Source organism: Alcaligenes sp. 13f (assembly GCF_020496585.1).
GTDB classification, from domain to species: domain Bacteria; phylum Pseudomonadota; class Gammaproteobacteria; order Burkholderiales; family Burkholderiaceae_B; genus Alcaligenes; species Alcaligenes phenolicus.
Window position 1 is genome coordinate 114639 of sequence record NZ_JAHKKC010000007.1, and the last position, 109224, is coordinate 223862.

Below are 109224 nucleotides of genomic sequence, written 5' to 3' on the forward strand. Positions count from 1 at the left end.
AACTTGCCCTACCCGCCTATTGATGAGCTGGTAGCCGGGCTGGACACCTTGCCTGAATCCCTGCGCAATGTCGTGCGCAACAATGGTGGCGGTCATGCCAACCACAGCTTGTTTTGGACCGTCATGACGCCCGATGCCGATAGCACCCTTCCCAACGATCTGGCTTATGCCATAGACCGGGATCTGGGCGGTTTCGAGACATTCAAGGATGCCTTTACCAAAGCGGCGATCTCACGTTTTGGTAGTGGCTGGGCTTGGCTCAGTGTCACCCCGGAAAAGAAGCTGGTAGTAGAGAGCACCGGCAATCAGGACAGCCCGCTGATGCACGGCAACACGCCCATACTGGGCCTGGACGTGTGGGAACACGCCTACTACCTGAAGTATCAGAATCGTCGGCCTGAATACATTGCGGCCTTTTTCAATGTGATTAATTGGCCCGAAGTGCTGAGAAGATACCTGGAAGCCGTTAAATAAAGCGGTTTTACGCCCCGTCAAACCCTGTCGCCTTACTCGGAGACAGGTAGCAACAAGCACTTTAGCTTGTCGCCTTTCCAAGCAACCCTCCAGTTTCGGAGGGTTTTGGCTTTAGGGGCACATCCCTACACAGTCCAGTATCCACGCCTGGGTTTGGCCCAATTGCGCTGTGCATCACCAAACGCTATGTTGATTGTTAGCGCCCTTACCACACACATTCCCAGGCCCCCACATGTTGAGTCTCTGCGATCGTATCCAATCCCTACGTTCCCTGTTTCACTTCGATGCGGTGCAGCTTCTGGGCTGTGCACCACAAAGCCGTACGCATCTGGAATTGCATTGTGAAGGCTATAACCTGAACTGTGCCTCTGCCTTGGGGACGGGCTTTCCGCAAATCTATCCACCCGGATTTACGGCGCAAGCCTCTCCCCACGATTTGCTGCCCCCCTCCATTTCCGAGTGCTCGGACACCATGGACCCTCCTTTTCGCAGCACTGCTATCTATACCGATGCTCTGCTGCGTGGTGGATTTCAGGATGGCATGACGGTAGAACTGCAGCGAGGGGATTCCTATCTGGGGATGATTCACTTTTCTTCCCAACAGGCCGGCAGCTTCAATCGTCACGTCCGCACGCTGGCGCTGGGCGCAAAAATCCTGCTGGAAGAGGCCATGCAAAACATGGTCGCGCAAAACGGCATCGTCTTGCATTTGGTGCCACAGGCAGGCAGCCTGATCATGCGTGAAGACATGCTCTCCAATGCCTCCCAATTCAGCCCCGCACTGGCTAAAGCCTTGTCCTTCATGGGCCAGGAGACCTCAACCTTGCAAGCGTTCTGGTTGGAAGGCAAACGAAGCTATCGACTGCAAGCACAGCGTTTTCCCAAGGGGGATGTTCTGGTTCGACTGGTCCCCGCTCCCTTGCCCGCCGCGCTCAGTGCCAAGGAAATGCAAGTACTGGGCTGGCTGGTAACGGGCTATACCGACCGGGAAATTGCGGCCAGTCTGTTTTTAAGCGAACGCACTGTGCATTCGCATGTCACGTCCTTGCTGCGCAAGCTGGGCATTACCAGACGCACAGAAGCCGCTGTTAAAGCGGCTCTGAATCACTGGTATGTGCCGGATGCGCATGGTGCTATCCTGGCTGCCGTGCCCGGACTCTGCCATTAAACGACAAGGTCCGGGGTAGCGTTCAAACCATGAACATCACAGCGTATTAGCGTAGACCGCTCAACAAGCCTGCGGCTTCGTCCACGCAAGCACGTTCCGCATCCAGTAGCGTATCGCCGCCCATCCCGCCCAGAAAGTCCGCGTAAGGATCAGCCAGCGTACGTACACCGGTCAGCTCCTCGATGACAGCCTGACCGCAGAATGGCAAGTAATGCGGGCTGTACCCCCCTTCCTGCACAAAAGCGATACGACCTTCACACACTTCCTCGGCGCAGTCGATAATTTGACGTGCCATCTGACGGAAACCGGAAGCCGTCACCATCATGCGTGCCAGCGGGTCCATCATGCTGGCATCAAAGCCCGAGCCCACGATAATCAGCTGCGGTTTATAGGCGCGCAGCGCAGGCAGTACCACTTTTTCCATGGCATAGAGGTAGGCGGCATTCCCACCGCCAGGAGGCAATGGGATATTCAGGTTGTAGCCCAAGCCTTCGCCCTCGCCGCGCTCAGTCGTGAAACCGCTATTGGCCGGGAAGCATAGATGCTGGTGAAGGGAAATGGTCAGAACCGAAGGGTCATTCCACCAGATATCCTGCGTACCATTACCGTGATGCACGTCCCAATCCAGAATCGCGACACGATCCAGGCCCAGTTCTTCGCGAGCGTACGCCGCGGCCACCGAGGTGTTATTAAAAATGCAAAAACCCATCGCACCAGCACGGGGTGCGTGGTGGCCGGGTGGGTTTACCAGTGCGTAGCCATTACTGACTTCACGACTGACCACTTTCTTGACCATCTCAATGGCGCCACCGGCAGAAAGCATGGCAATTTCAAGGCCGCCATTACCCATGGTGGTGATGCCGTCGCCGGTGTCGCCGCCGGTTGGCAAGGCACTGACACGCTTCATGTTTTCCAGATGCTCTGCCGTATGCACACGCAAAATATCCTTGTCGCGTGCAGGCTTGGCCTGGATGCTAGTCAGATGATCAATTTGCCCGGAGGCGCAAACCAGCTCGTGAAAGCGGCGCTTCGTATCGGGATGGGCCAAGTGGTGGCTGATCGGTTGTAAACGGGCCCCCAGATTGGCCGAGGCAAGACTGCCCGTCCCCGTATCTACCCAGCCGTAAAGAGTGTTCCAAATATATCCTGTTGCCATGTCGTCTCCTTTCTTTTGGTTTGTCTGGCAGAACCATAGTAGGGATCTGAACGGCGGAAAGAATCCGTAGGATTGCCGAATTTATGGGCTGACGGCCCCCCCAAGATCTAAACCAGCTCGGCAATATTGATTATTTCTGCTCCGCAAGCCTCAACCAACTCGGCATCGTAGCTGGCGAACAACACAACACGGTCTTGCGACCAGATCTGGAACTGCTCCGCCAAAGCGGCACGAGCCTGCGTATCCAGGCCATTGCTGGGGCCATCGGCAATGATCACTGCCGGGTCACCCAAGGCCGCCGCCGTCAGAAATACCTTGCGGCGCGTGCCTGTCGACATCTGCTCAAAGCGCTTGTCCAAGTGTGGCTCCAGCCCTAATCGGCAGGCCAGATCCAGCGCATTGTCATCCACATGGGTGTTCTTTTCTGCGGCGATTTGTTCCAGCAGTTCGCGGCCTGTCTGGGACGGAAACAGCATGCAGTTGTCGGGTACATAAGCCATACGAGCGCGAGCTTGTCGGGGCGTTTGCATCAGCGAGTGCCCGTCTATCCACACTTCCCCCGCATCCGGTTCGAGCAAGCCTGCAATGATGTTCAGCAAGGTAGATTTGCCGGTACTGTCTTCTTCACAGAGCGCCACGCAGCCAGGCTGAAATGTATGAGTCAGCCCCTTGAAAACGAGGTAGTCGCCATAGTTTTTACTGAGATTGTCTATGCGTAGCATGCTGGAAATCACTGCTAAAGAAGCGCCTGGACAGATACAAGATGCTTTGCCGAGGCGGGATAAAAAAATAAGTTCGGGGCTGCCCCAAACAGGCGCCTTAGTATAGGTCTTTATTAACTGATGTTTGGGCTGCTTGCTGCGCCGTGACCATGCAGGGTTCAGCAGAAATAAAGCAAAAACCTTGTCGGGAACAATCTTGCCAGGCATTCATGCGCGGATCTAAAGCCAAAGCCAAAGCCAAAGCCAAAGCCAAAGCCAAAGCCAAAGCCAAAGCCAAAGCCAAAGCCAAAGCCAAAGCCAAAGCCAAAGCCAAAGCCAAAGCCAAAGCCAAAGCCAAAGCCAAAGCCAAAGCCAAAGCCAAAGCCAAAGCCAAAAAAATAGCCTGAAACAAGACAAGCTTGTTCAGGCTATTTCTCCGCGTGGACCTACTTATCCCAAGGCCGTATCCAGCAACATCATCAAGACAAAACCGATCATCAAACCGCCGGTTGCAAAGGTTTCATGTCCTTGCCGGTGCGATTCGGGAATGATCTCGTGGCTGATGACAAACAGCATGGCACCCGCTGCAAAGCCCAGACCAAAAGGCAGAAGCACCAGCGAGCTGCTGACGGCCACCGCACCCAGCACCGCCCCGACCGGCTCAACCAAGCCACTGGCCATGCCCAAAACGACGGAGAAAGTACGGCTGTAACCGGCAGCCAGCAAGGCCAGTGCCACCACTAAGCCCTCAGGCACGTCCTGAATGGCAATACCCGTAGCCAACGCATTGGCACGCACCCCTTCATTGCCCACATAGCCCACGCCAATGGCCAGACCTTCCGGGAAGTTGTGCAGCGTAATGGCGATCACAAACAGCCAGGTGCGACGCAGCTTGGTGGACGAAGCGCTGCCAGGGCCTTCGCGCCCTTTGATGAAGTGCTCGTGTGGCAGGATGCGATCAAGCAGCATCAAGGCTGCGGCACCCAACAAGATGGACAGGCCCACGGCGGAACCCGCCCCCCAAGCACCACCGCCAAACACCTGCTGCTTCTCTGCTGCTTCCAGACCCGGCAGAACCAGCGAGAAGGCACAAGCAGCCAGCATCACCCCCGCCCCAAAGCCATACAGCGTATCTTGCGTACGCTGCGACATGGTTTGAGAAAACATGACGGGCACAGTCCCCAGTGCCGTGGCCAACGCAGCAATGGAGCCGCCTACCAGGGCCTGCAAGACCACCGGGTGATCTTGTGCATACAGCCAGAATTGATGACAGAGCGCCCAGACGCCGCCCATGGAAATGATCAGTCCAACCCACAGGCGCAGGTGTTGGCGCCAGTTAGGCGAGGTTCCCTTATTGGGTAAAAAGTAGTGGCTTGTTTTCGGTTTCATAGCCATGCGCCCCCAGAAAATTACGCAATCCAGGTTTGCCTACTACAGACGCCAAGAGCCGTAAAACGGCTCTTGGCTAAGGCATGGATGCTGTACAAACCATCATAGCGACTTCATCTTCGATTTAAAACATAAATATCGAAATGCTAACAATTCTCATTAGCATTTCAACAAATAAGCCACAATCCATGAAATCAGCTTGGGGGTTGACCGCTATCCAGCCGGTTTTCTGTGTTTTGCATGGCAATGCAAAACCGAATTAATACTGCCTCACGCAGCGTGCAATTGATGCTTGATTGCCTCCAAAGCCTGGGCCTGATCAGCCACGGCATTTTCCAATTCAATCAACTCCTGCTTGAGCTGTTCCAGGCTTTGTTCAGCCTGCTCCACTACCTGTTCCGCCAGTTCCTGAGCGCCATTCATCACCACGTCATTCAAGCTCATGTACAGGCGGTTGTAGTCGATCAGCGGCGCTTGCCCTTCCCCCTGCTCCTGGAACACTTCATAGCCAATATGTGCAGGCAGATTCAGTGTCGACAAGTCTGGTTGAGTCAGCTGGAAATTCGCCAGAACCGTCTGGCTGAGCTCTGCAAATGCCTTGCCTATGTTCTGGCCAAGCTCGGTACGCACAGCGGCAACATCTTGCTGAGCAGCATGCTTTTCCAGCACCTCGGGCAATTGGGGCACGACTCGCCGCCACGTGCCTTCGGTCAAAGCCTGGACAGCGCCTTGCAAGACTACTGTTTGTTCTTCAATACGCTGACGCAATTGAGCAGCGGCCTGCTCCAGCGTTTGCGTTAAAGGACTCAGGATTGCCTCTTCAATATGGTGCAGTTTCAGCTCGGCAGGTTTGCGCTGCTTGTACGCCAAGGCAGGTTTCAGCAAGTTTTGCACCGCCAGATACAAGCGCTCGAAACCCGCTTGCTCCAAGCCCTGCTCTTCATCGTGCTGACTGCGCGCCATATGCACGGACAGAGACACGGCCGGTTTGAGCAACTCACTGCTCAGGCCCCAATGGTTCAGGGCCTGCGCTGCCCGCGTCATCACGTCCTCTTCCTGCAACTGGCGGTTATCGGCTGTCTTGTTGCAAAGCACTTTGACGATCTCGTCGTCGATCTCATCTTCCTCGATGCGATCGCTGCGGGTAATTACCGGCAACAAGGGTTTGTTGCGGCGCAGTTCCACCAGCAAATCGCCCAGTTCCTGAACCTGCCCCGGTGCGCTGGAGCTGCTCAGCCACAAGAGCGCATCCGTACTTTCCAGAAACTGCTGCGTCAAAGCAGCGTTATGCGCATTGGCCGAGTGCAAACCGGGGGTATCCAGCAAGACCAGCTTCTCGCCCAGACACACACCTTGCAAGGCAACCGTGGTTTCCGTTGCGCCTTCCTGAAAACCCTCAGGCATGGGCTGCATCTGCCCATCGGCAAGACGGAAGAAATCCACGCTATGACCCTGACGACGAAAACGATCCGCCAGGAAATTGCACAAGGAGCTTTTACCAGCATTAAAGGAGCCAAACACCAGCAGCATGATGCGATCGCGGAAACGGTCCGCCAATTCCTGTGCCGGTGCCAATGCAGACCAGGACGCCGCCCAGGCTTCTCTTTGTGCTTGCAACTGTTGATTCACTTGTTGAGCACTTTGCGCCAATACGCCCTGCTCGACCAAAGCCGTGCCGGACAAGGATTGCGCCACGGTCGTCTGGCCCAAATCCGCCAGCCACTGCTCCATCCTGGCAATAGCGGGCTGCATATCCTGACTGGCAGGATTGAGCTCCGCAACCGCCTTGATAAACGTGCTTTCCACCGACATTACGCATGCTCCAATGTGGACAGACCTTCCAACGCCTGGCGCGTTTGCTCAAGCTGGTTTTCAGTCGTTTCGATCTGCTTTTCCAAAGCCACACGGCCATCCGAGACTTCAAAATAATGGGTGAAGTCCTGAACCAGCTTGTCACGTCCGGCCTGCTCGCAGAAGATGCGGCGCAAGTCAGCACGGTACTTCACCGACACGCCCATCACCGCAATCATGACGGTATCCATGCTGCGCACCGAGGTACGTTGCGCCGCTGGCAAGCCTACAGCACCGTACTCCACCAGGTGACCATTGATCGCAATACACGCACGCGAATAGGCAATCTGCAAACGGGCACGCTCTTGCTTGCCTGCCGTCATCTTGAAACCAAACTCGAAGGTATCCGGCACCAGGGAATGATCCACACCGGGAGCATTGACCACAGGCTCCAGATCCTTTGCTATGCCTTCCAGAATCTTGCGCAGACCTTCCACAAAATCAATATGCTGCTGCTTTTGCGTCTGCTGCAGGCTGTGCAGGCTTTGCTCTTGCGATTGCTGCAAGGCGTTCAACTCTTGCGTCAGCTCGGTCAGCAAGGCTTCACGTTCGAACTCGCGGGCTTGCGGCACACGCTTCAAGGCAGCTTCCAAAGAAGCCTGCAAAGCCGGGATTCCGCTTTTCTCCAGCATGCGCTGCTTTCCACCTTCACGACCCTGGCGATAGCGGGTGCTGGACACCGGATGCAACGTCACACCGGCACACTGCTGCTGAATCGCGCCCAGCACTTTCTCTTGCTGCTCGTCATCGGCCAACTGGTCAATCTGGCTGATGACCATCAGGTTCTGACGCTGCGAACGCTGATGATCTGCAGCCAACTCTTGCAGCAAATTGCTTTCCAAGGCATCCAGCTCACCTTCTTTGGCAGCGTGGACGAACAGGCGAATATCCGCCTGCAAGCCCATGGCTTCACGTGCCAGGGCATCATCCTGCAAGGCCACGTCTGCATACAGGCCCGGCGCATCCAGCCAGCGCACACCTTCATGCACGTGCTCGGCCAGCGCGACAGTTTCACGGCGGTCAGCCACATTGAACACATCACTGCCCATCAACTCATTGAGCAGACGACTTTTACCGTGATTGTATTTACCGACTACGGTCACCGTTGGCGGCACGTTCAATTGCAAGAGAACGCGCAAACGATCCAGATCCCAGCGGCGCTGTGGCAACACGGCCAACACAGGCTCCAATACTTGATCAAGGGATAGTGCCAACTGATTCATAGTCTCTTCCTTTTTTCACTTATGTTTGGACCCAAGCAGGCGATAAGCCACCAAGCCAAACACCACGCCCCAAAATGCGGCGCCCAATCCAAACAAGCTCATACCTGATGCGGTAGTTAGAAATGTGATGACAGACGGCTCGATATAGCCGCTTTCACTGACCATCACCCGCACATTGGCCACGATGGCCCCTATCAAAGCCAGACCCGCCAGGGCGGCAATCAAGGAGGCGGGCAAAGCGGTAAACAAATACACAATCGAGCCGGCAAAAGTGCCGCCCAAAAGATAAAACACGCCATTGGCAATACCGGCCACATAACGCTTGTCCGGGTCAGGATGAGCATCCTTGCCCGTACACAAGGCGGCGGTAATGGAAGACAGCACAATGGTGATGCCACCAAAACAGGCCACCAGCATCGAGGCCAAGCCGGTGCCAGCCAGCACGGGGCGCGATGGCGTGGGGTAACCCGCCAACTGCAAGACCGCCATGCCGGGCAGATACTGTCCCGTCAAACTGACCAGCACCAAGGGCAAAGTCAGGCTCAACAAGGTCGCGATATTGAATTCCGGAGTCACCCACACCGGGCGGGCCAGCTCCAGCTGGAACGCTTCCATATGCACTTGGCCGCTGGCCATGGCCATTACAAATCCGGACAAGGCCACCAGCACAATCGCGTAACGCGGCAAGAAACGCTTGCCCAGCAAGTACACCGCCAACATCACCAGTACGATGGCGGGCATGTCACTGCTGGACTTGAACGCCGCCATACCGAACTGGAGCAAAATACCGGCCATCATGCCCCCGGCAATGCCTTTGGGGATGAAGGAAAGAATCTTTTCAAAACCGCCTGTCAGACCAATGACGACGACAATCAAGGCGGCGCTAAGATACGCCCCCACCACTTCAGGCATGGTGATGCCTGGAAACAGGGTCAGCAGCAAGGCCGTGCCTGGCGCGGACCAGGCCGTAATAATGGGCAGCTTCAGATACGCACTCAGGAGCAAACCGCTCAAACCCGCGCCTATGGAAATCGCCCAGATCCAGGAGATCAGCTCCGCATCGGCAATCCGGCCTACTTGTGCGGCCTGAATAAAGATCAGCAAAGGCCCGGCATAGGCAATCAACACCGACAAAAATCCGGCCACCCAGACCGACGCCGATCCACTTTTTAATCCCATCGTTTTGTCTCCCCAGTCTTTTTGTTTGAATTCTCAACTTTACTCGGTGCTCAGGCTGCGCTGGGATCGCAGCCTGAGTTTTTTACTGCCGGGCCGCCCCAAGGCTCGGCGCCCCCGGTAAAAAGCGCCCCCTCGGGGATGAGCCGGGACACACAGTAGTCCATTGCGGACTGCTGTGTGCCTGGCGAATCCGAGCGGCATGCAGGCCGCGAGGTGGAGCGCAAGCCGAAGGCGCGGCGTGGGGGCCCGTCTTACTGCTGCGTAACTTAAATAGCCGACGGGTGCGTCGCCAAGGGAGTCACGGAAATCTGCATGTAAGGGAACAAGGGCAAGGCGCTGAGCAGGTTGTGCAGCTCTTCATTGCTCTCTACATCGAACACGCTGTAGTTGGCGTACTGACCCACCACGCGCCAGATATGCGGCCACTTGCCCGAACGTTGCAGATCCTGCGAGTAGGCTTTCTCTTCGGCCTTGATACGGGCAGCCTCTTCGGCTGGCAGGGAATCAGGGATATCAACAATCATGTGAACCAGATAAAGCATGGTGTTCCTTTCTAAAAACAAGCGCTCGGGCACTCAGGCCTGGGCTAAAAAATTCAATACGGCGCGCTCGAAGGCTTCGGGCGCTTCCAGATTGGACAGATGCGAAGCCGGTACGACCGCCACTTTGGAGCCAGGAATACTGGCTTGCATGGCCTGAGCATCGGCAACTGTCGTAACCGGGTCCCATTCGCCAGCGACCAGCAGGGTCGGTGCCGCAATACGGCTGATCTGATCACGAAGATCCGACTCGGCCAAAGCACCGCAGCAGGCGGCGTAACCCAGTGGGTCCAGCTTGGCCAAGCTATCCTGCATGGCTTTGACCAATTCGGGCGATTGCTGGATAAAGGCTTCACCAAACCAGCGCGAAGGCGCCGAATCCGCCAGAGTACGCATCTGGGCGGCACCGCCTTGACGCAAAGCGTCGGCCCGTTCCTGCCAGGCTTGGGCAGTACCAATCTTGGCCGCGCTATTGCACACGATCAGCGCGTTCAAACGCTCCGGAGCATTCACCCCCAGCCACAAGCCGGTGTGACCACCCATGGACAGGCCACAAAACGCAGCGCGTTCAATATCCAGTGCATCCAGAATCGCCAGCACATCACGCCCCAAATCCTTGAAGCGGTATGGGCCGGGAGTGACCGGGCTGCCGCCATGACCACGGGTGTCATAACGAATCACACGGTAGGACTGGGCGAAACCTGCCACCTGCGGGTTCCACATTTCTTGTGTAGTGCCCAGGGAGTTGCTCAGAATCAGGGCCGGAGCCAGCGGATCACCTGCCACGCTGACACGGAACATGCCCCGTTCGGTATTCAAGGCGCTGGGGCTGACCGTCATTGGCCCTCTCCCTGCTTGGCCGCGGCAATAGGCAAACCAATCATTTCTTCCAGTGCCTCATGGGTCAAACCGGGCACCAGATCAATCAGTTGCAAACCGTCTGGTGTGCAAGCCAGGGTCGCCAAATCGGTATACACACGCTTGACGCAAGCCAGGCCGGTCAAGGGGTAGCTGCATTGTTCAACCAGCTTGCTGACGCCTTGCTTGGTCAGCACATCCATCATGACCCAGGTCTGTTTCGCGCCAATGGCCAGATCCATGGCACCGCCTACCGCCGGAATCGCACCGGGTTCACCCGTGCTCCAGTTGGCCAGATCCCCGGTAGCCGACACCTGAAAAGCGCCCAGCACACAGATATCCAGATGGCCGCCACGCATCATGCCAAAGCTGTCGGCATGATGGAAAAACGCGCCACCGGGCAGCAGCGTCACCGCCTGCTTGCCCGCATTGATCAAGTCGTAATCTTCCTGCCCGGCTGCCGGTGCCGGGCCCATGCCCAGAATACCGTTCTCGCTGTGCAGCACCACTTCCACACCGGCAGGCAAATGGTTGGCTACCAGAGTTGGCATGCCAATACCCAGATTTACGTAGGCGCCGTCATGGATGTCCTGGGCGACGCGCTGCGCCAATTCGTCTTTACTGCGGCGCTGATAATTGAGCGTCATGCTGTCCCCCTTCATGCTCTGTCCGTTCATGCCTTGAACCCACCTGCTTCTGTGCGACTGCGCGGCACCACCACGACGCGGCGCACGTGAATGCCGGGCGTCACAATGGTTTCAGGGTCCAGCTGACCCAATTCCGCCAGTTCAAACACACTGGCAATGGTGGTGCGCGCCGCGGTCGCCATGACCGGACCAAAGTTGCGCGCCGCCATGCGGTAGGTCAAATTCCCCCAACGGTCCCCCCGCTCGGCCTTGATCAGGGCGACATCTCCATGAATGGGCTCTTCATAGACATGCCAGCGACCATTGATCAAACGTATTTCCTTGCCCTTGGCCAGCTCTGTGCCATAGCCTGTGGGGCAGAAAAAGCCACCGATACCCGCACCGGCGGCGCGCAATCGTTCGGCCAGATTGCCTTGAGGCACCAACTCCAGCTCGATCTTGCCGCTGCGATACAAGTCATCAAATACCCAGGAATCAGCCTGACGGGGGAAGCTGCAAATAATTTTGCGAACCCGGCCTGTTTTAAGCAAAGCCGCCAGCCCCACATCGCCATTACCCGCATTGTTGTTGACGATAGTCAGGTCGCGAGCACCTTGCTCGATCAGGCCGTCGATCAACTCTGTGGGTATGCCAGCCGTTCCAAAACCACCGACCAGAATCGTGGCGCCGTCCTGCACATCATGCAAAGCCTGTGCAACACTGCTTACCTGTTTATCGATCACTCCGTTCTCCGTATAAAGCACTGACGCTACGGATGGGCTCAGCCCTTACGTCAGGCACAGCAAAAACAAGTCAGCCCAGGGCCTGGTTTGACTTGGCAAACACAGGCCCTGGACTGAAGCAAGACTTAGGCAGCCAGACGTGGACGATTCACGATCTGGTTGTCCTTGCCATCGACCAAGGGGGTCAAGGAAATATCAAACACGATCTCTGCAAAAGGACCATCCAGGTTTTCGGCAGCGATACGGGCAGGATCCGTGTGCTCGGTCAGCGGTGGCACCAGACCATCGCGAGTAGCGTAGGCGAAGTCGTCGTACACCAGCGGATCGCCGTCGATATTGATCTGTGTGGTCAGCTTGCGGTGGCCAGGAGCCGTCACAAAGAAGTGAATGTGCGCAGGACGGTTACCGTGGCGGCCCAGCTCGTTCAGCAGGCCTTGGGTAGGACCATCCGGTGGACAGCCGTAGCCCTTGGGCACAATGCTCTGGAACTTGTAGCGACCGTTTTCATCGGTAATGATGGTGCGGCGCATATTGAAGGGCTGTTGCTCGCCGGTGGGGTCAAAGTGCGAGTAAAAGCCTTTGGTATTGGCATGCCAGACTTCAACCTGAGCACCCGCAATAGGCTTGCCGTCCGCACCAGCCACGACGCCGTGCATGATCAGGGTTTCGCCAGCGGTATCGGAACCGTCATCCAGGCGAACAAAACCTTGCGCCACAGGAGCGCCCGACACGTACAAAGGACCTTCAATGGTGCGTGGCGTACCGTTGTCCAGACCCAGTTCCTTGTCCATGGCGTCCATGCGCATGTCCAGGAAACGGTCAAAGCCCAGACCGGGAGAAAGCAAACCGGCTTCGCTGGCCGTACCCAGACGGTTCAGGTAAGCCACGGCTGCCCAGTACTCGTCGTTGGTGATTTCCAGATCTTCAATGGTCTTGAACAGATCGCTGATGATGCGGTACATGATCTGCTTGACGCGTGGATTGCCACCGGGCTGATCCAGGCCAGAGGCCAAACGCAGGAAGTCTTGTACATCGGGGGTGTCAAAAATTTTAACGCTCATTCTGTGTCTCCTAATATCCTGAAAAAAGTGTTCCAAGCAAAGCCGCTACGACTGGCTTCTTATTGCGCCTAGGCAGCCGAGCCAACACTGACTTGTGTCCTGTCGCGGCGGAAATACTGGACACGATCCTCGTCCAGTACGATACCCAAACCCGGCCCTTGAGGTATCTGTAATTCAAAATTGCTGTAATTCAGTGGCTCTGCCAGGATTTCCTCGGTCAAGAGCAAGGGCCCGAACAGTTCCGTGCCCCACTGCAATTGGTTCACTGTGGCAAACACATGGGCTGCGGCAATCGTGCCGATCGCGCCTTCCAGCATGGTGCCACCATACAATTCAATACCAGCGGCTTCGGCAATCGCTGCTACTTGCAAACCTGCACGCAACCCCCCGGACTGTTCAATCTTGATCGCGAACACGTCGGCGGCACCATCACGAGCCAGTGCAAAGGCGGAGGCCGGGCCGGTCAGGGATTCATCGGCCATCAAGGCAATCGGGAAGCGACCTTTCAGATCGGCCAGAGCATCAGCACGACGCACTGGCTGCTCCACCAGCGAGCACCCGGCATCGACCAGGCCAGCCATACCGTACTGGGCCTGCAAGGGGCTCCAGGCCATGTTCACATCTACGCGAACATCGGCGCGATCACCCATCGCTTTCTTGATAGCCGCTACATGCGCCACATCGTCCTTTACCGGGCGGCGACCAATCTTGAGTTTGAAAATACGGTGACGAGCCTGCGCCAACATGCGCTCGGCTTCATCAATATCCTTGGCGGTGTCACCCGAGGCCAGTGTCCAGGCAACAGGCAGGCTGTCGCGCATGCGGCCACCCAGCAGGTGCGACACCGGCAGACCGGTGCGCTTGCCCAGGGCATCAAACAGCGCGGTTTCTACCGCACTCTTGGCAAAACGGTTATCCTGGATCGCCGTGTTCAAGCGAGCCATCAAAGCCGGCACGGCGCTGGCATTGGCGCCCAGCAGCAAAGGAGTGAAGTAGGTGTCGATGGCCAGCTTCATACCTTCGGGCGACTCGGCACCGTAGGCCAGACCACCAATGGTCGTGCCCTCGCCTACACCCACCGTACCGTCCGAACAGTACAAGCGCACCAGCATCAAAGTCTGGCCTTGCATGGTCGTCATCGCCAATTGATGAGGACGGATCGTAGGCAGATCCAGCAGCAAAGTCTCCACCCTTTCGATCAGGGCTGGAGCTGCTAATAGTTGAGAAGATCGCGTGTGTTCCATGCCTTGATTGAACACGAAGCAGGCCCGTTATTTCCAAGACTAAATAGGTCTAGTTCTATACCTTTAGAGTATAGTTTCTGATATAAATATTAAAAATCAAGAAACTAAACACCATCAATTCAGCCTAGGTATGGTTTTCCCTTATGGATCTACGTCAGCTCAAATATTTTGTGGCCGTTGCCGAAACCCGCAACTTCACTCGGGCTTCGGAGCGCCTGCACATGGCCCAGCCCCCGCTTAGCCGACAGATCCAATTGCTGGAAGAGGAGCTGGGCGTCACACTGTTGCTGCGCAATAACCGCCCCTTGCGGCTGACCGAAGCCGGACGGGTATTTTATGAGCAGGCCTTGCAGATCTTGAGCCGGGTCGATCAACTGGTGCATACGACACGGCAAATCGGACTGCACCAACGACAAACCCTGTCGATAGGCTTTGTGGCTTCTACCCTGTACGGCGGCCTGCCCGCTTTGATGCGCAAACTGCGACATCAATATCCGGAAGTGGATATGCAAACGGTAGAGCTCACCTCCATGCAGCAGTTGGAGGCCTTGAAGTCCGGGCGAATTGATGTGGGTTTTGGGCGAATACGACTGAATGATGCATCCGTACAAAGAACGGTGTTGCGGGAAGAACAACTGGCCCTGGCCATTCCCCCCAGCTCGGATCTGGCCAATTCAGACAAGCCATTGAGTCTGAAAAAAGTGCAAGGCCAAAAGCTGATTGTGTATCCCAAAGAACCCAGACCCAGCTTCGCGGACCACGTTCTGCACCTGCTGCACGATCACAGCGTGCGCCCAGCTGAAGTTTATGAGGCCGGGGAAATTCAAGCGGCCTTGGGATTGGTGGCTGCCGATTCTGGCTTGTGCTTGATCCCAACCTCGGCTCGTCTGCGCAACGATCTGCACTACCGCTTGATCGAAGAACCGCAGGCGACGTCACCGATTATCTTGACGCACAGGATGAACGATCAGGCTTGGTATATCGAGGCGATCAAGGGGTTGGTCGCTGAAATGTAAGGTCTGACTGTCGTCACTAACAACCCCCTTCCCCTTTGGGCCCGGATTGACTCACTTCTGAAGCCACTCTAATATCATTAACACGTTAACTAAAATTAGAGACAAGCATGCAACAGGTGACGATTCAGCAGGCTGGAAAAGACCCGATCAGCGCGACCTTATGGCCAGCTCCTAATGCCAAAGCGTCCATCATCATTCACCCCGCCACCGGCGTCCCACAGGATTTCTATCTTCCTTTTGCAGAACATCTGAACAGCCTGGGATTCATTGTTCTGAGCTACGACTACCGGGGTATCGGCCGATCTCGTCAGAAGGATATACGCCAATGCGATGTTTCCATGTCCGACTGGATGCTGGAGGATGCGGTTTACGTCACAGACTGGGTCGCCCATCGTTTTAACGGCTTGCCCATGTTGGCTGTTGGTCATAGCGTTGGCGGCCATGCGATTGCTATCTCCCCCGCGACTCGCTCCGTGAAAGCTGCCGTGATGATTGCGTCACATGCGGGGGTTACCGCTTTAATTGAAAAGCCCATGGAGCGCTTTCGGGTGGGGCTGATCATGCGGGTATTCACTCCCGTACTGTGCGGCCTTTACGGCTATATGCCGACCCGGCGTTTGGGCTTTGGCGAGGACCTTCCACGTGGCGTCATGCAGCAATGGAGCCGCTGGACGCAAAAGCCCCATTATTTTTATGACGATCCACAGCTGGATGCCAAAGAACGCGCTAGCCAGGTCGATATTCCCTTGCTGGTTCTGGGTTTTGATGATGACCCCTGGGCCAATCCGCGAGCTATTTCCAGGCTGTTGGAACCACTAGGCAAGGCCCGTATAGAAAGGCATCAACTGGAGCACAAGCAGCTGGGTTTGGCGCATATTGGTCACATGGGCTTCTTTCGTAAACGCAACGCCGGGGCACTTTGGCCTATAGTGGTCGACTGGCTGATCGCACAAAGCGAATCCGGCCCCGCATCGAATTCCTGACGTCTAACCGATATCTATCCAGCCATCGCCACAATGAGCCAGAAATCACAGCCACGTTTTGTCTTTTTGTTGAACCATGCCCACAAGGCTTTGCAGCGCTGGATTCAGAAGCAGCCCTCGGCATGGACAGATATCAGCGCGGCCCAAGTTGGCATGCTGTTCCTGATTCGCTCTCAAGGCTCGGTCACGGTGGGAGAAGCGGCCAGCGCCTTGCAAGTGGCTCCGGCTGCAATTACAGGATTGTCCAAGCGCATGCAGGCAGCAGGCCTGATTCAACGCCTGACGGACGATGTAGATACGCGCAAGATTTGCCTGACGCTGACTCCCGCCGGAGAAGAAGCCAGCATCAAGGCCAAATCAACCTTGCAGGACTTGAATCAGCAACTATCCGACGGCTTTACGGAGGATGAACTGAAGGTGGTGGCACGCTGGTTAAGCCAGGTGGTGAATCTAGACCTGCCCACAGACAAGAATGTTGATCAAAAAGACGAACTGCCTGCTTGATCGCATTTACTTGAATGTAAAGAGTGTCCGTTTTTCGTAAGCCAGGGACGTGAATGCGGTTTTATCCGCTCGCTATGTGAAGTATTCTTCGAGCAGAGTCGCCCCGTGACTCAGAGCCACTTACCCGTCAAAGGTGGCCCGCGCCGTTGTATTACACACAGAAGCTAGCGCGGCCCACCGCAGCTTGATGGCTGCTTATGCCTCGACCTCCTCAAAACGTGCCGCCGCATTCATCACCGCCATCACACTGGCCGTAATGATATTCGCGTGCTTGCCCACACCAAATTTCGAACCAGGCACACCGGGCATGACCGCTTCCACAATCGCCATCGCGCAAGCGTCCGCTCCTGAACCCAGGCTGCGTTCCTCGTAACTATCGATGCGCAAAGGCAGGTTCAAGGCCGCCACCGTCGCCGCAATCGGCCCATTGCCCGTTCCGGTATAGGTTTCAGTCTCGCCATTGGCATTGACGCATTGCAGCTCTATGCCCTGCTGCCCTTGTGCCTCATCGAACAGGCGATGTGCTCGGTAGCTGTTGTTCCCCTGGCGCTGATTGGCTTGCAGATAGGTGGTCTCAAACAGTTCCCAAATCTGCTGGCTGTTCAGCTCCGTTTCGCTGGAATCGGCAATCTGCTGAACAATGGCACTGAACTCCACCTGCATGCGGCGCGGCATCACAATGCCGTAGTCGCGTTGCAGCAGAAAAGCGATGCCTCCTTTGCCGGACTGGCTGTTGACACGCACGATACTGTCGTAGGTGCGGCCCAAATCCTTGGGGTCGACTGGCAGATATGGTACACGCCAGGGGGCATCTTCTTTCTGCACCGCAAAGCCCTTGGCAATCGCGTCCTGATGGGAACCGGAAAAGGCGGTAAAGACCAGATCGCCCACATACGGGTGACGTGGGTGAATGGGCAAGGACGTGGCCTCTTCCGCGATACGCGCTACTGCCGAGATGTCAGAGAAATCCAGATTCGGAGAGATACCCTGGGTATACAGATTCAGGGCCAAGGTCACCACATCCAGATTGCCACTGCGCTCGCCATTGCCAAACAGACACCCCTCGACACGCTGTGCGCCGGCCAGCATGGCTTGTTCAGCGCAAGCAACGCCCGTTCCGCGATCATTATGCGGGTGTACCGACAGAACGATATGTTCGCGCCTATTCAAATGGCGATCCATCCATTCAATCTGATCAGCAAAGACGTTCGCTGTCGTCACTTCCACCGTGGTGGGCAAATTGATAATCATGGGCCGCGCTGGACCCGCGTCCCAGGCATCAATAGCCGCATTGCAGACAGCCAGCGACACCTCCAGCTCTGCCATGCAGAACGTTTCAGGTGAGTATTGCAGCACCCACTCCGTTTCCGGGTGCTTGGCCGTCAGGCGTTTGAACACCTCCACATGGTGACGCACCATCTCGATGATTTGCGGCACCTCCATCTTGAAGACGATTTCCCGGAAAGCAGGAGCAATCGCATTGTAGAAATGCACAATCACACGACGCGCGCCCGCCACGCTGCGTACCGTGGTTTCGATCAGATCCTCACGCAGTTGGGTAATGACCATAGGCGTGACGTCGTTCGGGATCATGCCCTCGTCAATCAGTTGCCGGACGATATCAAAATCGGTTTGCGAGGCAGACGGAAAACCCACCTCGATTTCCTTGAAGCCAATACGGACCAGCTCCTGAAACAGACGCAATTTACGGTCGCGATTCATGGGTTCAAACAGGGCCTGGTTGCCGTCGCGCAAATCGGTAGACAGCCACACGGGCGCTTGGCTCAGGGTGCGCTGCGGCCACTGGCGATCGGGCAAATTGACGACAGGAAAGGGACGGTATTTGTGGGAAGGATCAGTCAGCATGGGAACCTCGAATATAGGGAATGACATACCTGGCTTCCCTACTCCAAGGAGCTGGCTACAGTCGGGGTCTGGGGAAACCAGGATAGGACCATTCGCACACACAGGCGTACGGACCCCGACCGGATGTCAGGGCTAGTAGGCCTAGCGATAGCAAGTGCAAATGAGTCACGACAGGTTCAATCCCAAAGTGCTTGATGAAAACGATAAAAGCACTTTAGACTGCAAGACACTTGGCCTTCTATCAAAAAATAGTCATTTGTTTTATTTTTTTGGACATTCCTGAATATGGGCTACGCATCCCCTGAACGCGGTGGGCGAGCACTGGACTTGTCTCACTCCGATACCTCGCCCTTGCTGGTCAGCGGGGTAATCGAGCATTACCCTGCCGGCCATGAAGTCCCCCGCCATCGCCACCACCGGGGGCATCTTTTGTATGCCACGGAAGGGGTGCTGCTGGTACAGGCCGACACCGGCCAGTGGCTGGTGCCCCCGACCACCGCCGTCTGGTTGCGACCCGGCGTGCCGCATCAGCTCAATGCCACCACCGCCGTGAATGTGCATGGTTTATTTATTGATGAAATTCTGGCCGCACAATTACCGGACCACGATTGCGTGATCCATGTCACACCACTGGTGCGTGAATTGATTGCAGCACTGGTGCGGGTGATTCCGCAAGAGAACCCACCGTTACGAGACGCCTTACTGGGACAGCTATTGATAGAAGAGTTGCGTGTGCTGCATCCCCTGCCTTTTCATTTGCCCTGGCCGCAAGAGGAATTGATGCGACGGATTTGCGAAGACCTGGTGCGCTCGCCAGCCCAGCAAAAAACAATGGATGAGGTAGCGCGGCAATACGCCTTGACGCCGAAAACCTTGCATCGGCGCTTTCTGAAAAGCACGGGGATGAATCTGGGGAAATGGCGGCAACAGATGCGCTTGATGGCCTCGATCCAGTTTCTGCTGCAAGGCAGGTCCATCACGCAGGCGGCGCTGGAAAGTGGCTATGAAAGTTTGAGCGCTTATTCAGTAGCCTTTAAAAAGACCTTTGCTTATCCGCCTTCGGAGTTTCTGGCGACTTTGAGCCAATACCCTGATAGGGAGCATGATGCGGGCATGGTCTGAAGCCGATCTCGACGACAAGGATGTCTGGCAGATTGGAGTAACTACTTAGTCTGCCAGCCTGCTTTCTGGCTGATTCCATGAGCTATATAGATATTCATGCGGCCATCTCAGGCCTGTCTACAAGACCCATCGCCCTCTTGAGTTCCTCACAACACCAGATGTTCCGCAGAAACAAAAGTACGACGCGAGCAGGCTAGGACCGCGATCGCAGCCCAGCGTCGTCAACTCTTGCAGACTTCCTGCCGCAGTTGCTCTGCCGAGAGCTTGATCATCTTGCCGTTCTCTACCAAGACCACCGAGGTATTGGTTTGCATGGCCACAAAACGTGCCGACTGCGCTGCACGCTCCAAGGCGGCCAACGAAGCCCGCAAGTCCGGGTTTTTTGCTTTGGAAATATCTTCTTTATTCATCTTTCTCTCCCCACTCCAACAGGACTGGCACACTGCCTGCGTTATCGTACAAAACCCAATCATCCACGGTATCCCGATAATGATGCAGGAAGTTCTTCATGCCAGCCGCAAAGCGACGACGAATGACGGGCTCAGGGATGTTATGGCCACCCTGACGTACCCGTTCTGCCACTCGCGCGATCGCCATATCCGCATCGGGCAGACTTAAAAAATACAAGCTGACGCGATAGCCCTGCGCCTGCCATTTTTCAATATGGCGCACATAGCCTTGGCCAGACAAGGTCGTTTCCAGCGCGAAGCTCTCGCCCAGGCGAACTGCTTCTTTCAATTCGTCCAGCATCAAACGCCCCGCTTTGATGGCCGCGCTCTCTGGCGCAAAAGGCGACAAACCTGCAGCAATCAGATCTGCATTGATAAAGCGCAGCACCTCCGCCTCGGCCGGGAGGAAAGAGCGCGCAAACGTCGTCTTGCCTGCCCCGTTCGGGCCAGCAATGATCAGAATCTTTTTGCTCTTGCCCGTGTCAGCGTTGTTGCCAGACATAAATACACCTAAACAATGTCCACATTGAACAGATTTGTATCATACATTGGCGAAAAGGCCAGCCAAGCACCTTGCTTTGGCCGCCACGCATCCGCGAGACAAGGCTGTTTTTCAGGCGATAAAAAGGCTCCTTGAGCACAAGGAACCTTTTCAAGGAGCAGGCGGGAATGACCCGTTACCAGGCCATAGCGAGTGATCTATTGACGCTTTTTCAGCGGGCAGGTGCTCAGGCCCAGCATGGGGTACAGCGGGCAAAAACCGACCAGCCCCGTGATCAGAGGAATCAGGCCCAGCCAGCCCCACCAGCCGATGACGTTCGTGACTGCCAGCGCAATCAGCACCACACCCACAACGATACGAGCAATACGATCCAAACCACCTACATTGCTTTTCATGGCGAATCCTTTTAACAAAGAAGCAAGGGAAAACGGGTCGGGCGATGGCCTGCAGGCGATGCGCCCCGCCCCTGATGCCATCAGGCTCAGGGACAGAAAATATCTTTCAAGGTGCCAATCAAGGTGGCGACATTCGGGTCCTCAATGCGGTAATACAGGGTTTGCGCCTCGCGCCGGTAGCTGACCAAACCTTCCTGGCGCATGCGCGCCAAATGCTGCGACAGGGCCGAGGGGCTTAGCGCCACCATCTCGTTCAGTGCTCCCACACTCATCTCGCCTTGCTGAATCAAGAGACACAGAATCACCAGGCGTTTGGGATTGCCCACCGCCTGCAACAAAGCGGCCGCTTGATCAGCGCTCTCTTGCAACAGCTCGATGTCGGATTTGCTTTGGATCATGGTTTATCCAGCTTTTCTTGCGCATTAATTTAGATAAATCTTAATTTAGCATATACTGAATTAATGCAGTCAACAATTTCAGTATTCCTTTGCTTTTGTTAATACGACAGGAGTCATGCATGAGTGAAACTAGCTACAAGCAACTGACCCAAGGCATTTCCAGCAATCTGGCGCAGCTACGTCAGACCCAAGCCGACGTGATGAAAGGGTTTGGAGATCTGGGCAAGGCCGCCATGACAGGCGGCGCCCTCGATGCCAAAACCAAAGAATTGATAGCCTTGGCAATTGGCGTAGCCACCCATTGCGAGGGCTGCATAGGCTTTCATAGCAAGGCCTTGGCGCAGATGGGAGCCAGTCTGGAAGAAGTACATGAAGCCTTGGGGGTTGCGATCTATATGGGCGGTGGTCCATCCGTGATGTACGCGGCCAATGCCGTTGCCGCATTCAATGAATTCAAGTCTTGAACCGAAACAAGGAGAATTGTGATGCCTAAACCCGCTGCTTTTGTATCGACGCTGTTCCATGCCCAGGGCAATCCCGACAAAGTAACCGTGGCCCTGACCATGGCTGTCAATGCGGTTCAGAAGGGACATAGCGCCTGCCTGATTCTGATGGCTGAAGGAGTCGCGCTGGGTGTACCCGGTGCCGCCGACCCCATCAGTATTGGCGCCCCCTTTGAACCGGCAGCAGAGCTGTTGAAGAAATATCTGGAGCAAGGTGGACGCGTGGCCGTGTGCAAGTCCTGCATGCTGCATAACGGCCTGAGCGCCGAGCAGATGGACCCACGCTTTGAAATCATTTCCGCGCCGGATGTGATCGACCTGCTGATGGGCGCAACAGGCTCTTTGCAGATTTCCTGATACGCTGCTTCCTCAGATGCAAAACAGGCCAAACCATTTTTGTGTTTTGGCCTGCTTTTTCAATACAAAATACTGGCATTCAATTCAGCAAGTCTGCCTTGGCCCCTATGCTTCTGGCTCTGTATTAGCCAGAGAAACGTACACAATCTCCGGGTCGCCTTCATCCAGATTTTCAATCACGCCGCTACGTCGAAAGCCCAATTTCTGAAACATGCCATGCATGGCCTGATTGGATTGGTTGGTAGAAGAAAACAGCTTTTCTGTCTGACTAATCTGCCGGAAATATCGCAGCAAAGCCGAGCCAATGCCCTGCCCCCGACCAGACTCCCCCACCATCAGCATCTCGACAAAGCCGTGGCCAAAGAAGTGGTAATTCAAGACGCCATAGCCCAACAAGATGCCTTCTCGCTCAGCCACATAACACTGCGATTTCTGAATCCAGCCCTGAATCTGCAAGGCACGCTCAGGCTCCTGCGACGCTACCGTGTCAAGGGCCAGCAAGCCTTCATAATCTGCCTGAATGGCGGATCGGATCTGTATAGAAGTTTGTTCTTTTACGGCTGCCATAGGATGAAAACCTGCTCCTTGTGTTTGATGCTTTCCTGCATTGAAAGGCCATCAAGAACACTCAAGCGCACATCATACCGATAGAGCTTCCCCCTTGAGCATCCAAGGGGGCATACAAGCTATCTATGGCCGCTCTTCAAGCCGAATGCGCCAGCAAGGCCTCCAGCAAAAAGAAGCTGGCGCAGGCCGATTCCACCAGTTCAGACTGCCCCGGCGCAACTTTGTAAAGATGTCCCACAAAACGCCCTGTTTCACTTAACTCAGGGGTCAGCAAGGCATCCAGATACAAGCGCGATTGCTCGTGCAGCCATTGTTGTTCCGGCAGAATCTGCGACAGCTCATACATAGCCAAAGAAGCAATCGCCCAGGCTGAACGGTCTACCGGACTTAGTGGGGACTCCTGCGTCAAAAAGCCATGCGCAAACTTCCCCCAACGCTCGTGCCAATATCGGCAGGCATTCAGGGCTGCTTGAGCATAGGACTTTCTGTCATACAAGCGCGTTGCGGTTGCCATTCCCAGCATGGCCCAGGCCTGCCCTCGTTGCCAGGTTTCAGCCCCCTGCTCGGCCAGCACATCGTTCCCGCGTAGCAAGACCGTATCCCGCCAGGCTCCGCTGCGTTTCTGCAAGTACCGCAGGCAGGCATCCACATGCCATTGCCCAAACTGACGCGCCACCGGCCCGCCCTGCGCATCCAGCACCAAGAGCGTAGGAGCCAGAGCATCCACATTCAAAATGTGATTGCCCGCTTCCCCGCCCCCCATTCCGGAACCCAAGGGCCAGAAGCCGCTAGAGGCATCAAAGCTGTTCAGCAGAGCTTGTGCAGCCTGATCGATATGGGCTTCGGCCTCTCTATCCCCATGCCAGATGCTGCCCAGGCCGGAGCCATACCAGAACACAAAGCTACGATTGATGCTGGGCTCTTCCAGCCAGACTTGCAGCTTCTGGCTCCAGTTCAGCGCCTGCTCCTTATCCTGCTCCTGACCACTGATCAAGGCACGTCGCCACCACAAGCCCGCCCAGAAGCCCCCCAACCAGGAGCCACGTCGCGACAAGGTCCATTGCTCGGACGAGGACTGTCTGAACAAGGGAAACTGCTCCCCACATTGCTCGGCAACCTGGTCCATATTCGCAAAAATGGACTCTATGCTGGCTGATCCCAATACATCTACAGACATCCCATCATTCCCCTTTCGCCATACGACGAACCTGGTACAGAATCAGGCACAACAAGCTGGCGCACACCAGAATGCCCATCAGAAAAGGCCAGGCAGCGGCGAAGCCTTCGGGCGAGCGCAGCAGCACACCAAACAGTGGCGGGCCAAAGGCAAAGCCACCAAAAAACCCGACGGACAACAGCCCTGCCGTACGAGCCGGTGCCCCAAAGCGGGCATCTCGCAGCAACATGCTCATGGCAATGGCATTGGTCGCAACCAGGGTCAGGCCAATGGCCAGCACCCCGGCTCCCAAGGGCCAAAGCCTGTCCGGCGCGGCCATCATCATCAGCAACAAGGCCACAATTGGGATGACAAACAGGATGCCCAGCAACAAGGTTTCATCACCAAATCGGGCAGCGATAGGCGTCAAGAGCACTCGGGACACAATCCCCATCACCCCAAAGCCACTGACCAACATCCCTATCCAGTACGGCGACACGCCCAGCTGTTGCGCAAAAACACCCAGAAAAGTGATGAAGGACGACAGCACCAGACCCGCGCACAGCTGAATGGCCATCAACAGCCAAAGCTGTTGGCTGGGCCAAGGCAAGCGCCAGGACATGCTGCCAGCTGCGGTGCTGGCTCTGGCCGGCAAAAGCTGCAAGGCAAAGTAGGACAGGCACAGCATGGCGGGCACCCACACCACAAACGCACCCCGCCACCCCAGCTTGTAGGCCAGGGTGGGCAGGACCAAACCGGCCAGCAAGGCCGAAGCCTGTACACCAGACTGCTTGATACCGACCAGCCCGGCCTTACGCTCTGCCGGTACCAACTGGGCAATGGCCTGATTGGTCACCGGGTTCGCCAAGGACTGCGCCAAGCCGCACAAGAGCAGGGCCGTCAGCACACCCCAGAAACCCGGCAGCACCGCGATCAAACTAAAGGACATGGCCACCAGCAGGAACAACAAAAACAAGCCTTGCCGATTGCCCATGCGCTGCACCAAAGCCCCCGCCCACGGCGAGAGCAAGGCAGCCAGACCAAAGGTGCTGGTGGTCAACCAGCCCAGTTGCTCGCGCGAGATGCCCAGATCCTGAATGATTTGCGGACCCAGGACGCCGATGGCATAAAACACCATCATGGGCATGCCCATCGCCAGAGTCATCAAACTGGCCAGCACCCAAGGGGAACGACTTGCCCGTGTCGATAGCATCATGCGACTGCCTTGTTCATGTCTGCCGTCTCCTGAATGGCGTAGTGGGCTTGCAGCAAGTGCTTGCCGACCGTGCTGATCAAGGCATCGTCCGCCCCATCCAGAATATGCGTGGTACGCGCTGCCCGGTAGATGCCGGACAAGGGGCTCCAATCGGCCAGCCCTTCGGCCCCCATGATCTGGATAGCGGAATCTGCCGCCTCGCTGACTGCATCCGACGCTGCCAGTTTGGCCACATTCACCTCCACCGAATTGGGCAAGCCCGCATCGAACTTGACGGCGGCTTCGCGCAGCAAGCAACGGGCCGAGGTAATGGCGCGGTACACCTGATAGACCCGCGCCCGAACCAGTTGCTTGTCCGCCAGACGGGCCAGCTCCCCACGTTCCGAATGAATGCGCTCGCACATGATTTCAAAGCTGCGTTGCGCCAATCCCAACCATTGCACGGATCGCAAGATACGGCCCAAAGCCAGGCGCTTTTGCATCAAGGCAATGCCCTGCCCGGCGCTGCCCAGAACATAATCCTCCGGCACGGTCACATTGTTGAACAGCAGCTCGTTCTGCCCCTGGTAACGTCCCAGCAACGGCAAGGGACGCACGACTTTAAAGCCCGCCGCATCCGTGGGCACGATCACCATGGACAAGGACTCATTCACGGGACCGTCCGCGCTGCGCGCCACCACGGTCGCGAAGCTGGCCAGTTGCGCCCGGCAAATAAACCACTTGCGGCCATTCACATGCCATTGCCCGTCTTTCAGGCGAGCCTGACATTGCATGGTGGCCGGAATCGAACCAATGCTGTCCGGCTCGGACATGGCGTAGCTGGACACCGCATCACCCTTGAGCAAGGGCGTCAGAAAGCGCTGTTTGACGCTGGCCGAGCCATGATGGCTCAACATATACGCATCCAGCGTGGCATCTGCCCCGAAAATGCCGGGGCCATATTCGGAGCGTCCTTCCTGTTCAGCCACGGGCAAGTATTCGACCAAACTGGCGATCCGACCGCCGCGATGCATGGGGTAGAAACTGCCGAACAAACCCGCCTGTTGAGCCCGACGTGTTAGGTCCAGAGTCAGCTCGCGGGCCAGATTATCTCCCTGAGCCAGAATGCCCTCGTTGGGGATGATCTCGGTATCCACAAACTGCCGCAGCTTGCGGCTCAAGGCTGCGCTGGAAATGGCAAGGTGGCTCATGCTGCTATCCCCGCTGCGGTCTTGGTCCCGGAACCCAATGCAGCCGCATCGGCAGCCAAGGCGCGCTTGTCGATCTTGCCCGCAGGCGTCAGCGGCAAGCTGCGGTAAAAGCGCAGATACTCGGGCAGCTTGTTCACTTCCAGACCCTGCTCACGCAAGAAGTCGGTAATCTCTTTCAGGGAGAAACGCGGCACGCCTTCACGCACTGTCACGCACAAGCAAATACGCTGACCCAGATCCGCATCGGGGACCGGCACGCAAGCCACGGTAACCACATCCGGGTGAGCCATGACCAAACCTTCAATTTGCACCGGGCTGATGTTCGCACCACCACGAATGATGATGTCTTTCTTGCGACCCGCCAGCACCAACTGCCCTTGGGCATTGATGTAACCCAGATCGCCCGTTTTCACCCAACCCTGCTCATCCCGATACTGGGCATCCAGTTCCGGGGCGTTCACATATTGCATGGGGCTCAAGGGACCACGTGCGGTGATTTCGCCTACTTCACCTTGCGGCACTTCGGCACCCTCATCGTCAATCAGGCGGATCTCGCACACTTGCGGATTTGGGGTCCCTACACTGCTCAAGACCACTTCGATAGGATCATCCAATGTGTTGTGGCAGTTCACCCCATCGGCCGAGCCGTACAGACTGATGAAGCCGCAATCAAACGCTTCCACGCAACGGCGTACTGTGGCTTCGTCAATAACTGAACCGCCCACAATCAAACCGCGCAAGCTGGCTTTATCGGCCTTCTCCAGCTCGGGTGCTGCCGCAATACGCTGGAACATGGTGGGCACGCCCAGAATAAAGCTGGGTTTGAAGGCATTGATGGCGGCAATCGCACTAGGCACATCAAACTTGGGCAAGACCACCAAAGAACCACCTAACCAGCACAGCACGCCGAAGGTGGCTGTAGAGCCAAATGAAGAACCCAGCGGCACCAGATACATGCCGCGGAACTCCACATCATTGGGAGAAATGCGTTGCAGGAATCGGCCGCGTCCACCTACCAGGGCATTATGCGAATAGGCCACCAGCTTGGGTTCAGATTCGGTGCCCGAGGACACCAGCAAACGCACGGGCGAATTGGGTGACACCACCGGCAATTCGGACAAGGCCAAAGGCTCACCTTCGAACAGAGAATCCAAAGTCATCCAGCCCGGACGCGATGGACCTTGCACAATCAGGACACGCAAGGACAGCAGCGTAGGGCGCAAGGACTCGATCACTTCGCACAAATCAATGCCTGCATATTCATGCGGCACAATCACCGCCCGTGCATCGCAACGACGCACCAGCGACTGAATATCCAGCTTGCCCCGTCCGGGCGGGAAAGGCGCCACAATCGCCCCCAAAGCCGCGGCGGCCAGGTCAATGGCGCAGCACACCCAATGGTTGCTGAGCTGATACGCCACCACGTCGCCCGCCATAATCCCTGCACGACGCAAGCTGCCTGCCAGACGCAGAGCCGCGTCCATCAAGGCGCTATAGCTGATATTGCCTTGCGGCGAGAGCACCGCCAGTTTGTCCGGATGAGCCTGAGCTTTTTCCGCAAACAGCGTAAAGACCGGCTTATTCGGGTAGGTACCGTCCTCTATCCAGCGTTGGCGCAATGACGCAGGGACCAGATCGATGATGCCAGCGTGATTCATAAAAACCTCCAGGGAGAATTAACAGACGAATAGCCCTTGTCATGGAAATGAGACGTCAGACGTGGATCAGCACGCAGTTGCGCCAGATTGCTATGGACGCGGCGGGCCGGTATGCCCAGCACATCCAGTTGCGTTTCCAGGCTACGGGCAGACTGGGACAGAAGACGATCCGGCAAAACCGTCCAGACAGCATCGGGCGACACATTCAGCCACCCGGCCAGGGCATGCAGATGCGTTTGATCCTGGCAGTCGATGACGATGAAGCCCTCGCCCGTCTGGAACACCGCCGACACGCCAGTTTTACTGATGGGAGAAACGGCCTGGGCCAGATGATCGGCCGTGGCCAACAAGGAGCTGTCTACCCGCAAGCCCGACCCGCTCAGGCCCCGGCGCAGCAAGGCGGCACTGATACCCAGCGCGGCCATCACCCCGCCCAGCACATCCAGCACCGTAAACAACGACCCGCCCCGTGCATCCGAGGTTTGTGAAATGGTGTGAGCAATACCCGACCAGGCTTGCACCGTGAAGTCCGTCCCCGGCGCGTCCACTTGCTCCTGACCCCAACCGCCCGCATAGGCGTAGACCAGATCCGGGCGCACCGCGTGCAAGTCCTGGGCATCCAGTTGCAGCTCGGCCGCCTTGCCCGGCGCCCAGTTATGCAGAAATACATCAGACTGGCTCACCAATTCGTAAATGGCCTGGCGGCCTTGAGCCGATTTGATGTCCACTTCCTGCACCGTCTTGAATTGATTGAGCGCATCAAAGCGCACCGAGCAGCCATCCACGCACGGCGGCATGGCACGCAAGGGATCACCACCGGGCGGTTCCAGACGAATCACTTCGGCCCCCAACAGCGCCAGCAAGTGACCGGCAATAGGCCCTTGAATCCGACGGCAGGACTCCACCACCCGCAAACCACGCAGGGGCAAATCGGCCTTGGACGGCAAGGTGCTCAATGAGCCGGGCGCGGCATGACTCTGATGCTGCCACAGACCGGCCAAGGCCGCGTAATCACTATCGCTCTGGCGTTGAGCCGGTGTACGTACCGGCAAGATGGCCATGCCGGTCTGCAAGGCCAGTTCCTGCAAACGGGCAAAGTTCAGGGCTTGCAGACTGCTTAAACATGCCGCTGGCATAGGGCACACCGCCTTGGCATAGCGCAGCAAAAACGCTTTCCAGGCCTGACCAGCCAGATCGGCCGGTACGCCCACTGCTTCCCAAAAGGCGCGCCAGGGTCGCGGGTCCAAGGTTTCCAGTTCAAAGACCACGCCGTCTTGCGAAACAAAGGGTGGCCGCAAGCCGGGATCGTAACTACCCGCCAATAACTGTTCGGGATCTTGAGCCGCCGTTGCCCCGGCCAGATACTGCCCGATACTGAGCAGGCCGCAGCCCAAGGGCGAAACCGACACCGTAGAGAAACGCCCGCCGCGCAATTGGCCCAAGGCTGCCGCCAAGGTCGCTTGCAGGGTCATGGCTGAACTGAGCACGGCCAGATAATCCAGGCCCAGCGTGCCCGAAAGCCCACTGGAGCGTCCATGCACGGACAAGATACCGCTGGCAGCCTGCATGCTCAGCTCGCTGATCGCGGCTTGCGTCATGCCGCCCGTCTCGGTTTCCAGATGCGTGCTAATCGTTCCAAAATCAGGCGAATACAGGCTGAATGCTGCTTCGTCTTGATGGCCTGCGGATTGTCCTTGTTCAGATAAACCCAGCAATCGAGCCTGACGGCTCAAGGCAGCAGGCAAGCCCGGCCAATACGGGGGCTGTGAGCCCATCTGCCAACGTAATCCGCAGCCATGTAGTAATTCAGACATAGTTTCAAACCAGAGTGATGCGCACGCCAAGTGCTGATTGCAGAAACCAGCACTTGCACCATGAAAATCCAGACCAGATGGTCTTAGCCCCCTGCTACGGCAGGCAGTACGGTCAGGCTGTCGCCAGCACGAGTGGCGGTTTTCAGGCCATCACTGAAACGGATGTCCTCTTCGTTCACGTAAATATTCACGAAACGGTGCAGGTCTTCGCCGCTCATCAGGCGCGCCTTGATGCCGGGAAACTGGCCTTCAAGATGCTCGATCACTTCGCCTACCGAAGCGCCCTGGGCCTGGACTTTCTTCTCTCCGTTCGTCAGTGGACGCAGCAAGGTCGGAATAGAGACTGAAATGGACATGCTTAAAACTCCTTTGAAATAGTGGTTTCCAACAGCCGGGACGCACGCCCCCCTTGGGGGAGCGACGCTGTTCCCTAGACAATCACGATGGTTTCTTCGGTCACACCGCCGTCGATAATCCGGAAGGATCGAACCGGCACGGTGGCCTGATCCCAGGTGGACACGATCAGGTAATGCAGTTCGGGATGGCCCGCAAAATCGATGTCATCCTTGCTCGGGAAAGCCTGGCTGGCGGTATGAGAGTGATAGATCACGCAACACTCCTGATCATCCTCATCCAGACGGCGGTAGACCTGAAATTGCTCACGCGAATCGAACTGATAAAACACCTCCGAGGCCGCCCGGTTTTGCATGGGCAGCACGCGCTCGGCCACCAGCGAGCCCTCCTGGGCGGCAATCAGTCCGCATGCCTCAATGGGGTGATCCTGCTTGGCATGATTCAGAACTTGCTCCAGAGCAGAGCGACGAATCTGCAAGGCCATGATGTGCTTCCTCCCGAACTTAGTAAGATGCCAATTCGGGAGCGACCTGCTCCACCCAAGCCAGCACGCCGCCTTCCAGATTGCGCACCTTGGGGGCCTTCAACTTGATCAGCTCTTCGCACACGGTCCTGGAGCGCGCACCGGAGCGGCACGAAATCACCAGATCCGCATTCGGACCAAAGGCAGCCAGAATCTCGGCGGCGACGGTGGGCGATTTGGGCATCAGAATCGCGCCAGGAATATTCACGATTTCCCATTCATTGGGATCGCGCACGTCCACCAGAACAGGGGCCTGCTCTTGGTCCAGCAGCTCTTTCAACTCCAGCACAGTCATGACAGGCACAGGAATGGCCATGGCATCAGCCGGTGGATTCAGGCCGCAGAAAGTTTGGTAATCACCCAGCTCGGTCACGGGCTTGCGATTGGGCAGGCGGCGGATGGGCAGTTCGCGGTAGCACATATCCAGTGCGTCATAAGCGATCAGGCGGCCGATCAAAGGATCGCCAATGCCGGTAATCAGCTTGATGGCTTCGGTGGACATGATGGAGGCAATCGAGGCGCACAAGACACCAAACACACCGCCCTGCGCGCAAGACGGAGCCAGCTCGGGCGGTGGGGGCTCGGGGTACAGGTCGCGGTAGTTCAAACCTATGCCACCGGGCGCGTTTTCCCAGAACACCGAGACCTGGCCTTCAAAGCGGAAGATCGAACCCCAGACATAGGGTTTATCAGCCAGCATGCACGCATCATTGACCAGATAGCGGGTCGCAAAGTTGTCAGTGCCGTCCAGAATCAGGTCGTAGCGCGAGAACAGCTCGACCGCCATGCCAGGTTCCAATCTGTCGGTATAAGTTTCTACCTTGACGTGGGGGTTGAGCTTGTGAATCGCACGCTTGGCGCTTTCCACTTTCAGCTCGTCAATGCTGTCTACGGTGTGAATGATCTGGCGCTGCAAATTGGATTCATCCACCCGGTCAAAGTCGATGATGCCCAGTGCGCCCACCCCGGCTGCGGCCAAGTACAGCAAGGTGGGCGAACCCAGCCCCCCTGCCCCGATAACCAGCACTTTGGCATTTTTGATGCGGCGCTGGCCTTCCATGCCCACATTGGGAATCAAGAGGTGACGGCTATAACGGTTAACCTCTTCGCGGCTTAAAGGCTCACCGGGCTCAACTAAGGGGGGCAAGGTCATAATGACTCCTGGTTAAATACATATGAATACGAACAAGACTTATTCTCAAATATGACTGAAAATGACACAATAGCCTTTGGGTTCTAATTTCTATGCGAAACGGAGCAAAAACGATGAACGCCAACGCAAGCTGTGTGCGCTGGCGTTTTCAGGCCCTGACTTACTGACTACGCAGCAAAACTTCGGTGCTGGCACCAACGCTGTGGCGCACGCGCCAAGCCAGTACAAAGGCGAACAGAACGCCCAGGGTGAGTACGCCCAGCATGACAACCTGACCGAAACGGTCCAGCAAGATGCCAGCGGCAATGGGGACGGCCATACGGGCCAGGGTGAAGATGGTCGATTGCAAACCGTAGTCCGAGGCATTGCGCTGTCTGCGGGTAAAGAACATGGTCAGTCCAAAGAGCAAGGCCGACACCGCCCCCATGCTGGCTGCAATCAACATGGCACTGCTGATCAGCCACACCGGGCCCAGCTTGGCCCAGACCGAGACCATCAGCAGAATCAGGGACAGCAAGGCCGCCAGCAGATAAATAGGAATGGCGCGTGCGGCCCCCAGCAATGAGGCCAAGCGACCACCAATCAGGCTAAATACAGCACCGGTAATGCCACCGGCAATCCCTACCGTCCAAGCCACCTCTTCCAAGGGCATGCCTTGGTCCAGCATCAAGGGTTTCAGGTAAAACCAGACAGCGCCAATAAAGGGAAAACTGGTCAGTAGCAAGCTGGTCCATTGCTTGGCTCCCTCCTGCCCGAAAAAGCTGACCCAATCGGCAACAAAACCGGGCGGTGCCTGCTCGGTTTCAGCCGCTTGCAAACCGGCTTTGGAACGCAAGAAGACAAAGGGCAAACAACCAATCACCAGCCCCAGGCCCATCAAGGCGAACGGTGCCTGCCAACCCCAGCGGGCCTGCACCAGCACCATCACTCCCGCCCCGACAATCGCGCCCAGAAACAAGGCGGCAGAACGAATACTGCCCGCACGCAACTGTTCCTCGCGCGGCAGGTATTGCACGGCCAAGGCATTCAGGGGAATGTCCATCCAGGTCGCCACAATGCTGATGGCAAACGTCAGGGCAAAAAGCAGGGTCCGCTGATCAATCAGATTCTCGCGACCTATGCCCACATACAAAGCCAGCAACAGCACCGCCATCAACCACAGCCAATGCACAAAATGTCCGCCACCCAGGCGGACACGCTGCACCGGCATGGCCAGCACCAGCTTGAAAATGGCGGGCAGGGCCGCCAGCTGGAACAAGCCTATCTCGGTGCCGGACCAGCCATGCTGGCGCATCACCAGGGGCATGCCCAGCATCAGGTAAATACTGGGGACGGCCAGCACCAGATTCATCCAGCCAAACAGCAGCTGCGCCCCCCACGCTTTCCACGTCTTCATTGTCATCACCCTTTGCACGTCTTGCGCGCAATCAATGCAGTGACGGGCGCAACCGGAAAGCGCACCTCATCAAACTGCTGAACATCATCAAATCCGGCTTGTTCCAGCAACTGGGCCAACTGCCCTTCCGGCAGCACATGGCGGCCTTGCATGCACATATGCAGGTAGTAATGCAAAATCCGTTTGGCCTTGCTGACCTCGCTATGCACTTCGGCGTGACAGCACACCAGCACCCCACCGGGGCGCAGCGCGCGATACAGACGGGCCAGCAAAGCAGGAATATCCGGTACAAAATGCAGCACGGAAGAGCACCAGATCAGGTCATAATCCGCCCCGAAATCGTCCACCAGCAGATCACCGGCCAAGGTGCTGACACGGGCCTCCAGACCCGCATCAAGAATTTTTTGCTGAGCGACAGCAGCCGCCGCTTTGTACTCGAACACCACGGCATTCAAGTCCTGCTGCTGTTGCGCCAAGGCGATGGCTACCAGTCCAGGCCCACCGCCCAAATCCAGCAAACGTTGCGCCTGCCAGAACTCCGGCACGGCTCCAAAAATTTCACAGGCCACCTCGGCCGTCACCGCCGTTTGTTCCTGGGCAATTTGTGAACGTGCCGCCGCTGCCCAGCCTTGCTGAATCAATGCCGGATCCGCTGGAGGCGATTTGCCATTACGCAGCAGCTCATCGAGCTGATTGCCCACCTGACGCAAGACACCATGCCGAAACAGCAAGGCATCGCCACAGTATTGCGCCGAACCCGGATTCAGATAACGCGCCGTTTGCGGCAGGCTGCGATAGCGTCGCGGACAGGTCCACTGACACTCCAGCAGCTCCAGACTCCACAGCAACTCCAGCAGGTAGGCGGTGTTGTCGGCGTCCCACTTGAGCACAAGCGCAAGTTCCTCCGCAGCGATAAACTGATCCAGATGCGCAAACACGCCATACCCCAAAGCCAGGTTCAAGGCATCTGCACTTAAACCCGCCAATTGCGCGTCCCAACAGGCTTGCAGAGCATGCGACTCCAGCAATTGCTCCGACAAAACGACTTCTCCTAGCGATCGATCCAGCACTGTTTTTTACCTCCGTGAATTCCACAATGGCCCTTCCCTCTGCCATCACAGCTAGAAATGATATATATTTAATGAGAATTATTTGCATTAAGATCTATGCTGAACGGAGCAATTCATATGCGAGGCGCTTTTAGCAGGAGAAATGATGAACACGCGCAAATTTGGCTATCGCTTAACCACGGATGAACCCAGGTCATGCCGCGCTCTGAGCGATGGCCGAGTCCGGCTGCAACTACCCGAAGAACTGGGCCACTGCTATTCCGAATGCGTGGAACTGGAACAAGGGTTCTTGTTGGGCCGCTTGCACTATCACCCCAGCCGATCGCTGGTTGAAGAGAGCAACGGCCCGCACGCGGGCCGTGTCATTGTGGTGACGGTGGGTCTGCAAGGACAGTCGGCCTATCAGGGTCGGGAGAGCTCAGATCTGCTGTTCAAGGCAGGCCATACCACGGTGACGGCTTTTCGATCCCTGCGGGGGGAACGCCACTATCAAGAGGACCAGTCCGTATCGCAATTACGGCTGGTCATCAGCGAGGCGGCCTTGAACAAATACGTGGGCCCGGAACGCGCCACCCAGTTGATGGATTGCGTGGGACTGCACCGTCTGTCCTTTCATGCCAGCAGCCAGGCCACCATGGCCCATGCGGCGGCATTGGCACGCTATATGCAGCCGTGCACCCCGGAGCAGCCCATTCATCACCACAGGCTGAACCTGCAAATCCATGCACTAAGCTTGCTGGCCGAGCAGTTCAACCGCCTGGCCCCACCCGACGCCCCCAACAGCGCCCCGCTGTCGGTGGATGATATTCAACGGGTCGAGCGAGCACGCGATTTGCTCAGCTCGCAACTGGACCAGCAAATCACGGTGGAGTATTTGGCGACGACGGTGGGCATTAACGAGCACAAACTTAAAGAAGGTTTTCGCTATCTGTACGACAACACGCCTATCGGCCTGCTGCTGGAACTACGTATGCGCAAAGCCTATACCTTGCTGGAGTCCGGCCAACAAGTGGCCCAGGCCGCCTGGCAAGTCGGCTACAAATACCCCAATAATTTTTCCGTCGCCTTTACGCGCTACTTTGGCCGCTCACCCAAATCCATTTTTGGCAACAAGCGCGCCTAAACCTTTGTATTTCCGCTGTTTTCGGCCTCTGCATTCATAGAGGCCCACCCTTCTTTCGGGCCGCCCCCTGCGGCCCTCTCCCTGAAAAGTTCCCCTCCTGCTTTGACAAATTCCTGCAATTGCAGCGGATTTCCGGTCCTGCATAGGAATTGCTCCGTCCTGCATATCAATCTAAGTGATAACTATTCTCATTAATGTGAATAATATCCCCGTGCCTTTCCTCACCTTTTGAGACAAGTGGTGAGCCTGGCCAGCAAACGGGAAGTACTTCCCCACGACAGATTGTTATTTTTCGCACGGAGCCCTGGTTCGTTTTATGTCCGCTACCCTTTCACCCTACACAAAAAAACACGCGCTCAAGCCGCTGGTGTATGCCTTGATTCTGGCCTCCTGGGCCGGGCAGACACAGGCCCAAAGCGTGGGCAGCGCCCCACCCTCCTCCCGTCAGGACGAGCGCCAGGACGATACGGACAGAGCCACTCGCCTAGACACCATTACCGTCGTACGTGAGACCCGCGATGAAGCCGGCAAGGCCGATGTCTTCGAGAAAGACGTCTCCAATGTGTACGCGGGCAAGGAGGAAATCGAGCTGTACAAAGGCAGCTCCGTGGGGGATTTGTTCAAAGGTTTGAACGGGGTGTATGCGGGGGATTCGCGCAATAGCGGCGCGCTGGACCCGAACATTCGCGGTATCCAGGGTGAAGGCCGTATTCCATTGACGATTGACGGAACGGAACAGGCCACATCAGTCTGGCTGGGACCGGCGGGGGTCGCCAACCGCAACTATGTTGATCCCAATATGATCAGCAGCATTCTGGTGGAAAAAGGCGTGTCGGCAACGTCGGGAGCCAGCGGGATTGGCGGATCGGTGCAGATCCGCACGCTGCAGGTGGAGGATATTGTCAAACCGGGCGAGACCTTCGGGATTGAATTGAAGGCGGAGACAGCGACGAATTCGACCAAGCCGAATGAGCGTTCGTTCGGAGTGTTCGGTAAAGACTATAGAGACATCCCTGGCGCAGTATTTGATAAAGGTGGTACTAACGGCGTCATTCTGCCGGGATCCGTTTCGCCAGAGCGTATGCCTAAAGAAGGCAATGGCGGCAAGAACTTCAACTTCGAAGACCACTCCTATCGCCTGGCAATCGCAACCAAACAAGAGAACTTTGACCTGCTGGCCGCATACAGCTACCGCAGTCGCGGCAACTATTACAGCGGTAAAAAGGGTAGCGAGAAATACGAGCACGACTCATGGCAGGAAGATGCGAAGAACGATAAAAGGCCGGGCTTCTCATCCCCAAGCATCAGCTACATCGCCAAATATTTCCGCCCCGGTGAAGAGGTCCTGAACACATCCAGCGAACTGGAAACCACCCTGCTCAAGGGAACGCTGCGCTTACCTCACGATCAAGCCATTGATATGAGCTACATGCGCAGCAACCATACCTTTGGCGAGAGTGTGCCTTGGAACGTGGTCTGGGCCGTGCATGCGCTGGATGGTCAGGGCGAGAAAAAGATTCTGCAAAACGAGAACCCCTATAGCAAGGTCAAACAAGACACCTGGAATCTGAACTACTCCTGGAACCCCGAAGGCAACCGTTTCATCAACTTGAAAGCTGGCGCCTGGATTACACAAAGTGACAGCGCTCGCCATCAAAACGGTGACGTGATCTATGGCACTCAAGGCGACGGGTGGAATGGTCGGGATCACGCGTGGGATGACTATACGGATTGCCACGTCCTTGGCAGAGATCTACCCATGTGTGCCAACGTGCCTACGACTCCACCCGATAAAGAATCCAATGCGGATGGTCGTTTCAACATTGTGCCTCGCGCCTTGCAAATTACCGATCACCGTCGCACAGGTTTGAACCTGAGCAATGAAATGACTTTGCACTCCACCCTGGACTTGAGCTTGCAAGCGGACTTTACGCGCGAAAAACTCAAACAGCATGACGCTTCGGAAAACCTCACGCACCTGACTGAACTGAACTGGGGCGTAAACCATATGGGGCCGCGTTCGGGCACCCGCCAACAATGGAACTTTGGTTTTAATTTTGATTGGCGTCCGGTCGACTGGTTGCAGGTGAATGCTGGCGCTCGTTACAGCGACTATTGGTCGTATGACGACAAGCTGGCCGAGATGCGTAGTCAGCAACATAAGGATTGGGCTATTCAGCCTGCACTCAAAGGCTACAACTATCAAATCCAACGATTGATGACCGATCAAGAAGTAACGGCCTACAACGAGCAAATCATTCAGGAGCTCACTCCTCGCTATGAAAAATACAAGCGAAATTGGGAGTTTCTTAACAGCATAGATCCTAGTTATGTCGATGGTCCGCTGAAATCGCCTGAAGAATATATGGCATTCAGACTGGATGCTGGAAAAATCGATGGCTATCGCTACATTGATGAATCTGTTTTTGTCCCGTCAGGCCAAACTCATACAGGATTCACGGCTAATAATCCATTTACCAATGGCGAAATTGACGCGAGCGAGACAGTTACCGACGCCCAAGGTCAAACGGGGTCGGTCGACAAATACATCACCTCAACAAACAACCGGAAACCTGTCTATCAAGACGAAACTGAAATTACCAATAAGTGGGAAGAACCCAAAAAACAGAAGGATCATGCATGGGTTCCTCATATTGGGCTGACTGCTTTCGTCACAGACGATATCCGTATCTATGCGCGGTACAACGAGTTTGTCCGCTTCCCTAGTCTGTTTGAATCCTCCATGGCAATGGTAGGCAGCAGCAAAAGCTCCACAGGTGTCGCAGTTAGCCCAGAGCATGCCTACAACTGGGAAATTGGTTATGCCCACAACCTGAGCGGCTACTTTCCCAGCCTGGACTACGCAGACATCAGGATCAACTACTTCAATAACCGCATCAAAGACTATATAGACCGGGACTGGGACTTCAATATCGTGCAGTTTGCCGAGAAAAAAATGTCCGGCATTGAACTGCAAGCTCGGGTGGATAGTGGCAAATACTTTGCAAACTTTGGTGGTACGTACCGCCTGAAACAGCAACTGTGCGACCACGACTACGCACAAACTTTTAATCCCATTCCTGGAGCGCCTGGTAGTCGCAGCGTGCCTGGCTGCGTGGATGGAGGCTTCCCTCGCACCTTTGCCAGAACCAGCCTGCAACCCCAGTATTCACTGAATCTGGATGTAGGTGCTCGTCTCCTGGAGAAGAAACTATTGCTGGGTGCACGCGCCGTTTATCACAGTGCCGCCAAGAACAAAGATGAGGGTGCCTTTGGATCTATGGGCTGGGCCTATAACCGAGCCAATTACTGGAACCCGATCCTGGTCTTTGATGCCTACGCCAGCTATCAGGTGCAGAAGAACCTGAATGTAGACGTGGCGATCAGCAATCTAACCAATCAGTACTACCTGGACCCCATGGCCCGCACCTCTATTCCGGCCCCTGGGCGAACAGTGCGCGTCGGTATGACAGCACGTTTTTAAGTTAATCGGTTTTTTTGGTCGTTTTCGTAAAAACGCCCTTTTTCTTCACTTAATGGAGTTCGTAATGAAAGCAAGTCTGAATGTACAAAAACTGGCTATTGTTTCGGCTTTCCTGCTGGCCTCCGCCAGCAGCTTCGCCGCCCCCGTTGCAGGTGGCGCTTCCAAAGGTTTTGTCGTTGCTGACAAACCCTCCACGATGATGGCTATCGGCGAAGCAGGCATCTCCATGCCCGGCACCGATCCTTACACTGCGAACCCAGCCGATCAGTCGGGTGTGGTCAGCTTCAAGAGCGGTCCCATTTGGCAAACAAATCAGGTGTTAAGCAATGCAGACGGCCATGGTTACATTGAAATGCCTGCTGGCACGAAAATCTCGGAAACTTGGCGCCACACGATTAGCAGCGGTACTGGTGCAGGCACTCAAATCTACGCTTATCGTCAAATGAACGACCCCCTGACTGGCTACCCACACTTCGGCGGTGAAGTTGTAGCCAAAGTCCCTGGCAAAGACGTTTATTTTGGTGAGTGGGCTCCACGTGTCGCTAACCCTAGCCAAGGCAGCAGCACCGACTTGAACATGAACAGCGCTGATCGCACCGTGTTTTACACGGGCGAAAACCCCACCACTGCCATGCCCAACTTGGTTAACGTGAAATACGACGTTGTGGGTATTACCAAGTACAACCCCGGCACACAGGGCGGTATCTCTACTGGCGTCCTGACCGCCAATTACGGTGGTGGCAGCGGCACACTGTCTGGTGCTGTTGGTAGCGTTCTCTTTGATGACGCGACCATTTACTCAAACGGTACATTCGCCCAAGACTTTGACGACGCTTCGAAGATTCGTGGTCAATTTTACGGGGCAGCAGCAGACGCCCTGGCAGGTATCTACTACGACTCCATCAACGGTGCTCGTGACATGGCTTTCGGTGGCGCAAAGCAACAACCCTAAGCTGACAACACCCTAGTGTTGCCATAAGAAAAAAGGGATCGACACGCTCGATCCCCTTTCTCTCCGGACCCTGCGTCCATCTCCCCTTTTTCTTGCAAGGTTTTCATTCATGCATGGGCGAGCCCTTCCCCTTTTGTGCCTGCTGCTGGCCATGGCATCCAGCGCGGTGCAAGCCAACGACGACGATACGCGCCGACTTCTGAATCAAATCGACCGCAATCTGAACGAACGCGAACGCTCCCATTTAGTGGAAGAAACCCCGCCTGATGTGGACCCATCGGCCCTGATCACCATCAACGGCACAACTTATAGCGTCGATGCCACGCTGACTGATCTGGAACCGGCCATTTATGTCGCCATCAATCTGCAACAGTGGGCCAAGGTGGATCAGTTTGTAGAAAAGTATCAGGAGCTACCCGGCCACAACCCTGCTTTGGTGCTGATGGCTCAAGGGATGGTGGCCCGTAGCAAGGACAATCACAGCCTGGCGATCAGCAAGCTGCGCCAGGCTCAGGAAAGCGATCCCACTATGATGCGCGCCAAGCTGGAGTTGGCCCGCCTGTTGTTCGAGGACTATCAATCCAGCGAAGCCAAGGAGCTGTTCAGCCAGATTTCCTCTGCCGGTATTCCTGATGAAGTACGGCCCGTGATCGAAGGCTTCCAGGGTGCCCTGCAAGACCGCAATGCCTGGCACGGTTCCGCCTCGATTGGCTTGGGCTACAACAGCAATATCAACAAAGAAAACGGCCAGGAAGATACTTTCTTTACCTGCTATTTCTTTGGGTGCTTTCCGTCGGTGCGCAAGATGCCGGACCCGGTCAAATCCACGGCCATGGTCTACGACCTGACCTTGAACCGGCGTTTCCAGCTAAGCGGCAACCACAACCTACTACTGCGCGGCCTGAGCTACGGCAATCTGTACGACAAGCACAAGGAAGCCGAGCCCAAGAATATTTATTACAGCGACAACACCAGCATTATTTACGCGGGCTACAACTATCAGGACGCTAAAAACGACCTGTCGGTTACGCCCTTGTTCGAGAACAATTACACCAACCGTCGCACCAGCTATCAATCCTGGGGCGGGCGCGTGGACTGGAAGCACAATCTTAGCGACAGGCTGCAAGTAGGCGTGAATGCCCAGCACAAGAGCCTGTCCTACAAAGGCGATTTACGGCAGTACTTTGAAGAAGTCAAAGAGAACCAGATAGGCTTGTACGGCTCGTATCTGATCGATGCAAAAACCGTGGTCTACGGGGGCCTGAATTACACCCGCAATCTGCAGTCTCAGCAAACCGCGCAAAGCCGCAGCTATATGGCAAACCTGGGAATTTACAGGGCCTTTGATGCGGGTTTCAATATCAACGCCACGGCACTGTACCGACAGACTCGTCACGATGCCGAAGACCTGTTCCTGGGTGGGCTGCGCAAGGACCGGCAACAGATTTATATCCTGAACGTGGGCATGCCACGCTTTGCGTTCCAAGGCATTACACCCAATCTGTATGTGAAGCACACCTTCAACAACAGCAATATCGACTGGGCTTTCAAATACAAGCAAATCGAAGTCGCGCTGAAGCTGGAAAAGCGTTTTTAAGCAAGGACTTCTTCGACCTCGGCGGCTGATCGGGTGCCGTCCCTTTTTAGCATCAAGCGCCTGAAGCGACAGGTATCTTTTTTAGTGACAGGGAGCGTCGTGCCACTGTTGAAAGAAGCGTTTTCAATGAGGTATCGGGGTTCTGTGGCAGGTCTCAAGGCCCAGCGGCAGCGTGTAGATCAGCCCTTCCCGTGATGCTGCTCCAGGAGACCGGACGATAAGGTCTTATTCCCTGGATCAAACACTTAACAAGCATGAGACTATGATGAACTTGCGGGGCAGACCGCCCTGCATTTGCTTTGTCTGCTTGCGTTGCGCCCTATTGCGCCCCCAGCGCGGACAAAAAAAACCACAAAAATTGCCAAGTGAAAGCCCGGTTGACCATCAGTCGGGATATAGTCGAGCAATCGATTTTCCTTAGCAGACAGAATACTTATCCCTTGGAGTCTTTCCCCATGCTTGGCCAAGAAAAAGAAACTCGCTCTGATACCAGCCCTCAAGACAGCGCCTTTCTGGAAGAAAAAGCCTTCCGCGCCCGTACTGTGCTGGTCTTTGGCACCATCACGGATAAGCTCGCCTCGGAAACCGTGCGCAAGCTGCTGGCGCTGGATGCCGAATCCACCGCCCCTATCACCATGATCGTGTCCTCGCCCGGTGGTCACCTGGAGTCCGGCGACGCCATCCATGATGTGGTGCGCTTCATTTCCTCGCCCGTCACCATGGTGGGTACCGGCTGGGTGGGCAGTGCTGCTACCCACCTGTTCCTGGGTGCCGCCCGCGAGCGTCGTGTGTGCCTGCCTCAAACCCGTTTTCTGATTCACCAACCCAGCGGTGGCGCCGGTGGTCAGGCCAGCGATATGGCCATTCAAGCCCAGGAAATCATGAAAGCGCGTGAACGTATCGCCCAGGTAATTGCCCGTGAAACCGGCCAGCCTATCGAGCGTGTGCGTGACGATATCGAGCGCGACAAATGGATGAGTGCCGAGGAAGCCATTGAATATGGCCTGATCTCACGCATTATCGAACGCCGTGACGAACTGCTGCCTGCCAGCAAATAATGACCATTTGAGGGCCCCATCATGCTGACTATTCTTGGCAGAGAATCCTCCATCAATGTGCGCAAAGTCATGTGGACCTGCGCGGAGCTGAATCTGGAATTTGAGCGGCAGGATTGGGGCATAGGCTTCAAGGACGTCAACACGGACGAATTCCGTGCGCTGAACCCCAACGCAAAAATCCCCGTCCTGCTGGATGGGGAACGTGTGCTGTGGGAATCCCATACCATTGTGCGTTATCTGGCCAACCGCCAGGCACCGACGGCCTTGTATCCGCAAGATGCCTGGCAAAGAGCCAAGGTGGATCAGTGGCTGGACTGGCAGGCCTCCGAGCTGAACCCGACCTGGACATATGCGTTCTGGAGTTTGGTGCGTCAATCGCCCAAGCATCAGGACGCCGCACAGGTTCAGGCATCCTTGGCTGCCTGGACCCAGGTAATGGGAATTTTGGAAAAACACTTGGCGCAGACCCAGGCCTATGCCGCCGGAACGGAATTCACCCTGGCCGATATCATTCTGGGCCTGTCCATTCACCGCTGGCTGAATACGCCGTTTGATCGCCCGCTACTCAAGGCAGTCGAAGACTACTACCACCGCCTGGCCGCGCGGCCTGCCTTTATAAAGCAATGTGCCGGTTTCCCCTAAGCGGTACTTTGCCTTAGCTGACCAAAGCCGCCCACTATGTTCGCGGCTTTTTTTATGTGTCATTGACGCTCGGGGCCACTTGACGCCCGTTTAAAAACTAGAGATGTAGACATGGACGAAACCATACGAGTTGGCTGCGGTGCAGTCATTATGCAAAACGACAAAATCCTGCTGCTCAAGCGTGTGCGTGCACCAGAAGCTGAGCACTGGGGGATACCGGGCGGCAAAGTGGACTGGCTGGAAACCCTGGAGCAAGCCGTTACACGGGAGATTATGGAAGAAGTGGGTTTGCGTCTGGAGACTCTGGAGCTACTGGTCAATGTGAACCAGATTGATGCCGACAAGGGCGAGCACTGGGTGGCGCCAGTTTATTTGGTCAAATCCTTCACCGGCCAGGCCGTGGTGCAGGAGCCTGAGAAGCACAGCGGCATGGACTGGTTTACATTGGATCAACTGCCAGAACCCTTGACGGTGGCGACCCAGGTGGCGGTGGCTGCAATCAAGAAACGTAGGGAGTGAAACTGCCAAGTCAGAAGCAGCACTAATACCAAGGTGGGCGGCAGGATCAGGAACAAAGACAAAGATAAACCAGCCAGATCAAGATCAAGATCCACGTGTAGCTTGGTGCCAGATAACTGGCGAATGCCTCATCAGTCGGCCCCCACTTTTGTAATATACTTTTCCGCATGCGCGCCCTGGGTCCCCGTTTCGTTTCCCGCGAAATCCGAGTTTGGCAACTTCTGTTTTGCCTGGCTCTGCTGGCCTACGTCTGTCGCGCCGTCGTCCCGGCAGGCTACATGCCTACCCGCTCAGGACAAGACAATGGCTTTGCCATTACCTTCTGTACGGCTGGCAATGCTGCCAATACGCTCTGGATTGATCTGGTCGGCCAGGATGGCCAGGCGGATTCCGATACGCATCACAATCAACAGGACTGCCCCTTTGGTATCGCGGCCTCCCCCGCCTTGTTGCCGACCCTGGATGCGCCTGTTCTGATCAGCCTGATCAGGTACCGGCCGGTTCTGTTAGCCCAGAGCAATCAAACCCTGCCACCGCTGCCGGCACAAGGCCCTCCTTTAGGTTCACGCGCCCCGCCTTTATTCCTCGCTTGATGTGTTCCCGTCCTTTGACGGTTTCTCTTTTTTATCTAGCCGAGGTTTTCAATGTCGATTTCTTCTACGTCTTTCCGTGCCACTCTGGGCATGGCTGCCGTGCTGTTCGCGTCTTCCGCTGTGGCACACGTTTCCCTGCAAACCAAGCAAGCCCCGGTGGGCAGCAGCTACAAGGCGGTTCTGTCCGTGCCGCATGGTTGCAAAGGCTCTGCCACCACCAAAATTCGTGTCCGTATTCCTGAAGGTGTGGTCGGTGTAAAGCCACAGCCCAAAGCAGGCTGGACCCTGGAAACAGTAAAAGGTGACTACAAGCAGGCCTACACGCGTTGGGGTGCCAAAGTCAGCTCCGGCGTTCAGGAAGTGGTGTGGGCTGGCGGCCCTTTGCAGGACGAGCACTATGACGAGTTCGTGTTCATCAGCTACCTGGCCGATGAGCTCAAGCCCAATAGCACGCTCTACTTCCCGGTTGTTCAGGAATGCGAACAAGGCGTGGAGCGCTGGATTGATCAAGCAGCTCCGGGCACCAAGGAAGCGGCTGACCATTCCGACGCCCCTGCTCCTGCGCTGCAACTCTTGCCCAAGCCTTAAACACCCAGGCGGCTGGTGCCCTTGGGCATCAGCCTGAAGGAGATCTTATGCAAACGCATACCCTGCGTAGGCAGGCAGCTTGCCACCCACTGCTCGTGCTACTGCTTGCCTTGCCGTTGCTGGCCTGGGCGCCGGTGCTGTATGCCCATGCCTCCTTGGTCGCCAGCAAACCCGATAGCGGCACGGTGCTGGCCCAGGCTCCCAGTACAGCCAGCCTGAGCTTCAATGAGACCGTATCGCCCTTGCTGATGAAGTTGATTCGTCCGGATGGTTCCTCCAAGGAGCTGGAGGACGTTCTGACACAAGACCAGCGACTGGAACTGGCCTTGCCGCCCATGGAAACCGAAGGCACGTACGGGCTGAGCTGGCGGGTTATTTCTGCTGACGGCCATCCCGTAGGCGGAACGCTGACGTTTTCCATTGGGGCACCCAGCTCAAATCTGGTGGACAGCACCCACAGCAATCCCCTCAGAAATGGACTGATCTGGCTGGCCCGACTTCTGGGCTATGTGGGCCTGTTTACGGGGATAGCTTGGGTGGTCTACCGCGCCTTGGCTCCAGCATCAAACAACACATCAGCGAGTCAAGCTCATATCGCGCCACGCATGCTGACTTTAGGGGCCGTCGCCTTATTGCTGAACCTGGGCTTGGTGGGTGTCGATGCCCTGGACTTGCCTCTGTCCGCCCTGTTCGGCACGGCCGCCTGGCAAACGGCTGCATCGACCTCCATGGGCCTGGCGGTGCTGCTGGGCTGGCTAGCTCTGGCCTGTGCCGCCTTATCCTGGAAAGCGACACACTCCGCTAGCCAGAAATGGCTGGCTGCTTTGGCGCTGATTCTTCTGGGAGCTTCCCTGGCGTCCAGCGGACATGCCAGCACAGCAGATCCCGTCTGGCTATCTCGGCCCAGTGTCTGGCTGCATGTCGTGGCGCTGACACTGTGGATTGGTTCCTTCCTGCCTTTGGTTTATGCACTTCAGCATGCTCAAGAATCCCGCTTGCTGACGCTGTTCTCGCGCTGGATTCCCGCTGTCCTGCTGGTTCTGGTCCTGAGCGGAGCCGCGCTGATCTACGTGCAATTCGATCAACTCGCTTCGCTCTGGGAAAGCCGATATGGACAAGTGCTCAGTGCCAAGCTGATTCTGGTCCTGCTCTTGCTGGGTTTGGGAGCCTACAACCGCTATCGTCTGACTCAAGCCGTCTTGCAACAGCGTAGCGATGCCCGACAGGCTCTGCGACGTGTGGTTCGTCTGGAATATGTGTTGGCGGTGCTGATCCTGGCCGTGGCCGCATTATGGCGCTTCACCCCGCCCCCGCGCGCCCTGGCCCAACTAGTTCCACCCAGCGTTTCCAGCCATATTCATACCGAAGCCGGTATGGCAGATCTGTTGTACATCCCGGCCTCCACCCAGCACCCAGCCATTCTGACCGTCTCTTTATACGAGCCGGATTTCAGTCCTCTGAAGGCTCAAGAAGTGGAGGTGATTTTCAGCAACCCGCAAGCCGGGGTGGAGTCCATTACCTTTCCGGCGGAACTCACGCGGCAGGATCAATGGGAAGTGAGTAATGTCGAGCTGCCGCATCTGGCCAGCTGGAATATTCGTATTCAGGTACTGATTTCAGACTTTGAACGCATACACCTGGATAGCACGCTGGATTTGCAAGCCAACTAAACCCGGCGTCCCGGAATCAGAACGGCTTCATAAAACGTTTGGTGGCCTCAATAAAGGCGCGAACATTGGGATGATGTTTGCGCCCGCCTTCAAACAGTAACGACACCGGCAAGGCTGGCGCCTCATCATCGCGCAGCAAAGGCGCCAGCCGCCCTGAATCAGCTTGCTCTGACTAGCGCATCAAGGCTTCGATCGCCGCGACGGCTATCGTCACCCCATCTTCCTGCGCCATATCCCGCGCGATCTGTTGAGCGCGTGCTCGCACCGAGTCTTGCTGAGCAAAGGCTAAAGCCGCTTGCAGTTGAGCACTATTGACCCTTTTGCCCGATAAAGGCTCCGGCGCGACACCCAAGATCGCCAGCCTGTGCGCCCAAAAAAACTGATCACCGGCAAAGGGCAAAACAATGGACGGCACACCCGCTCTGGCGGCTGAATGCGTGGTTCCCGAGCCGCCATGGTGGATAACAAGGGACATGCGGGGGAATAAATGCTGATGCGGCACCTCGCCCACCTTGAAGAAATTGTCTGGCAAGACCGCCTCTTGCATACCACTCCAACCGGGGCTGAACACCACGCGGCGACCTTGCATGGCTTCAATCATCATCTGGATAAAGCGCGCGCGATCAAACCCGGCCATGCTGCCAAAACCTATATAAATCGGTGCCTCCCCCGCTGCCATAAAAGCTTCCAGCTCCGCATCCATCGTCCAGTCCCCAGACGGCATGATCCACTGACCACACAAGCGCGCATTGTCTGGCCAGTCCCTGGGCGGAGCCAGCAAGCTGGGAGAGACACCGTACAACATGGGATGGTCGGACCAGACCTTGTTCTGGGCGGGCAGCCCACAGATTTGTTGCCGTGCCTGATTGGTAACTCGCTTGAACGCCCGCCACAGTAGTGCATTTACCCACTCATGGCTGCGTTTGTTCAAAAAGCGCGGCACCTTGGTCGGTGGCAGAAAGGGAGAGGGAAAGGCGGCGGTGGGAGTGATGGGTATCAGCCCGGTACCAATGGCCTTAATGCCGCGACGCTCTGCCACGGACAGCCCCACAAAAGCGGCCAGACCCGAAACGATAATCGCGTCACAACCCTCGCTGGCATCCAGCACGGTTTGCATCCAAGCGGGTGTGTTGACATTGGCAATCGCCGACAGCGCCTTGGCCGTTTGTTGAAAACCGCCCTTTTCCTGCACCGCACTGGACAAAATCTGCCCAGGCATCAGGGCCTGCCGTATATCACCGGCCAGAGGCAGGCAAGGCACACCCAAGGTTCGGGCAGAGCTTAAAGTACCACCGTCCGCCAGCAGGCAGACTTCGTGCCCCGATGCCATCAAACCCGCCGCCAAGGTGGCAAGCGGACGTACATCCCCCTCGGTACCATAAGTCACAAGCGCAAATTTCATGATCTGGCCTTGATAGCGATAACAGCTAGCGATAACAGCAATGGCATCATAATATTGCACGTCGTATACTTATGCAATTCGTATACTTTTAAAACTACCATGACTACAGACCATGATCCGGGTCGCCGGGAACGCAAACGCCTGCTCATGCTGGAACAGATACGCCAGACAGCGGTCACTCTGTTTGAGCAGCACGGCTACGAGGCTGTGACCATGGAGCAGATTGCAGACCGGGCCGATATCGCCAAGCGCACCTTGTACAAACACTTCCCCAGCAAAGAGGCGGTGCTGGCGTTTCATGTGGATGCGCAGCTAAAGCAGGATCTGGCCTATCTGCAACATGAGGTGGCTCAGTGCCCTACGTTTCAGGCACAGGCTTTGTGCATTCTGCGTGCCTCGGCAGACTGGTGCACCGAACACCCAGAGTTCTTGAGAGCCTATCTGCGCCATCAATTGCTGAATACAGGCACAGCCAGCAAGGACAGTGACATCACTCAAACCTGGCAGGCATTGATTGCCTTAGCCCAAGACTCGGGGGAGTTGAATCCGTCACTAAGCCCCGAGCAATTGGCCCACTGGTGTCATCACCTGTACTTCGGAGCCATGCTGCGCTGGCTGAATCAGCCCGAGCTGTCCTTGCATCAGGAATTCGAGGACATGACCCAGTTGTTCTTGCAGGGTGCGGCAGTAAAAGGTACGGCATAAAAAAGGCAGGAAGGGCCCCTGCTTTTTCGTGACTGACCTGACGAATCAGAATCAAGTCGCGTCATCGTAAATAGCGCGGCAAATCAGAATCAAGCCGCACTATCATGGCTAAGCAGGCAAATCTGAATCAAGCCATACCATCGTGACTATCCAGGCGAATCAGGTTCAAGCCGTACCATTCAGCGCCATCAACAAGCGATCCAAAGCCTGCTCATAAACACGCTGCGCCGCTTCATCGTTCGTAATAGAAGCAGGCAGACCGCTACCATGGGCATGGTCGATCAAGATGCCCAGCCATAGTTCCGGCTCCTCGGTGCAGTCCGCCAGTAAGCTACGCAAGCGCTGGGTAATCTCCTGCGTCACCCCGGCAAAGGCAGCTGGATCGCTGAAGATGGCCACGGTCAAATGCGGATGACGGCTAACCGCCTGGTGATAGCGCAGCAAAATCCGGCGCAGTTCCGAGCCTTCCTGCTCATCCAGACCTTGCAGCACCTGGGCATACACCCGGTCGGACAAGACGCGCAACAAGCCTGCCCGATCCGGCACGTGGTTGTACAGACTCATGGGGGTCACGCCCAGACGGGCGGCCAAAGCACGCATACTCAAACCTTGCTCACCGCCCTCGTCCAGAAGCGCCAGCCCAGCGTTCAGAATATCGTCCAATGTCAGGCCGGCGCCTCCAGCCGGACGTCCTCGCCCCCGGCTCATGACTTGAACTGATAACGAGACTGTACCAAGCCGGAAGGAAAGCTCTGGCTGGAGAGCAAACGCCAATCCATATCCTGATTCACATCGCCAAACAGTCGGCGGCCTTCACCAATAAGAACCGGCATGGTGGAAAGAATCATCTCGTGCACCAGACCAGCCCGCAAGAAGGACTGGATAAGCTGGCCGCCGTCTACATAAATACGTTGCAGATTTTCTGCTGCCAATTGCTCCATCAGTTGCTCGGGAGTCTGGCGGGAGAAACGGACTTTGCCTTGCAGATGCTCAGGAACCGACGTGTCGGCCAGTTGTCTGGACAAGACCACCACAGGCAGCTGGTAAGGCCAGACGTCAAAAGTCAGGACTTTCTCGTACGTCCCACGTCCCATGACCACCGCATCCTTGTCCGCAATAAAAGCCATATAGCCGTGATCTTCCGCAGGATCGCTGCGCTCCAGTAACCAGGCAATGTCGCCGTCCGGTTTGGCGATGAATCCGTCCAGGCTGGTTCCGATGAAAACGTGTGCAGTGCTCATGATCTACCCTTTATATATACGATGTATATTTTATAGATAAATCTGCAACTGGAAATAAAAATCTGCGCTCAGCTCTCTCCCGCTCCAGCGCTGTCTGCCTTAGCGCACAAAAAAACAGGCCGCATCACACGGCCTGTGGTCCCTCTTTTGATCGAATACCCTCTTTCTGGCAGCCATGCCGCCCGCAATTTAACGGGCCAGCAAACGGCTGGCCTCAAGCCTGGCTTCGCTTTCATCAACGACAAAGCTGAATTGCAGGCCCAGCACCCGGCCCAAGGTCTGCTGTGCCAGGCGTGCTGCAGCAGGAATGGCCCGCCCCTTGTTGATCACTACCATGCCAGCGCACAAATCCTTCAAGCGCTGCTTGTTCTGCTTGAAGAACAAGGCGCGTTGCTTGCGATCCTCGTGGCTTTCCTCATGGGCATGGTCCCCACCGCCCAACCTGTCGGTCAGCAAGACAAAACGTTGGCCCCGATTCAACAAGGCCTCCAATTGATCCTGCGCCTGTTGCGGCGTTTGCTGCGAGCTGTGTTCTCTTAGAAACACCAATGGAAACTGCGTGTCATCAACTTGCATAAGCGGCTCCTTGCCATCAATAAAGACAGCCAACATCGAAGCGGCGCACGCCCAGATGCGGAGGGCTTCCGAAAGCATGCATCAAGCCGCTAGGTAAATACAGCCAAGCGGTATCGCGCAACAAATACGGTCGAACCGTTGCGCCTTCACCTCTCATCACAGTCTGGACTCCACAAAATCGCGCAGTTGGGGATCTCGAATCTCCAAGGCATCAAACAAGCCTAGTGCTTTCAGAGCCGGCAAGGCCGCCACAATATCGTTCAAGGCGCGCTGGCGTTGAGCGTCGCTGACATCAGGCTGGCGCAAGGCGGCAGCATTAGCCAGAAACGCGCCTACCGTGCCTTTACGAATGGTGGTGCCATCAATCTGAACTTCACTGGCGTGATCGGGAAGAATGTCATGGGCTTGCATGTGTCACTCCTTTATTCATCAAGGTTTTCAGTGTAAGCAGAAAGGTTTTGGCAGCTGTACACTATATCGGTCAATAGATAACAAAATTACGCCATGCCTGAACGCAAGATTGGTTTGCATGATTTTCTGAACTTTCCCGAGCACCCCGTCCTGTTCGCCGTCACCGGCAACCATGACTCGGAGCTGTCCTCGCGCCCCCATCAACACGCTCGCGGGCAGTTGTTCGGCTCCCTGCGCGGCCTGCTTTCCGTTGGAGTGGAGGACGCCGTTTGGGTAGTACCCGCCATCCATGCCGTCTGGCTGCCGCCGCACGTCCTGCACTCGGGCCAATCGCATGGCCCTTTTCATGGCTGGAGCGTCTATATAGACGAAGCGGCCTGCGCCGATCTGCCTTCCCAGGCCTGCACCTTGCGCACCTCCGGCCTGCTGCGTGAAGCCGTGCTGCGCGCCTGCTCCTGGGATTTGATTCCCGCCGCGCCCTTGCCCCAAGCCCAGGCTCATATTGCCTCCGTCATCCTGGACGAAATCCGCAGTCTGCCCATCGAACCTTTTGGGCTCCCGCTCCCCCAGGACCCGCGTTTGCAACGCATTGCCCGCGCCCTGATTGCCGAGCCCAGCAACAATCAGGGCATGGAACATTGGGCCGACTGGGCGGCGGTCAGCCTGCGCACTTTAAGCCGCCGTTTCGTGACAGAAACCGGCTTTAACTTCACCGCCTGGCGTCAACGCGCCCGCCTGATGCGCTCCCTGGAAATGCTGGCAGCCGGTGCCCCTGTCGCCACCATTGCCTACGATCTGGGGTATTCCAGCCCCAGTGCCTTTATCAGCCTGTTCCGACGCAGCTTTGGTCACACCCCGGCGAACTACCGCAATCAACTGTAAGCCCCTCAAACCGCTTTACGACTCATCAGGAATGCCATAAAGTGATTGATTAATAATCCACGCATCATTTACAGACATGGGATGACCGAGATGGAAATGCGCCAATTACAGATTTTTTGTGCGGTTGCAGAGCATGGCAGCTTTACTGCCGCTGCCCAGAAGGTGCACACCGTGCAATCGAACGTCACCATGCGCATCAAAGAGCTGGAGGCCGAACTGGAACAGCCATTGTTCATACGCCAGAAAAGTGGTGTGGTGCTGACTCCGGCTGGCCATACCTTTCTGGCCTACGCACGCCGTATCTTGCAACTGACCGAAGAAAGCCGTGCCGCCCTGCAAGACACCGGCACTCCCAGCGGTCTGCTGCGTCTGGGCTCCATGGAGACCACGGCCGCCATCCGTCTGCCCCAGGTTTTGACCCAATACCGCGAACGCTATCCCCAGGTTCAGTTGTCCTTGCAAACCGGCACCACGGCCGAGCTGATCAAGGCCATTGAGACCCACCAGCTCGATGGTGCGTTTGTCGGTGGCTTTCATCAAAACGCCGCCCTGACTCAAGAAGAAGTGTTTGAAGAAGAACTGGTGCTGGTCAGCAGCAAGGCGGTGGAATCCCTGCCTGCCCTGATTGAAAAAATTCCCCAACAAACCGTACTGGTCTTTAGAACCGGCTGCTTTTACCGCTCTACGCTGGAACACTGGTTTTATCAGGCTGGGCTGGTGCCCAACCAGATCATGGAAATGGGCACACTGGACGGCATTCTGTCCTGCGTAGCCTCGGGCATGGGCATTACCCTGCTGCCCAAAGCCATCGCCCAGAACAGCAGCTTGCGCCTGCCCGTGCAATGTCACGAACTGCCGCCTGAGGTTGCGCGTGTCAAAACCGTGTTTATCCGTCGTGCTGATGCCAATCCTGGCTCGGCTCTACGCAGCTTTGTGGCCCTGGCTCAAGCGCAGTTCGCCCAATTGCCCAAGCTGGATCAGGGCGAGGTCGAACAGCCTGCTCTGACGGGCCAGCCTGTGGGTCTGTCCAGCAGCGCCGCACAGGCTTTGCCGCAGTAAGGCATCAGGACAGGCCCAGGGCCAGTTCCGCGACCCGTTCTGCCGCTGGCACAATGCTGTGGATCTTGCCGACGCCCTGACCGGCATACAAAGACAGTTTCCTGGCCATTCTGTCCTTATCAATTGCCCGCGCCCCACCCCCGACCAGACGCAGCACATTCCACTTGTCACGGTTGGGAATCACGCGATGCGGCGTGCCATAGGTCCAGCCAAAAGAATAGCCGGTGCGATATTCCGTATCGTCCGTGCTGGCTTCCAGAATCTTTTGCTTGTAGAGCGGATGCGCGTTGGACTCCTCGCTGGCCAGAAAGGCCGTACCCACCAATACGCCGGAAGCCCCCAGGCTCATGGCCGCCCTGACATCCTGGCGGGTCGTAATCCCGCCCGCCGCCAGTACGGGACGACCTTGTGCGCAGTCCAGAATGGCGGGTAGCAAAGACATCAGGCCAATCGTGCCGCGATTCAGGTGCCCGCCACCCTCACTGCCTTGGGCGACGATAATATCGGCCCCATGTGCAATCGCTTTGCGAGCCAGAGCCGCCGTGCCGGTTTGCACCATCACGATCATGCCGGCGTCTTTGGCACGGGGAATCATGTCGGCGGAATAGTCCTCGGCATAGAACAGCGACAGGATGCGAGGCCGCTCCTGCAGGATCACTTGAAACTGGGCCTCGAACACCTCCGGGCCACCAAACTGCGGCACCACATTCACCCCGAAAGGCTGGTCCGTCAGTGCCCTGGTTTCCCGCAGCCACTTACGCAGCATCAAGGGAGCCAGACGCAAGCCACCCAGCACACCCATCCCACCCGCGTTCGCTACCGCCGCCACCAATTGCGGCCCGGAAATCGCAGCCATGCCCGCCAGAAAAATCGGGTACTGCACTCCGCACATCTGCGTGATGACATTGCCCGCAAAGTCTCGATTTGCTTCGCTCATGATTTACAACTCCACCTGCTTGCCCAGCATGCGCCGCAGGGCCAGATTCTTCAGTACGAAATGGTTTTTGAATGCCCCGAAAAGGTGCAAGGCCAGCCCCGCCAGGAAAGCGGTGGCGCCAATATTGAACAGCACATCGACCACCGCCTTGACCTGCTCATTCGGTCTGATCAAGGTCGGCAAGGCCAGGCCACCGGGCAGCTCCACCGCTACGCCAGCCGCCGCACGGGATAGCCAGACGGCGACAGGCAGCAGCACCATCGCCAAAGCCAGGGCCGTGGCCACGGAACGGGCCACAATCACTTCCACCGGATTGGGCGAGCCCACCGGCAAAGGATGAAAAGAGGTCACACGTGCCCAGAAGCGGTAGATGGAGATCAGAAACAGCAGCGTCCCCAGCAGATTTTGCAGCTGTACCAATCGCGCATCGCCGGGGCTTTGGGCCATGGCCACCCCCAAGCCCAGAATGGAAAACAGCAAGGCCGCAACAAGCCAGTGCAGCACAATAGTGATGGGCGAGAACCTGAGTCCGTTGTCTCGCAATTGCATGATTAGCTCCTTGAAAAGCTCACCGGGGGCAAGTCCTCTACAGTGCAATACCGAGAGTGATACGTCGTGAGCCACCTGCCCAACAGGTACACGCGGCCAGTGTCGGCAGTCAGCTTGTCGCCTGCAGGCCTGGGCCTGTGTCACAGTGGCCTCAGAGCCTTGGCGGTGCCAAGAACCGTCGTTTAGAAGCCCTGACGATAGGCGCAGCAACCAATCAAGTAAAATGATGAATACTGATTAATAAAATCTTTTTTAGTGATTTATAAACAGAAAGTTCTTCTCAGAACGCCAGGCGGCAGGCGTGCAACCTTCATCATCAAACCATCCAAGGGCAACAAGTAACACCCGCTGGTCGTTCGCAAGAAACCGCAGGCTCATCCAGGCCTCGCCTACATGAATCTCTTTTTGATCATTATTAGTGATTCATAGAATCATTATTCATCATTTTACTTGATTCATTCAGTCTTCTATCTTCCCTATCGATAGCCCTGCTATCCCGCCCTCAAACCAGGAGACTGAAACCATGACTCGCCCAGCTGCCTATCTTGAACACTGCAAAAAAAGCCACGTCTTGCCCGGCTTTTGAAGCTTATGGTGACGGACGCTCAACGCGACATCATCAAGACCGCTGCCCCGCTGCTGGCAAGCGGCGACAAAGCCCTGACCACCTATTTTTATGAATTGATACTGCGCGACTCCCCACCGATGAGCCCCTTGGCCAGCCAGATCGCCAACAATCACCTCGCTCTACAGGCCCAGCCCGAGCATGACCCAATGACGGGCACTTGCCAGCTGCAAGCCATACGCGAAGAGCTGATCGCGAGGATGACAAGCAACGAGCTCATAGATAGATGGGTCGCCGCCTATCAACAGTTATCGAATTTGCTAATCGAAGCCGAACGTCTGATTTACGACGATATGGCTATCACTTCCGGCGGCCTTGCAGACCGCAGTCCCAATCAAGAATGAACCATCATGCCACTACTGAAATTTGATCTGATCCAAGGCCGCAACGACGAAGAACTGCGCCTGCTGCTGGACACCGCGCATCAAGCCATGGTGCAAGCCTTTGATGTTCCCGCCACCGACCGCTACCAGTGCGTGACCCAGCACCGTCCCGGCGAGCTGATACTGGAAGACACCGGCCTGGGCTATCCGCGTAGCGACAAGGTGGTACTGCTGCACATCGTGTCCCGCCCCCGCAGCGAGAATCAAAAAATTCAGTTCTACCGTTTGCTGGCAGAGCGGCTGGAGCAGAACTGTGGCGTCTCGCCCAATGATCTGATCATTGCTCTGGTCGAGAACAGCGATGCAGACTGGTCCTTCGGGCGTGGACGAGCGCAGTTTTTGACGGGGGAGCTGTAATCCGATTGCTGCGTCTCAGCTTTCCTGCCAGCCTGCTCCCAGGGATTTATACAGAGCAATGGCAGCCAATACCTCGTCCCACTGGCTAAGCGTCAAGGCATCTCGTGCCTGATTGGCGCTACGCTGTGCCACCAGGATCGGCAAGTAGGCGCTTAAGCCTGCTTTATACAGTTGCGTCGCGTGCTCCAAAGCCTGTTCGCTATCGAGCAGTGCGGCCTGCAAGGACGTCTGACGTTGTACCTGGCTGTGCAGAGAGGTCAAGGCATCTTCCACCTCCCGCAAAGCCAGATGCACATCACGCTCATAAATCAGTTCAGCGGCTTGCGCCTTCGCTTGTGCCGCTTCGATGCCCGATTGCGCAAGGCCACCATCGTACAAGCTGTGCTCCGCTTGCAGCCCTGCCGCCCACAACAGACTGGCACTGGAAAAGATGTCGTGAATCACGCTGACGGCAGTCCCTATTCCCAAGGGAATCCGGAACGTCGGAAAGCGTTGTGCCTGGGCTTGACCTATATGCGCCGTGGCCGCAGCCAAACGCCGTTCATCTGCTCGCAAGTCTGGCCGGGAGCGAATCAGATCCGAGGGCAGGAACGCGGGCAATTGCGGCGGCACGGGCAAGGCAGGCGCGGGTTGCGTCAGAACCGCATGCCAGTCGCCCGGAAAGCCGCCCGCTAACACACCAATGCCATGACTGAAACGGGCAATGTCGGCTTCCAGTATCGGGAGCTGCGCCTGTGCCATTTCACGCTCGGCTCTGGCCTGCAAAAGTTCAGACTGACGAGCCAACCCGCGACGTCGGGATTGCTCCACCAACTGTTCGGTATCGCGCAGATTGCGCACATTGTCCCTGGCAATATCCAGCCGTCTTTGCGTCGCCCGCAAACCGGCGTAATGGCTGACCAACTCGGCAATCAAGCTGACCTGCAAAGCACCGTGGTCCTGCGCCAACGCTTCAATACCGGCATCGGCGGCCTCTATCGCCCGGCGAGTGCCACCAAACAAATCCAGCTCCCAACTGACATCCAGCCCCAACTGCCAGTTTCGTAACTCCCCTCCAGGTGGCGAGTCCAGAGCTTTACTATTGCGGCGCGCCTGCCCCGACGCCCCGGCTGATACCTTGGGGCCAAGATCAGCTGCAATCTGGCCGCGTTCCGCCTTGGCCTGCTTCAAACGAGCCACAGCAATATCCAGATCCTGATTACGGCTCAACGCTCTTTCCACCAGCGCATCCAGCGTCGGGTCCTGGAATTGCTGCCACCAGCGACGCAAGCTGTCCTGATCCTGCCTGGCAAAGCCTGTTTGTTCATGTAGCCACGTCGCAGGAAGCGGCTGTTTGGGCTCCACATAATCCGGGCCTACCGTCGTGCAAGCTGACAAACTCAGAAGCAGCAGCACATAGGGTAAAAAGCGGCGTGCGCGGTGACGTTCAGGCATCAAAAAATTATCCATGCCTGCCTCTTAAAGCCAGCGCTGCAAAAAGGAACTGATGCGGCCCTTTGCACTGCCCGCATCCAGCGCGGGGCCGACAGCCACACTGCCTGTCATCCCGGCCGCCAACAGCACATCCGCCGGCAAATCATCAAACTCCACCCGTACCGGAATCCGTTGCGCTAAACGAATCCAGCTGAAGTTGGGCTCCACGCTGGGCAAGCCCTGCGCATCCGCTTGCTGATTGGCATCGGTAATTCCGCGCCCGATGCTACTGACATGACCTGCTATCAAGCCTTCATAGCCCATCAAACGAATGCGTGCCTCCGCTCCCGGCTCAATACCTTGCAGCTTGGTTTCTTCAAAATAGCCCGTCATCCAGAAGCTATGGGCATCCAGCAAAGCCATATTGGCCTGCCCCGCCACCGCATAATCACCCGCGTTCAAACGCAGGCGAGTCACATAGCCATCAACAGGCGCGTACAGTACCGAACGCTCCAGGTCCAGCTTGGCTGCGTCCACAGCCAATTGCCGACTGCGCTGCTCGGCCTGGGCAATACGCACGGCGTGCTGGGCTTGCTGAATTTCTTCAGCAGGCAGCAGGCTTTCCATACCGCGACGGCGCTTGGCCTCTGCCGCCCTCTGGTTCAGGATGGCTGTTGCCGCCGCCAGTTCGGACTGCGCCTGCTCCAGCGCCAGCTGAAAACGCGCCGGGTCCAGGCGATACAAGACATCCCCCTTGTGAACCCGCTGATTATCAGTAACCGCCATCTCCCGCACCGTCCCCGAGACCTCGGGCGCGATACGCACAATTTGTGCGCTGACCCGGCCATCCCGCGTCCAGGGCGCCCGCACATAGGCGTTCCACAAAGCCATCAGCAAATAGGCTGTTATCAACAGCAAGAAGGCCGTCAGCACAAACCGGCTGACTGGCTTGATCAAAGCAGGAAATTTAGACATACAGAATCAAGGCCGAGACAAGGGACAAGGACAAGGCAAACTCAAACAAGGCCGGGTGCCAAACATGGCGCAACACGCCTGTGTGCACCAGCACGTAACGCAACCCTAGATAAATAGGCACCGCCAGGCAGACGTAGACAAAAAAAGGCGGGACATACATGCCCGCCAGGGCAACTTCACTAAGCATGAACAGCACTTCCTGATTGAAGGGAAACAGACGCCGGGTGGCGCTCCAGCAGCATCGCAATATCCAGCAGCACAGCAGCCAGACGCAGGCCATCATGTTGCGGCTCAGCGTCCCGGCACCGCACGGCCTGAGCAAGACGCCGGGCATGGCGCGCTGCCAAACGGGGTTGATCAGCCCGGCGAGCCATATGACGCAAGGTAGTTTTCAGGGGCTGGGACACATGGGCAGGCACCTGGGCTTGTCGTACATACGACTGCAAGCGCAGCAGTTCCCAACCCAGATGCACGCTGTCCAGAGCCTGCGACAAGGCTTGCTGCATTTGCGCAGGCTGCGCCTTTAATCCGGCTCCCAATTGCGCAAGGCGATGTTGCTGTCGCCAGCGCCAGATCTGCGGTTGGAAACGTTTGCCCCGCAGCACCGCCAGACTGTTGGCGCGAATACGCATTTGCAGACGGCTTAGATCCCGACTCAGTTTGCGAGGCCAAAACAGCTGAAAACCCAGCAAGGTAAAGAAAGTGCACAGCAACCAGGCCACAGAACCATTCACGAACAGTTCGAAGTCGTAGTGCATGGGGTTGGATGGCGCTGCCAAGGTCGTAAACGACACCAGATAGGCCACACCGACCATGGCGTATTTGGGCACCGTGGTGGCATAAATGGCGGGTAACCAGAACAGCGCCAGCACAATCAGCAGCAGTGGCAAGCCTTCGATCAAAGGCAGGACCACAAAGGTGCATAAAAAGGCCGCCACAATCGAAAGCGCAATGCCCTTGATAAATGCCATCGCCGCCGCAGGTGGGTTAGGTGCCGGGGACAACAAGGCGCAGGCTGCCGCCAGACCGGCCAGCATCATATTGCCGTCCGTCCAGCCCGTCAGAATCCAGAATGTGCCGCCCAAGAGCACCGTCAGCATGGCGCGAACCCCGTTTTCCAGTGCCAGCGAAATATCCCGATAAAAAGGAATGGCGGGATATGTGCTTTGCGTGGGCAAACGATACAGAGCACGCAAGCTATCCAGGGCCGCCAGATAATCATCCAGCTGCTCAATCAGACGATCCCCGGCAATCAGAAACGGAGCCGGTTCTGCCAGGCGCTCCAAAGGACCGGTATTCAAGATTTCCTGCAAGCGGGCACGCAGCGGCATCAGCACGGCACTGGCCCGCTCCAAGCCGTCCGGGCCCTGTGAAACCAGTTGGGCAGCCTGCTTCCAGGCCTGCTCCCATTCTTGCCGCAAGGCCGCCAGGACGGGCATGGGTGTAAAGGTTTGCGGAAGCGGGCCCGCGCCCCCCAACATGGCGGAAAACAGGCAGGCAATGGCATGCCGCAAAGCGGTCGCCCGGGCGGCCAAATCGGCAGACTCCGCCTTGCCAACCGACAACAAATCATCCGCCCCGTACACATCCATCATCAATTGATGCCGTACACGCTCCTGGTCACTCTCTGCCGTCTTGCACGCATGAAGGGCCGCTTGTCTGCCCGCCAGAACACGGGCTGTTTCCGAAGCCAGGCGCAATAACTGGGCCTGCAAGCGACTGCGTACGCTGCGGGTACTGAACAAGGCAGACACCACGCCCAGGCACAGCACGCCCACCAGCACCGAGGAACCCCGCCCAACAACATGATCAAAGCTCAGTTGCGCTTGCCCCATGGCGCCGTATACCGCCAGGCCAACCGTATAACCTGCCAAGGCCGCCCCGTAAGATTTGTAGTGGCGCAGCAAACCCATGGCCATCACACACAGGCCCAGCCAGAACGCAAAGCCCAGCAAGAACAGCCAAGGTTGCTGCCCGAAGACACTCATCAACACAAAGGCGGCCAGCATTCCGACCAGCGTGCCCAGCACCCGCCAGGTCCCCTTGCCTATCACCGCGCCTTGCACCGGATTGATCACCAGTAGCACGCTGGATGCGGCAGAAAAAGGCGCATGCAGATCCAGCAAATAGGCTACTGACAAGGCCAGCCACGCGGCCAGAATGGAACGCAGGATGTAGCCTGCACGTGGGCTTGTGATATCCACGGAACTGAGGGCCAGACCCATCCGACCAAGAAAGGCTTTCAGCCCGGAGGCAGACTGCGGTGAGGGACTGGCAGACGACACAAGAGGACTCTTTACAGTGATGAATGAAAATCACTATAAAAGTCCCCAACGCGTCCGAAAAGTGAATTTATTGCACTCACTCAAGTGCGTGAAACGCACTTGAAAACCAATTTAAATTACAGCTTGCTGCGTTTGGCCGTCTGCGCATCGTCCTCGGTACACAAGCGATGGATGGTCGTGCGTAACCATTGGTGGGCCGGATCTGTCTGCAGGCGCATGTGCCAGGCCTGCACCAACATGGCTGTCTCCATGGGTACAGGCAAATCAAACACTCGGATCGCCAAGCCCGCCGCTTTGGCACTGCTTGCCAGATGCTTGGGCAGCGGCAGCAAAAGATCGGAGTCATGCAAGGCAAACAGCGCGGTGTAGGGATTGGACACCACCAAGGCCACATTGCGCTGCAAGCCACTGGCTTGCAACAAGGCGTCCAGGTTGGATCGGCCCTTGCCCCGCCGTGACACATTGATATGGTCCCAGCGCACAAAGCGTTCCAGCGAAATATCTTTGTCGAAGATAGGATGGTGCTCCCGGGCGACACCCACAAAATGCGTCGTGAACAAGGGCTGTACGTGAATATCCGGCGCCAGCTTGCGTGAGGCGCTGATAAACAGATCAATACGGCCACTACGCAAGGCATCGTCATCCATATCGTCCTCTTCGGGAGACAGGCGCAGCATGGCTTTGGGCATTTCCTTGGCCATGGCCTCCAGCAAATGGCCCAGATGCACATTCACAAATTCGTCCGTCGCACGCACATTGAAACTGCGCTCCAGGGACAGCAGATCAATCTCGGTATTGGAACTTAACACCTGGGTTGCCTGCTCCACCGCTGCCCGCACTTGCTCGCGCAAGGCATAGGCTCTGGGCGTAGGCAACAGCTTGCGCCCCACTTGCACAAACACGGGATCATCCAGCGTATCCCGAATGCGGCCTAAGGTTCGGCTCATGGCAGGCGGGCTCAGATTCATCCGCCGTGCCGCTCCCATGACGCTGCCCTCCTCCAGCAAGGCATCCAGTGCGAACAATAGATTCAGATCAGGGCGAGCCATAGTCGAAGCCTTTCATGGTTGCGTCAAACGAAATCGTAATGCCATTCAGATGATACCCAGAGCATGCACCCGCCTGCCATGTCTGGGTACGAAGACAGGTATACTCGCCCAGACCGTTTTTACAGAAACGGTCTTTTCACCGAGGGGAGCCTGGCGAGCAGGCTGAGAAACTGCCCGAGCAGATTGCACCGCAGTGACCCGTTGAACCTGATCCGGGTCATGCCGGCGAAGGGACGGGTCTGTACCTGCTCGCCGCTTGCTGCCGGATGGCTATCCTTGACTAGGAGTTGCTATCTTGTCTTCTGACCACTCCCCCTCCCCCGTCGGCCCGGTTGCCGCCACCCTGGCTGCCGTCATCCATCAAGACCGGATTTTGCTGATACGCCGCGCCAATAGGCCCGATGCAGGACGTTGGGCCTTTCCCGGCGGCAAGATTCGCGCGGGCGAAACCATCATGGCGGCGGCCCACCGGGAACTGGCCGAAGAAACCGGCGTACAAGGCCAGGCCCTGCAGATCTTTGATGCGCTGGATGTATTTGACCGCGAACCCAGCGCCACACCTTTGGCCTATTCGCATTTCATTCTGATTGCCGTGCTGTTCCGCTGGCAGCAAGGCGAGCCACAAGCGGGCGATGATGCGCTGGACGCGCGCTGGTTCAGCAATGCGGAGCTGGACAGTCTGGATGTGGCACACAGCTTTGATCTAGTCCGAGTTGCCCGTCGGGCACTGGCATTGGCTGCCACTCAAGCTCAAGCAGGCCAAGCATGATTCCCAATGTCTTGAGTATTGCGGGCACGGACCCGACCAGCGGTGCCGGTATTCAGGCTGATCTGAAAGCCATGTATGCCTTGGGCGCTTACGGCATGAGCGTGATTACCGCCGTGGTCGCGCAAAACACCCAGGGTGTGCGGCGTTTTGTGGCGCTGGAGCCGGACTTTGTGGCGGACCAGTTGGATGCGGTGTTTGAGGATGTGCGCGTGGATGCCATCAAGATCGGCATGATCGCCACTGCAGGGATTGCGGAAGCAATTGCAGACCGCCTGCACCATCACGGCCTGGACTGCCCGATTGTGCTGGACCCGGTCATGGTCGCCAAAAGCGGGGATCGTTTGCTCAGCCCCGAAGCCGTGTCCATCGTGCGCGACAAGCTGCTGCCCATGTGTACCCTGCTTACCCCCAACTTGCCCGAAGCGGGCGATCTGCTGCACAAACCGGAACCCGCCTCGCTGCAAGAGATGCACAGCACCTTAAGCGAACTGTGCTTGCTAGGCCCTGAGTGGGTGCTGCTCAAGGGCGGTCATCTGGATGGCCCGGACAGTGTGGATTTGCTGCAAGGTCAGGGGCAAAGCCATGTTTTTCAGTCGCCTCGCATCCCGACACGCAACACGCATGGCACGGGCTGTTCGCTGTCCTCCGCCATTGCTGCCCTGCTACCGGGCCGCAGCGTGCCGGCTACGGTAGGCTTGGCCAAGGAATATTTGAATGGCGCTTTGGCCGCGGCTGACCAACTGCAGATCGGCCTGGGGCAAGGTCCGGTCCATCACTTCCATGCTTTGTGGCCAAAGCTGGAACCCCTCAAAACATCTTGAACTCAAAAGCCAGGCCGATTTCAACCTGTGGACCGCAGCACATCAAATCGGCCCGGCTCTCTGGCCCAGGCTCCCCTTTTAATGCGCCCGCTCCCCACTGGGGTAGGCCGGCCAATCCGCTGTAACCCGTAAAGCAATCAAAAGCGCAGCAAACAACATCACGCTCCCACCGGTGAGGAACACCATAGGAACACCGCCCAGGCCGAACATGAAGCCACCCACTGCCGCCCCCGCAGCAATCGAGGACTGCACCGCCGCCACCACCATGCCGCCTGCCACTTCCGCCTGATCGGGCATGGCACTGGCCACCCAATTGGACCAGGCCACTGGCACCCCTCCGAAAGCCAGTCCCCATAACGCCACCAGCCACATCAAGCCCATATTGTGCACCGGCAGCCAGACCATGCCCCAGGCCGCCAAACCCACCAAGGCGGGCATCACGACCAAAGTCACCCGCAAGCTGCGTTCCATCAGCCAGCCCGCCAACAAGGTGCCTACGAAATTCGCCAGTCCGAAGCCCAGAAGCATCAAGGCCAAGCCATCCATATCAATAGAGGCAAAACCTTCCAGCGCCGGACGAATAAAGGTGAACAGGACAAACTGCCCCCCATGGGCCAGCACACAGGCAAACATACCGATCGCAATACCGGGTCTGCGCAGCAAATCCAGTACCGTTGCGGTGCGTGCATGCTGACGCGGTGCCATGCTGGGCAAGGTCAGCCACTGAAACACCAAGGTCAAAACACCAACCGCCGCTGCCGCAAAGAACGCGCTGCGCCAGCCGAACAGGCCCCCCAGATAACTGCCTAAAGGGACCGAAACCACCGTCCCCACGGCAATCCCGCTAAAAATAATCGACAAGGCTCGCGGCACTAATGTGTTCGGCACCAAACGCATGGCAACGGCTGCCGCCATGCTCCAAAAGCCGCCCAGGGCAATCCCCAGCAAGACCCGCATCAAGAGCAACACTGTCAGGCTGGAGGACAGCGCCACCAGCAAGTTCGATGCAATCATCAGCAGCGTAAAACCAAGCAACACATTACGCCGGTCAAAACGACGGGTCAGCGCTGGAACCAGCAGGCCCGAAAACAAAGCGACCACCGCCGTTACTGTGACGGCCTGCCCTGCCAAGCCTTCCGATACACCCAAATCTACGGCCATCGGTGTCAGCAAGCTGGCGGGCAAATACTCCGCCGTCAACAAACCAAACACACCCATGGCCAATGAAAATACAGCTACCCAGGCAGGTTCCATGACCGGGGCCCGCAAACTGGCATTACACACATCACGACTCATCGCTACTTCCCTGGAGAAACAAAAACAGCTCCCAGTCTAGAGATCAGAAACCGGATGATCTATGATGATCAGTCTTGAAAATTTGATCGAAACGCCGAACATGACCGAGCAAGAACAATTCGCCCTGTCCTCCGACCTGATCAGTGAACTGCTGACCGGTATGCGCTTGCGTGGGGTGCAATACCGCCGGATTCAAACTGGGCCTCATTTTGGGCTGGGTTTTGAAGAACGCCCCGGTCATGCCTACTTTCACTTTCTGGCTGTAGGTTCGGCATTTCTACGTACCCGTGATGGCACGATTCACAAGCTTTCAGCAGGCAGCACCGTGTTTCTACCGCAAGGTGAAAGCCATCAAATCCTGTCCAAAGAAGAAGCCTCGGTTCAACACATAGACAGCTTTGAGGCCGCTCCACTGGGACAAGCCGTCAGCGGTGTCAGCACATGCCCTAGTTCCTACCCCACCCCTAGCGCAATTTTGTTCTACGGTTGCATGGAGTTTGATCTGGGCGGCATGCACGGACTGGGCAAACTCATGCCCAGCGCCATGATTGCCAATACTGGGGCCCAAAACTATCCTGGCCTGCTGCCCATTCTGGATTCCATGAAAGGGGAAATCTGCGCGGGCCGCATTGGCTATGCCGGCATCATGGCCCGCTTGGCCGAAGTGGCGGCCGCCATGATTGTTCGCGGCTGGATTGAATCCGGCTGCGGCCATGCTTCCGGCCTGGTGGCTGCCTTGCGCGATCCTCGCTTGGCACGTTCCATTCTGGCCCTGCACCGCCAACCTGGCTACGAATGGACAGTGGCAGAGTTGGCAGCACAATCTCACCTGTCTCGTTCCGTCTTTGCCCAACGCTTTCAGGCCACCTTGGGCATGTCTCCACTGCGTTACGCCACAGAATTACGCATGGGTCTGGCCAGCCAATGGCTAAGTCAGGAAAAACTGTCTATTGAAACGATTGCCCAGCGTTTGGGCTATACCTCGCAGGCGGCGTTCAGCCGGGCCTACAAGCGTCTGAAAGGACAGGCTCCCGGTGCCAATCGGCAGTCCAGAACCTGACCCGCCCCCTCCTTCCCGGACAGACGCTTTAGCCACCGAACAAGCATCCCAGACAATTTCCGGCGCATTTCTGGATTTCCAGCCCGACAGCCCTGAGATTTTTATTAGAATAATGTGCTGACTAATTACTCCTATAATTCAGAGCACATGACGGTGTTAACAGGATGAATCAATATTTATATTTCCTGACATCAAACATTACCGTTTTGTCATGTTCGCCTCATAGTCGGCATTAGCCTTTTTGATCAATCCATTTCTGGAATGGATGAGTCTGCCACTTCATAAATCTCCGAGAAGCCAAATGTGGAATTGTTTACTGATTGAAGACGACCGGGAAAATGCTCGGTATTTAGTGAATGGCTTATCCGAGCTGGGCTATTCGGTGGTAACCAGTCATGATGGCGTTTCCGGTTTGGAAAATGCCATGAAAGACGTATGGGATGTGATTATTCTTGATCGCATGCTTCCCAATAATGTCGATGGCCTGTCCATTCTTTTTACTTTGCGATCTTTAGGTAAAAAAGTCCCCGTACTGGTATTAAGTGCCTTATCCGGTGTGGACGATAAAGTTGATGGTTTGAAAGCCGGTGGCGATGATTATTTAATCAAGCCCTTTTCCTTTCAGGAGTTGGCCGCCCGCCTGCACGCCCTGATACGCCGCAGCAGTGACAATGCAGAAATCAAGAATCTGCAGGTGGATGATCTGGTCATGAATATCCGCAACCAGAAAATCTCCCGTGGCGACGAGGTGCTGGAACTACAACCTCGCGAAATCAAGCTGCTGTCCTACCTGCTGATGAACAGCCACAAGATCGTTACCCGCACCATGCTGCTGGAAGTGGTCTGGGGCTACAACTTCGACCCCCAATCCAATGTGATTGATGTGCTGGTCAGTCGTTTGCGGCGCAAGGTGGACAAGGAAGGCGCCACACCCCTGATCCATACCGTGCGTGGCCGTGGCTATGTACTGAGCGACAAGGACAGCATCGACGGTTTCAAGCTAAAGCGCTGCGATGATTGATTTCATCAAACGCCTGTGGGAGTCCACCTCCTTCCGGCTGACCTTGAACTACAGCATCCTGGCCATCTTCACCACGCTGTTTTTAATCGGCTTCTTCTACGTTCAGGTGTTTGGAGCCTTGCGCGACGAGCACCTGCGGCAAATCAACGTCGCCGTACAGCGGCTTAGCATTGCCTACGAAGTCGGCGGGCGCGAAGAAATCCTGCGCATGATCGAGCTGACCCTATCGGACCGGATTGATTCGGGCCAGGAAATCTATCTGCTGCTGGACGAATTCAATCACACCCTGGTGGGCAATATCAGCGAGATCCCCGGCCTGAACAACCTGCCAGAACGACAAGTGGTGGAAGTGCAGATCAAGCATATCGACGCCCTGTCCGAAGGCAATGTCCGCGTCACCAAACTGTCCGGCGGCGAAACCCTGGTGGTTGGTCACGAGCTGGGCACCTTGATCGAGCTACGCGCCATGCTTAGCCGCATCATCGTCACCTCCATGATCCTGGCCTTGATGCTGGTAATTCTGGGCGCCTATGTCTTTAGCAATGAGCTGAAATACCGTGTGGGCCGCATCCGCCTGCTGACGGAACAGGTGGGCGCGGGGGATATTTCCAAGCGCATCACCTCCGAGAGCGAGGACGTCTTTGGTCTGATCCACCACGACATCAACCGCATGCTGGACAAAATCGAGAGCCTGATGCAAGGCGCGCGGCATATCTCCGATACCGTGGCCCACAATATCCGCACCCCGCTTACCCGCATCGTTGGCAAGCTGCGCGAGACCCAGAATCTGCCCGGCGTCCCCCCGCATGTCCGGGAGGCACAACAAGACGCGATTGAAGAAGTAGAGAACCTGAGCGTGCTGCTGGGCAAGCTGCTACAAATTGCCGAGCTGAATGCCGGTGTGCAAAGACAGAACTTCAAGGCCTGCAATCTGGAAGTGATTGCCGAAGACGTTCTGGACTTGTACAGCTTCTTTGCTGAAGAGAAAGGCGTCACGCTGCAGAAAAAGAAAATCGACAGAGTCATTATTAATGGTGACAGCAATTTATTAGCCAGCGCTTTAGCCAATCTGGTGGATAACGCCGTTAAATATGCTCATAGCCATGCCAGCGTAGAAATTAAAAAGCGCTTTGACAATAAAATCTCCATCATTGTGGAAGATGATGGCCCAGGATTACCAGAAAGCGAATATGAAAACGTAGGCAAGTATTTTTATAGATTCAATAATGATAGTGAAGGATTTGGATTGGGATTAACCAGCGTTGCCGCCATTATTGAATTGCACCGGGGCGAGCTGATTTTCTCCAAAGGAGTATCCGGCTTGAAAGTCACCATTGTGCTGCCTGTTTAAGCCTTACCAAACCATTCAAACATGACCAAAAGGTAATGAAACTGTCACCCTAAGCCCTCTCCTGCTCCGCTAAGCTAGCCTCATTTTTAATCGCTCTTTTTCAGGGTTTATAAAAATCATGCTTGCTTTAGGGGAATGAGGAGATTCATGAGCAGACAAAAATATTATTCAGCCGGCCTGATGGTGGGAGTAGGCGTATTTACCGTCCTGATGGGACAGAAATACTCCTTGGGCACCATGGCCCGCATGGGACCGGGCTACTTCCCGTTTCTGCTGGGCATCGTGATGATTGTGCTGGGCGCTCTGTACCTGTTTGTAGAGACCGCCGCGCACGACGATGAGCAGGAGGAGGACTACGGCCCGCCGCAATGGCGTGGCTGGATGGCGATTGTGGGTGGCATCATCGCCTTCATTATTCTGGGTCGCTACGGCGGACTGGTTCCCGCCACCTTTGCCCTGGTGTTCATCTCTGCCATGGGCGACAAGGAACATTCCTGGCTCACCGCCCTGCTGCTGTCCATTTTCGTGACGCTGCTGGGTGTGGTTATTTTCTCCTGGGGGCTGGAGCTGCAATTCCCCCTGTTCACTTGGGGCTAAGCCATGGAAATTCTATCTAACCTGATGCACGGCTTTAGCGTTGCCTTTCAACTGGACAACCTGATGTGGGCCGTGTTTGGCGTGTTCATGGGGAACCTGATCGGGGTGCTGCCCGGCATGGGTGTGCTGGCAGCCATCTCCATCCTGCTGCCCCTGACCTACGCCATGACCCCAACCGCCGCCCTGATTATGTTGGCCGGTATTTACTACGGCTCCCAGTACGGTGGCGGTATTACTTCCATCATGCTGAATCTGCCCGGTACCGCCTCGCACGCGGTGGCGTGTCTGGACGGCAACCCCATGGCCCGCAACGGCAAGGCCGGATCGGCCCTGTTCATGTTGATGTTGTCCTCCTTTTTTGGAGCCACCATTGGCATTCTGGCCATGATTCTGTTCTCGCCCGCGCTGGTCGATATTGCCTTCAAATTCGGCCCGGCTGAATACTTTTCCATGATGATGCTGGGCCTGCTGGCCGGCGCCACACTGGCCAAAGGTTCTGCCATCAAGGGCGTGGCCATGGTCGTCATGGGTTTGATCTTTGGCGTGGTCGGTACGGATGTGAACAGTGGTGTATCGCGCTTTGATTTCAATATTCCGGAACTGCAGGACGGCTTGCAGATTGTGGCGCTGGCCATGGGCCTGTTCGGTATTGCGGACTTCCTCAAGAACATCAACCGGATCAATAGCGGCCACACCAAGGCCATTGGTAAAGTCTCCACCCGTTCCCTGCGTCCGGAAAAAGGCGATATCAAGCAATCCAAAGGCGCTCTGGTGCGCGGTACTGCGATTGGTGCGGCTTTCGGGATTCTGCCCGGCACCGGCCCGACCATTGCGTCTTTCATTGCCTACGCCACGGAAAAGAAAGTTGCCAAGAACCCCGAGCGCTTTGGACGTGGTGCGATTGAGGGCATTGCTTCGCCCGAAGCCGCCACCAGTGCCTCTACCCAGACCAGCTTCATTCCTACCCTGAGCCTGGGCATTCCCGGCGACCCGGTCATGGCCTTGATGCTGGGCGCGCTGATCATTCACGGCATCCAGCCTGGCCCGCAAATGGTGGTCGAGCACGCCGATATGTTCTGGGGCCTGATCGCCAGTTTCTGGGTGGGCAACATCCTGCTGCTGGTGCTGAACCTGCCCTTGATCGGCATGTGGGTGCGCCTGCTGTCCGTGCCCTTCAAGTACCTGTACCCCGCTGCCCTGTTCTTTGTGTGCGTGGGTGTCTATAGCACCAACAACAACCTGTTCGATGTGAATATCGTGCTGCTGTTTGGGGTGCTGGGTTACTTCTTCATGCGCCTGCGCTTTGAGGCGGCCCCCTTGCTGCTGGGCTTTGTCTTGGGACCGATGGTAGAAGAAAACTTCCGCCGTGCTCTGCTGCTCTCGCGTGGTGATCCGATGATCTTCCTGGAGCGCCCGATCAGCATGGTCTTTATCATTGCCTGCATCTTGCTGATGCTGGGACTGAGCTACTCGTTCTGGCGCTCGAACAGCCAGAAAAAGCTGGGAGCCCTGGCCAAGGCTTGAAGCACTGGCAACCACTAGTCATGGGGGATAGGCTAAACGCAATGCTTTTACTGCAGCCTCCATAAGAAAAAGCCGGGCAAATGAGCCCGGCTTTTTTGTGCCTGCCCCTATCCAGGACTGCAACACGCCTGTGCACTCTTCCTGGTGGAACCAAACACCAGATGACTTAAGGCCGCCAAAGCAAAGGCAGTTAGCGCACCGTACACCATGACCCAGCCAAAACCGGCAATCAGGGCTGCATGAACCGCCTCGACAGGATCGGCGGCATTCGCCAGCAAGGCGCTGCTTTGCGACACGATATTGATGTCGCCAGAGGCTACTTTTTCAGCCAGATGACGCAGTTCGCCATCAACAGCAATACCCAGGCGAGCACGCAGATCACTCATGATGCCTTGCACCAGAACAAAGCCCATCACGGCAATATTGAAGGCCAGGGAGATCATGCGGGCACTGGTATCCGCCCCCGACGCCATACCGGCGCGTTCAGCCGACACCGAGGCGGTAATTACATTGGTGGTCGTAGTATTGGCCATGCCCAGACCAATCCCGGCCAGCACACAGCCTGGCAGAATCAGCCAGCCCGGTTCATCGGAAACACTGCCTATCTTCATCACTACAAAGCCCAGGCCAATCAAAAACAGACCTAGCGTAATGACTCCACCCGGCTGCCAACGCTGTGCCAGACGCTCGGCAAACGGAGGCACAAACAAGGTCGGCAAGGTGTACGCCAACAAGGCCAGGCCAGTTTGCACACTGTCATACCCCAGCCCCACATGAAAGTAGATGGGCAAATAGATGATGAAGGGCCAGAAGCTGAAGTTCTGCCCCATCGAGCCCAACAAGGCACCGGAGAAACTGCGGATACGAAATACGGAGAACTCCAGCATGGGCCTAACACTGCGCTGCTCCACGATTACAAAGGCAATCAGGCTAAGGACGGACAGGGTAATAATGCTCAAGGCTGGCAGGCTGGCAAAGCCCAGCACCGGCCCCTGAGTGACAAACAGCACCAGGCAAAACACGGCCAAGGACAAGGTGGCAATACCGGCTACGTCCAAGGTGCTGGCGCCCGGATCACGCGACTCCTGTACGCCAGCGCGCGCCAGCAGCAAGGTAATAATGGCCAGTACGGCGTGAATCAAAAACACCCATTCCCAGCTGGCCAGAGTCAGAATCAGGCCACCCACAATAGGCCCAAAACCCAGCCCGGCACCAAAGACCACACCCCACCACGCAAAGGCCTTGCCACGCTGTTGTCCGTCCCGAAACTGGTTCGACAAAATCGCGATCTGGCAGATCAGCATCATGGCAGCGCTCAAGCCTTGCAGAAAACGTGCGCCAATCAGAACAGCTGCACTTTCCGTCAGTCCGCACACCAGGGAAGTGACCCCGAACGCCACAATCCCGATCGTAAAAATGCGCTTGCGGCCGTAGCGATCCGCCAAAGTGCCTACCCCCATCAGAATGGTCGTCATGGCAATGGTGTAGGCTGCCATCACCCATTGCAGTTGCCGGAAACTGGCCCCCATGACCTGTTCTATGGTGGATAAAATCGGCGGCACGCTGGAGATCTCCAGGCCCAGCATCAAGGCTGACAAGCACACGGCAGCCAAGGCGTAGCGGCCCTGACTCGAGATAGAGGGAGTCATCGTTATCTTTCCAAAAAGTCGTCAATACACGTCGCCGTCCCGGCGAGCCAAAGTGCGGACACCAAAACCCAAAAGCACGGGACCGCTCAGTCAGGAGAGATAGTAGGGACGGGCTAGTCATTCATCAATGCTATGATCGGGCATATCAGAAACAACAAATATGGATAGATCATGAGCCGCCCTGTTCTGGATGTGGAGTCCGTACAAGCTTTTGTGAGCATTGCCGAGTTCCAAAGCTTTACCAAAGCCGCAGAAGCCTTGGGCACCACACAAGGCGCGATCAGCGTGAAGCTGAAACGCCTGGAAGAGCGCCTGGGTTACAAGCTGATCGAACGCACTCCAAGGCTGGTACGGCTGTCTGCTCAAGGTACGGTTTTCATTAATCCCGCACGGGAATTCATTGCTGCACACGACCGCGCCAGAGCCGCCCTGCTCTGCGATTGCCGCCGCTTTCGTTTGGGAATTGCCCAGCACGTTGCCGGGCCGGAAGTCCCTACTTTGTTGTCCCGTTTGAATGAACGAGACCCTGCCCTGACGATTGAAGTTCGCCTGGAAAGCTCGCATCGCTTGCTGGAAGATTTTGACAAGGGAGAGCTGGATGCCGTCATCGTGCGCCAGGAGGATCATCGCCGTGACGGAGAGGACCTGGGGCCTGAACACTTTGCCTGGTTTGCGGCACCCTGCTTTCATCAGCAAGAAGGCAAACCTTTACGGCTGGCCGCCCTGGCTCCCTGCTGCGGCGTGCGGGATATTGCGACACACGCGTTAAGCACTGCCGGGATTGAGTGGAATGAAGTGTTTGTGGGCGGTGGCCATGCGGCCGTGATGGCGGCGGTCTCTGCCGGTTTGGCGGTCGCGGCATTTTCATGCCGCCTGGCGCCGCCAGATGCAATTGATGTGGGCCAACGTCTGGGACTGCCAGCCCTGCCCCCTTCCCGGATTGTGTTGCACTCAACGCTGACCGATCAACGCTCGCGGGAAGCCTTGCGGACCTTGGCAGCGGCGTATCGGGAGCATCGCTCTACCCGACTGACGGGTGCTGCATCGTCCTGATCAGCACAGGTTCAGGCGGCCAGAAGTAAACGTGAAGTTCGCCCAGCCCCGCCAGCATGAGCACCCTTTAAAGCACAGTGGGATTGGGCGCATCCCCATACACGTCTTTGGGATCAAAGGTCTTGGCGGACTCCACAAAAACCAGATCCTGACCCTTGCTATGCTCGACACCAACCGGCACCTGTCTGTAGAAACAGGAGTAATAGCCTACGTGGCAACTGGCCCCGGAACCGGCTACCCGCACACGTAACCACACCGCATCCTGGTCGTCATCGATACGCATTTCCTCTACCGTCTGCACCAGTCCACTGCTGGCACCTTTATGCCAGAGCATTTGACGCGAACGACTCCAGTAATGGGCTTCACCGGTCTGTATGGTCTTTTCCAGGGCTTCCCGGTTCATGTAACCCAGCATCAAGACCTCGCCATTGTTAGCGTCTGTCGTGATGCAGGCAATCAGGCCCTGTTCGTCAAATTTGGGGGCCAGTTCGTGGCCCTCCTCCACCTGCTCTACCGAGATTCGGCGGTTTATTTGTACTGCCATATTGTCAGCAGATCTTGTGTCTTGTCCTTTAGCCTTCATGTTTTCTCCTTGTCATCATGGGTTCCGGGCGATATTCACAATCCGGATTCAGGCAGCGTCCGTACACCACATGACTATGTTCCATAACCTGAAAGCCCCGCTCCTGAGCAATCATTTTTTGCTGCTGCTCGATCGTCTGATCATGAAACTCCTGCACACGCCCGCAGTCCGTGCAAATCAGGTGATCATGGTGTTCGCCATCGTCCAGCTCATATAGCGCCCGGCCGGATTCAAAATAAACCTGCTTTAGCAAGCCTGCCTGTTGCAGCTGGGTCAGTACACGGTAGACAGTCGCCAGGCCAATCTCACTGCCTTGCCGGATCAGTTGGCGATACACATCGTCTGCCGTCAAATGACGAATGCCGGGGGCCTGGAATATCTCAAGAATCTGGATACGAGCCGTCGTCACCTTCAGGCCTCGCTCTTTAAGCTCTTTTGAATCCGTCACGACGTACTCCTTGCTGAACGGGCGGTTAAGGGACTTCCAGAAAACGCAGCGGCCTGCCTTGCGCCTGCCCTTCCAGGACTTCATCACGAACAACACAATGGCCGCGCACAATGGTGTGAATCGGCCAGCCCACAACTGGCATGCCGTCGTAGGGAGACCAGCCGCTGACGCTGGCAATCCAGTCATTGCGGACGCGGCGGCGTGCCTTCAAATCCACAATACTGAAATCCGCATCAAAACCCAGGGCTATGCGTCCCTTGCCTTCCAGTCCAAAAATCCGGGCAGGTCCGGCACTGGTCAAATCCACCAGTCGCTGCAAACTCAGGCGGCCTGCGTGTACATGGTTCAACATCACGGGCAGCAAGGTTTGCACGCCAGTCATGCCACTGGGTGAGGCGGGATAGGCTTGAGACTTTTCCTGCAAGGTATGAGGTGCATGATCGCTGCCAATGACATCCACCACGCCCGAACGAATCGCCTGCCACAGCGCGTCTTGATGAACCTGCCCGCGCACCGGGGGATTCATTTGCGCCAGGCTGCCCAGACGCTCATAACAGTCGGGGGCTTGCAGACTGAGATGGTGTGGGGTCACTTCTACCGTTACGCGATCTTTGTGCGCGGCCAGAAACTGCATTTCCTCTGCGGTAGACACATGCAACACGTGCAATCGGCGCTTCTCCTCTTCCGCCAGACGAACAATGCGTTGGCTTGCCTTCAAGGCACTTTCCACATCACGCCAAATCGGGTGTTGGCGCACGTCGCCACTATCCAGGGCGATATATTTGCGTTCACGCAGCCTGGCCTCATCCTCGGCGTGTACTGCCAGCCGTCTGCGACCATGACGCAAGATGCGACGCAGCACGGCGTCCTCATCCGCTAACAGGTCTCCAAAGGAGCTGCCCATAAAGACCTTGATGCCTGCACAACCTGGGAGCTGTTCCAGTTCCTGCAAGGAATCGGCATTCAAGGCAGAACCACCGATATAAAAGGCGTGATCACACCAGCTTCGGCCTTGAGCAGCATCCAGCTTGGCTCGCAAATCGGCAGCACCCAAGGTCAAGGGATAGGTGTTGGGCATTTCAAAAACCGCTGTCACGCCGCCCAGGACTGCGCCCCGTGTACCCGCTTCCAGATTCTCTTTGTGCTCCAGCCCCGGCTCTCGGAAATGCACCTGACTGTCGATCACCCCTGGCAAAACATGCAGGCCATTAAGGTCCAGCACACAGTCTGCACTCCAGCCGGGCAACAAATCACCAAGAGCCGTAATCCGGCCTTGCGCACAGGCGATGTCGAGACGCTCGGCCCCATTAGGAGTCATTACCGTAGCGCCACAGAGCAGCAAATCGGCATGACGCAAAGTATGCTGCCTGGCGGTTTCTGCAGCCTCAGAGGTAGAGGCCTTCGGGATTACTGACGTCATGGTTTTACCTTTGAGGCTTCTACATCCAGAGCGTCTTGTGCCGTCAAACGAATCCGCTCCATCATGTGAAACAGACCATTGGCGCGATTCGGTGACAAGTGCTGCTCCAGTTCAATTGCCCGTAAAAAGTCAGGGGGATGGGACAGGATTTCTTGCGGCAAACGCCCCGAGTACACCTGCATCAATAAAGCCAATAAGCCGGTGACGATGGCGGAATCACTACGGGCCTGAAAAAACAACTTGTGATCACGCAATTCAGACACCATCCAGACCTGTGCCTGACAACCGTGCAGACGGTTCATCTCGGTACGCCATTCGTCCGGGAAGTCCGGCAAGGAGCGCCCCAGATCAATCAAATATTCGTAGCGGGCCATCCAGTTCCCCAGGAACTGGAAACTCTCCACAATGGCTTGCTGGGCTTGAACTATGGACTCTTCTGGTGCTGCATCCTTACCCACGGTCTTCTCCTGCTTGCTTGAGCGATTGCCTACCCCGATCATCAAGAGCTGGAACAGGGTCATGCCCGCCCGGATGCCAAGGGTGACAACGGACAAGGCGCCGTGCAGCCAGCCAAGTTCCTTTGAGGGGGCCATGCACCTGCAAAGCCTGAATCGCATACTGGGAGCAAGTTGGATAAAAGCGGCAACGTGGCCCCAGCAAAGGGCTAATAAAAAGCTGATAGCCGCGAACAAGCAGGACTAGAACATTCATGGCGTCACGCCCCCGCTCAGTCGCAGAAAAGGCATCCCTTCCGATGAAGGAGTTTTGAACGCCACTGCATCATGGGGATGCAGACTCTCCAGATGTCGTACCTGAACACCAGGATTCTGATAGTCCCCCAAGGCCGCTTCTATACGACGCGCCGCGTCTTCCACAAACATCAGGTTCTGACCATTCAAGGCGGCAAAGGCTTGCTCGTCTGCTCGTTTGGCGGCGGTTTGCAAGGGTGTTGCCAATGACTCTTCAATGCGATCAATCAGCGTCAAAAACCCAAAGTCCTCACTGTCTTCCGATACTTGAATCTGAACCAAAGCCTGACTGCGTTGGCTATGGGGAGTGGCTAGGCTGGCGTGATTGTGCAACCAGGCAGCTACCTCATCTGCATGCAAGACAGGTTGCTTTCCAAAAGCCTGCATAAAGCCCTGTTCAATCAACTGCCGAGCCAGCGCAGCCGAACAAGGACAGGTCGACGAATAAGCTATCTGAACCTGCACCTTGCACATAAACATATCGTCCGAAAGCCTGGCCTCCAGCACGACGGGATAGGATTTCCAGCCGGCCAGACCCTGCGTGACCAAGGCAGGCCGTCGCACCAATAAATCAAAGCGAAAACACAGTCGTGCACTGCGCGTTCCACAGTCCTGCTGGCTATCCACCATGCCTTGCAAAAGACGCCGCAGCCCTAACGGTGACAAGGACTGTTCTGGCGGCAAGTCATTCAGCAAGCGGTACAGCCTGGACATATGTATCCCTTTTACATGTGCCAAGGGCAAATCAACCTGAGCATCCACCCGCGCATGCAACTGCTGCTTATAGCCTCGTTCAAGCACGGTAATGGGCAGATCGATTCCCTCCATACCCACCCAGGAAAGCGGAGTCAGGCCATGGGAGAAATCATTCAAAGCCGGGTCGGGAAGTACAACAGTCATACTCAACATCCAATCAAAAGGCCTTGCTCACGCTGGCAAAGACTTGGCAAGACCTCAACGCCATCAAGGCCAGTCTGCAAACGGATTCGTCCATGTTGTCCAGGTGCTGGGGCCGCTGGCCATTTCTTCATCGCTTAACAGGCAGGCATCGAAACGGGCACGCAGTGCTTCCTCGTCCATATCCATGCCAATCAGAACCAACTCCTGACGCGCATCCCCTACTCGTTCGTCCCATTTTTCCTTGATCAGCGCTACCGCTTCGGGATCCTCCGGCCAGCGTTCAGGCGGCATGGACGCCCACCAGTAACCCGCCACGTGATAGCGAGCCACCGCGCCAGCCTGTGACCAGGAGCCCGCCAGAGTCGGGAAGTTCGCCAACCAGAAAAAGCCTTTGGAGCGCACCACCCCAGGCCATTCACTTTCGACCAGTGCCTTGAAACGCTGCGGGTGGAATGGACGGCGTGCACGGTAAACAAAATTGCCTATGCCGTACTCTTCGGTTTCCGGGGTATGAGTACCACGCAATTCCTGCAGCCAGCCTGGGGCCTTGGAAGCCTCTTCAAAATCGAACAAACCGGTGTTCAGAACGCGGTCCAAGGGCACCTGGCCGAACTCGGCTGTTTCAATACGAGCACGGGGATTCAGACTGTTCAGAATGGCCATCAGGCGCTCGCGTTCTGGCTCGCTGATCAAATCAATCTTGTTCAGAACCAGCACATCACAGAACTCGATCTGCTCAATTAACAGGTCCACAACGGTACGCGCGTCTTCTTCTCCCAAGGACTCACCACGGGACTGAATACTGTCTTGCGAGCTGTAATCGCGCAGGAAGTTAAAGGCGTCCACTACCGTGACCATAGTGTCCAAGCGCGCGACTTCACCCAGGCAGCGGCCATCCTCGCCCTCAAAGGTGAACGTTTCAGCCACGGGCAGTGGCTCTGAAATGCCGGTGGATTCAATGACCAACTGATCAAAACGCCCTTCCTTGGCCAGACGGTCCACCTCCAACAACAAGTCCTCGCGCAAGGTGCAGCAAATACAGCCGTTGCTCATTTCCACCAGCTTTTCATCCGTGCGCGATAGCTCGGCACCACCGTCACGAACCAAAGCGGCATCAATATTGACCTCGCTCATATCGTTCACGATGACGGCCACGCGGCGGCCTTCGCGATTGTTCAGGATGTGGTTCAGCAAAGTCGTCTTGCCCGCCCCCAGAAAACCGGACAAAACCGTTACGGGAATGCGGGCTGCGGGATCGACTGGCGTGTTATCGAGGGTCATCGTCATTTCTCTTCTTCCTTGAGGCGTCAATGGGCAGTTCCTTGCAGAGGACTTCTGTCAATTTTGAGATGTTATAACATAACAATAATTGACCAAGAAAAAACCCTCTTGCAAGGAGGGCTTGACGACCAGGACAGAGAAACCGGTTTTCACAAAGCAAGGTCACAGGAATCTGGAATCTGGAATCTGGAATCAGGTGTCAGGTGTCAGGTGTCAGGTGTCAGGTGTCAGGTGTCAGGTGTCAGGTGTCAGGTGTCAGGTGTCAGGTGTCAGGTGTCAGGTGTCAGGTGTCAGGTGTCAGGTGTCAGGTGTCAGGTGTCAGGCACGTAGCTTAGCTCTGTTTGTGTTGCACGCCACTGCTTGAACAAATCAGCCCGATGCCGGGGATAAGACTCCTCCAGACAGACCAAGCGCTGTATCCTGTCCGTCCGGAAATGCCGAAAATCCCCTTTCAATTCGCACCAGCCCACCAGAATCCGGAAGTGCTGAAAGTAGCCCAAGGAAAAAGGCCAGATCACTCTCTCCGACTCCTGGCCTGCCCCGTCTACATAAATGATGCGCAGCTTGCGCTGCAAACGAATCGCTGTACGCGCAATGCCGAGATCAACAAGCTCAGCATCCTGAATCACTCTAGGCCCAACCCGTAAAGCGGTGCTGTCCAGGCTGTCTCTCAAGCTATCGGGCAAGACCGCAGAGATTTTGGCCATGCCATCGCCAGCCGCTTTGGTCAGCGGCTCGTCCGCAAACTTTTCTACCCAGCGAAAACCCAGTATCAAGGCCTCCAGCTCTGCTTGAGAAAACATCAAGGGTGGCAGCATGAAACTAGGTCGCAGCACATAACCGACTCCCGGCTCCCCTTCTATATCGGCACCTTGCGCCTGCAAGGAAGCAATGTCCCTATACAAGGTCCGAATGCTGACACCCAACTCTTGGGCCAGCCGCGCACCACTCACCGGACGTTTGTGCCGGCGTAGCACTTGTAAAAGGGAAAGAAGTCGTTCTGCTCGGGCCATGCCAGATACTGCCATTTTTTGGCAGCATGGTCACCCATAATGATCTGCTCAATCACCTTGTTGGAGCGATCATGAATCACCCAAACCTTTTGCTGCTCTATGTCCAAGACCCCGCCGCCAGCAGCCTTTTCTATGAGAAGCTGCTTCAAAAAGCGCCCGCTGAATCCTTCCCCACCTATGTCGCGTTTGAACTGAACAAGGGCCTGACCCTGGGTTTGTGGTCTACCCAGGCAGCCAGCTTTGTATCATCCGGAACTGGGCATCGCTCCGAGCTTTCTTTTTTAGTGGACGATGATGCGGCTGTTGATCAGCTGTATCAAAACTGGGTGACTGCGGGTATCACCATAGAGCAAGAGCCCATGACAGCCGTTTTTGGGCGCACATTCGTTGCACTGGACCCGGATGGACACCGATTAAGGGTCTGCACAGCAGCGTAAGACTGGCGCTGCATTACTTGCAAAGCCGTCGGACTCCAAAGAACAAGGGCTATCCCGGACTTGATCCAGATAGCCCCTGCTCCCTCCAGGCTCTGCGAACAGCACAAATCAATCTGTCACCATCGCTCTGCGCATAATTTTCTGCGCGACTGACGAAGATGCCATCATTCCCAAGGTGCCGTAATGCGCTCCCCAAGCCCCCACTTCCCCGCCGCTACGCGTACTTAAAAACACATCCACCACTTCTTGAGAGCTATAGCGCAGCAGCTCGGCCGCCTGCAAAACGCGGGCGACGGCCTCGGTCATGGGGCGGGCCAGGAACTCATCCTCGATTGCCGCCCGAACCAGGCGCTCAGTGTGCTGTACCAGGGCATCGAATCGCTTGTCTTGCCCGGCCAAGGGTCTGAGTTCATTAAAAACCGCCTCCACCGTAAGCGGATCTCTGATCATGGCGCGCCGCACATCCATGCACATCATATTCGCCGTCCCTTCCCAAACGCTGTTCAAGGGGGCCTCTCGATACACACGGGCCATGGGGTTTTCTTCAATAAAGCCATTGCCGCCGTGACATTGCAAAGCCTCATTCGCAATGGAGGGGGCGCGCGAGCAATTGAAGTACTTAGCCGCAGGCGTGGCCACCCGAGCCAGCAGCCTTTCGTGGTCACTGCTCTGCATCAGGTCAGTGGCCTTGGCCACGCGCAAGGACATCAAGGTTGCCGCTTCCACTTCTACCGCCATATCCGCCAGCACATTGCTCATCATGGGCCGATCGGCAATGGAGGTTCCAAAGGCCTTGCGTGATGTCGTGTGACGCAGGGCCAAGGTCAGCGCCTGTCGCATCAAACCCGCCGAGCCAATCGCAAAATCCAGACGTGTCAAATGCGAGTGCGACAGAATTTCCCGAATACCGCGCCCTTCTTCCCCAACCCGAATTGCCAGCGTGCCCGCATACTCCACTTCACTGGACGCGTTGGAACGATTGCCCGCCTTGTCCTTCAGGCGTTGTACAAAAAAGCGGTTATAGCTGCCGTCCGGCAAGGTACGGGGCAAAAAGAAACAAGTAACACCGCCATTGACTTTAGCCAGCGTAAAAAAGCCATCAGACTGCGGCACTGAACAAAACCACTTATGCCCCGTCAGCTCATACCAATGCGCCGTAGCGCCGTGATAATCCGCGCTATGGGAGAAGCGCGCAGTAGTCTGCGTCTCGCGCAGATCTGAACCGCCCTGCTTTTCTGTCATCGCATAGCCAATGACCACCGAGGGCTTGTCCCCCACTTCGCGACGACTGTATTCGTAGCGCGTCCCTTTGAGTTTGTCCGCCCAGATCGCCAAAGCAGGTTCAGCCTCGAAACCGGCATACGCCGCATACGCCATGCCGGTCGGGCAGCCCGTACCATGCTCCACCTGATTCCACAGATAGGACAAGACCGCACGAGCGAAGTGGCCGTTTTTCTCTTGCGTACGCCAGCTTAAATTCGGCACCTCGTGCTGCCAGGCCAGGGTCATCAATTCATGCCAGCTGGGGTGACATTCCAGCCAATCAACCCGGTTGCCGAAGCGATCATGCGTTTTAAGTTCAGGGATATGACGGTTCGCCAAACGGGCCAACTCCTGAACATTTTCATCACCAGCCACCGCCCCCAAAGCCTGACAACGCGATTCGGCCCACGGAGCTTCGCGGCGAATGGCCTCAGTTAAAACCTGATCGCCCGTAAAAGCATTGAAACCACTGGCGGGCAAAGCCTGATTCAAAACCTGATGCGTGCTGTAACGATCCTCGGGCGCATTCAAAATGCTGAGGGGAAGCGCTTGGTTCATGGTTGTCTCCGAACTGTTTTTCTAAGGCGTGGCAGAAAGGACTGCCACGCTGGCGCACGCCATCTGGGCAATCTGGTCAGCCAGCGCGGCCACTTGGCGCTGGTAACTGTCCGTGCCATCGTGCTGCTGACGGCTTAAAGGAGAAAGCGGGCCAATCAGCCCTTCCATGAAACCGCCCACAATGACGGTAGCCGCAATATCGGGCTGCACATCCTGGCGCATCTCCTGGGCATCTTGCCCCATGGAAACAATGGAGTGAATGACCTGGCTGATCGCGGCGCGATACACCAGACGAGCCGCGTCGATTTCCTTATCGCATGGCTCGGCAATCAAGGCATACGCCAGACGAGGATTACGCATGGCGCGTTTTACGAATGTTGAGACTGCGGCATGCAGGCGCAGCATAGAGGCTCCGTCAGCCTGCGCAATGTCTGTGAGTACATCCACCTCCCGCTGAGACACCTGCGACAGCACTTGCGCGAACAACTCGGCCTTGGACGGGAAGTAGCGATAGACCGTCCCAGTGGCCATACCCGCCGCAGCCGCCACACTGGCCACCTGGGCTTCCTGCCAGCCACCTTCACTGACCAAAACACGAGCGGCTTCCAGGATACGGCTACGATTGTCTTGCAGACGAGCTTCAACGGCGGGGGTTTGACGATAGGCCATAAAGAAGTGAACCTTGATTCATTACATGAGTGAATCCTAGTTCATTTCTTTATGGTGGACAAGAATTTCTTTAAGCAGAGGTGTCAAAATACTCGCCTACTGGCATTGCAGGCGGCTTGAGAGCATCTGTCATTTAAAGCAACACAATCAGCAGCCCCAATAAAACTGCCCCCAGCAACAGCGATGACAAAGCCATCAATACTGTTTGCTGGGGGCAGTCTGAAACTAGCTAGCGCGAAGGTATCAAACCAATCAGGCCGACAGTTCCTTGCGAACGATTTCAGCACCGGCGCTCAGGGCGTGCAGCTTGCCACGAGCCACGGCGCGTGGCAAAGGTGCCATACCGCAGTTGGTGGAGGGGTACAGCTTGTCAGCGTCCACAAACTTCAGCGCCTTGCGCAGTGTGTTGGCCACTTCGTCAGCGGTTTCAATCACGTTGGTGGCCACGTCAATGGCGCCAACCATCACTTTCTTGCCACGGATCAGTTCGATCAAATCCATGGGAACGTGGGAGTTCTGGCATTCCAGAGAAATGATGTCGATCTTGGATTGCTGCAGCTTCGGGAAGGACTCTTCGTATTGACGCCATTCCGAACCCAGGGTCTTTTTCCAATCGGTGTTGGCCTTGATGCCGTAACCGTAGCAAATGTGCACGGCGGTTTCGCACTTCAGACCTTCAATGGCACGTTCCAGCGTAGCAATACCCCAGTCATTCACTTCGTCAAAGAACACGTTGAAAGCAGGTTCGTCAAACTGGATGATATCCACGCCTGCGGCTTCCAGCTCTTTGGCTTCCTGGTTCAGGATCTTGGCAAATTCCCAAGCCAGTTTCTCACGACTCTTGTAGTGGTTGTCGTACAGCGTATCGATCATGGTCATGGGGCCAGGCAGCGCCCATTTGATCGGCTGCGAGGTTTGCTGACGCAAAAATTTCGCATCATCCACAAACACGGACTTGGGGCGATTGACAGCACCGACAACGCTTGGAACGCTGGCATCGTAACGGTCACGAATACGCACGGTCTCACGCTTTTCAAAGTCCACGCCTTCCAGATGTTCGATGAAGGTAGTGACAAAGTGCTGGCGGGTTTGCTCGCCGTCGCTAATCAGATCGATACCGGCGTGCAATTGTTCTTGCAAGGACAAGCGCAGTGCATCTTTCTTGCCTTCGACCAGGTCCTCACCTTCCAGTCTCCAGGGCGACCACAGTTTCTCGGGTTCAGCAAGCCAGGAGGGTTTAGGCAAACTGCCAGCGGTGGAGGTGGGTAGCAATTTTTTCATAATTAAATAACCTTGTTGTTTTTGATGAATCAAAGCGCGGAACTGGCTGCCCATTGATCAAGAATAACTTTGTATGGCTTGATAAAACTCTCTTCGGTAAACCGGCCCTGCTCAACCGCCAGACGGCTACGTTCTTCACGATCGTAGACAATTTGCGTAACCGAATGATCCGCATGTTTCAGGCTAGGCTGATAGCGCATTCCTGCTGCCGAATTGGCATTGTAAATCTCGGGGCGGTAGATTTTCTGGAATGTCTCCATCGTGCTGATGGTACTGATCAATTCCAGATTCGTGTAGTCACTGAGCAAATCACCACGAAAGTAAAAGGCCAAAGGCGCAACGCTATTTGGGGGCATGAAATAACGAACCCGCAAACCCATTTTCGCGAAGTACTCATCGGTCGGCGAGAACTCATTTTGCTGGTATTCGACGCCCAATACCGGATGCTGATTACCTGTACGGTGGTAGACCTTGCTGCTGGATACGCTCAGGCAAATCACGGGGGATTTGTTGAAGTTTTCCTGATACAGCGTGGAGTTCACGAAAGCCTTGAACAACTTGCCATGCAAATCACCAAAGCCTTCCGGGGCGCTGAAACCGTTTTTGTTCTTGTTGTGCTCCAGCAGAACCACACTGAAATCGTAGTCACGCACATACGAAGAGAAGTTGTTACCCACAATCCCTTCAATACGCTTGTTTTCTTTGTGGTCAACGATACTGGTTTTCAGAATTTCGATGGTCGGAAACGTAGAACCATTGCCTTCAACATCAATATCAACAGAGACAATATCCAGTTCAACTGAATAACGGTCCCCATTCGGGTTGTCCCAATGCGCCAAACTATTGAAGCGATTGTCGATCATCTTCAGAGTATTGCGCAGGTTTTGCTGACGGCTTTCACCACGGGCCAAATTGGCAAAGTTAGTGGTGATACGTGTGTTATCGGCTGGACGGTAGTTTTCATCAAAACGGATGCTTCTGATGCTGAACGCGAATTCTTTATTCATTTTTATGTATGCCCTAATTTCTGATTTCAATCTCGAATTTATTTTCGAGCCAAGTCATTGATCTTGAAAAATAAATTCATCTTATTTATGTACACTCTGTGCTGATTGTCTGAGCTGCTTCGGGGGGCTGCACTGCTTACTCTCTTCTTCCTGGTGAAGCCAGAAAACAGGTTTGAATCAGCCTCAAAAAAAGTCCCGGCATTTGGCCGGGACTTTCCGCCAAACTCAGCTCATGACCTGATCAGGCACTTGCCCGCAAAACTTTCGCTGCGGCCACCATATTGGTCAAAGCGGGAATCACCTCAGCCCATTGACGTGTCTTCAAACCGCAGTCGGGGTTCACCCACAAACGTTCTGCTGGCACGCGCTCGGCGGCTTTTTTCATCAAATTCACAATGTGCTGCTCGGTCGGAATATTGGGCGAGTGAATGTCGTACACACCAGGGCCGATCTCGTTGGGGTACTGGAAGTTCTCGAAGGCTTCCAGCAATTCCATGTCCGAGCGGCTGGTTTCAATGGTGATCACGTCCGCATCCATATCGGCAATGGAAGAAATGATGTCGTTGAATTCCGAGTAACACATATGTGTGTGGATTTGCGTCTCATCGCCCACGCCGTTGGCGGTGATGCGGAAGCTTTCCACGGCCCAGTCCAGGTAGCTTTGCCATTGCGATTTACGCAGAGGCAAACCTTCACGCAAGGCGGCTTCGTCAATCTGAATCACATGCACACCGGCCTTTTCCAGATCCAGCACTTCTTCGCGAATGGCCAGCGCCAGTTGCAGGCAAGAAGCCGAGCGAGGCTGGTCATCACGCACAAAGGACCAATTCAAGATCGTCACGGGGCCGGTCAACATGCCCTTCATGGGTTTTTGAGTCAGCGACTGGGCGTAGGTGATCCATTCCACCGTCATGGCTTGAGGGCGGCTGATGTCACCAAACAGGATGGGTGGTTTCACACAGCGCGAACCGTAGGACTGCACCCAACCGAACTGGCTGAATGCGTAGCCGTCCAGCTGCTCACCAAAGTATTCGACCATGTCGTTACGCTCGGCTTCGCCGTGCACCAACACGTCCAGACCCAGTTTCTCCTGCTCACGCACGCTGCGCTCAATCTCGGCACGCATTGCGGCCTGATAGCTGTTTTCGTCCAAACGACCGGCCTTGAACTCGCTACGAGCACGACGGATTTCTGCCGTTTGTGGGAAAGAACCAATCGTGGTGGTGGGGAATGCGGGCAGTTTCAGGAATTCAGCTTGCTTGGAAGCACGCTGTTCGTAAACGCTCTTGCGCTTGCCCAGCTCGGCCGAGATGCGCGCCACCGCTGCTTTCACAGCAGGATTATTCACACGGGGCGAGTTGCGACGGGCAGTCAAAGCGGCCAGATTCTCGGCCAGCTCTGCCTTGACGGCATCACGCCCTTGGCTCAAGGCTTTACCCAATACACGCAGTTCATCCAGCTTTTGCAAAGCAAAGGCCAACCAGGACTTCACATCGGCATCCAGCTTTTCTTCGCTGTCCAGATCAACCGGCACATGCAGCAGCGAGCAGGAAGGAGCAATCCACAAACGATCACCCAGTTGCTTGGCGATGGGCTCAACCCAGTCCAGTACAGCGGTCAAATCTGTTTTCCAGATATTGCGACCATTGATCACGCCCAGGGACAAGACCTTGTCGTCACCCAAGAGCTTGAGCAGTGCATCCACACCATCACGATCATTGATGGCATCCACATGCAAACCGGCAACAGGCAAGCTGGCGGCCAAAGCAGCATTTTCCAGCAACTGACCAAAGTAAGTGGCTACCAGCAACTTCACGCCAGCAGCTTTCAGTTGCTGATAAGCGGTTTTGAACGCTTGCTGCCAATCGGCATCCAGCTCGGTAACCAGAATAGGCTCGTCAATCTGCACCCACTCAACGCCGGCTTTAGCCAGCGTCTCCAGCAATTGGACATACACGGGCAGCAAGCGATCCAGCAGAGCCAGCTTGTTGGATTCATCCTTGGCCTTGCCCAATGCCAGATAAGTCACGGGGCCAATAATCACAGGCTTGGCCTTCACGCCTTGAGCCTTGGCTTCAGCCAGCTGCTCCAGCAAACGCGAAGCGTCCAGCTTGAACTGGGTGTCAGCCGTAAACTCGGGGACGATGTAGTGATAGTTAGTGTCGAACCATTTGGTCATTTCACCAGCCGCCACACCACCGCAGCAAGCGCTGTGATCTTCCAGACCTTTGGCCGAACGACCGCGCGCTACGCGGAAATAGTTATCCAGCTCGTCACCATGAAAGCCCTGTACACGCTCGGGCAGGTTACCCAGCAAGAAGCTGGCATCCAGCACCTGATCGTAAAAAGAGAAATCTCCAACGGGCACCAGATCCAGACCCGCCTGATTTTCCCAGTGACGCTGACGCAGTTGTGCGCCCAGAGCCTTGAGTTCGTCACGCGAAGACTCGCCCTTCCAGTAAGACTCCAAGGCGAACTTCAGTTCCCGTTTGGCGCCAATGCGCGGAAAGCCAAGATTATGAATCGTCGTCATGTGCTGCTCTCTAAAGGCCAGTGGATGAATGAATGACTTGCATTGTAGGAAGCCATATCAATGAAGTAAAATGGTCTTATCTCACCAACCCATGAATATCATTCACGTATCATGTTAGAGCGCATCCACCTGGCCGTTGTGCAGCAAGTTGACAAGCAAGGGTCCCTGACCGCCGCCGCTGCCGTGCTGCACGTTACCCAATCTGCCCTTAGCCACACCATGCGGAAACTGGAGCAGCAACTGGGCACAGAAATCTGGCGTCGCGAAGGCCGTAGCCTGCAACTGACTCAAGCCGGGCAGTATTTACTGGCTGTTGCCAACCGCGTCCTGCCGCAGCTGGATCTGGCAGAAGAACGCCTGGGCCAGTTCGCCCAAGGCGAGCGAGGATCGCTGCGCATCGGCATGGAATGCCACCCCTGCTATCAATGGCTGCTTAAGATCGTCTCGCCGTACCTTAGCGCTTGGCCAGACGTGGATGTGGATGTGAAGCAGAAATTTCAGTTTGGCGGGATCGGTGCGCTATTTGGGTATGAAATTGATCTGCTGGTCACCCCCGACCCGCTTTACAAACCCGGCCTGAAGTTCGAGCCCGTATTCGACTACGAGCAGGTGCTGGTAGTGAACAAGGCCCATGCCCTGGCGAATGTGGACTACGCCAAGCCTAAGGACCTGGACAGGGAAATACTGATTTCCTATCCGGTGGACATAGACCGGCTGGATATCTACAACCAGTTTCTGCTGCCTGCTGGTATCGCCCCCCGACGTCATAAAACGATTGAGACGACGGACATCATGATGCAGATGGTTGCCAGTGGCCGTGGCGTAGCGGCGCTGCCGCGATGGCTGGTGGAAGAGTATGCGGAGAAACTGGACGTAGTGCCGGTCAAGTTGGGCAGACACGGCATCGCCAAGCAGATTTTTCTGGGGATGAGGGAGACGGAAACGGTGATTGATTATCTGCAGGCGTTTATGGAGCTGGCTCGGGGGTCCGGGCCGGGTGGACTGCAGCATGCAAACAAGTAGCACATTCCTGATGGCACATTAAAAGCAATGTCCTTCTGAAAAGGCAGCTTTACCTCTGGTAGTGGCGCCCCTCCGCAAAACCCACCGTTCTCAACAACAAGGTACTTTCTTCACATTCGTGATAACGACAAACTGTTCAAAACCCAGTCACACAAGCATCCGCTCTCAACAATCAGGGTCAAGAACGCCTTCAACATACGCGAGCACCTCGGCTTCATTCTCCGGATGATAATTCATAGGCAGACAATCCTGCCGAAGATCCATATAGAGACGAATAGCGTTGCGCAACGCCGTGCCGCAGGCTTTAACTGAATGGCTACCCACGGTCGCTGCCATAGCCGTCGCCAAGTCTGGTGCAATCGCTTCGATACGCCGTACGCCTCTCTGATCAGCTCCAACACGACGCATTGCAAGGGGGCCAAGAACTTGGCCTCGCAAAAAGGCGAGCATATCGATTACTTCAAATAACTCGCTACGCCCGAGCTTGGCCGCCGCGTAGTGCACCCACACCCAGAACCTTTCCTCGAACCATTCTGCGCCCTTATTAGGCCAACGGACCGAGCCTTGTGAAAGACGCGCTGCAAGAATCTCGTCTGACTCCCAAAGAATAATAGGATTCTCGATCCGCTGGTCAAGATCGTCAATAGTCACAAACTTGAGGTCAACGTGCAGGACAGGCTTGCCATAAAGGCATATCAGGAGCCGAGGCTCTCCCACGTGTTCCCCCGTGAAGGCGTACAGCAGATTACCAAGCGTATCCGCAAACTGGCGCATGCTGGCGAAAACATCGGTGTAGGCTTCATCACGCACAACAAGGATCAGATCGAGATCAGAATATGCATCCGTGTTCCCGGTGATCGACGAGCCACCGGCAAGCAATCCGATAAAACGACCATCCGCCGCCACGGCATTGATTACGTCTGTAGCGAAGTCTTGCAAGGATGCTTGGGGGAGCATTTTCCGGGAAGGTATCGTCCGTTCTTCCAGATTGAAAATTAAGGCCATCAGGATTTCGTCACGATACTCAAGGCCATTTTTCAAAGCACGTGGCTCAACGCCGTACATCCTGAAACCATGCTTTTCGTAAAGCCTGAGAGCACCCACATTTCCTTCCACGACCGTTAACATAATCTGCTCAACATGGTCGCGGCCATAGTCTATTACGGCCCGTAGCAGCCTGCCGGCGATTCCTTGAGAGCGTTGCTCAGGCTCCACGAATACGCCGGACAAATGCCCTTTGTGCGCATCCTTTGGCCCGTCTTCCTGTTTAAAAACCGACAACCCCACGATCTTGCCATCGACATAGGCACCAAATGCCACGACATCGTTAAGCCGCTCAAGGAACGTTTCCGGCGGCTTCTTGACCTCGCACTCGTAAACCGAGCCAAACATGTCCGGCGCCTTCAACAAGGCTGCCAATCGGATGGCGCGAAAATCCTCCACATCAGCGGTCCCAAGCTGACGAATCTGAACTTTACTGACAGAACTCAATTTCAATCCTTGTTTATCCGCACGGAAACTCACATACCCAATCAGATCTTACAGCCTGCCACCATCGTTAAGCTATGCGGTCTAACGGTACGAGCAGTGACTCGCACTTGCTAGCGATTTCCCCTCCCCCTGTCATAGCCCCGTGATTTTTGGCTTCGGCGATGATTGGGAAATCACATGAGTTCGACCAGGACTGACAGAGTCCTTCAACGTAAAGACTGAGGAGTCGGCGCCTTGCGGGTGTGGCATCGTAGCGGCGGTACCGCGCAGGAAAAAGAATACCGTGTAGCGTGTCTCCCAGTTCAAAGGCTGGCAGGTGAAGAAAAGCACCACTAGGAACCACAGATCAAGAGCTTGAAAGAGGCCAAACGAACGCTGATAGCGCCTTGGAGCACGTCCTGCCGCCCGTTTCAACAACTTAAGGCTGAGCCCCGAACGGTTGCTGCTTAGATTGGCCGATAGGTCGTTTTTTCACAGTGATAGTTCCGTAAGGTTTTTGCACAAAAAAAAGCCCGCAATTATGCGGGCTTTTCTGTTTTCTATGCCTTGAGTTGCCTGGCTATGCCAGACGCGGGATCACTCCCACTCAATTATATTGTTATAATTAATTCTCATTAAAATCATATAGTTATAAAAAAACCTATCGGCAATACCATAATAAATACCATGTCAGGAAGATGATCCCATTCCTGAATGAAACGGCCTAAACGGCAATAACTTTACTACCGATCCAAGAGAGGAGTGAAAAGGTCTTGAAGAGCTCTATCGTCAAACTTCTCCCGCTCTCTCTTGTTCGACGGTGGGAAACTCGGGGAGGGAGCGGGACTGCTCCGGTCTTCAATCTCGCCGATTCGGTCCTCGATGTCGGAGACGGCGCGACTCAAAACATCTTCCGGCACGCCGAAACGGGGCGCGAACTTTTTGAGGGCATCGATACGATCCGATAAGGAGGACTCGCTATCATCCTCGCTGATGCGACTGGTATTCTCCTCGAACTCTTCTAGCACAGCGGCTTGCAAGGCATGGTTGATGCTGGACGGCAGCCCTTGCGCTGCATCCACTGCATCCACGAGCGTGGAGAGCATGTCACTCGAACACCAGCGTATAGTGTCCGTGATCGCCTTCTCAAGGAGCTCCAATAATTCGGTTTCGTATATGAATGGCCGTCCATATTCCTTGTCACCTAGCCGACAAAATATGTCGATCAAGGCCTCTCCATCCGACCATGCACCAAAGCCCTGCTGTGGATTGCGGGCAATCGCCATAATGCTGTCAGCAAATGCCCGCTCGTTCGTGAGCCGCCACCAGTCCATCAACATCCCCAGCCGTTTGGAGTTTGCAGCATCGTTGTATTCAAGCGACCGCGCATCGCCAGCTCGCGGGCGCCAGTGCGGACGCGTTTCGATCATATCCAGCATGCCAGTGCAGGCTAGGGCGATCTTTGTTTGATCGTCTTCGCTAAGACCGCGCGGATACACAAAATCCCACAAACTTGACAACCAGTCTATGGAGACTGCTGTAGGGACAAGACGAATTAATAGCTCTGTGTCCAACAGATAGGATGAGAGATAATCCTTGAGCGAAGGATTGAGAAAAGAAACCCTTGGTCCGCTGATGTTGACAATGTTGACGAAGCTACCTTCTAGGATGCGAAGGGCTTCTTCGAAGTCCTTAGGCCCGTGCGGTAGGCCATAGGCTGTGCTCATCGCTGTATGTAAGGGCTCGAAAGACAAGCGAAGCGTGCCAAGGGGCACTCCATACTCCGGGAGAAAAAACATCGCCATCAAGAGGTGTCTGCACCGATGATCGATGTGTGTCCGGAATGCGGTATCCCAAATCTGGCTAGGGTTATTCAGAGCACCGATAAAGGCCACAGCATAGTCTGCGGGTTCGATATCACCAATGCGAAATGCATCGGTCATAGCCTCGATGACACGCGGGTTATAGTTCTTGTGATCAACAATTTCCGCAAGCTTCTTGCTTTCCAATAGCGCACGGATATGCGACTGTGGTGTCTCTGACACGAGTAGATGATTGTAAAGAATCCTCGCCTTAATCCGGCGCGTATAAACACCAACATCGAGAACGTACTTCGTTACATCGAGGCGCTGGTCGCCAAGATGTTCGGAAACCCTCCGGGCTTCTTCAAAGATGTACCCCCGCGTCGTCAGAATAAAACGAGCATTTGGGGAGCGACGTACTCGGCTCATGAACCGCGCTAAATCAGAATCCTTGTGCGCCAGAGCTTGCCGGTCGAGGGCAACCCTTCCTAGGAAGTCGTCGAAAAGGAACACCTGCTTTTTGCTGTCGCTAATGGCCGCGAAGCCGTCCTCTAGACTACGGATGGGAACGAGCTCCCACTCCTCACTCAGGAATGTGTAACATAGCATCTCGGCCAGTGTCGTTTTACCAACACCCGGGGGCCCTGAGATGATAAGAAGCCGATGCTTCTCCAGCGTAGCCAGTGATTGATCGAAGCTCGGGTTTGATGCGTAGACACGGACCTTCTGTTCAATATCTTCTCGCGTGAACGCTGCAAAGGTATGGGCCGCCGCGCGTACGACTCGGTCTAGAACACCCGCACCAGAAAGCCACAGTTTGATGTGCGACTTGAGAATATCTGGGTACTTCCGGAGAAGACCGTTGAGGTCCTCCGGACCAAAAATATCCGCTTCCGACCTCAGGCTGGGCCCTATAAGCGGAGTGAGCTTACCCTTTCCAAGTGGGGTGAACTTACAGGAAGTCGCTAAAATGTAGCGAATCGGAGCGAGCTTATCGATTGAAAATCGCTCACGCTTCATAGTGGCTATCAACTTACCGAACGGCGAACCTTCATAATGCTTCGCCTGTAGAATGACGTTACCATTAGCCTGCGCGTGCCGGCCATCAATGCCGCCATCCGGCCCTGCGCAGAATGCTTCGAAGCGAAGTCCTTCTTCTCGTCCTATGAGGTCTCGAACAAGATCCTCAAAGTCGGCCGATGATAGATTTTTGAAATCGTAACTCATGCTGCCGTTTCGTCCACTGCGTCGGTGGCTGTGTTCTCATTCGCAAGTGCTAGAGTAGCTAGCGCTTGTGGCCCCATCATCATCTCATAATGCGCGAGGTGATTTGTGACTTCGAAGATTCTGCGAAAAATATCGAGATAACGGGTGACCATCGCTTCATCGACAGAAATGTACAGGTCATCGTTGAAACTGTGCGATCCATCATTCACCCAAGTAAATAGCGAACCACATATTTGCTGGTCGCGACCCTCGAATCTCGCGCAGATGTCATCCTTATCGAGGTTTCCGAGAATCTTGAAGTAGTTCTCGAGGATGCGTCTTAGCGTGTTTTGGAGCGCGATATTTGATCGGTTCGGCGATCTGACCTCAGCCCAAAGGAGCTCATAAGAAGTACTGATAGGGTTGTGATTGTAGCTGGTGATTACGGATACATCGTTCACTTTCCGCACGATCCAAAACGTCTCGTGTGCTCGGCATTCTGTGCCGCGCTTGGGATCGAAAGATACTTCTTTATGGAAGTAGATGTTGTGCGTCAATAGAAAGACCTGCTTAATAAGCCCAGTCCCTCGGCAAGCCTCATCGAGCACACGTTTGATCAGAGCACTGACGATAAAGAGCACATCGCTGTCAAGGCTAGAGACAGGATCGTCGAACACGACGACTCGCTCCGCATTTATCCCGCTTGCATTGATACTGCCTCTAATGAGGTGGTAAAAGTAGAGGAAAGTGATGAAGGTGCGCTCTCCCTCGCTAAGGGTGGTAGCAGCTTCGCTCCCATCTCCTCTTACAATTTCATAGAGGTTTTGATGTTGGCCAGCGGTCGCGAGGCGGAAACCCGTAAAGCCGAACGATCTTAGAATGGCGTTAATTTCCGTAACGGTTGGCTGAACACTCGTTACTTCGCGTTCCAACGCTGCAAGTTCGTTACTGGCCTCTGCAAGCGCCGCTCGCTTTGAAGCAAGCCCGGCCGTCAGGCCAGTAACGGCACGATCAAGCCCCCTTTTCGCGTTATCGTGGTCAGTAAATGCGAGCCTCGACTCCTCAAGTAAACATCTCCAGATTTGCGATATAAGAGTGGCCCGCTCGGTCGCCAGATTGTCAACTGTCGCATTGTGCTTACCTATCTCAGTATTTGCGTTGGAGATAGCATCTTGAAGGGAGGCGACGATTTCACCAACGGGCTCAAGCGTGACTTGCGAACTTGCCTCTTTCCGTTTGCGGTCGATTTGCCGAAGATTCAACTCTAACCGTGCTGAGAGTCGATCGATATCGGCGCGAAACGCTACCACATCAAGATACTTGCTTCCCGCACTGTGGATCAACTCGAGCCGAGACAAAAGGGTTTTGGAGTGAGCATCATATGCGTCCCTTATGCGTTCGATTGCTGCGATATCAGCAAGATAGGTTTCGTCAAAGTAGTCATTCAGTTTTGTTTTTAGAGAGTCGTTCATCTCCTGCTGGCAGAATGGGCACTGCGGCCCCGCTTCGTCTACATAACCAAGGCCTTGCCGCACCCAGTCGCTGTTGCCGAGGCGACGTATAAGTGCAGCGATGTCAACGTCTTCTTTCCCTACGATTTTTTTCGAGAGAACTGCCGAGCCTTCAAGGACCACAAGGTCGTTGGCGTCAAACACTACCATGGGTGTAAGACGTTCGAGCCCTTTCTCAAAAATTGTCAGCGCACGTTGTTTGAGCTCGTCAAGCGGGACAATCTCAGCAGAGTTCTGCGCCCACTCCATCAGGATCTTGTCGCAAAAGTTAGCCTTTGAACTTCGGAAGCCAGTGAATGCCTCTTGAAAATAAGGATCGTGGACTGTCTTGATCTCCCAGCATTTCTGTTCTATGCCAGTCCTTAAAGTCTGGAGTTCCCCGAGCTTGCCGGAGCTTACGTCACCCAAGGTATTTTGGAGTTGAGCAATGTCTCGGGTTAGGGATTGCACTTGGGCGTTCGCCGCTTCGATCTTGGCAAGCGTTTCAGCCTCCGCCTGCCCCAGCGTGAAAATGCCCGGCATCTGTTGAGCGAAATTCCGAGAGCAGAAGTCACTGTTGTAGACAAGACGCTCCAGTGGCTGACCGGTCCACGTAACAGCGCAGGCGGGTTTTGAAGCGGGGTCTGCAATGACACGCGAGATAGTCGTTTTACCCGATCCATTGGTACCAAAAATAAAATTGATTGAGCGAAGTCCTGCCAGACGTTGCGTATTTGCCCCGTAACTTGCTTCGTTTGTTATAGAAATATCAGATAGCATTTTATCCCCTTTCGCGCCGATTGCGAGTCCCCCCGAACGCGAGAATTAGCGAAACGGACTTAAGCATATGCACTACGAAGCCACCTTGCGCCCAGCGTCGCAAAGGATATTCACTCGTTTTTGAGGAAACCGCATCCAGCTTGGGCCGTCACGACCGACGCAGCTTGGTCATCATTGCTTCGCTGCGGATCCCGAACATGTACAGTCGCACTCAAATGCCTCTTTCATCTGTCGTAAAAGAATCGACAACTCATCCAAACTTCCATCGCGACGTACTTCGGCAAGCAACTGTTCTGAATAGGCCGGATTGGCGCGGAGATATTCGACCATTACCTCAATATGTGATCTGTCTTTCATTTCGCGATACCCCCATCCCTACGGAACAATCAAGCATGCAGAATTTTGATATATTTCATGTTGCCCACCGAATTTTATTGGATTGCACAATCCAAAGTACATCAAAATGGATATGTATTGCAGGTTAAACCAGCAACCAATCCCGAAGAAGCATCAAACAGAAAACCCGAAAAACTGAGCATAACCCTTCGTCATTTTCTGGAAAAGACTATAGCGCTCATTTTCTCTCGAATTCCCGCCTGTAATTCGCGAAATTCGATCATCATCTGCTCAACGTCAACGGGCCTTGCACCTTGACCGCGCTTCTCCGCGAGCCACAACTTCAGCAACCCGGCCACCCGGCCAAGGTCGCCGTTCACGCGCACAAGATCGGCCACGGCTGACAGGTCAGCCCTTGCCCGAATAGGCGCGTTCAGTCCGGCCGCTTTCATGTAGGCGGACAACGACAAACCGGACTGAGCAGCCCGGTCGGCCAGCTCGGCCTTTTCGTCGTTGTTCACCCATACCTCTATTCGTTGGCCTCGGGGTCGGGTTCCTCGGCCCTTCCCTTTCGGTTTCTGTTCTTCGTCACTCATCAGTGCCCCTTTTCCATCGCGCCCGATGGCGCGGATTGGTGTCGTTGTCTTGCCCGGCTTGCGCCTCCTTTTTGGTGCCCGTGGCTCCTTTGTCGCAGCAGCGACCGTCAGCCTCGCAGAGCAGGATGCCGTCGAACCGCAGGTGAGTAAGGGGCGGTGTTGGACTGGTGCGGGCTTGCCCGTACCGGTACAACACACATCCTGCCTGCTACCTCTCTGCGATTCTATGCGACCGGAGTAGAATCGCCATTAAAACATGGCGTAATCGCGTACATTCGCGCTAATTCGCATACATTCGCGTAGCATCGCATTAATCAATTCTTCTAATCGCATAGAATCGCGTACATTTGCATAGAATCGCGTTCCCGACTGAGTTCATGAGCATCAAGTACGGACTGACACCAAAAGGAGGGACTTTGAGAGGCCATATGCTAGGCCAGCCAAATCTAAGCCTTGTAAATTGCTCGACTCGGGTGAGAACATAGCTTCCGTTTACGCGCTTTTTTTCGAAACTCGATCATCAATAAACGACGGAGTAATCATGGCACGAAAAACCCTCGCAGAGCGCCGTTCTGATGCCCTTTCTGAGCTTGAAACGGCAAAAGCAAGGCTGGCAAAGCTTGACAATGAGGCAGCCGAAAGAATCGGAAGAATTGCAATAAAGTCAGGATTGGTTAATCTTGAGCTGACGGACGATCAAGTTCGGGAAGAATTCGACAGAATCGTGGAAAGGATCAGCAAGGGGAATTGATCATGAAGACAGCTCACCGCATCAGCGCATTGGCCAATCAACTCAACGAACTGCAAGCCTGCCTCGGTCGAGCCAGTGGGCGGGCTAGCAAGAGCGTTATAGAAGCCCAGCGCATTGCGGCCGAGCTGGCTTCTTTACTCGAAGAGTGGCACCTTGAAACGTTGCACATCCCTGAAACAGAGCGTGACCTCTATCGCGTACAGAATCCCTATTACGCGGCCCACTGACGCCACGCACCGGCTTATAAAAGCTCACTTCGGTGGGCTTTTTTTTGTCCGCAAAACGCATCAAAACGGACAGCCAAACTCGTTCCGCTCGTCTTGAAAAACGCGATCAAAATCATAGTGTTGAGAAACAATCTCGTGAAGATTGACGGACAGTTTACGGACATAAACCCTTGAATTCTATGCGGATACAAGATTATCCGCATATTTAAAACCGCTCCATATCGGTCAATAATCAAACCTCGGACGATGACAAAATGAGGTATTCGGTATGGAAATAGAATCGCAAAAAACGTCGGCTTATGCCGCCCGAAAATTCGGTCGAGGCGCGGCGCTCGCTCTGGCAATGGCAAGCGCAGGCCTTGGTGTAAGTCTCTACATGGCACCGGCTCCGGCCTATGCCATCTACTGCTCGAACTGCTCGACGTTCTATCAGCAGATGTACGAGTACGCCGAAGCGGTCAACACGCAACTGAACACGGCCCAGCAGTTGCAGACGCAGATCCAGCAGTACGACAACATGATTAAGCAGGGCATGTCACTGCCCAGCCGCATGTTCAACACCATCACTGGCGACCTTCAGCGCGTGGCCAGCGTCTACAACTCGGCGCAGTCGCTCGGCCGCAACATCAGCAATCTGGACGAACAGTTTCGCCAGCAGTTCAAGGGCTATGACAGCTATCTGAACTCGATTGGCCAAGGGCAAAACAACATGCCGCAGCGCTATCGGGACTGGGCACAATCCGGCTTCGATAACGCCCGCACGGCCATGCAGGCCGCTGGCGTAAATACCAGCACATTCGAGGATGAGAACGCGATGCTGGATCAGTTGGTGAGCCGTTCGCAGTCGGCCGTTGGCCGTCAGCAGGCCATTCAAGCCGGGAACGAGATTGCGGCGCAGAACGTGCAGCAGCTCCAGAAACTGCGCGATCTGGTGGCCACGCAAATCACCCTGCAAGGCAACTACATGGCGCAGCAAAACGAACGGCAGTCCGTTAGCGATGCCTCCGAACAGCAATTCCGCAGCCGTGAAAATACACGCGGCCCGTCTGAGGGGTTCTAACCATGATGATTTCTAAGGCGCTGATTGCCGCCCTCTGCCTCGTCTCGGCCCTTGGTGGGTCGGCACTGACGGCCGTAGTCGTCACGAACACCGCCGCGCCGGAATGCGCAGCGGTCGGCAATGGCCATCAGGATGACCAATTCCGCAGCCGCCCAAACACTCGCGGCCCGTCTGAGGGGTTCTGACTATGCGACGTTCAACCGTTTTCGCGCTTGTCGGCGCGGTGCTCTTGCTATCTGCAACTAGTGCGATGGCTGCCGGGGTCGATTTGGCGCAGAGCAACACGTCTATGAACAGCCTTCTGCGGCTGATTCAGAACGCTTCAAACCAATGGGCACCGCGCCTGCATGACTACGCCTTGTGGCTCTTGGGATGCCTTGCCGTCATCCAGTTAGTTTGGACTTTTGCTCCTTTGGTCATACGCGGAGCTGAACTGGGCGACATCCTCCATGAGCTGGTGAAATTCATCCTCGTGATAGGGTTCTTCTATGCGATGCTCGATCACGCGACCGAGTGGGGCGGGGCCATCGTCAACAGCTTCCGGCAGGCCGGGGCGCACGCGGCAGGGTTGGGTAGTGCGGAGCTGATGCCGGGGGATATGTTCTCAACTGCTGTGGACTTTTCACGGCAGGTGCTGACGGCAGGTGTTTCGATGTTCAGCCCAATCACATCGGTTGTAGTGGCCGTATCTGCATTGATCGTCCTGATGTGTTTCACGTTTATAGCGGCTCTGGTGTTCGTGACGCTCGTAGAGGCCTACGTCATCATCAATGCCGCCGTCCTGTTCATGGGTTTCGGTGGCTCTCAATGGACACGCGAATATGCACTGGCTCCCATTCGCTATGCCGTTGCGGTAGGTGCCAAGCTGTTTGTCCTGACTCTGATTGTGGGGCTGATCATGCAGGTTTCCGCAGAATGGTCGGCAGCCTACACCAACGACGAAGCGTCGTTGATGACCTTGGTTGGCCTGTCTTTGGTGTGCGCCTACCTGACCAAAACTATCCCTGAATTGATCGGCGGCATGATTAACGGCACGTCGATGGGCGGCGGCTCCGCAATTGGGGGCATGGCCGCAGCCGGTGCAGCCGGTGCGGCGGCCGCAATCGCTACTGTTGCAACAGCTGGGGCAGCAGCCCCGGCTGCTGGAGCACTAGGGGCCGCGGGAACTGGCGGAGGCGCTGCCAGTGCCGCGGGTGGTGGACTGGCCTCCGCATTGAACGCCAGCATGGCAGGCGGCAGTACCGCAGGGGGCATCGGTGGTGCGACGGGCGTCGGCAGCGCTGGAATTGGCGCAAGCACAGGAGGGGGCAGCGGTGCGACCGCAAAGGCCGCAGGTTCTCGCGTCGGGGGTGGCGCCGCGTCAGGATCGGCGAATCCAGTGTCGGCGGCCGCTTCGCCTGCTAGCCAACAATCAGGTAGCGGCTTGAAACAAGCCGCCAAACAGGCCGGAAAAGCTGCGAAGGGTGGTGACGACGATATGGGTCAGCAAGCCGTCGCGCAGCAACGGCAGATGACACCAAAAGAAGGGACTGGCGGCAACGGCAAGGCTGTTGCGCAGGGCGCAGAGGTGGCCACACGGGCGCTTGGCGTGCTGGGCGCTATCAGCGTACCCGGCATGGAAAGCTCCCACGGGCTTTCGCTCGGGGGCACCGGATCTCCCCCTCCTGTCCCCGGCAGTGACAGTCCAGCGCCTGATGACGGCGCTGAGCCGATTGCACAAGCGGAATCCAACATTATTCGTCCGGCATCGGACACCACTAGCACCGGAGACGTCGGCGCGCTCAATGTGCCCGGCATGGCTTCTAGTGTTAACTCTCAATCGGAGACGTAATCATGATGAACGATATATTTTTTGGCCTGATAATGCTCGGCGGCTTTTTTGTTCTCGGTATTGGTATGTGGGCGCTTGGCCAATGGCTGCGACGCAAAGGCTTCGGCCCGCAGCTCGATGCCCTGGATAAGCAGTACACGGCACTACAGCATCGTGTGAACCGATTGGCTCTGCCTGCTGCTGCGCATTTGTACGGCGGCATGGGTATGCTTAATCGCATGCCACTTTTCGGCAGCAAGAATCAGGTGGTACTGGTAGAGCGTGTGAGAATGGCCATCCTTCAGATGGAAGAGGAAGAACGGCAGCGAGGCAGGGTCATCAATCGCTGACGAGCACAGCCAGTTCCATCGCCCACAACCCCGCCTAAGTGCGGGGTTTTGTTTTCCTGCCACAGCTTCTCCGTCTATTACACACCGCAAAAACGGCCTGTATCGCTCTGTGAGAAGCTTTCACACATGACAGCCATGAACCTATTCCGACACTGAAAAAACGCCACCAAGGCCCATACGATTGGGATTCTGCACGCTTTCGCTGGCCGTTAGAGGCCTTATGTCGGTTTTGGCCCTGCCCTTCCCTTTTTGGTGCCTGATCGTCTTTTTGCCGGTTTCAACGGCTCGACCAGGTGCTGCGACCGGTGGGTAATCCACGGAACTAGCCGCGTCGGCGACGGCAGGCCCGCCCTACCTTTTTTGGTGCCCAACGGCCGTAGGCCGACCAAGAGCAGCAAGCGATGAGCTGCGCCATCAAGGCGCGGCACTTAGCGCGCATGCTAGAGATTCTTGGAGAATCTTGGATGGAATTTGCGAACGGCCCGCAAAGGCCCGCTGTTGCTGGGTTTTCAGAAACTGGCCGGGTACTGTTAAACAGGGGGAGCAGCGTTACGGTCGGATGCCTTGGGTCGCCCGATTTCCCATTTGCCCTTAGCGTACTCGTCCAGCCTCCAACCCACGGCAGCAAGCTCGGCCAGCGCCTTGGGGCGGAGCGAACGCCTTTCATGCGGGAGGGGAGCTGCCGCGAAGCGGTGGGACCCCCGCAGGGGGCCACGCTTTTGGATCGTGGCGTGATTTCGCACGAATAGGAGTTCCGAACTAACGGATGGGGCCATCGACTTATGCACAGGCAAAAGGGTTTTAAACAGTTTTATATATAGTTTTAAAAGATTTAGCGTAAAAAGAAGGAAATTTAATCTTTTAATTCAATGAATTACGCGCGATGCCAGTTCCTAATAGACGGATACCGGTTCCTAATAGACGGCGAAATGGTTCCTAATAGACGGTTTCAGGTTCCTAATAGACACTCTATCCACAGCGTGGCGGGTTGTTACCACTTTGTCCGCCAACTGTCCGTCAATCAAAATAAAAAAAGCCCGCAACGGGGCTCTTTTGCGATCTCACTCACCGTCTATTAGGAACCGCCCAGCGGTTCCGACGAGGAATTGCGGTGCCTCATGACCAGTAGAGGGCCATCCTTCCCCGCTTCTTCGCACAAGGCATATTCAGGCAGGTCATCGGCTTTGATGATCCCGCGAAGGAAGAAACAGAATTTTTTGAACGAGCCACCGCTTCCACTGCGTTCGTAAAGGGTCTTGAAAGCCCATTTAGCGCTATCCCTGCCTGCGGCACGGCGAGCCAGTCGGTAGATAAAGCGTCCTATGCCCGGCTCGATCAGGAAGTAGTCCCGATGTACTGTAAGTACCTCCGGCCGCTTGCCCTCGGTGACTTCTCGATAAATCCACTCCGGGGCTTCAATCTCGACAGAACTTATCTTCTTGGTGTCCGTGCGTGACAGAACACGATAGCGCGCGATCAGCCCCTCGGCTTCGGTTGTCCGGAACTTGCCGCTTTCGCGCACTGTCTTGATGGTAGTACCCCGCAACCGATCTAGCGCGGCTTCCACTCCCTGAACCTGACTACTACCGTTACCACGTCTGGCAAATCTGAGGATGTCGCTAACATGCAGCCGAAACACTCTCCCCGGCTTGCCACCCTTTCCTTCTCGATAGCGGTTCATAGCTTCGGTCAAGTGAGACACCATCATCAGCACAATGTCGTAGTCCCAAACGGAGGCCATTCCGTGCGCTCCTGCGGACACTTCCACGTATCCATCCGGCAGGTCATAGCGGATCAGTTCTCCGGCTCGCTTGTCCTTCTTGGACAAACGGAACACGGCCACATCCATGACGCTGCGATTGTCGCGGCCGCCCACGTCATAAAGGCTGGGCACAAAAAAATCTGGCTGGGCGTCGCCTTGTGGAGGCCTGCGGACAAGTGACAACGCATTGTCCCGCTCTTTCGCCCTTTCCATCTGTTCATGCACGGTCGAGACGTTAGACGGTCTACCGCGTTCAGCAGCCGCAGTTCGGTCACTGTTCCGCTTCCTGATATTTTCAAGGCGTTCCAGTAGCCCGCCAGAGTCGCCTATTACCGCGCCTATGGGCTTGAGACCGCTGTTTCGGCTACTCATGCGTGCGGCCCAACCGGTGCCGTATTAAGCCCAGTACAGGCGGTCTATTCGTAAATGTCGCCTGCAAATCGGTCGCCACAATTCAGGCGCCCATTCCGGGACGAGGGGCCGAGCCGGAATATTTGCATGCATCAATCCATGCCTCGACCTCGGCTAAATCCCACACGACCTTGCGGCTACTAAGTGCGATGCGCTGAGGAAATTTCCCCTGCTTTTCGAAGTTGTAGATCGTGCGCTCGCACAGTGGAATCATCTCTAGCAGCTGCTTTTTGCTAATGAGAACTTTACGCGCTCTCCTTAATTCTCTTTCCACACCGAATACCTCATTTTGTCATCATCTGAGGTTTAATTATTGCTACACAATGCCGGTGATTTCCAGCATTTAACCACACATTTTTTCAATTAAATCAATAACTTAATGTCCGTAAATTCACGGTTTGACGGACAAACTTGATAACGCAAACCGCTGTTTTTATTAGGTTTAAAATAGGCGCTGAAAGCCAATTTATTGCGTCCGGAAATTCATACATTTTACGGACAAAAAAAATGCCCACCGAAGTGGGCATTTCGCGACAAAATGCAGATCTCAAGGCTCCGAATCAGTCCTTGAGGCGGGGCTTCCTGATTGTCCACTCATCGATCATGTCCGCCCAATCCTGAAGCATTGCCCGGCGCTGATCGCGGTACTCGGCCTTGTTGTAGACGGCGCGAACCCCCTTCTGTTCGTGCGCAAGGCACTTCTCGATCCAGTCAGTGTTATAGCCCGCCTCATGTAGAAGCGTGCTGGCTGTGCGCCGCAGGTCGTGCGGTCCGAACTTGCCAAGCGACTGCCCTTCCTTCTGGGCCAGACGATAGGTCAGCGTGAGCACCTGATTGAGCGTCGCGCTGCTCATCGGCAAGTCCGAGTCATAGCGCGATGGCAGCACGTACTCCGAGCCGCCCGCGAAGGTTTTCAGAGCTATGAAAATGTCGAGCGCCTGCCTAGACAGGAACACCAAATGGGGGTTGCGGCGTTTCATCCGCTCCTTGGGGATTGTCCAAAGCGCTTCGGTGAAATTGATCTCGCTCCACGTTGCGTTAGTCAGTTCGCTTTTGCGTACCATCGTCAGCAACAGCAGCTTGGCAGCCGCTCGAATTGAAGGTGTGGTGCCGATACGCTCCATGTACTGGTACATCAAGCCGATTTCATCGGGCGTCAGTGCTCGATCTCGCGGCTCGAACTTGGCGATGGTCGAGGGGCGCACCAGATCGGCCGGGTTCTCGACCTTCTGGCCGCGCTCGATGGCCCAGCGGTAGACCTGCAAGACGATCTCTCGCGAATGCACCGCTGTTGCCGGTGCGCCTCGTTCTACGATGACGTCTGTCAGCGCTCGCAAGTCCTCATGGGTAATTTCTATCAGTTTCGAGTTGCCAAATTTCGGCTTTAACTCGCGTTCGTAGACGGAGCGGCGCATGTCTCGGGTATTGGGCGCCATCTGATAGCCGCGCAACCATTTCTCGGCCCACGCGCCGAATGTCTCTGCATCCTTGACGCGGGCTTTGTCCCGCGCCTTCTCCTTGGCTGGAGATTTCCCTGCGGCGATCATCTTCTTGGCTTCGCCCAGCAGTTCGCGGGCTTCCGCTAGCGTGATCCCTCCGACACCGTAACGGCCGAAGGTGATGGTCTCCTGCCTGCCGTGGATCGAGTAGTTGTAGCGGAATGAAATCGACCCCGCAGGCGTGATGGCCACGTAGAGGCCGTCACGGTCATTCACTTTATAGAGCTTGTCCTTTGGCTTGAGGTTGCGCAGCTTGGTATCAGTCAGCATGGTCGGGTTGGGTTTCCTCTCAAAAATACCATGCTCAAAAAGCCCCCGCACCCTCAAAAAAAATTCTTTCAGGACAATGGGTTACATAAATTCGATACCATGAACGCCCCATCAAAGGCGGCATGGTATCGAGTGCCGAACATGGCATCAGGTTCAAATCGTACCATGTACCATGCCATAAAAACGGGGTGCTTGGCGATACGAAAATTTGCCAGATAGTGCCACACCAAGAACGAAAAAAGCCCGCAATTACGCGGGCTTAGAGGTGTTTTAATGCTCTTTGGTGCCAGTCTATGCCGGACGCGGGATCATTCCCACTCAATCGTCGCTGGCGGCTTGCTGCTAACGTCGTACGTCACACGGTTAATGCCACGCACTTCATTGATGATGCGGCCAGAGGTACGCTTCAACAACGAGTATGGCAGTTCAGCCCAGTCAGCCGTCATGAAGTCTGTTGTCTGCACGGCACGCATGGCAACAACGTACTCATAAGTACGTGCATCGCCCATCACGCCTACGCTTTTCACTGGCAGGAAGACGGTGAAGGCCTGGGAAGTCAGGTCGTACCAGTTCTTGCCGGTTTCTTCGTCAATCGTATTGCGCAGTTCTTCGATAAAGATAGCATCAGCTTGACGCAGCAAATCTGCGTATTCGCGCTTGATTTCACCCAGAATACGGACACCCAAGCCTGGGCCTGGGAAGGGGTGACGGTAGACCATTGCTGGTGGCAAGCCCAGGGCTACGCCCAGTTTGCGCACTTCGTCCTTGAACAATTCACGCAGGGGTTCCAGCAGCTTCAGGTTCAGTGTGTCTGGCAGGCCGCCCACGTTGTGGTGGGATTTGATGCCAGTGGCTTTGCCGGACTTGGCGGCGGCGGATTCGATTACGTCCGGGTAGATTGTGCCTTGGGCCAACCAGCGGGCGTTGCTGAGTTTGGCGGCTTCTTCCTGGAAGATTTCCACGAATTCACGGCCAATGATCTTGCGCTTGGCTTCTGGATCGGTAACACCGGCCAGTTTGCCCAGGAAGCGGTCGGAAGCGTCGATATGGATGATCTTCAAACCCATATTGTCGGCGAAGGTGCTCATGACTTGCTGGGCTTCATTCAGACGCAGCAGGCCGTGGTCCACGAATACGCAGGTCAGCTTGTCGCCGATAGCCTGGTGGATCAGAGCGGCAGCGACGGAGGAATCCACACCGCCGGACAGAGCCAGAATAACTTCTTCGTCGCCGACTTGTTCGCGGATATTGGCGATAGCCTCTTGCACGTAGTCCGGCATGTTCCAATCGCCCACGCAGCCGCAGATGTCGCGCACAAAGCGCTCGAACAAGGCGCCGCCTTGAACGGTGTGGGTGACTTCGGGGTGGAACTGAACCGCGTAGAAGCCGCGATCTTCATCAGCCATACCGGCGATGGGGCATGTAGGCGTGGAAGCCATCAGCTTGAAGCCGGGAGGCAAGGCGGTAACTTTGTCGCCGTGGCTCATCCAGACTTTGAGCATGCCGTGGCCTTCTGCCGTAGCGAAATCCTGGATACCATCGAGCAGCTTGGTGTGGCCATGGGCGCGGACTTCGGCGTAACCGAATTCACGCTTGTCCGAACCTTCGGTAACGCCGCCCAGTTGGCGGGCCATGGCTTGCATGCCGTAGCAAATGCCCAGAACGGGTACGCCGGCTTCAAACGCGGCGGCAGGAACTTGCAGAGCGTCTTCGGCGTAGACCGAGGCGTGGCTGCCCGACAGAATGATCCCTTTCAGGCCTTCTTGGGAACGGATGAATTCATCGCTGACATCACCGGGGTGAATTTCACAGTACGCACCGGCTTCGCGTACGCGACGCGCAATAAGCTGGGTGACCTGGGAGCCGTAATCAAGAATCAGAATTCGCTGGTGCATGAAAGTATCGAGCCAATAATAAAGCGGTAAAGGATCTATTTTACGCTGTGTAGCGCCGCTTAGGGAGTCGCAGAAATACTCCAGGCCGAAATTGTCCTGCATCACTGGCATTCATGCGGCAAGGCAGCTACAGTACATGCAGCCATTTTGGGAGTTTCAGCATGTCTTCGAGTCGTACCCCTCGTCCGAGCGAACTTAATGAACACCAGGAATCCCGACCTGCACAGGCCACACAACAACAAGGCGGCGGTAGCTATATCCCTGCTCCCGGCCCCTCCGGTGCCCGCTCGCACAGCTTTGCCTATGAATGTCAGGAAGATACGGACGAAGTCTCCGACAGCCTGACCTTTGTGCTGGTTCACGGTGCTTGGCACGGTGGCTGGTGCTGGTCCAGACTGGCTGCCCGGCTACGGGCCAAGGGGCATAAAGTCTATACCCCCACACTGACAGGCCTGGGCGAACGCAGCCACTTGCTTAGTGCGGACATCACCCTGAACACCTTTGTAGATGATGTCGCTAATTTGATACGTTGGGAGGAACTCTCCAACGTGGTTCTGGTGGGCCACAGCTTTGGAGGACTGGTCATTAGCGGCGTCGCCGACGTCATGCCGCGCTGCATTCAACAACTGATTTACCTGGACGCCTTTATCCTGCCCAGCGGCACCAGCACCTTCGACACCCTGCCAGAAAAGATTGTCGACAGCATGGTGGCCTCTGCTGGGAAAAGCGCCATTCCTGCCGTCCCCCCTCCTCCACTGAGTGCACTGGGCCTGCATGCCACAGAAGATCTACACTTTGTCGGTAACCGCCTGACGCCACAGCCGCTTAGCGTCTACCGCTCTTCCCTGCGCTTACAGAACCCCGTCATCGGCAATGGCCGCCCTTGCTCCTATATCTCCTGCATACAACCCACTTTCAGAGGGGTTGATACCTCACGTGAATGGGCCCGTCAGCAGAAAGACTGGGAATTCCGTGAGTTGGAAAGTGGGCACTGCGCGTTGATGACACACCCCGACATGCTGGCCCGGCTTTTACTGGAGCTAGCGGACTAAACTGCGTCGCCCGCGCTGTCTTTAGAGCGATAAAACTCTCTGGGAGTGACCCCAAAATGCCGCCGGAACACGGCGGCATATGCGCTTTGACTGGCATAACCGTGTTGTAAAGCCACTTGCACAATAGGCTCACCGGCTGCCAAGCCCTCCAAAGACCCCAGCAAGCGAGCGAATTGACGCCATTGCCCAAAGCTGATGCCGGTATGGCGACGAAACAGGCGGTGGAAAGTTTTGACGCTCATGGCCAGTTGCCTGGCCCAGGCATCTGCATCTCTATCATCATCGGGGCTAGCCTCCAGATGTCGACACACCAATAGCAAGCGCGGCTCTTCGGGCCAGGGCAGATGAAACGGCAATACAGGCAACTCGCGCAGTTCATCCAGCAATAAACGCATCAAGCGGCCATCGCGACTGTCTTGCGCATACACCAAAGGAATTCGGCTGGCCTCCAGAATCAGCTCCCGTAGCAAAGGGCTGACATCCAGCACGCAGTTACGCGCCGGCAAGCCCGGAGCAGCATCCTCATCCACAAAGATCGTGCGCATTTTGACCTGCCCGCGCATGCGAACCGTATGAGGACGACCCGGTTGCAGCCAAACGCCACGGCTAGGAGGAACCACCCAGCGCCCTTCCTGGGCATCAATCACCATCACCCCTTGCACGGCGTACAAGAACTGCGCACGTACATGCTGATGTTCGTGAATAAGATGGCCGTCCGGATAGTCTGCTGCCAAACCACTAATAGGCATCTTGGCCAGCTCAACCGGAATATGAATAAGAGGATCAAGCACAAGCTGTCCCATTTGCGCTAATTCAAGTCAGTTTAGCGAAAGACAGGCAAGTCGGTCTACAGCGAGCATACGTCTTCCTTATTGATGGATGCTTCCAATGCGCAACTATGCTTATCCGCTGGTGACCATGCTGTTGTGGTCCGGCAATGTCATTGTTTCCAAAATGGCGCACGGCCTGATCGCCGCACCTGCCATGAGTTTTTATCGAGTCGTGCTGGCGCTGGCCATCATGAGCCTGTTTGCCGCTCGCCCTGTCTGGCGACACTGGCACTCGATCCGTCCTCAACTACCCAAACTGCTATTTCTGGGATTTCTGAGTATGGCGTTTTATCAATGCCTGTCTTATTGGGCAGCAGCCAGCACCAGTGCCACCAATATGGCCGTGATTACCGCGTTAACACCCTTACTAACCTTGTTGACCACACGATTGCTGCTACCAGGCTCCGGACCTCGCGGCATGCTGCCCGGCGCTTTGCTGGCTTTGTTTGGAACCGTCTGGTTGATTAGCGGTGGCCATCCCCTGCAACTGCTCAGCCAAGGGGTCCGCTCTGGCGACCTACTGATGCTGACAGCAGCATTGAGCTATGCCTTTTACAGCGTCTTTTTGAAGAAATGGCATATTACTGTGCCAGCCTGGCAATCAACCTATCTGCAAGCTTGGGGCGCCTTGATCACCCTGCTGCCCGTCTTCCTCTGGCTGCCAGCTGAACAAACTCAATTGAATGCACAGACCGTCCCCCTGATCCTGTATGCAGGTATCCTAGCCTCCGTCCTGCTGCCCTACTGCTGGATCCAAGGCATTGCTCACTTGGGCCCAGCCCGATGCAGCCTGTTCCTGAATATCCTGCCCTTCATGACCGCCATGCTGGCCATCCCATTGCTGGGCGAACAACTGGGCGCACACCATGTGAGCGGCGGACTGCTAACCCTGGCGGGGGTGATCCTGGCTCAATGGCCGCCTCAACAATGGCTGTTCAAAACCAAAACAGCCCCTGCTAAATAAGAAATATGGGAGTTTTATATTCAACTCCTGATATGAAATGATTTTCCAGCTATCCGCCACTAATTTGTGAGCTAACGAGTGACGAACTAATGAACTGAATAGCTGAATAGCTGAATAGCACTCTTAGGGTAAGCGCACCCCGCAGTATCCAAAGCAAGGCGTCCCGTCATAAACGGGGCGCTTTTTATTATTTAGAGTTCTCTGCATTCCCATCCCTCCCACCTCATAAAGAGTCGCTCCCTGAATGAAATAAGGGCTACACAGCACCAGCCAAGGTGGAAATAGCAAAGGCTGAGATAGCAGTAGTTACTGCTATTGCTATTGCTGTTGCTGTTGCTGTTGCTGTTGCTGTTGCTGTTGCTGTTGCTGTTGCTGTTGCTGTGATCTTGATGGTGGCGGTGACGATGACGGTGACGATGACGATGACGATGACGGTGACGGTGACGGTGACGGTGACGGTGACGGTGACGGTGACGGTGACGGTGACGGTGACGGTGACGGTGACGGCAGTGATTGTGTAAAGCCCTGACCAAACAGCCAACACACCCACAAAAATCCTAAGTGCAAGATACAGGCACGGCTATATATTTCTCGATCTGGTGCGACACGTAGATGTCGTTCTGCGTCGGTTCAACCCTTGAGAACCGAACGACCTACTCTTCCAAGGAGCAGGTTCAGGGTACTAATCACAGTTATCAAACAGCGCACCATGGTGCCTGACACAAGTCAAAAGACCCAGCCTTGGCTGGCGTCTCAAACGACAGAAACACTTCTACGGAAGAGACTCTGCCTTACGGCGACGTTTATCAAACGCTCGTCCGTATTCTTACGCCCCCTAGACTGCCCAACAGGGTAACTAGACACTCCAAACCCGAGTA

106 protein-coding genes, 1 pseudogene and 1 riboswitch (1 of these 108 cut by a window edge) are annotated in these 109224 nt (G+C 55.8%); of the genes and pseudogenes, 41 read left to right on the forward strand and 66 right to left on the reverse strand.

Annotated elements, in window-relative coordinates:
- Both KOE80_RS07975 and KOE80_RS07980 read left to right on the forward strand, forming a co-directional pair.
- Window positions 1–474: the 3' portion of a superoxide dismutase gene (locus KOE80_RS07975; protein ID WP_009454542.1), read on the forward strand. 138 nt of this gene lie to the left of the window's left edge; only the last 474 of its 612 coding nucleotides appear in the window; its start codon lies off the left edge, out of view; its stop codon occupies window positions 472–474.
- 232 nt (window positions 475–706) lie between these two features.
- Window positions 707–1642 (forward strand): helix-turn-helix domain-containing protein, encoded by a 936-nt coding sequence (locus KOE80_RS07980; RefSeq protein ID WP_009454544.1) that lies wholly within the window; start codon window positions 707–709, stop codon window positions 1640–1642.
- Window positions 1643–1688: 46 nt separating this feature from the next.
- Here the strand turns inward: KOE80_RS07980 and KOE80_RS07985 are convergent, their stop codons facing one another.
- The 13 genes from KOE80_RS07985 to KOE80_RS08045 all read right to left on the reverse strand — a co-directional run bounded on the left by KOE80_RS07985 (window position 1689) and on the right by KOE80_RS08045 (window position 14212).
- A complete protein-coding gene (locus KOE80_RS07985; protein ID WP_009454546.1) occupies window positions 1689–2798 on the reverse strand; it encodes a class II histone deacetylase in 1110 nt (369 codons plus the stop codon).
- Window positions 2799–2905: 107 nt separating this feature from the next.
- Complete coding sequence (locus KOE80_RS07990; protein WP_226348845.1) at window positions 2906–3520, reverse strand: ATP-binding cassette domain-containing protein; 615 nt, start codon at window positions 3518–3520, stop codon at window positions 2906–2908.
- A gap of 97 nt (window positions 3521–3617) precedes the next feature.
- Window positions 3618–3893, reverse strand: coding sequence for a hypothetical protein (locus KOE80_RS07995; RefSeq protein WP_226348846.1), 276 nt, complete (start codon window positions 3891–3893; stop codon window positions 3618–3620).
- Between the two features lie 56 nt (window positions 3894–3949).
- A complete protein-coding gene (locus tag KOE80_RS08000) occupies window positions 3950–4888 on the reverse strand; it encodes a ZIP family metal transporter (protein ID WP_372406000.1) in 939 nt (312 codons plus the stop codon).
- A 270-nt stretch (window positions 4889–5158) separates the two neighbouring features.
- The gene (locus KOE80_RS08005; protein WP_226348847.1) at window positions 5159–6700 is read right to left on the reverse strand and encodes a GTPase; all 1542 of its coding nucleotides are present in this window, start codon (window positions 6698–6700) and stop codon (window positions 5159–5161) included.
- The gene (locus tag KOE80_RS08010) at window positions 6700–7962 is read right to left on the reverse strand and encodes a GTPase (RefSeq protein WP_226348848.1); all 1263 of its coding nucleotides are present in this window, start codon (window positions 7960–7962) and stop codon (window positions 6700–6702) included. Before KOE80_RS08010 ends, KOE80_RS08005 begins: the two co-directional genes overlap by 1 nt.
- A gap of 15 nt (window positions 7963–7977) precedes the next feature.
- On the reverse strand, window positions 7978–9141 hold the full coding sequence (locus KOE80_RS08015) for a benzoate/H(+) symporter BenE family transporter (RefSeq protein WP_045931484.1): 1164 nt from the start codon (window positions 9139–9141) through the stop codon (window positions 7978–7980).
- Between the two features lie 266 nt (window positions 9142–9407).
- A complete protein-coding gene (gene catC / locus KOE80_RS08020) occupies window positions 9408–9683 on the reverse strand; it encodes a muconolactone Delta-isomerase (RefSeq protein WP_009454559.1) in 276 nt (91 codons plus the stop codon).
- A gap of 33 nt (window positions 9684–9716) precedes the next feature.
- Complete coding sequence (pcaD, locus tag KOE80_RS08025) at window positions 9717–10520, reverse strand: 3-oxoadipate enol-lactonase (RefSeq protein WP_226348849.1); 804 nt, start codon at window positions 10518–10520, stop codon at window positions 9717–9719.
- The gene (locus KOE80_RS08030) at window positions 10517–11185 is read right to left on the reverse strand and encodes a 3-oxoacid CoA-transferase subunit B (protein WP_026482745.1); all 669 of its coding nucleotides are present in this window, start codon (window positions 11183–11185) and stop codon (window positions 10517–10519) included. Before KOE80_RS08030 ends, pcaD begins: the two co-directional genes overlap by 4 nt.
- Before the next feature lie 26 nt (window positions 11186–11211).
- Window positions 11212–11907 (reverse strand): 3-oxoacid CoA-transferase subunit A, encoded by a 696-nt coding sequence (locus KOE80_RS08035; protein ID WP_086068313.1) that lies wholly within the window; start codon window positions 11905–11907, stop codon window positions 11212–11214.
- Between the two features lie 125 nt (window positions 11908–12032).
- The gene (gene catA, locus KOE80_RS08040; RefSeq protein ID WP_009454566.1) at window positions 12033–12968 is read right to left on the reverse strand and encodes a catechol 1,2-dioxygenase; all 936 of its coding nucleotides are present in this window, start codon (window positions 12966–12968) and stop codon (window positions 12033–12035) included.
- A 68-nt stretch (window positions 12969–13036) separates the two neighbouring features.
- Entirely contained in the window at window positions 13037–14212 is a 1176-nt protein-coding gene (locus KOE80_RS08045; protein WP_026482747.1) for a muconate/chloromuconate family cycloisomerase, read from the reverse strand.
- A 143-nt stretch (window positions 14213–14355) separates the two neighbouring features.
- Here KOE80_RS08045 and KOE80_RS08050 point away from each other — a divergent pair, with 143 nt between their 5' ends.
- The 3 genes from KOE80_RS08050 to KOE80_RS08060 all read left to right on the forward strand — a co-directional run bounded on the left by KOE80_RS08050 (window position 14356) and on the right by KOE80_RS08060 (window position 16715).
- A complete protein-coding gene (locus tag KOE80_RS08050; protein ID WP_060185892.1) occupies window positions 14356–15228 on the forward strand; it encodes a LysR family transcriptional regulator in 873 nt (290 codons plus the stop codon).
- A gap of 107 nt (window positions 15229–15335) precedes the next feature.
- Window positions 15336–16211 (forward strand): alpha/beta fold hydrolase, encoded by an 876-nt coding sequence (locus tag KOE80_RS08055; protein WP_226348850.1) that lies wholly within the window; start codon window positions 15336–15338, stop codon window positions 16209–16211.
- 33 nt (window positions 16212–16244) lie between these two features.
- Window positions 16245–16715, forward strand: a complete 471-nt coding sequence (locus KOE80_RS08060) for a MarR family winged helix-turn-helix transcriptional regulator (RefSeq protein WP_009454574.1) — start codon at window positions 16245–16247, stop codon at window positions 16713–16715.
- Between the two features lie 195 nt (window positions 16716–16910).
- Here the strand turns inward: KOE80_RS08060 and leuA are convergent, their stop codons facing one another.
- Entirely contained in the window at window positions 16911–18581 is a 1671-nt protein-coding gene (gene leuA / locus KOE80_RS08065; protein ID WP_226348897.1) for a 2-isopropylmalate synthase, read from the reverse strand.
- Window positions 18582–18866: 285 nt separating this feature from the next.
- Here leuA and KOE80_RS08070 point away from each other — a divergent pair, with 285 nt between their 5' ends.
- Complete coding sequence (locus tag KOE80_RS08070; RefSeq protein ID WP_226348851.1) at window positions 18867–19703, forward strand: AraC family transcriptional regulator; 837 nt, start codon at window positions 18867–18869, stop codon at window positions 19701–19703.
- A 221-nt stretch (window positions 19704–19924) separates the two neighbouring features.
- Here the strand turns inward: KOE80_RS08070 and KOE80_RS08075 are convergent, their stop codons facing one another.
- The 4 genes from KOE80_RS08075 to KOE80_RS08090 all read right to left on the reverse strand — a co-directional run bounded on the left by KOE80_RS08075 (window position 19925) and on the right by KOE80_RS08090 (window position 21447).
- Window positions 19925–20113, reverse strand: coding sequence for a hypothetical protein (locus KOE80_RS08075; protein ID WP_009454580.1), 189 nt, complete (start codon window positions 20111–20113; stop codon window positions 19925–19927).
- The gene (locus tag KOE80_RS08080) at window positions 20106–20654 is read right to left on the reverse strand and encodes a zeta toxin family protein (RefSeq protein WP_009454582.1); all 549 of its coding nucleotides are present in this window, start codon (window positions 20652–20654) and stop codon (window positions 20106–20108) included. Before KOE80_RS08080 ends, KOE80_RS08075 begins: the two co-directional genes overlap by 8 nt.
- Window positions 20655–20851: 197 nt before the next feature.
- Window positions 20852–21049, reverse strand: coding sequence for a DUF2892 domain-containing protein (locus tag KOE80_RS08085; RefSeq protein WP_009454584.1), 198 nt, complete (start codon window positions 21047–21049; stop codon window positions 20852–20854).
- Window positions 21050–21135: 86 nt separating this feature from the next.
- Window positions 21136–21447: an ArsR/SmtB family transcription factor gene (locus KOE80_RS08090; protein WP_009454586.1), complete on the reverse strand. Its 312-nt coding sequence runs from the start codon at window positions 21445–21447 to the stop codon at window positions 21136–21138.
- 119 nt (window positions 21448–21566) lie between these two features.
- On the opposite strand from KOE80_RS08090, the gene KOE80_RS08095 reads away from it, so the two are divergent.
- Both KOE80_RS08095 and KOE80_RS08100 read left to right on the forward strand, forming a co-directional pair.
- Complete coding sequence (locus KOE80_RS08095; RefSeq protein ID WP_009454588.1) at window positions 21567–21911, forward strand: carboxymuconolactone decarboxylase family protein; 345 nt, start codon at window positions 21567–21569, stop codon at window positions 21909–21911.
- 21 nt (window positions 21912–21932) lie between these two features.
- Entirely contained in the window at window positions 21933–22307 is a 375-nt protein-coding gene (locus KOE80_RS08100) for a DsrE family protein (protein WP_009454590.1), read from the forward strand.
- A gap of 105 nt (window positions 22308–22412) precedes the next feature.
- On the opposite strand, the gene KOE80_RS08105 is transcribed toward KOE80_RS08100, so the two are convergent.
- From KOE80_RS08105 to KOE80_RS08155, 11 genes are all read right to left on the reverse strand, one after another.
- Entirely contained in the window at window positions 22413–22874 is a 462-nt protein-coding gene (locus tag KOE80_RS08105) for a GNAT family N-acetyltransferase (protein WP_220273154.1), read from the reverse strand.
- Window positions 22875–23010: 136 nt separating this feature from the next.
- Entirely contained in the window at window positions 23011–24051 is a 1041-nt protein-coding gene (locus KOE80_RS08110; RefSeq protein WP_226348852.1) for a hypothetical protein, read from the reverse strand.
- Between the two features lie 4 nt (window positions 24052–24055).
- Window positions 24056–25246, reverse strand: coding sequence for a CynX/NimT family MFS transporter (locus tag KOE80_RS08115; protein WP_223254028.1), 1191 nt, complete (start codon window positions 25244–25246; stop codon window positions 24056–24058).
- Window positions 25243–26436 (reverse strand): acyl-CoA dehydrogenase family protein, encoded by a 1194-nt coding sequence (locus tag KOE80_RS08120; protein WP_045931498.1) that lies wholly within the window; start codon window positions 26434–26436, stop codon window positions 25243–25245. The genes KOE80_RS08115 and KOE80_RS08120 overlap by 4 nt, the downstream gene beginning before the upstream one ends.
- On the reverse strand, window positions 26433–28094 hold the full coding sequence (locus tag KOE80_RS08125) for an AMP-binding protein (RefSeq protein ID WP_226348853.1): 1662 nt from the start codon (window positions 28092–28094) through the stop codon (window positions 26433–26435). The genes KOE80_RS08120 and KOE80_RS08125 overlap by 4 nt, the downstream gene beginning before the upstream one ends.
- Window positions 28091–29908 (reverse strand): CoA transferase, encoded by a 1818-nt coding sequence (locus tag KOE80_RS08130; RefSeq protein ID WP_226348854.1) that lies wholly within the window; start codon window positions 29906–29908, stop codon window positions 28091–28093. The genes KOE80_RS08125 and KOE80_RS08130 overlap by 4 nt, the downstream gene beginning before the upstream one ends.
- Before the next feature lie 83 nt (window positions 29909–29991).
- Window positions 29992–30264, reverse strand: a complete 273-nt coding sequence (locus KOE80_RS08135) for a MoaD/ThiS family protein (RefSeq protein WP_003801260.1) — start codon at window positions 30262–30264, stop codon at window positions 29992–29994.
- 74 nt (window positions 30265–30338) lie between these two features.
- Window positions 30339–30746 carry a Mov34/MPN/PAD-1 family protein gene (locus KOE80_RS08140; protein ID WP_003801262.1) on the reverse strand — a complete coding sequence of 136 codons (408 nt, stop codon included), beginning with the start codon at window positions 30744–30746 and terminating at the stop codon, window positions 30339–30341.
- 19 nt (window positions 30747–30765) lie between these two features.
- On the reverse strand, window positions 30766–31938 hold the full coding sequence (gene moeB, locus KOE80_RS08145) for a molybdopterin-synthase adenylyltransferase MoeB (RefSeq protein WP_226348855.1): 1173 nt from the start codon (window positions 31936–31938) through the stop codon (window positions 30766–30768).
- 160 nt (window positions 31939–32098) lie between these two features.
- The gene (locus KOE80_RS08150; protein WP_226348856.1) at window positions 32099–33334 is read right to left on the reverse strand and encodes an MFS transporter; all 1236 of its coding nucleotides are present in this window, start codon (window positions 33332–33334) and stop codon (window positions 32099–32101) included.
- 5 nt (window positions 33335–33339) lie between these two features.
- Window positions 33340–34374, reverse strand: coding sequence for a class I SAM-dependent methyltransferase (locus KOE80_RS08155; protein WP_226348857.1), 1035 nt, complete (start codon window positions 34372–34374; stop codon window positions 33340–33342).
- Window positions 34375–34549: 175 nt separating this feature from the next.
- Here KOE80_RS08155 and KOE80_RS08160 point away from each other — a divergent pair, with 175 nt between their 5' ends.
- The 10 genes from KOE80_RS08160 (at window position 34550) to KOE80_RS08205 (ending at window position 46630) form a co-directional block, all read left to right on the forward strand.
- Window positions 34550–35527 (forward strand): helix-turn-helix domain-containing protein, encoded by a 978-nt coding sequence (locus KOE80_RS08160; protein ID WP_021446683.1) that lies wholly within the window; start codon window positions 34550–34552, stop codon window positions 35525–35527.
- 316 nt (window positions 35528–35843) lie between these two features.
- Complete coding sequence (locus KOE80_RS08165; protein ID WP_226348858.1) at window positions 35844–39011, forward strand: TonB-dependent receptor domain-containing protein; 3168 nt, start codon at window positions 35844–35846, stop codon at window positions 39009–39011.
- A gap of 64 nt (window positions 39012–39075) precedes the next feature.
- Window positions 39076–39963: a Slam-dependent surface lipoprotein gene (locus tag KOE80_RS08170; RefSeq protein WP_083053691.1), complete on the forward strand. Its 888-nt coding sequence runs from the start codon at window positions 39076–39078 to the stop codon at window positions 39961–39963.
- Window positions 39964–40072: 109 nt separating this feature from the next.
- Complete coding sequence (locus KOE80_RS08175; protein ID WP_226348859.1) at window positions 40073–41560, forward strand: surface lipoprotein assembly modifier; 1488 nt, start codon at window positions 40073–40075, stop codon at window positions 41558–41560.
- Between the two features lie 455 nt (window positions 41561–42015).
- On the forward strand, window positions 42016–42618 hold the full coding sequence (locus KOE80_RS08180) for an ATP-dependent Clp protease proteolytic subunit (protein WP_009454612.1): 603 nt from the start codon (window positions 42016–42018) through the stop codon (window positions 42616–42618).
- 21 nt (window positions 42619–42639) lie between these two features.
- The gene (locus tag KOE80_RS08185) at window positions 42640–43260 is read left to right on the forward strand and encodes a glutathione S-transferase family protein (protein WP_226348860.1); all 621 of its coding nucleotides are present in this window, start codon (window positions 42640–42642) and stop codon (window positions 43258–43260) included.
- A gap of 111 nt (window positions 43261–43371) precedes the next feature.
- Complete coding sequence (locus KOE80_RS08190; protein ID WP_137430946.1) at window positions 43372–43779, forward strand: NUDIX hydrolase; 408 nt, start codon at window positions 43372–43374, stop codon at window positions 43777–43779.
- Window positions 43780–43946: 167 nt separating this feature from the next.
- Window positions 43947–44372 carry a DUF2946 family protein gene (locus tag KOE80_RS08195; RefSeq protein ID WP_413228927.1) on the forward strand — a complete coding sequence of 142 codons (426 nt, stop codon included), beginning with the start codon at window positions 43947–43949 and terminating at the stop codon, window positions 44370–44372.
- A 51-nt stretch (window positions 44373–44423) separates the two neighbouring features.
- Entirely contained in the window at window positions 44424–44960 is a 537-nt protein-coding gene (locus KOE80_RS08200) for a YcnI family protein (protein ID WP_083053694.1), read from the forward strand.
- A gap of 47 nt (window positions 44961–45007) precedes the next feature.
- Window positions 45008–46630, forward strand: coding sequence for a copper resistance CopC/CopD family protein (locus KOE80_RS08205; RefSeq protein WP_226348861.1), 1623 nt, complete (start codon window positions 45008–45010; stop codon window positions 46628–46630).
- 172 nt (window positions 46631–46802) lie between these two features.
- Here the strand turns inward: KOE80_RS08205 and KOE80_RS08210 are convergent, their stop codons facing one another.
- Entirely contained in the window at window positions 46803–48032 is a 1230-nt protein-coding gene (locus KOE80_RS08210) for a glycosyltransferase (protein WP_226348862.1), read from the reverse strand.
- 99 nt (window positions 48033–48131) lie between these two features.
- Between KOE80_RS08210 and KOE80_RS08215 the strand changes: the two genes are divergently transcribed.
- Window positions 48132–48737 carry a TetR/AcrR family transcriptional regulator gene (locus tag KOE80_RS08215; protein WP_226348863.1) on the forward strand — a complete coding sequence of 202 codons (606 nt, stop codon included), beginning with the start codon at window positions 48132–48134 and terminating at the stop codon, window positions 48735–48737.
- A 165-nt stretch (window positions 48738–48902) separates the two neighbouring features.
- Here the strand turns inward: KOE80_RS08215 and KOE80_RS08220 are convergent, their stop codons facing one another.
- From KOE80_RS08220 to KOE80_RS08235, 4 genes are all read right to left on the reverse strand, one after another.
- A complete protein-coding gene (locus tag KOE80_RS08220; protein WP_083053697.1) occupies window positions 48903–49445 on the reverse strand; it encodes a TetR/AcrR family transcriptional regulator in 543 nt (180 codons plus the stop codon).
- The gene (locus KOE80_RS08225) at window positions 49442–49978 is read right to left on the reverse strand and encodes a dihydrofolate reductase family protein (protein ID WP_035267990.1); all 537 of its coding nucleotides are present in this window, start codon (window positions 49976–49978) and stop codon (window positions 49442–49444) included. Before KOE80_RS08225 ends, KOE80_RS08220 begins: the two co-directional genes overlap by 4 nt.
- 189 nt (window positions 49979–50167) lie before the next feature.
- Window positions 50168–50554: a hypothetical protein gene (locus tag KOE80_RS08230; protein ID WP_226348864.1), complete on the reverse strand. Its 387-nt coding sequence runs from the start codon at window positions 50552–50554 to the stop codon at window positions 50168–50170.
- 156 nt (window positions 50555–50710) lie between these two features.
- Window positions 50711–50965: a hypothetical protein gene (locus tag KOE80_RS08235; protein ID WP_009454626.1), complete on the reverse strand. Its 255-nt coding sequence runs from the start codon at window positions 50963–50965 to the stop codon at window positions 50711–50713.
- Between the two features lie 93 nt (window positions 50966–51058).
- On the opposite strand from KOE80_RS08235, the gene KOE80_RS08240 reads away from it, so the two are divergent.
- Window positions 51059–51847 (forward strand): AraC family transcriptional regulator, encoded by a 789-nt coding sequence (locus tag KOE80_RS08240; RefSeq protein ID WP_226348865.1) that lies wholly within the window; start codon window positions 51059–51061, stop codon window positions 51845–51847.
- A gap of 81 nt (window positions 51848–51928) precedes the next feature.
- Window positions 51929–52906 carry a LysR family transcriptional regulator gene (locus KOE80_RS08245; RefSeq protein WP_226348866.1) on the forward strand — a complete coding sequence of 326 codons (978 nt, stop codon included), beginning with the start codon at window positions 51929–51931 and terminating at the stop codon, window positions 52904–52906.
- Window positions 52907–52910: 4 nt separating this feature from the next.
- Here KOE80_RS08245 and KOE80_RS08250 read toward each other — a convergent pair whose 3' ends face one another.
- Both KOE80_RS08250 and KOE80_RS08255 read right to left on the reverse strand, forming a co-directional pair.
- Window positions 52911–53843, reverse strand: coding sequence for an NAD(P)H-dependent flavin oxidoreductase (locus KOE80_RS08250; RefSeq protein WP_226348867.1), 933 nt, complete (start codon window positions 53841–53843; stop codon window positions 52911–52913).
- A 3-nt stretch (window positions 53844–53846) separates the two neighbouring features.
- Window positions 53847–54392, reverse strand: coding sequence for a cytochrome b (locus tag KOE80_RS08255; protein WP_226348868.1), 546 nt, complete (start codon window positions 54390–54392; stop codon window positions 53847–53849).
- A 591-nt stretch (window positions 54393–54983) separates the two neighbouring features.
- On the opposite strand from KOE80_RS08255, the gene KOE80_RS08260 reads away from it, so the two are divergent.
- Window positions 54984–55361: a hypothetical protein gene (locus tag KOE80_RS08260; RefSeq protein ID WP_226348869.1), complete on the forward strand. Its 378-nt coding sequence runs from the start codon at window positions 54984–54986 to the stop codon at window positions 55359–55361.
- A gap of 6 nt (window positions 55362–55367) precedes the next feature.
- A complete protein-coding gene (locus tag KOE80_RS08265) occupies window positions 55368–55757 on the forward strand; it encodes a tautomerase family protein (protein ID WP_203144815.1) in 390 nt (129 codons plus the stop codon).
- A gap of 15 nt (window positions 55758–55772) precedes the next feature.
- Here the strand turns inward: KOE80_RS08265 and KOE80_RS08270 are convergent, their stop codons facing one another.
- From KOE80_RS08270 to KOE80_RS08290, 5 genes are all read right to left on the reverse strand, one after another.
- Window positions 55773–57206 carry an efflux transporter outer membrane subunit gene (locus KOE80_RS08270; RefSeq protein WP_226348870.1) on the reverse strand — a complete coding sequence of 478 codons (1434 nt, stop codon included), beginning with the start codon at window positions 57204–57206 and terminating at the stop codon, window positions 55773–55775.
- A 9-nt stretch (window positions 57207–57215) separates the two neighbouring features.
- Window positions 57216–58145: an HlyD family secretion protein gene (locus tag KOE80_RS08275; RefSeq protein ID WP_226348871.1), complete on the reverse strand. Its 930-nt coding sequence runs from the start codon at window positions 58143–58145 to the stop codon at window positions 57216–57218.
- A complete protein-coding gene (locus tag KOE80_RS08280; protein WP_035268004.1) occupies window positions 58138–58332 on the reverse strand; it encodes a DUF1656 domain-containing protein in 195 nt (64 codons plus the stop codon). The genes KOE80_RS08275 and KOE80_RS08280 overlap by 8 nt, the downstream gene beginning before the upstream one ends.
- Window positions 58325–60430, reverse strand: a complete 2106-nt coding sequence (locus tag KOE80_RS08285) for an FUSC family protein (RefSeq protein ID WP_226348872.1) — start codon at window positions 60428–60430, stop codon at window positions 58325–58327. Before KOE80_RS08285 ends, KOE80_RS08280 begins: the two co-directional genes overlap by 8 nt.
- A gap of 116 nt (window positions 60431–60546) precedes the next feature.
- Window positions 60547–61479, reverse strand: a complete 933-nt coding sequence (locus KOE80_RS08290; RefSeq protein ID WP_226348873.1) for a LysR family transcriptional regulator — start codon at window positions 61477–61479, stop codon at window positions 60547–60549.
- Between the two features lie 132 nt (window positions 61480–61611).
- Window positions 61612–61730, forward strand: a riboswitch (TPP riboswitch).
- Between the two features lie 44 nt (window positions 61731–61774).
- On the opposite strand from KOE80_RS08290, the gene KOE80_RS08295 reads away from it, so the two are divergent.
- The gene (locus KOE80_RS08295; RefSeq protein ID WP_226348874.1) at window positions 61775–62248 is read left to right on the forward strand and encodes an NUDIX hydrolase; all 474 of its coding nucleotides are present in this window, start codon (window positions 61775–61777) and stop codon (window positions 62246–62248) included.
- Window positions 62245–63069 carry a bifunctional hydroxymethylpyrimidine kinase/phosphomethylpyrimidine kinase gene (thiD, locus tag KOE80_RS08300; RefSeq protein WP_226348875.1) on the forward strand — a complete coding sequence of 275 codons (825 nt, stop codon included), beginning with the start codon at window positions 62245–62247 and terminating at the stop codon, window positions 63067–63069. Before KOE80_RS08295 ends, thiD begins: the two co-directional genes overlap by 4 nt.
- Window positions 63070–63147: 78 nt before the next feature.
- Here thiD and KOE80_RS08305 read toward each other — a convergent pair whose 3' ends face one another.
- Complete coding sequence (locus tag KOE80_RS08305) at window positions 63148–64365, reverse strand: MFS transporter (RefSeq protein ID WP_226348876.1); 1218 nt, start codon at window positions 64363–64365, stop codon at window positions 63148–63150.
- Between the two features lie 61 nt (window positions 64366–64426).
- Between KOE80_RS08305 and KOE80_RS08310 the strand changes: the two genes are divergently transcribed.
- From KOE80_RS08310 to KOE80_RS08330, 5 genes are all read left to right on the forward strand, one after another.
- Window positions 64427–65425: an AraC family transcriptional regulator gene (locus tag KOE80_RS08310; protein ID WP_226348877.1), complete on the forward strand. Its 999-nt coding sequence runs from the start codon at window positions 64427–64429 to the stop codon at window positions 65423–65425.
- A 301-nt stretch (window positions 65426–65726) separates the two neighbouring features.
- Entirely contained in the window at window positions 65727–66446 is a 720-nt protein-coding gene (locus KOE80_RS08315) for a response regulator transcription factor (protein WP_035268013.1), read from the forward strand.
- Window positions 66439–67797, forward strand: coding sequence for a sensor histidine kinase (locus tag KOE80_RS08320; protein ID WP_226348878.1), 1359 nt, complete (start codon window positions 66439–66441; stop codon window positions 67795–67797). Before KOE80_RS08315 ends, KOE80_RS08320 begins: the two co-directional genes overlap by 8 nt.
- A gap of 147 nt (window positions 67798–67944) precedes the next feature.
- Window positions 67945–68394, forward strand: coding sequence for a tripartite tricarboxylate transporter TctB family protein (locus tag KOE80_RS08325; protein WP_026482781.1), 450 nt, complete (start codon window positions 67945–67947; stop codon window positions 68392–68394).
- A gap of 3 nt (window positions 68395–68397) precedes the next feature.
- Window positions 68398–69918, forward strand: coding sequence for a tripartite tricarboxylate transporter permease (locus KOE80_RS08330; protein ID WP_021446689.1), 1521 nt, complete (start codon window positions 68398–68400; stop codon window positions 69916–69918).
- 107 nt (window positions 69919–70025) lie between these two features.
- Here the strand turns inward: KOE80_RS08330 and KOE80_RS08335 are convergent, their stop codons facing one another.
- A complete protein-coding gene (locus tag KOE80_RS08335) occupies window positions 70026–71567 on the reverse strand; it encodes an MFS transporter (protein WP_226348879.1) in 1542 nt (513 codons plus the stop codon).
- Between the two features lie 171 nt (window positions 71568–71738).
- On the opposite strand from KOE80_RS08335, the gene KOE80_RS08340 reads away from it, so the two are divergent.
- Window positions 71739–72620, forward strand: a complete 882-nt coding sequence (locus KOE80_RS08340) for a LysR substrate-binding domain-containing protein (RefSeq protein ID WP_035268022.1) — start codon at window positions 71739–71741, stop codon at window positions 72618–72620.
- A gap of 67 nt (window positions 72621–72687) precedes the next feature.
- Here the strand turns inward: KOE80_RS08340 and hisI are convergent, their stop codons facing one another.
- The 8 genes from hisI to KOE80_RS08380 form a co-directional block, all read right to left on the reverse strand.
- Window positions 72688–73164, reverse strand: coding sequence for a phosphoribosyl-AMP cyclohydrolase (gene hisI, locus KOE80_RS08345; RefSeq protein ID WP_226348880.1), 477 nt, complete (start codon window positions 73162–73164; stop codon window positions 72688–72690).
- A 28-nt stretch (window positions 73165–73192) separates the two neighbouring features.
- Window positions 73193–73651, reverse strand: a complete 459-nt coding sequence (gene fur / locus KOE80_RS08350; protein WP_115635190.1) for a ferric iron uptake transcriptional regulator — start codon at window positions 73649–73651, stop codon at window positions 73193–73195.
- A 25-nt stretch (window positions 73652–73676) separates the two neighbouring features.
- Window positions 73677–75071, reverse strand: coding sequence for a dihydroorotase (locus tag KOE80_RS08355; protein ID WP_226348881.1), 1395 nt, complete (start codon window positions 75069–75071; stop codon window positions 73677–73679).
- Window positions 75068–75625, reverse strand: coding sequence for a SufE family protein (locus KOE80_RS08360; protein WP_226348882.1), 558 nt, complete (start codon window positions 75623–75625; stop codon window positions 75068–75070). Before KOE80_RS08360 ends, KOE80_RS08355 begins: the two co-directional genes overlap by 4 nt.
- Complete coding sequence (gene yidD / locus KOE80_RS08365) at window positions 75522–75782, reverse strand: membrane protein insertion efficiency factor YidD (RefSeq protein WP_081055382.1); 261 nt, start codon at window positions 75780–75782, stop codon at window positions 75522–75524. Before yidD ends, KOE80_RS08360 begins: the two co-directional genes overlap by 104 nt.
- A complete protein-coding gene (gene folE2 / locus KOE80_RS08370; RefSeq protein WP_226348883.1) occupies window positions 75779–76720 on the reverse strand; it encodes a GTP cyclohydrolase FolE2 in 942 nt (313 codons plus the stop codon). The genes yidD and folE2 overlap by 4 nt, the downstream gene beginning before the upstream one ends.
- Window positions 76721–76783: 63 nt before the next feature.
- Entirely contained in the window at window positions 76784–78007 is a 1224-nt protein-coding gene (gene zigA / locus KOE80_RS08375) for a zinc metallochaperone GTPase ZigA (RefSeq protein ID WP_319002398.1), read from the reverse strand.
- 305 nt (window positions 78008–78312) lie between these two features.
- Window positions 78313–79014 carry a helix-turn-helix transcriptional regulator gene (locus KOE80_RS08380; protein ID WP_226348884.1) on the reverse strand — a complete coding sequence of 234 codons (702 nt, stop codon included), beginning with the start codon at window positions 79012–79014 and terminating at the stop codon, window positions 78313–78315.
- Between the two features lie 71 nt (window positions 79015–79085).
- Here KOE80_RS08380 and KOE80_RS08385 point away from each other — a divergent pair, with 71 nt between their 5' ends.
- Window positions 79086–79451, forward strand: coding sequence for a VOC family protein (locus KOE80_RS08385; RefSeq protein WP_060185933.1), 366 nt, complete (start codon window positions 79086–79088; stop codon window positions 79449–79451).
- Window positions 79452–79559: 108 nt separating this feature from the next.
- On the opposite strand, the gene KOE80_RS08390 is transcribed toward KOE80_RS08385, so the two are convergent.
- The 5 genes from KOE80_RS08390 to metE all read right to left on the reverse strand — a co-directional run bounded on the left by KOE80_RS08390 (window position 79560) and on the right by metE (window position 86762).
- Window positions 79560–81272: an acyl-CoA dehydrogenase family protein gene (locus KOE80_RS08390; RefSeq protein WP_226348885.1), complete on the reverse strand. Its 1713-nt coding sequence runs from the start codon at window positions 81270–81272 to the stop codon at window positions 79560–79562.
- A 21-nt stretch (window positions 81273–81293) separates the two neighbouring features.
- Entirely contained in the window at window positions 81294–81941 is a 648-nt protein-coding gene (locus KOE80_RS08395; protein WP_035268038.1) for a TetR/AcrR family transcriptional regulator, read from the reverse strand.
- 252 nt (window positions 81942–82193) lie between these two features.
- A complete protein-coding gene (locus tag KOE80_RS08400) occupies window positions 82194–83222 on the reverse strand; it encodes a methionine synthase (protein WP_009454664.1) in 1029 nt (342 codons plus the stop codon).
- Between the two features lie 29 nt (window positions 83223–83251).
- The gene (locus tag KOE80_RS08405) at window positions 83252–84229 is read right to left on the reverse strand and encodes a DUF1852 domain-containing protein (protein WP_226348886.1); all 978 of its coding nucleotides are present in this window, start codon (window positions 84227–84229) and stop codon (window positions 83252–83254) included.
- Window positions 84230–84470: 241 nt separating this feature from the next.
- Complete coding sequence (gene metE, locus KOE80_RS08410) at window positions 84471–86762, reverse strand: 5-methyltetrahydropteroyltriglutamate--homocysteine S-methyltransferase (RefSeq protein WP_115635176.1); 2292 nt, start codon at window positions 86760–86762, stop codon at window positions 84471–84473.
- A gap of 111 nt (window positions 86763–86873) precedes the next feature.
- Here metE and KOE80_RS08415 point away from each other — a divergent pair, with 111 nt between their 5' ends.
- Window positions 86874–87785, forward strand: coding sequence for a LysR family transcriptional regulator (locus KOE80_RS08415; protein ID WP_226348887.1), 912 nt, complete (start codon window positions 86874–86876; stop codon window positions 87783–87785).
- 165 nt (window positions 87786–87950) lie between these two features.
- Here the strand turns inward: KOE80_RS08415 and KOE80_RS08420 are convergent, their stop codons facing one another.
- The 4 genes from KOE80_RS08420 to KOE80_RS08435 form a co-directional block, all read right to left on the reverse strand.
- Entirely contained in the window at window positions 87951–89276 is a 1326-nt protein-coding gene (locus KOE80_RS08420; protein ID WP_226348888.1) for a GNAT family N-acetyltransferase, read from the reverse strand.
- 722 nt (window positions 89277–89998) lie between these two features.
- The gene (locus tag KOE80_RS08425; RefSeq protein ID WP_156865782.1) at window positions 89999–92284 is read right to left on the reverse strand and encodes a restriction endonuclease; all 2286 of its coding nucleotides are present in this window, start codon (window positions 92282–92284) and stop codon (window positions 89999–90001) included.
- Window positions 92281–94533, reverse strand: a complete 2253-nt coding sequence (locus KOE80_RS08430) for an AAA family ATPase (RefSeq protein ID WP_156865781.1) — start codon at window positions 94531–94533, stop codon at window positions 92281–92283. The genes KOE80_RS08425 and KOE80_RS08430 overlap by 4 nt, the downstream gene beginning before the upstream one ends.
- A 548-nt stretch (window positions 94534–95081) precedes the next feature.
- Entirely contained in the window at window positions 95082–95465 is a 384-nt protein-coding gene (locus tag KOE80_RS08435) for a plasmid mobilization protein (protein ID WP_060426170.1), read from the reverse strand.
- A gap of 541 nt (window positions 95466–96006) precedes the next feature.
- Here KOE80_RS08435 and KOE80_RS08440 point away from each other — a divergent pair.
- The 5 genes from KOE80_RS08440 to KOE80_RS08460 all read left to right on the forward strand — a co-directional run bounded on the left by KOE80_RS08440 (window position 96007) and on the right by KOE80_RS08460 (window position 99663).
- Window positions 96007–96216, forward strand: a complete 210-nt coding sequence (locus KOE80_RS08440) for a TraC family protein (protein WP_156865780.1) — start codon at window positions 96007–96009, stop codon at window positions 96214–96216.
- A 2-nt stretch (window positions 96217–96218) separates the two neighbouring features.
- Complete coding sequence (locus tag KOE80_RS08445; RefSeq protein WP_156865779.1) at window positions 96219–96443, forward strand: hypothetical protein; 225 nt, start codon at window positions 96219–96221, stop codon at window positions 96441–96443.
- Between the two features lie 268 nt (window positions 96444–96711).
- A complete protein-coding gene (gene trbJ, locus KOE80_RS08450; protein WP_156865778.1) occupies window positions 96712–97503 on the forward strand; it encodes a P-type conjugative transfer protein TrbJ in 792 nt (263 codons plus the stop codon).
- Window positions 97504–97690: 187 nt separating this feature from the next.
- Window positions 97691–99334 carry a P-type conjugative transfer protein TrbL gene (trbL, locus tag KOE80_RS08455; RefSeq protein WP_156865777.1) on the forward strand — a complete coding sequence of 548 codons (1644 nt, stop codon included), beginning with the start codon at window positions 97691–97693 and terminating at the stop codon, window positions 99332–99334.
- A gap of 2 nt (window positions 99335–99336) precedes the next feature.
- Window positions 99337–99663, forward strand: a complete 327-nt coding sequence (locus tag KOE80_RS08460; RefSeq protein ID WP_156865776.1) for a hypothetical protein — start codon at window positions 99337–99339, stop codon at window positions 99661–99663.
- Window positions 99664–100193: 530 nt separating this feature from the next.
- Here the strand turns inward: KOE80_RS08460 and repC are convergent.
- The 5 genes and pseudogenes from repC to guaA form a co-directional block, all read right to left on the reverse strand.
- Window positions 100194–100316: pseudogene (repC, locus tag KOE80_RS20540) on the reverse strand (replication protein C, IncQ-type); the annotation flags it as partial.
- Between the two features lie 422 nt (window positions 100317–100738).
- Window positions 100739–101797, reverse strand: coding sequence for a replication initiator protein A (locus KOE80_RS08470; RefSeq protein ID WP_156865775.1), 1059 nt, complete (start codon window positions 101795–101797; stop codon window positions 100739–100741).
- Window positions 101798–101879: 82 nt separating this feature from the next.
- On the reverse strand, window positions 101880–102110 hold the full coding sequence (locus KOE80_RS08475) for a helix-turn-helix transcriptional regulator (RefSeq protein WP_226348890.1): 231 nt from the start codon (window positions 102108–102110) through the stop codon (window positions 101880–101882).
- 286 nt (window positions 102111–102396) lie between these two features.
- On the reverse strand, window positions 102397–103605 hold the full coding sequence (locus KOE80_RS08480; protein ID WP_021241845.1) for a tyrosine-type recombinase/integrase: 1209 nt from the start codon (window positions 103603–103605) through the stop codon (window positions 102397–102399).
- Between the two features lie 308 nt (window positions 103606–103913).
- Window positions 103914–105500, reverse strand: coding sequence for a glutamine-hydrolyzing GMP synthase (gene guaA / locus KOE80_RS08485; protein ID WP_035268796.1), 1587 nt, complete (start codon window positions 105498–105500; stop codon window positions 103914–103916).
- Between the two features lie 161 nt (window positions 105501–105661).
- Here guaA and KOE80_RS08490 point away from each other — a divergent pair, with 161 nt between their 5' ends.
- Entirely contained in the window at window positions 105662–106552 is an 891-nt protein-coding gene (locus tag KOE80_RS08490; RefSeq protein WP_088452648.1) for an alpha/beta fold hydrolase, read from the forward strand.
- Here the strand turns inward: KOE80_RS08490 and KOE80_RS08495 are convergent.
- Entirely contained in the window at window positions 106549–107355 is an 807-nt protein-coding gene (locus tag KOE80_RS08495; RefSeq protein WP_203144833.1) for an AraC family transcriptional regulator, read from the reverse strand. The two genes, KOE80_RS08490 and KOE80_RS08495, sit on opposite strands and share 4 nt — an antisense overlap.
- Before the next feature lie 85 nt (window positions 107356–107440).
- Here KOE80_RS08495 and KOE80_RS08500 point away from each other — a divergent pair, with 85 nt between their 5' ends.
- A complete protein-coding gene (locus KOE80_RS08500) occupies window positions 107441–108346 on the forward strand; it encodes a DMT family transporter (RefSeq protein WP_226348891.1) in 906 nt (301 codons plus the stop codon).
- Window positions 108347–108621: 275 nt separating this feature from the next.
- Window positions 108622–108867, forward strand: a complete 246-nt coding sequence (locus KOE80_RS08505; protein ID WP_226348892.1) for a hypothetical protein — start codon at window positions 108622–108624, stop codon at window positions 108865–108867.
- Window positions 108868–109224 lie beyond the last annotated feature (357 nt).

Coding starts and splice junctions, on each gene's coding strand:
- KOE80_RS07980 (WP_009454544.1), top strand. CDS start 707: ATGTTGAGTCTCTGCGATCGTATCCAATCCCTACGTTCCCTGTTTCAC.
- KOE80_RS07985 (WP_009454546.1), bottom strand. CDS start 2,798: ATGGCAACAGGATATATTTGGAACACTCTTTACGGCTGGGTAGATACG.
- KOE80_RS07990 (WP_226348845.1), bottom strand. CDS start 3,520: ATGCTACGCATAGACAATCTCAGTAAAAACTATGGCGACTACCTCGTT.
- KOE80_RS08000 (WP_372406000.1), bottom strand. CDS start 4,888: ATGAAACCGAAAACAAGCCACTACTTTTTACCCAATAAGGGAACCTCG.
- KOE80_RS08005 (WP_226348847.1), bottom strand. CDS start 6,700: ATGTCGGTGGAAAGCACGTTTATCAAGGCGGTTGCGGAGCTCAATCCT.
- KOE80_RS08010 (WP_226348848.1), bottom strand. CDS start 7,962: ATGAATCAGTTGGCACTATCCCTTGATCAAGTATTGGAGCCTGTGTTG.
- KOE80_RS08015 (WP_045931484.1), bottom strand. CDS start 9,141: ATGGGATTAAAAAGTGGATCGGCGTCGGTCTGGGTGGCCGGATTTTTG.
- catC (WP_009454559.1), bottom strand. CDS start 9,683: ATGCTTTATCTGGTTCACATGATTGTTGATATCCCTGATTCCCTGCCA.
- pcaD (WP_226348849.1), bottom strand. CDS start 10,520: ATGACGGTCAGCCCCAGCGCCTTGAATACCGAACGGGGCATGTTCCGT.
- KOE80_RS08030 (WP_026482745.1), bottom strand. CDS start 11,185: ATGACGCTCAATTATCAGCGCCGCAGTAAAGACGAATTGGCGCAGCGC.
- catA (WP_009454566.1), bottom strand. CDS start 12,968: ATGAGCGTTAAAATTTTTGACACCCCCGATGTACAAGACTTCCTGCGT.
- KOE80_RS08045 (WP_026482747.1), bottom strand. CDS start 14,212: ATGGAACACACGCGATCTTCTCAACTATTAGCAGCTCCAGCCCTGATC.
- KOE80_RS08050 (WP_060185892.1), top strand. CDS start 14,356: ATGGATCTACGTCAGCTCAAATATTTTGTGGCCGTTGCCGAAACCCGC.
- KOE80_RS08055 (WP_226348850.1), top strand. CDS start 15,336: ATGCAACAGGTGACGATTCAGCAGGCTGGAAAAGACCCGATCAGCGCG.
- KOE80_RS08060 (WP_009454574.1), top strand. CDS start 16,245: ATGAGCCAGAAATCACAGCCACGTTTTGTCTTTTTGTTGAACCATGCC.
- leuA (WP_226348897.1), bottom strand. CDS start 18,581: ATGCTGACTGATCCTTCCCACAAATACCGTCCCTTTCCTGTCGTCAAT.
- KOE80_RS08070 (WP_226348851.1), top strand. CDS start 18,867: ATGGGCTACGCATCCCCTGAACGCGGTGGGCGAGCACTGGACTTGTCT.
- KOE80_RS08075 (WP_009454580.1), bottom strand. CDS start 20,113: ATGAATAAAGAAGATATTTCCAAAGCAAAAAACCCGGACTTGCGGGCT.
- KOE80_RS08080 (WP_009454582.1), bottom strand. CDS start 20,654: ATGTCTGGCAACAACGCTGACACGGGCAAGAGCAAAAAGATTCTGATC.
- KOE80_RS08085 (WP_009454584.1), bottom strand. CDS start 21,049: ATGAAAAGCAATGTAGGTGGTTTGGATCGTATTGCTCGTATCGTTGTG.
- KOE80_RS08090 (WP_009454586.1), bottom strand. CDS start 21,447: ATGATCCAAAGCAAATCCGACATCGAGCTGTTGCAAGAGAGCGCTGAT.
- KOE80_RS08095 (WP_009454588.1), top strand. CDS start 21,567: ATGAGTGAAACTAGCTACAAGCAACTGACCCAAGGCATTTCCAGCAAT.
- KOE80_RS08100 (WP_009454590.1), top strand. CDS start 21,933: ATGCCTAAACCCGCTGCTTTTGTATCGACGCTGTTCCATGCCCAGGGC.
- KOE80_RS08105 (WP_220273154.1), bottom strand. CDS start 22,874: ATGGCAGCCGTAAAAGAACAAACTTCTATACAGATCCGATCCGCCATT.
- KOE80_RS08110 (WP_226348852.1), bottom strand. CDS start 24,051: ATGTCTGTAGATGTATTGGGATCAGCCAGCATAGAGTCCATTTTTGCG.
- KOE80_RS08115 (WP_223254028.1), bottom strand. CDS start 25,246: ATGATGCTATCGACACGGGCAAGTCGTTCCCCTTGGGTGCTGGCCAGT.
- KOE80_RS08120 (WP_045931498.1), bottom strand. CDS start 26,436: ATGAGCCACCTTGCCATTTCCAGCGCAGCCTTGAGCCGCAAGCTGCGG.
- KOE80_RS08125 (WP_226348853.1), bottom strand. CDS start 28,094: ATGAATCACGCTGGCATCATCGATCTGGTCCCTGCGTCATTGCGCCAA.
- KOE80_RS08130 (WP_226348854.1), bottom strand. CDS start 29,908: ATGTCTGAATTACTACATGGCTGCGGATTACGTTGGCAGATGGGCTCA.
- KOE80_RS08135 (WP_003801260.1), bottom strand. CDS start 30,264: ATGTCCATTTCAGTCTCTATTCCGACCTTGCTGCGTCCACTGACGAAC.
- KOE80_RS08140 (WP_003801262.1), bottom strand. CDS start 30,746: ATGGCCTTGCAGATTCGTCGCTCTGCTCTGGAGCAAGTTCTGAATCAT.
- moeB (WP_226348855.1), bottom strand. CDS start 31,938: ATGACCTTGCCCCCCTTAGTTGAGCCCGGTGAGCCTTTAAGCCGCGAA.
- KOE80_RS08150 (WP_226348856.1), bottom strand. CDS start 33,334: ATGAAGACGTGGAAAGCGTGGGGGGCGCAGCTGCTGTTTGGCTGGATG.
- KOE80_RS08160 (WP_021446683.1), top strand. CDS start 34,550: ATGAACACGCGCAAATTTGGCTATCGCTTAACCACGGATGAACCCAGG.
- KOE80_RS08165 (WP_226348858.1), top strand. CDS start 35,844: ATGTCCGCTACCCTTTCACCCTACACAAAAAAACACGCGCTCAAGCCG.
- KOE80_RS08170 (WP_083053691.1), top strand. CDS start 39,076: ATGAAAGCAAGTCTGAATGTACAAAAACTGGCTATTGTTTCGGCTTTC.
- KOE80_RS08175 (WP_226348859.1), top strand. CDS start 40,073: ATGCATGGGCGAGCCCTTCCCCTTTTGTGCCTGCTGCTGGCCATGGCA.
- KOE80_RS08180 (WP_009454612.1), top strand. CDS start 42,016: ATGCTTGGCCAAGAAAAAGAAACTCGCTCTGATACCAGCCCTCAAGAC.
- KOE80_RS08185 (WP_226348860.1), top strand. CDS start 42,640: ATGCTGACTATTCTTGGCAGAGAATCCTCCATCAATGTGCGCAAAGTC.
- KOE80_RS08190 (WP_137430946.1), top strand. CDS start 43,372: ATGGACGAAACCATACGAGTTGGCTGCGGTGCAGTCATTATGCAAAAC.
- KOE80_RS08195 (WP_413228927.1), top strand. CDS start 43,947: ATGCGCGCCCTGGGTCCCCGTTTCGTTTCCCGCGAAATCCGAGTTTGG.
- KOE80_RS08200 (WP_083053694.1), top strand. CDS start 44,424: ATGTCGATTTCTTCTACGTCTTTCCGTGCCACTCTGGGCATGGCTGCC.
- KOE80_RS08205 (WP_226348861.1), top strand. CDS start 45,008: ATGCAAACGCATACCCTGCGTAGGCAGGCAGCTTGCCACCCACTGCTC.
- KOE80_RS08210 (WP_226348862.1), bottom strand. CDS start 48,032: ATGAAATTTGCGCTTGTGACTTATGGTACCGAGGGGGATGTACGTCCG.
- KOE80_RS08215 (WP_226348863.1), top strand. CDS start 48,132: ATGACTACAGACCATGATCCGGGTCGCCGGGAACGCAAACGCCTGCTC.
- KOE80_RS08220 (WP_083053697.1), bottom strand. CDS start 49,445: ATGAGCCGGGGGCGAGGACGTCCGGCTGGAGGCGCCGGCCTGACATTG.
- KOE80_RS08225 (WP_035267990.1), bottom strand. CDS start 49,978: ATGAGCACTGCACACGTTTTCATCGGAACCAGCCTGGACGGATTCATC.
- KOE80_RS08230 (WP_226348864.1), bottom strand. CDS start 50,554: ATGCAAGTTGATGACACGCAGTTTCCATTGGTGTTTCTAAGAGAACAC.
- KOE80_RS08235 (WP_009454626.1), bottom strand. CDS start 50,965: ATGCAAGCCCATGACATTCTTCCCGATCACGCCAGTGAAGTTCAGATT.
- KOE80_RS08240 (WP_226348865.1), top strand. CDS start 51,059: ATGCCTGAACGCAAGATTGGTTTGCATGATTTTCTGAACTTTCCCGAG.
- KOE80_RS08245 (WP_226348866.1), top strand. CDS start 51,929: ATGACCGAGATGGAAATGCGCCAATTACAGATTTTTTGTGCGGTTGCA.
- KOE80_RS08250 (WP_226348867.1), bottom strand. CDS start 53,843: ATGAGCGAAGCAAATCGAGACTTTGCGGGCAATGTCATCACGCAGATG.
- KOE80_RS08255 (WP_226348868.1), bottom strand. CDS start 54,392: ATGCAATTGCGAGACAACGGACTCAGGTTCTCGCCCATCACTATTGTG.
- KOE80_RS08260 (WP_226348869.1), top strand. CDS start 54,984: ATGGTGACGGACGCTCAACGCGACATCATCAAGACCGCTGCCCCGCTG.
- KOE80_RS08265 (WP_203144815.1), top strand. CDS start 55,368: ATGCCACTACTGAAATTTGATCTGATCCAAGGCCGCAACGACGAAGAA.
- KOE80_RS08270 (WP_226348870.1), bottom strand. CDS start 57,206: ATGGATAATTTTTTGATGCCTGAACGTCACCGCGCACGCCGCTTTTTA.
- KOE80_RS08275 (WP_226348871.1), bottom strand. CDS start 58,145: ATGTCTAAATTTCCTGCTTTGATCAAGCCAGTCAGCCGGTTTGTGCTG.
- KOE80_RS08280 (WP_035268004.1), bottom strand. CDS start 58,332: ATGCTTAGTGAAGTTGCCCTGGCGGGCATGTATGTCCCGCCTTTTTTT.
- KOE80_RS08290 (WP_226348873.1), bottom strand. CDS start 61,479: ATGGCTCGCCCTGATCTGAATCTATTGTTCGCACTGGATGCCTTGCTG.
- thiD (WP_226348875.1), top strand. CDS start 62,245: ATGATTCCCAATGTCTTGAGTATTGCGGGCACGGACCCGACCAGCGGT.
- KOE80_RS08305 (WP_226348876.1), bottom strand. CDS start 64,365: ATGAGTCGTGATGTGTGTAATGCCAGTTTGCGGGCCCCGGTCATGGAA.
- KOE80_RS08310 (WP_226348877.1), top strand. CDS start 64,427: ATGATGATCAGTCTTGAAAATTTGATCGAAACGCCGAACATGACCGAG.
- KOE80_RS08315 (WP_035268013.1), top strand. CDS start 65,727: ATGTGGAATTGTTTACTGATTGAAGACGACCGGGAAAATGCTCGGTAT.
- KOE80_RS08320 (WP_226348878.1), top strand. CDS start 66,439: ATGATTGATTTCATCAAACGCCTGTGGGAGTCCACCTCCTTCCGGCTG.
- KOE80_RS08325 (WP_026482781.1), top strand. CDS start 67,945: ATGAGCAGACAAAAATATTATTCAGCCGGCCTGATGGTGGGAGTAGGC.
- KOE80_RS08330 (WP_021446689.1), top strand. CDS start 68,398: ATGGAAATTCTATCTAACCTGATGCACGGCTTTAGCGTTGCCTTTCAA.
- KOE80_RS08335 (WP_226348879.1), bottom strand. CDS start 71,567: ATGACTCCCTCTATCTCGAGTCAGGGCCGCTACGCCTTGGCTGCCGTG.
- KOE80_RS08340 (WP_035268022.1), top strand. CDS start 71,739: ATGAGCCGCCCTGTTCTGGATGTGGAGTCCGTACAAGCTTTTGTGAGC.
- hisI (WP_226348880.1), bottom strand. CDS start 73,164: ATGGCAGTACAAATAAACCGCCGAATCTCGGTAGAGCAGGTGGAGGAG.
- KOE80_RS08355 (WP_226348881.1), bottom strand. CDS start 75,071: ATGACGTCAGTAATCCCGAAGGCCTCTACCTCTGAGGCTGCAGAAACC.
- yidD (WP_081055382.1), bottom strand. CDS start 75,782: ATGAATGTTCTAGTCCTGCTTGTTCGCGGCTATCAGCTTTTTATTAGC.
- folE2 (WP_226348883.1), bottom strand. CDS start 76,720: ATGACTGTTGTACTTCCCGACCCGGCTTTGAATGATTTCTCCCATGGC.
- zigA (WP_319002398.1), bottom strand. CDS start 78,007: ATGACGATGACCCTCGATAACACGCCAGTCGATCCCGCAGCCCGCATT.
- KOE80_RS08380 (WP_226348884.1), bottom strand. CDS start 79,014: ATGGCCCGAGCAGAACGACTTCTTTCCCTTTTACAAGTGCTACGCCGG.
- KOE80_RS08385 (WP_060185933.1), top strand. CDS start 79,086: ATGAATCACCCAAACCTTTTGCTGCTCTATGTCCAAGACCCCGCCGCC.
- KOE80_RS08390 (WP_226348885.1), bottom strand. CDS start 81,272: ATGAACCAAGCGCTTCCCCTCAGCATTTTGAATGCGCCCGAGGATCGT.
- KOE80_RS08395 (WP_035268038.1), bottom strand. CDS start 81,941: ATGGCCTATCGTCAAACCCCCGCCGTTGAAGCTCGTCTGCAAGACAAT.
- KOE80_RS08400 (WP_009454664.1), bottom strand. CDS start 83,222: ATGAAAAAATTGCTACCCACCTCCACCGCTGGCAGTTTGCCTAAACCC.
- KOE80_RS08405 (WP_226348886.1), bottom strand. CDS start 84,229: ATGAATAAAGAATTCGCGTTCAGCATCAGAAGCATCCGTTTTGATGAA.
- metE (WP_115635176.1), bottom strand. CDS start 86,762: ATGACGACGATTCATAATCTTGGCTTTCCGCGCATTGGCGCCAAACGG.
- KOE80_RS08415 (WP_226348887.1), top strand. CDS start 86,874: ATGTTAGAGCGCATCCACCTGGCCGTTGTGCAGCAAGTTGACAAGCAA.
- KOE80_RS08425 (WP_156865782.1), bottom strand. CDS start 92,284: ATGAGTTACGATTTCAAAAATCTATCATCGGCCGACTTTGAGGATCTT.
- KOE80_RS08430 (WP_156865781.1), bottom strand. CDS start 94,533: ATGCTATCTGATATTTCTATAACAAACGAAGCAAGTTACGGGGCAAAT.
- KOE80_RS08435 (WP_060426170.1), bottom strand. CDS start 95,465: ATGAGTGACGAAGAACAGAAACCGAAAGGGAAGGGCCGAGGAACCCGA.
- KOE80_RS08440 (WP_156865780.1), top strand. CDS start 96,007: ATGGCACGAAAAACCCTCGCAGAGCGCCGTTCTGATGCCCTTTCTGAG.
- KOE80_RS08445 (WP_156865779.1), top strand. CDS start 96,219: ATGAAGACAGCTCACCGCATCAGCGCATTGGCCAATCAACTCAACGAA.
- trbJ (WP_156865778.1), top strand. CDS start 96,712: ATGGAAATAGAATCGCAAAAAACGTCGGCTTATGCCGCCCGAAAATTC.
- trbL (WP_156865777.1), top strand. CDS start 97,691: ATGCGACGTTCAACCGTTTTCGCGCTTGTCGGCGCGGTGCTCTTGCTA.
- KOE80_RS08460 (WP_156865776.1), top strand. CDS start 99,337: ATGATGAACGATATATTTTTTGGCCTGATAATGCTCGGCGGCTTTTTT.
- KOE80_RS08470 (WP_156865775.1), bottom strand. CDS start 101,797: ATGAGTAGCCGAAACAGCGGTCTCAAGCCCATAGGCGCGGTAATAGGC.
- KOE80_RS08480 (WP_021241845.1), bottom strand. CDS start 103,605: ATGCTGACTGATACCAAGCTGCGCAACCTCAAGCCAAAGGACAAGCTC.
- guaA (WP_035268796.1), bottom strand. CDS start 105,500: ATGCACCAGCGAATTCTGATTCTTGATTACGGCTCCCAGGTCACCCAG.
- KOE80_RS08490 (WP_088452648.1), top strand. CDS start 105,662: ATGTCTTCGAGTCGTACCCCTCGTCCGAGCGAACTTAATGAACACCAG.
- KOE80_RS08495 (WP_203144833.1), bottom strand. CDS start 107,355: ATGGGACAGCTTGTGCTTGATCCTCTTATTCATATTCCGGTTGAGCTG.
- KOE80_RS08500 (WP_226348891.1), top strand. CDS start 107,441: ATGCGCAACTATGCTTATCCGCTGGTGACCATGCTGTTGTGGTCCGGC.